The organism is Shewanella pneumatophori (genome assembly GCF_023283895.1).
Taxonomy (GTDB): domain Bacteria; phylum Pseudomonadota; class Gammaproteobacteria; order Enterobacterales; family Shewanellaceae; genus Shewanella; species Shewanella pneumatophori.
This window is the reverse complement of sequence record NZ_JAKILB010000006.1, coordinates 1-115,343: the sequence shown is the minus strand read 5'-3', so window position 1 is coordinate 115,343 and position 115,343 is coordinate 1. Positions and strand designations below refer to the sequence as shown.

Annotated in this window: 99 protein-coding genes and 1 pseudogene (1 of these 100 running past the window's edge); 50 read left to right on the top strand and 50 right to left on the bottom strand. The window is 42.9% G+C overall.

The features are described from left to right. The 13 genes from L2740_RS11090 to panP all read left to right on the top strand — a co-directional run. A protein-coding gene (locus L2740_RS11090; protein ID WP_420833526.1) for an OmcA/MtrC family decaheme c-type cytochrome crosses the window boundary here: on the top strand, window positions 1-1,678 show its 3' portion. It extends 482 nt beyond the left edge of the window; only the last 1,678 of its 2,160 coding nucleotides appear in the window; the start codon falls outside the window, past its left edge; it ends in the stop codon at window positions 1,676-1,678. Between the two features lie 478 nt (window positions 1,679-2,156). Continuing rightward, window positions 2,157-2,420 (top strand): hypothetical protein, encoded by a 264-nt coding sequence (locus L2740_RS11085; RefSeq protein WP_248950259.1) that lies wholly within the window; start codon window positions 2,157-2,159, stop codon window positions 2,418-2,420. 4 nt (window positions 2,421-2,424) lie between these two features. Further along, the gene (locus L2740_RS11080; protein ID WP_338056255.1) at window positions 2,425-4,515 is read left to right on the top strand and encodes an OmcA/MtrC family decaheme c-type cytochrome; all 2,091 of its coding nucleotides are present in this window, start codon (window positions 2,425-2,427) and stop codon (window positions 4,513-4,515) included. 448 nt (window positions 4,516-4,963) lie between these two features. Then, window positions 4,964-7,183, top strand: a complete 2,220-nt coding sequence (locus tag L2740_RS11075; RefSeq protein ID WP_248950258.1) for an OmcA/MtrC family decaheme c-type cytochrome — start codon at window positions 4,964-4,966, stop codon at window positions 7,181-7,183. Between the two features lie 347 nt (window positions 7,184-7,530). Next, entirely contained in the window at window positions 7,531-9,540 is a 2,010-nt protein-coding gene (locus L2740_RS11070) for an OmcA/MtrC family decaheme c-type cytochrome (protein ID WP_248950256.1), read from the top strand. Between the two features lie 115 nt (window positions 9,541-9,655). Then, on the top strand, window positions 9,656-10,642 hold the full coding sequence (locus L2740_RS11065) for a DmsE family decaheme c-type cytochrome (protein ID WP_248950255.1): 987 nt from the start codon (window positions 9,656-9,658) through the stop codon (window positions 10,640-10,642). A 13-nt stretch (window positions 10,643-10,655) separates the two neighbouring features. Further along, a complete protein-coding gene (locus L2740_RS11060) occupies window positions 10,656-12,755 on the top strand; it encodes an MtrB/PioB family decaheme-associated outer membrane protein (RefSeq protein ID WP_248950254.1) in 2,100 nt (699 codons plus the stop codon). A 311-nt stretch (window positions 12,756-13,066) separates the two neighbouring features. Then, a complete protein-coding gene (locus tag L2740_RS11055; protein ID WP_248950253.1) occupies window positions 13,067-13,645 on the top strand; it encodes a hypothetical protein in 579 nt (192 codons plus the stop codon). 64 nt (window positions 13,646-13,709) lie between these two features. Further along, window positions 13,710-14,312, top strand: a complete 603-nt coding sequence (locus L2740_RS11050; RefSeq protein ID WP_248950252.1) for a uracil-DNA glycosylase family protein — start codon at window positions 13,710-13,712, stop codon at window positions 14,310-14,312. 178 nt (window positions 14,313-14,490) lie between these two features. Beyond that, entirely contained in the window at window positions 14,491-15,657 is a 1,167-nt protein-coding gene (locus tag L2740_RS11045; protein WP_248950251.1) for a sugar diacid recognition domain-containing protein, read from the top strand. A 230-nt stretch (window positions 15,658-15,887) separates the two neighbouring features. Continuing rightward, complete coding sequence (locus tag L2740_RS11040; protein WP_248950250.1) at window positions 15,888-17,246, top strand: GntP family permease; 1,359 nt, start codon at window positions 15,888-15,890, stop codon at window positions 17,244-17,246. Window positions 17,247-17,381: 135 nt separating this feature from the next. Beyond that, window positions 17,382-18,536: a glycerate kinase gene (locus L2740_RS11035; protein ID WP_248950249.1), complete on the top strand. Its 1,155-nt coding sequence runs from the start codon at window positions 17,382-17,384 to the stop codon at window positions 18,534-18,536. Between the two features lie 324 nt (window positions 18,537-18,860). Further along, window positions 18,861-20,507, top strand: a complete 1,647-nt coding sequence (gene panP / locus L2740_RS11030; RefSeq protein WP_248950247.1) for a pyridoxal-dependent aspartate 1-decarboxylase PanP — start codon at window positions 18,861-18,863, stop codon at window positions 20,505-20,507. Window positions 20,508-20,571: 64 nt separating this feature from the next. Here the strand turns inward: panP and sigZ (L2740_RS11025) are convergent, their stop codons facing one another. The 5 genes from sigZ (L2740_RS11025) to L2740_RS11005 all read right to left on the bottom strand — a co-directional run bounded on the left by sigZ (L2740_RS11025) (window position 20,572) and on the right by L2740_RS11005 (window position 24,680). Continuing rightward, window positions 20,572-21,114 carry an RNA polymerase sigma factor SigZ gene (gene sigZ / locus L2740_RS11025; RefSeq protein ID WP_248950246.1) on the bottom strand — a complete coding sequence of 181 codons (543 nt, stop codon included), beginning with the start codon at window positions 21,112-21,114 and terminating at the stop codon, window positions 20,572-20,574. A 116-nt stretch (window positions 21,115-21,230) separates the two neighbouring features. Continuing rightward, window positions 21,231-21,632 carry a rhodanese-like domain-containing protein gene (locus tag L2740_RS11020; protein ID WP_248950245.1) on the bottom strand — a complete coding sequence of 134 codons (402 nt, stop codon included), beginning with the start codon at window positions 21,630-21,632 and terminating at the stop codon, window positions 21,231-21,233. Window positions 21,633-21,743: 111 nt separating this feature from the next. After that, the gene (locus L2740_RS11015) at window positions 21,744-22,922 is read right to left on the bottom strand and encodes a MalY/PatB family protein (protein ID WP_248950244.1); all 1,179 of its coding nucleotides are present in this window, start codon (window positions 22,920-22,922) and stop codon (window positions 21,744-21,746) included. Between the two features lie 396 nt (window positions 22,923-23,318). Continuing rightward, window positions 23,319-23,852 (bottom strand): RNA polymerase sigma factor SigZ, encoded by a 534-nt coding sequence (gene sigZ / locus L2740_RS11010; protein ID WP_248950243.1) that lies wholly within the window; start codon window positions 23,850-23,852, stop codon window positions 23,319-23,321. A gap of 180 nt (window positions 23,853-24,032) precedes the next feature. After that, complete coding sequence (locus L2740_RS11005) at window positions 24,033-24,680, bottom strand: class I SAM-dependent methyltransferase (protein WP_248950242.1); 648 nt, start codon at window positions 24,678-24,680, stop codon at window positions 24,033-24,035. A gap of 255 nt (window positions 24,681-24,935) precedes the next feature. Between L2740_RS11005 and L2740_RS11000 the strand changes: the two genes are divergently transcribed. After that, window positions 24,936-25,754 carry a DUF2797 domain-containing protein gene (locus tag L2740_RS11000; RefSeq protein ID WP_248950241.1) on the top strand — a complete coding sequence of 273 codons (819 nt, stop codon included), beginning with the start codon at window positions 24,936-24,938 and terminating at the stop codon, window positions 25,752-25,754. 75 nt (window positions 25,755-25,829) lie between these two features. On the opposite strand, the gene L2740_RS10995 is transcribed toward L2740_RS11000, so the two are convergent. From L2740_RS10995 to L2740_RS10985, 3 genes are all read right to left on the bottom strand, one after another. Then, the gene (locus tag L2740_RS10995) at window positions 25,830-26,237 is read right to left on the bottom strand and encodes a hypothetical protein (RefSeq protein WP_248950240.1); all 408 of its coding nucleotides are present in this window, start codon (window positions 26,235-26,237) and stop codon (window positions 25,830-25,832) included. 63 nt (window positions 26,238-26,300) lie between these two features. Then, on the bottom strand, window positions 26,301-26,873 hold the full coding sequence (locus tag L2740_RS10990; RefSeq protein WP_248950239.1) for a DUF4136 domain-containing protein: 573 nt from the start codon (window positions 26,871-26,873) through the stop codon (window positions 26,301-26,303). Between the two features lie 216 nt (window positions 26,874-27,089). Continuing rightward, window positions 27,090-30,002 (bottom strand): M9 family metallopeptidase, encoded by a 2,913-nt coding sequence (locus tag L2740_RS10985; protein WP_248950238.1) that lies wholly within the window; start codon window positions 30,000-30,002, stop codon window positions 27,090-27,092. An 843-nt stretch (window positions 30,003-30,845) separates the two neighbouring features. Here L2740_RS10985 and L2740_RS10980 point away from each other — a divergent pair. The 8 genes from L2740_RS10980 (at window position 30,846) to L2740_RS10945 (ending at window position 37,594) form a co-directional block, all read left to right on the top strand. Beyond that, window positions 30,846-31,439 carry a LysE family translocator gene (locus L2740_RS10980; RefSeq protein WP_248950236.1) on the top strand — a complete coding sequence of 198 codons (594 nt, stop codon included), beginning with the start codon at window positions 30,846-30,848 and terminating at the stop codon, window positions 31,437-31,439. Window positions 31,440-31,458: 19 nt separating this feature from the next. Continuing rightward, window positions 31,459-32,025: a DUF1415 domain-containing protein gene (locus L2740_RS10975; RefSeq protein WP_248950235.1), complete on the top strand. Its 567-nt coding sequence runs from the start codon at window positions 31,459-31,461 to the stop codon at window positions 32,023-32,025. Between the two features lie 71 nt (window positions 32,026-32,096). Then, on the top strand, window positions 32,097-32,867 hold the full coding sequence (locus L2740_RS10970; RefSeq protein WP_248950233.1) for a ribonuclease H family protein: 771 nt from the start codon (window positions 32,097-32,099) through the stop codon (window positions 32,865-32,867). 110 nt (window positions 32,868-32,977) lie between these two features. Continuing rightward, window positions 32,978-33,388: a hypothetical protein gene (locus L2740_RS10965; RefSeq protein WP_248950230.1), complete on the top strand. Its 411-nt coding sequence runs from the start codon at window positions 32,978-32,980 to the stop codon at window positions 33,386-33,388. A 158-nt stretch (window positions 33,389-33,546) separates the two neighbouring features. Next, entirely contained in the window at window positions 33,547-34,905 is a 1,359-nt protein-coding gene (locus L2740_RS10960) for a leucyl aminopeptidase family protein (RefSeq protein ID WP_248950229.1), read from the top strand. Window positions 34,906-35,437: 532 nt separating this feature from the next. Then, entirely contained in the window at window positions 35,438-36,571 is a 1,134-nt protein-coding gene (locus tag L2740_RS10955) for a hypothetical protein (RefSeq protein ID WP_248950227.1), read from the top strand. A 162-nt stretch (window positions 36,572-36,733) separates the two neighbouring features. Then, entirely contained in the window at window positions 36,734-37,006 is a 273-nt protein-coding gene (locus L2740_RS10950) for a Rho-binding antiterminator (protein ID WP_248950226.1), read from the top strand. 150 nt (window positions 37,007-37,156) lie between these two features. Beyond that, on the top strand, window positions 37,157-37,594 hold the full coding sequence (locus L2740_RS10945) for a DUF2059 domain-containing protein (protein ID WP_248950224.1): 438 nt from the start codon (window positions 37,157-37,159) through the stop codon (window positions 37,592-37,594). 198 nt (window positions 37,595-37,792) lie between these two features. Here the strand turns inward: L2740_RS10945 and L2740_RS10940 are convergent, their stop codons facing one another. From L2740_RS10940 to L2740_RS10910, 7 genes are all read right to left on the bottom strand, one after another. Beyond that, window positions 37,793-39,001, bottom strand: a complete 1,209-nt coding sequence (locus tag L2740_RS10940) for a NupC/NupG family nucleoside CNT transporter (RefSeq protein WP_248950223.1) — start codon at window positions 38,999-39,001, stop codon at window positions 37,793-37,795. Window positions 39,002-39,527: 526 nt separating this feature from the next. Then, window positions 39,528-39,959 carry a hypothetical protein gene (locus tag L2740_RS10935; protein ID WP_248950222.1) on the bottom strand — a complete coding sequence of 144 codons (432 nt, stop codon included), beginning with the start codon at window positions 39,957-39,959 and terminating at the stop codon, window positions 39,528-39,530. Between the two features lie 276 nt (window positions 39,960-40,235). Continuing rightward, window positions 40,236-40,721, bottom strand: a complete 486-nt coding sequence (locus L2740_RS10930) for a VOC family protein (RefSeq protein WP_248950220.1) — start codon at window positions 40,719-40,721, stop codon at window positions 40,236-40,238. Between the two features lie 988 nt (window positions 40,722-41,709). Next, window positions 41,710-43,230, bottom strand: coding sequence for a serine hydrolase domain-containing protein (locus L2740_RS10925; RefSeq protein ID WP_248950218.1), 1,521 nt, complete (start codon window positions 43,228-43,230; stop codon window positions 41,710-41,712). 165 nt (window positions 43,231-43,395) lie between these two features. Continuing rightward, on the bottom strand, window positions 43,396-43,560 hold the full coding sequence (locus L2740_RS10920; protein WP_248950217.1) for a hypothetical protein: 165 nt from the start codon (window positions 43,558-43,560) through the stop codon (window positions 43,396-43,398). Window positions 43,561-44,651: 1,091 nt separating this feature from the next. Next, window positions 44,652-46,244 (bottom strand): ABC-F family ATPase, encoded by a 1,593-nt coding sequence (locus tag L2740_RS10915; protein WP_248469463.1) that lies wholly within the window; start codon window positions 46,242-46,244, stop codon window positions 44,652-44,654. A gap of 292 nt (window positions 46,245-46,536) precedes the next feature. Further along, on the bottom strand, window positions 46,537-48,828 hold the full coding sequence (locus L2740_RS10910) for a heavy metal translocating P-type ATPase (RefSeq protein WP_248950215.1): 2,292 nt from the start codon (window positions 48,826-48,828) through the stop codon (window positions 46,537-46,539). Window positions 48,829-49,009: 181 nt separating this feature from the next. Between L2740_RS10910 and cueR the strand changes: the two genes are divergently transcribed. Next, window positions 49,010-49,411, top strand: a complete 402-nt coding sequence (gene cueR / locus L2740_RS10905) for a Cu(I)-responsive transcriptional regulator (RefSeq protein ID WP_248950214.1) — start codon at window positions 49,010-49,012, stop codon at window positions 49,409-49,411. Window positions 49,412-49,439: 28 nt separating this feature from the next. Here cueR and L2740_RS10900 read toward each other — a convergent pair whose 3' ends face one another. From L2740_RS10900 to L2740_RS10860, 9 genes are all read right to left on the bottom strand, one after another. Beyond that, window positions 49,440-51,473, bottom strand: coding sequence for a S9 family peptidase (locus L2740_RS10900; RefSeq protein ID WP_248950213.1), 2,034 nt, complete (start codon window positions 51,471-51,473; stop codon window positions 49,440-49,442). Window positions 51,474-51,541: 68 nt separating this feature from the next. Continuing rightward, window positions 51,542-51,772 carry a hypothetical protein gene (locus L2740_RS10895; RefSeq protein ID WP_248469468.1) on the bottom strand — a complete coding sequence of 77 codons (231 nt, stop codon included), beginning with the start codon at window positions 51,770-51,772 and terminating at the stop codon, window positions 51,542-51,544. A 127-nt stretch (window positions 51,773-51,899) separates the two neighbouring features. Beyond that, a complete protein-coding gene (locus tag L2740_RS10890; RefSeq protein WP_248469469.1) occupies window positions 51,900-52,658 on the bottom strand; it encodes an SDR family oxidoreductase in 759 nt (252 codons plus the stop codon). Between the two features lie 11 nt (window positions 52,659-52,669). Continuing rightward, entirely contained in the window at window positions 52,670-53,578 is a 909-nt protein-coding gene (mmsB, locus tag L2740_RS10885; protein WP_248950211.1) for a 3-hydroxyisobutyrate dehydrogenase, read from the bottom strand. A 121-nt stretch (window positions 53,579-53,699) separates the two neighbouring features. Beyond that, window positions 53,700-54,869 (bottom strand): enoyl-CoA hydratase/isomerase family protein, encoded by a 1,170-nt coding sequence (locus L2740_RS10880; RefSeq protein WP_248950210.1) that lies wholly within the window; start codon window positions 54,867-54,869, stop codon window positions 53,700-53,702. Beyond that, a complete protein-coding gene (locus tag L2740_RS10875) occupies window positions 54,869-55,657 on the bottom strand; it encodes an enoyl-CoA hydratase (protein ID WP_248950209.1) in 789 nt (262 codons plus the stop codon). Before L2740_RS10875 ends, L2740_RS10880 begins: the two co-directional genes overlap by 1 nt. Before the next feature lie 95 nt (window positions 55,658-55,752). After that, on the bottom strand, window positions 55,753-56,910 hold the full coding sequence (locus tag L2740_RS10870) for an acyl-CoA dehydrogenase family protein (RefSeq protein WP_248950208.1): 1,158 nt from the start codon (window positions 56,908-56,910) through the stop codon (window positions 55,753-55,755). Window positions 56,911-57,170: 260 nt separating this feature from the next. Then, complete coding sequence (locus L2740_RS10865) at window positions 57,171-58,670, bottom strand: CoA-acylating methylmalonate-semialdehyde dehydrogenase (RefSeq protein ID WP_248950206.1); 1,500 nt, start codon at window positions 58,668-58,670, stop codon at window positions 57,171-57,173. A gap of 180 nt (window positions 58,671-58,850) precedes the next feature. After that, a complete protein-coding gene (locus L2740_RS10860; RefSeq protein WP_248950205.1) occupies window positions 58,851-60,041 on the bottom strand; it encodes an acetyl-CoA C-acyltransferase in 1,191 nt (396 codons plus the stop codon). Between the two features lie 417 nt (window positions 60,042-60,458). Here L2740_RS10860 and L2740_RS10855 point away from each other — a divergent pair, with 417 nt between their 5' ends. From L2740_RS10855 to L2740_RS10835, 5 genes are all read left to right on the top strand, one after another. Continuing rightward, window positions 60,459-61,157, top strand: a complete 699-nt coding sequence (locus tag L2740_RS10855) for a helix-turn-helix transcriptional regulator (RefSeq protein ID WP_248950203.1) — start codon at window positions 60,459-60,461, stop codon at window positions 61,155-61,157. A gap of 156 nt (window positions 61,158-61,313) precedes the next feature. After that, on the top strand, window positions 61,314-61,841 hold the full coding sequence (locus L2740_RS10850) for a hypothetical protein (RefSeq protein WP_028768151.1): 528 nt from the start codon (window positions 61,314-61,316) through the stop codon (window positions 61,839-61,841). Window positions 61,842-61,893: 52 nt separating this feature from the next. Then, the gene (locus L2740_RS10845) at window positions 61,894-62,586 is read left to right on the top strand and encodes a fimbria/pilus periplasmic chaperone (RefSeq protein ID WP_248950202.1); all 693 of its coding nucleotides are present in this window, start codon (window positions 61,894-61,896) and stop codon (window positions 62,584-62,586) included. Further along, the gene (locus L2740_RS10840) at window positions 62,583-65,027 is read left to right on the top strand and encodes a fimbria/pilus outer membrane usher protein (RefSeq protein WP_248950201.1); all 2,445 of its coding nucleotides are present in this window, start codon (window positions 62,583-62,585) and stop codon (window positions 65,025-65,027) included. The genes L2740_RS10845 and L2740_RS10840 overlap by 4 nt, the downstream gene beginning before the upstream one ends. Beyond that, window positions 65,014-65,913, top strand: coding sequence for a hypothetical protein (locus tag L2740_RS10835; RefSeq protein ID WP_248950200.1), 900 nt, complete (start codon window positions 65,014-65,016; stop codon window positions 65,911-65,913). The genes L2740_RS10840 and L2740_RS10835 overlap by 14 nt, the downstream gene beginning before the upstream one ends. 76 nt (window positions 65,914-65,989) lie before the next feature. Here the strand turns inward: L2740_RS10835 and metA are convergent, their stop codons facing one another. Together metA and L2740_RS10825 are read right to left on the bottom strand one after the other, a co-directional pair. After that, on the bottom strand, window positions 65,990-66,928 hold the full coding sequence (gene metA, locus L2740_RS10830) for a homoserine O-acetyltransferase MetA (protein ID WP_248950199.1): 939 nt from the start codon (window positions 66,926-66,928) through the stop codon (window positions 65,990-65,992). 74 nt (window positions 66,929-67,002) lie between these two features. Further along, entirely contained in the window at window positions 67,003-67,404 is a 402-nt protein-coding gene (locus L2740_RS10825; protein WP_028768146.1) for a YbaY family lipoprotein, read from the bottom strand. 276 nt (window positions 67,405-67,680) lie between these two features. Between L2740_RS10825 and L2740_RS10820 the strand changes: the two genes are divergently transcribed. Beyond that, window positions 67,681-68,454, top strand: coding sequence for an SDR family NAD(P)-dependent oxidoreductase (locus tag L2740_RS10820; RefSeq protein WP_248950198.1), 774 nt, complete (start codon window positions 67,681-67,683; stop codon window positions 68,452-68,454). Between the two features lie 88 nt (window positions 68,455-68,542). Here L2740_RS10820 and ompW read toward each other — a convergent pair whose 3' ends face one another. From ompW to L2740_RS10785, 7 genes are all read right to left on the bottom strand, one after another. Continuing rightward, window positions 68,543-69,190: an outer membrane protein OmpW gene (ompW, locus tag L2740_RS10815; RefSeq protein WP_248950197.1), complete on the bottom strand. Its 648-nt coding sequence runs from the start codon at window positions 69,188-69,190 to the stop codon at window positions 68,543-68,545. Between the two features lie 456 nt (window positions 69,191-69,646). Continuing rightward, entirely contained in the window at window positions 69,647-69,970 is a 324-nt protein-coding gene (locus L2740_RS10810; protein ID WP_248950195.1) for a hypothetical protein, read from the bottom strand. A 455-nt stretch (window positions 69,971-70,425) separates the two neighbouring features. Beyond that, the gene (locus tag L2740_RS10805) at window positions 70,426-71,148 is read right to left on the bottom strand and encodes a hypothetical protein (protein ID WP_248950194.1); all 723 of its coding nucleotides are present in this window, start codon (window positions 71,146-71,148) and stop codon (window positions 70,426-70,428) included. 105 nt (window positions 71,149-71,253) lie between these two features. Beyond that, window positions 71,254-71,904 carry a nucleotidyltransferase family protein gene (locus L2740_RS10800; protein ID WP_248950193.1) on the bottom strand — a complete coding sequence of 217 codons (651 nt, stop codon included), beginning with the start codon at window positions 71,902-71,904 and terminating at the stop codon, window positions 71,254-71,256. A 146-nt stretch (window positions 71,905-72,050) separates the two neighbouring features. After that, on the bottom strand, window positions 72,051-72,449 hold the full coding sequence (locus L2740_RS10795) for a YbaY family lipoprotein (RefSeq protein WP_248950192.1): 399 nt from the start codon (window positions 72,447-72,449) through the stop codon (window positions 72,051-72,053). Between the two features lie 54 nt (window positions 72,450-72,503). Beyond that, entirely contained in the window at window positions 72,504-73,370 is an 867-nt protein-coding gene (gene tesB, locus L2740_RS10790) for an acyl-CoA thioesterase II (protein ID WP_248950191.1), read from the bottom strand. Between the two features lie 223 nt (window positions 73,371-73,593). After that, window positions 73,594-74,529, bottom strand: coding sequence for an SDR family NAD(P)-dependent oxidoreductase (locus L2740_RS10785; RefSeq protein WP_248950190.1), 936 nt, complete (start codon window positions 74,527-74,529; stop codon window positions 73,594-73,596). A 331-nt stretch (window positions 74,530-74,860) separates the two neighbouring features. Here L2740_RS10785 and L2740_RS10780 point away from each other — a divergent pair, with 331 nt between their 5' ends. Continuing rightward, window positions 74,861-75,745 carry a 1,4-dihydroxy-2-naphthoate polyprenyltransferase gene (locus L2740_RS10780; protein ID WP_248950188.1) on the top strand — a complete coding sequence of 295 codons (885 nt, stop codon included), beginning with the start codon at window positions 74,861-74,863 and terminating at the stop codon, window positions 75,743-75,745. Between the two features lie 68 nt (window positions 75,746-75,813). Here the strand turns inward: L2740_RS10780 and gndA are convergent, their stop codons facing one another. Both gndA and L2740_RS10770 read right to left on the bottom strand, forming a co-directional pair. Further along, entirely contained in the window at window positions 75,814-77,352 is a 1,539-nt protein-coding gene (gene gndA, locus L2740_RS10775) for an NADP-dependent phosphogluconate dehydrogenase (RefSeq protein ID WP_248950187.1), read from the bottom strand. A 270-nt stretch (window positions 77,353-77,622) separates the two neighbouring features. Beyond that, complete coding sequence (locus L2740_RS10770; protein ID WP_248950186.1) at window positions 77,623-79,527, bottom strand: propionyl-CoA synthetase; 1,905 nt, start codon at window positions 79,525-79,527, stop codon at window positions 77,623-77,625. A gap of 372 nt (window positions 79,528-79,899) precedes the next feature. Between L2740_RS10770 and L2740_RS10765 the strand changes: the two genes are divergently transcribed. The 9 genes from L2740_RS10765 to L2740_RS10725 all read left to right on the top strand — a co-directional run bounded on the left by L2740_RS10765 (window position 79,900) and on the right by L2740_RS10725 (window position 89,065). After that, on the top strand, window positions 79,900-80,298 hold the full coding sequence (locus L2740_RS10765; RefSeq protein ID WP_248950185.1) for a MerR family transcriptional regulator: 399 nt from the start codon (window positions 79,900-79,902) through the stop codon (window positions 80,296-80,298). Window positions 80,299-80,401: 103 nt separating this feature from the next. Then, on the top strand, window positions 80,402-81,571 hold the full coding sequence (locus L2740_RS10760; RefSeq protein ID WP_248950184.1) for an isovaleryl-CoA dehydrogenase: 1,170 nt from the start codon (window positions 80,402-80,404) through the stop codon (window positions 81,569-81,571). A gap of 84 nt (window positions 81,572-81,655) precedes the next feature. Further along, a complete protein-coding gene (locus L2740_RS10755; RefSeq protein ID WP_220782460.1) occupies window positions 81,656-83,263 on the top strand; it encodes a carboxyl transferase domain-containing protein in 1,608 nt (535 codons plus the stop codon). A gap of 105 nt (window positions 83,264-83,368) precedes the next feature. Then, window positions 83,369-84,250 carry an enoyl-CoA hydratase-related protein gene (locus tag L2740_RS10750; protein WP_248950183.1) on the top strand — a complete coding sequence of 294 codons (882 nt, stop codon included), beginning with the start codon at window positions 83,369-83,371 and terminating at the stop codon, window positions 84,248-84,250. A 1-nt stretch (window position 84,251) separates the two neighbouring features. After that, window positions 84,252-86,366 (top strand): acetyl/propionyl/methylcrotonyl-CoA carboxylase subunit alpha, encoded by a 2,115-nt coding sequence (locus L2740_RS10745; protein WP_248950181.1) that lies wholly within the window; start codon window positions 84,252-84,254, stop codon window positions 86,364-86,366. Further along, window positions 86,363-86,527 carry a 3-methylcrotonyl-CoA carboxylase gene (locus tag L2740_RS10740; RefSeq protein WP_248950180.1) on the top strand — a complete coding sequence of 55 codons (165 nt, stop codon included), beginning with the start codon at window positions 86,363-86,365 and terminating at the stop codon, window positions 86,525-86,527. Before L2740_RS10745 ends, L2740_RS10740 begins: the two co-directional genes overlap by 4 nt. Beyond that, complete coding sequence (locus tag L2740_RS10735; protein ID WP_248950179.1) at window positions 86,528-87,421, top strand: hydroxymethylglutaryl-CoA lyase; 894 nt, start codon at window positions 86,528-86,530, stop codon at window positions 87,419-87,421. A 249-nt stretch (window positions 87,422-87,670) separates the two neighbouring features. Then, a complete protein-coding gene (locus L2740_RS10730; protein ID WP_248950178.1) occupies window positions 87,671-88,396 on the top strand; it encodes a CoA transferase subunit A in 726 nt (241 codons plus the stop codon). Between the two features lie 12 nt (window positions 88,397-88,408). Continuing rightward, complete coding sequence (locus L2740_RS10725) at window positions 88,409-89,065, top strand: 3-oxoacid CoA-transferase subunit B (protein ID WP_248950177.1); 657 nt, start codon at window positions 88,409-88,411, stop codon at window positions 89,063-89,065. Window positions 89,066-89,121: 56 nt separating this feature from the next. On the opposite strand, the gene L2740_RS10720 is transcribed toward L2740_RS10725, so the two are convergent. Next, a complete protein-coding gene (locus L2740_RS10720; RefSeq protein ID WP_248950176.1) occupies window positions 89,122-89,529 on the bottom strand; it encodes a DUF4156 domain-containing protein in 408 nt (135 codons plus the stop codon). A gap of 557 nt (window positions 89,530-90,086) precedes the next feature. Here L2740_RS10720 and L2740_RS10715 point away from each other — a divergent pair. Genes L2740_RS10715 through L2740_RS10695 form a run of 5 tightly spaced genes read left to right on the top strand, consistent with a single transcriptional unit; the run spans window position 90,087 to window position 93,864 of the window. After that, entirely contained in the window at window positions 90,087-90,491 is a 405-nt protein-coding gene (locus tag L2740_RS10715) for a type IV pilin protein (protein WP_248950175.1), read from the top strand. Window positions 90,492-90,493: 2 nt separating this feature from the next. Further along, window positions 90,494-90,970 carry a GspH/FimT family pseudopilin gene (locus L2740_RS10710; protein ID WP_248950174.1) on the top strand — a complete coding sequence of 159 codons (477 nt, stop codon included), beginning with the start codon at window positions 90,494-90,496 and terminating at the stop codon, window positions 90,968-90,970. Next, the gene (locus L2740_RS10705) at window positions 90,967-91,404 is read left to right on the top strand and encodes a type IV pilus modification PilV family protein (protein WP_248950173.1); all 438 of its coding nucleotides are present in this window, start codon (window positions 90,967-90,969) and stop codon (window positions 91,402-91,404) included. The genes L2740_RS10710 and L2740_RS10705 overlap by 4 nt, the downstream gene beginning before the upstream one ends. Further along, window positions 91,394-91,924 carry a PilW family protein gene (locus L2740_RS10700; protein ID WP_248950172.1) on the top strand — a complete coding sequence of 177 codons (531 nt, stop codon included), beginning with the start codon at window positions 91,394-91,396 and terminating at the stop codon, window positions 91,922-91,924. Before L2740_RS10705 ends, L2740_RS10700 begins: the two co-directional genes overlap by 11 nt. A gap of 2 nt (window positions 91,925-91,926) precedes the next feature. Further along, on the top strand, window positions 91,927-93,864 hold the full coding sequence (locus L2740_RS10695) for a pilus assembly PilX N-terminal domain-containing protein (RefSeq protein ID WP_248950170.1): 1,938 nt from the start codon (window positions 91,927-91,929) through the stop codon (window positions 93,862-93,864). Window positions 93,865-94,147: 283 nt separating this feature from the next. Here the strand turns inward: L2740_RS10695 and L2740_RS10690 are convergent, their stop codons facing one another. Further along, window positions 94,148-94,486 carry a DUF805 domain-containing protein gene (locus L2740_RS10690; protein WP_248950169.1) on the bottom strand — a complete coding sequence of 113 codons (339 nt, stop codon included), beginning with the start codon at window positions 94,484-94,486 and terminating at the stop codon, window positions 94,148-94,150. Window positions 94,487-94,735: 249 nt separating this feature from the next. Between L2740_RS10690 and L2740_RS10685 the strand changes: the two genes are divergently transcribed. Further along, window positions 94,736-95,173 (top strand): hypothetical protein, encoded by a 438-nt coding sequence (locus tag L2740_RS10685; protein WP_248950168.1) that lies wholly within the window; start codon window positions 94,736-94,738, stop codon window positions 95,171-95,173. A gap of 59 nt (window positions 95,174-95,232) precedes the next feature. Here the strand turns inward: L2740_RS10685 and L2740_RS10680 are convergent, their stop codons facing one another. Next, window positions 95,233-95,580, bottom strand: a complete 348-nt coding sequence (locus L2740_RS10680) for a RidA family protein (protein ID WP_248950167.1) — start codon at window positions 95,578-95,580, stop codon at window positions 95,233-95,235. Window positions 95,581-95,809: 229 nt separating this feature from the next. Between L2740_RS10680 and L2740_RS10675 the strand changes: the two genes are divergently transcribed. Then, window positions 95,810-96,313 (top strand): hypothetical protein, encoded by a 504-nt coding sequence (locus L2740_RS10675; RefSeq protein ID WP_248950166.1) that lies wholly within the window; start codon window positions 95,810-95,812, stop codon window positions 96,311-96,313. Window positions 96,314-96,497: 184 nt separating this feature from the next. Here L2740_RS10675 and L2740_RS10670 read toward each other — a convergent pair whose 3' ends face one another. From L2740_RS10670 to L2740_RS10640, 7 genes are all read right to left on the bottom strand, one after another. Then, the gene (locus tag L2740_RS10670; protein ID WP_248950165.1) at window positions 96,498-97,223 is read right to left on the bottom strand and encodes a TorD/DmsD family molecular chaperone; all 726 of its coding nucleotides are present in this window, start codon (window positions 97,221-97,223) and stop codon (window positions 96,498-96,500) included. Between the two features lie 84 nt (window positions 97,224-97,307). After that, the gene (locus L2740_RS10665; protein WP_028768110.1) at window positions 97,308-97,973 is read right to left on the bottom strand and encodes a DMSO/selenate family reductase complex B subunit; all 666 of its coding nucleotides are present in this window, start codon (window positions 97,971-97,973) and stop codon (window positions 97,308-97,310) included. Window positions 97,974-97,987: 14 nt separating this feature from the next. Further along, window positions 97,988-100,516, bottom strand: coding sequence for a DMSO/selenate family reductase complex A subunit (locus L2740_RS10660; RefSeq protein WP_248950164.1), 2,529 nt, complete (start codon window positions 100,514-100,516; stop codon window positions 97,988-97,990). 39 nt (window positions 100,517-100,555) lie between these two features. Then, the gene (locus L2740_RS10655; RefSeq protein ID WP_248950163.1) at window positions 100,556-102,580 is read right to left on the bottom strand and encodes an MtrB/PioB family decaheme-associated outer membrane protein; all 2,025 of its coding nucleotides are present in this window, start codon (window positions 102,578-102,580) and stop codon (window positions 100,556-100,558) included. A gap of 18 nt (window positions 102,581-102,598) precedes the next feature. After that, window positions 102,599-103,537 (bottom strand): DmsE family decaheme c-type cytochrome, encoded by a 939-nt coding sequence (locus tag L2740_RS10650; RefSeq protein ID WP_248950161.1) that lies wholly within the window; start codon window positions 103,535-103,537, stop codon window positions 102,599-102,601. A gap of 546 nt (window positions 103,538-104,083) precedes the next feature. Beyond that, window positions 104,084-105,580 (bottom strand): DUF1176 domain-containing protein, encoded by a 1,497-nt coding sequence (locus L2740_RS10645; protein ID WP_248950160.1) that lies wholly within the window; start codon window positions 105,578-105,580, stop codon window positions 104,084-104,086. Then, window positions 105,573-107,657, bottom strand: a complete 2,085-nt coding sequence (locus L2740_RS10640) for a hypothetical protein (RefSeq protein ID WP_248950159.1) — start codon at window positions 107,655-107,657, stop codon at window positions 105,573-105,575. The genes L2740_RS10645 and L2740_RS10640 overlap by 8 nt, the downstream gene beginning before the upstream one ends. A 336-nt stretch (window positions 107,658-107,993) precedes the next feature. Here L2740_RS10640 and L2740_RS10635 point away from each other — a divergent pair, with 336 nt between their 5' ends. The 4 genes from L2740_RS10635 (at window position 107,994) to L2740_RS10620 (ending at window position 112,176) form a co-directional block, all read left to right on the top strand. Next, window positions 107,994-108,860, top strand: coding sequence for a hypothetical protein (locus L2740_RS10635; protein ID WP_248950158.1), 867 nt, complete (start codon window positions 107,994-107,996; stop codon window positions 108,858-108,860). 30 nt (window positions 108,861-108,890) lie between these two features. Further along, a complete protein-coding gene (locus L2740_RS10630) occupies window positions 108,891-109,871 on the top strand; it encodes a hypothetical protein (RefSeq protein ID WP_248950156.1) in 981 nt (326 codons plus the stop codon). Then, entirely contained in the window at window positions 109,861-110,802 is a 942-nt protein-coding gene (locus tag L2740_RS10625; RefSeq protein ID WP_248950154.1) for a PA3715 family protein, read from the top strand. The genes L2740_RS10630 and L2740_RS10625 overlap by 11 nt, the downstream gene beginning before the upstream one ends. A 99-nt stretch (window positions 110,803-110,901) precedes the next feature. Next, complete coding sequence (locus L2740_RS10620; protein ID WP_248950153.1) at window positions 110,902-112,176, top strand: hypothetical protein; 1,275 nt, start codon at window positions 110,902-110,904, stop codon at window positions 112,174-112,176. 56 nt (window positions 112,177-112,232) lie between these two features. Here the strand turns inward: L2740_RS10620 and L2740_RS10615 are convergent, their stop codons facing one another. From L2740_RS10615 to L2740_RS10595, 5 genes and pseudogenes are all read right to left on the bottom strand, one after another. Continuing rightward, entirely contained in the window at window positions 112,233-112,412 is a 180-nt protein-coding gene (locus tag L2740_RS10615; protein ID WP_248950152.1) for a hypothetical protein, read from the bottom strand. A gap of 55 nt (window positions 112,413-112,467) precedes the next feature. Beyond that, a complete protein-coding gene (locus L2740_RS10610) occupies window positions 112,468-112,965 on the bottom strand; it encodes a hypothetical protein (RefSeq protein WP_248950151.1) in 498 nt (165 codons plus the stop codon). A gap of 167 nt (window positions 112,966-113,132) precedes the next feature. Beyond that, window positions 113,133-113,576 (bottom strand): GNAT family N-acetyltransferase, encoded by a 444-nt coding sequence (locus L2740_RS10605; RefSeq protein ID WP_248950149.1) that lies wholly within the window; start codon window positions 113,574-113,576, stop codon window positions 113,133-113,135. A 288-nt stretch (window positions 113,577-113,864) separates the two neighbouring features. Continuing rightward, complete coding sequence (locus L2740_RS10600; RefSeq protein ID WP_248950148.1) at window positions 113,865-114,845, bottom strand: transposase; 981 nt, start codon at window positions 114,843-114,845, stop codon at window positions 113,865-113,867. An 82-nt stretch (window positions 114,846-114,927) separates the two neighbouring features. Further along, window positions 114,928-115,236 (bottom strand): annotated as a pseudogene (locus L2740_RS10595) (IS110 family transposase); the annotation flags it as partial. Between the last annotated feature and the right edge of the window lie 107 nt (window positions 115,237-115,343).

Here is a 115,343-nt window from a genome sequence, read left to right as displayed (position 1 = left end):
CAGTTACCGCTATACGTTCCAGCAAAACATTGCCGACGTCACCGAGCCATTAACAATCACCTATGGCGAAGATAATACCCATAGAGCAACACTAGAGCTCAAGCTTCCGCAGGCTACAGCCAACGCTCATTATGATTGGCAACCGTCAACGGGGGCAACTGAAGATATCCAAACTCGCAATGTGGTTAATATCAGCGCCTGTTATACCTGTCACCAACCTGAGAGTTTAGCGCTTCATGGTGGCCGCCGTATTGCATTAGAGAACTGTGCCAGTTGCCATACTTCAACCTCTGGCGATCCTGAAAGTGGCAATAGTGTTGATTACACTTACATGATCCATGCTATCCATAAAGGCCAAGACCGTGAAACTAGCACTCCTGATGGCATGGTGCCTGCGCCTTATAAAATTGTCGGTTATGGTGGCAGCGTGCATAACTACGGTAAAGTCATGTATCCGCAAAAACCAGCAGCCGATTGTTCATCTTGTCATGTTGAAGGTAAAGGCGCTCCAGCCAATGCAGATTTATTTAAAGCTGATTTAAGCAATACCGCCTGCGCTAGTTGCCACACAGAAAAACCATCGCAATCTCACACCGGTACCAACTGTGTTGCTTGTCATAACTCAACCGATACTTACCGAGGTACAGGAAGTGCTGAGAAACGTCACGGTGATGTATTAAAAGCTTACATTGATGCTGAAGCAATGGGAGTGATGTTCAGTAATATCGGTCTAGATGCAAATGGCAAGCTTATGTTCGATGTTCAAATTCAAGATGCTTCTGGCGCAGCCATTGGTTCAGAGTTTATCGAAACCGGAACGCGGGTTATTGTTGCTTGGGACAGTGATAAAGACTTCCCTGCTTATACTGATGCATCATACAGTAACCGTCGCTTTAAACTTGAAGACGGAACTTATGACGCCACAACTAAAACCTTTACTATTATCGCAACGACTTTTGATATGCCAAGCGACGCAACAGGTAAAACCTTCGAGCTTTGGTCTACCGTTGAAGTTTGCTTTAATAATGGTGGTTATGCAGTAGATGAAATCAAGATGACAGAGTGTTCAGATAGTACCCGCTCGGTAGCAGTCAAAGAAGACCCTTACCACTTTGTTTGGTCAGGCACAGGTATGGATGACACCATGCAAGCCGCTATGCGTCGCTCAATTATTAATGCAGCCAAATGTCAAAGCTGTCACAACCAAGAAAACTACCATTATAACAACGGCTATAACTGTCAGACTTGCCATACATCGGATAAAACAACCAAGACAGATGACAGCTTCCCTGGCGGTAAGAAACCAACCAGCTACGCATTTAAAGCACACGAAGCTGATGGTCATTACCTCAAGTATGCAGGTGTGCAATCAGGTACAGTGTTAAAAACTGACTGCTCTACTTGTCATACCCAAGATGGTATTCAATTAGGCCGAGCAGCTGATCGCGTTTGGCGTTACGGCGATACTGAAACCGGTAACGACATCTGGGTTTCATCTGATGCCGGTACTTGTTTAAGCTGTCACCAAAAGTACTTAAGTGATTCTGGCGCTAATCATATCGTTGCCAATGGCGGTATTTTAGATGGTATAGATGCAGATGATGTTAAAGGACGCGCAGCAGAAGCTTGTGCAACTTGTCATAGCCCTGAGCAGTTACTCGAGATCCATGGTAACTAATGTTTAGTTAGGTGTTTTTACTGAGTAAAAGGGAGCCTTGAGGCTCCCTTTTATTAACCACCACCCGCTTAACAACTAACCATTGCAAAACTATAATTAAACAACACCGAACAACAGCTGGACAACAATCAGCCAGTCACAATGTAAACAAAGTGTTAATTAAGGCCGGTTGAAGCCAAGAACTAACTTGATGCAGATCAAGAGTAAAACCGAATAAACTGCACAATTTAAGCTTAGCTTAATCTTGCTCCGCTCAAAATTAAAACAAGCTTAAAACGATTACCCACATTCATTCAAGCCACTGAATACATTACACTTTAACACTGGTTAACATTTAAACTCGTCATTACCGTTCTAGCTCACATTTTATCCGCCATAGCAAAAGCTAACTTCCTCTTTTGAGTAGGATCCCACTGAGGAAAACCTCATGCTAAAAGAGGTAGAAACCTCATAGCAGCTAACCTATGCAGGGAATAACATGATGATGAATCGATACAAACTCACAAATGCTGTTAAAGCAGCAATTGGCATTGGCGCACTCTCGCTCGCCCTTGTCGGTTGTGGTAGTGACGGTAAAGATGGTGAAGACGGCGATAACGGCAACATTGGTGTGGATATACAGCAAGCCTCTAGTCTGAAAGCCAATATTTTACATGCAACGATTACTGAAGGAATCGTTGCCGTAGACTTTGAATTACTAACCGCCAATGGTGTTGCGGTTTCAGGCTTAAGAAGTATTTGAAGAGATCAACGCCCTTGGGTTTGGGATCGCTAAGCTTGATGCTCTACAAAAACGCCCACGTCCATTACCAGATTTTGACTCACCAGAGCCTGAAGCAGAGCAGTATAAAGGTGTTAAGGCTGCGCAGTGGACGAGTTACATCAATACGTTAAAAGAACCTGGCAGTGTTGCCGATGGTCAAGAGTTGCCTGACGGCTGGGATAAACATCAAGGGCCACAAATACAGACTAATATCGAAACCAACTGCAAAACGGCATGTATTGAGGTATTGGGTCACGGTGAATATCGCTACACGTTTTCAAAGCCATTAGATGAATATGAGCAAATTGAAGGCTTAAATACCGAGTTCAATAGCGAGTTAACTCACCGTGTTACCCTTGAATTAAAACCGACAAACATTGTTGCCAATGCAACCCTAGTCAACACTCATTTCGACTTTATTCCTGGGTTAGACAGGGCCGCAGAAGCTGATGAAACCCGTAATTTAGTCGATTTACAAAAGTCTTGTATTCGTTGTCACAATGACGATTACGAGCATGCTTGGGCGCCAAAACTGTCTCTACATGGCGGTAAGCGCATAGAAATAGAAAACTGTGTCGTGTGTCATACCAGCTACTCAGGCGATCCTGAAACCGGTGCAACCATTGATTTTGGTTCTATGCTGCATAAAATCCATAAAGGTGATTACTTTATGATTGGCTATGGTGGTAATGCCCATGATTATAGCGAAATCACTTTCCCTGCTGATAGCAAGAGCTGTCAATCTTGTCATATCGAAGGTGAAACTGCACCAGCTCAATCTGACAATTTTTATTTCCACCGCCAAGAAGCCTGTTTGAGCTGCCATGAGAAATTTGCAGCCCCAGAATGGGACGGCACGGCTCGTGGACTATTTCACTCTGAGCAATTTCCGCAATATGTTGAAGGTGACTGCGCGGCATGTCATGCCGATGACAGCAATTCTATGGGTGCGGCTAAGTTTCATTTAAATAAGGAACTAACGCTTACATCTGCAAAAGAAGCATACAACTTCTCAGTGGCAAATGGTGTATATGATGCAGATCTACAAACACTGACTTTCAATATTAGCTATAGCGGTCGAGATGGTTTAGCTCCACATGAAGATGAGGCGTTAAACGCGCTGAATGTTCAAGTCGTCGAAAATCAACACAATGACTTTGCCGATGTGTGGAAAATGACTAGAGGTGACTTAACTGCCACTCACAAAATGATTAATCTTGCTGATGCTAATGGTATTGAGTCTGGAGAGTTCAGCGTTACCGCCATTGATGGAGGTTACCAATACACAGTGAACTTAAATGACATTGAGTACACAAACGGCGCACTAATGAGTCACCTGAATATTTGTGCTTCTCGTGATACTCAAGCAGCGATTGCATGCTCTGAGGAGCATATTTTAGCAACCTTAACGACTGATGCTGCAGCATTCTCAGCCATTGGTGATCTTGCTATGCCGCGCTTTAAAAGTGCATCAGAATCCGCTTGTCAAGCGTGTCACGATGACAGTATCGACCTATCATTCCATACTAGGACGTCATGTGGTTCATGCCACATGCCTGATAGTAAAGAACAACCATTGTCGTTAACTGATGGCAGCTGTGTATCTTGCCACAAGGGACAAGCTCTCCATGCTGTTGCTGATGGTGCATTTAAAGGCAGCCGCGTAGGTTTAGAAAACTCTCTTGACTATAAAGTTATGATCCACACTTTACATGCTAATAAGCGGACTAAAGTAAACAGCAATCGTAATGAAACTATCACCTTCACTAAGCACTATGGTGATTGCGGATCTTGTCATGAAAAGGGCCAACTCACACTTGAACACACAGCAGCATTACCAGCAGTATTAAACCAAGGTGAAAATGGCAGTGATGATATCCGAGAGTACTCTCCAATTGCAGCAGCATGTGGTTCTTGTCATACCAAAGACAGTTTTGGCGCTCACGTTGAAGCAAATGGCGGTGTATTTGGCGCACCACTTGGCAGTTACACTGGCAGTGAAAGCTGTGCAACATGTCACGCAGAGGGTAATTCTTTTGGGGTAGATACTGTTCACCCAGTTAACTACAAATAGTGTAAAACGAGTACTGAGTAAAACCATTTAAGCAAATTAAGCTTGAATAAGGCGAGGAGATAATCTCCTCGCCTTTTTGCGTTTTTAAGCATCAAACACTTAAAACAATGTCGCCATTATGTATCAATGAGATAGTTAAAAAACAATCAGTTTATAGGCTACCAACGCTAACCCAATTAGCACTACAAGCTGGTAACATTTAACAGTTTTAAGCTGGTTCATTATTAATCGATTCTTAAATTAGTCCTAAAACCTCACTTTTCCGAATACCTCTAAAGAAATAGTCTGACCTTAATCACATAAAGGGCTTAAAACACCTGCTAAAAACTTCACGCTTATATAGCCTTAGCAATGGAAATAAAATTCCGCACACTGATTGGTAGCTGATGAGAATTATTCTCAACTAAAAACAAGTCAGTGATGAATAAAACTATTGCAGGGAAATAAAATGATGAAATTTTTTAATCTAAGCGCTGCTTCAAAAGCATTGCTTACAGCCGGGGTGCTTTCATTAGCGGTCACAGGTTGTAGTGGTGATGATGGAAAAAATGGTGAAGATGGTAAGCCAGGTCCAGTTGGTAAGCCTATTGGTGAAGTATCACAAGTAAAGGCAGACATCACTTCAGCTAGCGTTAGTGACGACGGTTTCCTAACCGTAAACTTCAATCTAGCTGACGCCAATGGCGCTGCTGTTTTTGGTCTTCAGCAAGATGATATTGGCGCAGTTTCGTTCGGCCGCATGGGCAAAGTTAAAGATATCGACGAAACTAACGTTGAAGGTGCTAACCGTGAAATCTGGTTAAGTTACTTTAACAAAGACAAAGGTGAAGGCCATTACACTGGCTCTTCATATTTCCAAGGTAAAAACTGCGAAAACTGCCTAACTGATAACGGTGACGGTAGCTACACTTTAGTGCTAGACAAAGCAGTTGATACACTAGAAAAGTATTCTTACGATGCTGAAGCTACAAACGGCATCTACCTAGGTGTAAAATCTGCAAACGACGCAGGTTCAACTCTAGTCAATAACACATTCTTCTACTGGCAGCCAAGTTCTGACACAGCTCAAGACAAACCAAAAGCTGTAATTGCAGATGAAACATGTCAGTCATGTCACCGCCCAGGTCAAGATGGTGCATTATCAATGCACGGCGGCAAGCACGTGACTCTAGAATCCTGTACTTTCTGTCATGCTGATTACAACTCTTACATGAAGCAAGACAAAGATACTGATGGCAACGCTGTAGGCGAACCATATGAGTATGACGGGTCTATCAAGGGCATGGCTCATGAAATCCATAGCCACTCTTATTATAACGGTATCTACCCACAATCAGCTTCAAACTGCTTAACTTGTCACCAACCTGACGAGAACCTAGCAATGGCTGATGCTTGGAAAGGCGACGTCGATACTGCAACTTGTATGAACTGTCACAACAGCCCATATGCCGTTCCAAGCTGGCATTGGGATAGCGAAAATAACCAAATCGCTGAAAGCAAACAAAATTGTGTAAGCTGTCATAACGACCCTGATGGATACCGTGGTGCAGAACGTGGTCACTATTCAGAAAACAATAACGCCCAAGCTACTGAGCTAAAAGTTGTTTTCAATAGCATGACATATGCAAATGACACGATTACAGCTAACTTCAGCGTAAAAGATGGCGAAGAACTAGTGCCATTTGATCAAATCGACAAACGTCCATACAAATATGGTGGCTACAACAGTGCTATCGTTGTAAACGGCGTACTAACTGATGACTTCCTTGTGAACTATCAAAAAGTCGGTTGGAACAAGTTAACTGCTAATGCTGATGGCACTATCACTGCAACTATCACCGCAGCAGATTTCAACATTGAACCAATCATAGATGCTGGTGCGACTATTGCTCTAAGCAGCCAACTTCATGTTTGTTTTGGCGAGAAAGGTGTACGTGAAGCTTGTGCTTATGTACCAGGCGAAAATAGTGATGGTACGCCAACTAAAGGCGACGGTTCAGAAGCTGGTGATCAACTTGATGGTCAAGAAGCTCCTTACTTAGTGTCTGATACATTCTTCTTTAAGCAGGATGGAACAGCCGTAACTGAAACGCCACGTTCACAGCATGCAGAAATGAGTGACTGTCAACAGTGTCACACTACGTCTATCACTCACCGTTATACTAATGATATAGATGGTTGTGCATCTTGTCACAACGGTACTCGTGACAAAAAAGGCGCTGGTTCTTCAAACTTAGCTTATATTGTTCACAGCAAACACTACTTATACGACAGCTCTGGAGACATGTTCTTTAAGAAAGCTGAGTGTCAAGCTTGTCATGGTGAAGACGGCTTCTCTCTAAGTCACATCGAAGCAAATGCAGCACCAGTAGCATTTGGTACGACCGATGGCGAAAGATATGCCCCTGGCGTTAATGAGCAACTTGTTGTTTCTCCACAAACTGCAGCATGTGTAAGCTGTCACCAAGCGCCATACGCGTTAGACGAATCAGCTGCTTCACACATCAAGTCAATGGGCGGTATCTTAGTACAAGAAGGTACTTCACTAAGCACTCTAGGTATTCCTGCTTCTGAATATGAAAAACTTGATATTCAAGAGACTTGTGCAACTTGTCATAAAGATGCATCTCTACTAGAAGCACATTCTAATTGGGGCAGCAGCCACTAATTCAGATTTGTGAATAAGTAACGTAAAAGGAGGCTAGGCCTCCTTTTTTATTCTTAAAATAACAACAAACAACAATCGATTTAAACTGCAACATTTATCACACATGTAAATTCTACATTTGCAACTTTTCAGGTGTTCAAGCCCCTTACCTTATACCTCTTTATAAATAGAAAGATCCAGGTCACACATTAACACCTGCTATGCAGATTTTAGCCTTGCATTACGTTAGCCTTTCTTTGGGGAATCTTATTTCCAGCATTGACTTAAACGGAAATTAAAAAATTACAGTCGACCTATTTAAATCAGGTCACACGTTTAAGACAGTGCCAAACCTATGCAGGGAAAAAATGATGAATGTGAACAAATCTAAGATAGCGCTGCTTTTAGCAGCAGGTGCTGTATCAATAGCCTTAACCGGCTGTGGCGGTGACGACGGTAGCGATGGTAACCCGGGAAATCCTGGCGGCCCAGCAGCTGACTACATCAACACTCTAAACCTAAAAGTGACTGATGTAACATACACAGACGGCGTCCCTACAATCAACGTATTTGCTACAAATGAGGAAGACTTGCCAGTTGTAGGTTTGACCTCACTTGAAGTGAAAAAAGTTGTACAACTTATCCCTCAAGGTGCAACTGGAGCGGGTAACAGTGCAGAATGGCAGTACATTGGCTCACAAAAAGAATTTGTAGATCAAAAGAACGGTAATTACAGCTTCACCATTCCGGTTGAAGGCTATAATTCAGAGCTAACTCAACGCTACAACATTATTGCAAGCGCATCGACACTAGCTGATGGTGAAACAACGGTTCCACGCACCGAGCTATCTCAAGATTTCTCTGGCAATGGCTATGAAGCAACATACACTAAAAACGTTGTTGCCACAGAAACCTGTAACTCTTGCCATGCTGAAGGTAAGAAGATTTATCATGGCTATACTTCGTCAGAAACTTGCGCAGCCTGTCATACACAAGATCTGGCTGACGACAAAGGTAAGCCTCAGGTCGCTTATAATCACTTAATCCATAACGTACACAATAACGCAAAAATGTACGGTAAGAATATGGATAAGAGTGCAGAAACTGCACACGCTATTGTTCAAGATAACTGTACAACTTGTCACGCAGAGCCAGCTGAAGGTAACACAGAACTAGCTGAATGGGGCAACTGGTCAAGTGTTCCAACTATGGAAACCTGTACTAGCTGTCACACTGGTATCGACTTCCAAGCAGGTAAAGGTCACTCTCAACAAGCTGACAACTCAAACTGTATCGCTTGTCATAACGCTAGCTGGACAGAAGAAATTCACACTGACGGCTTCACTCAAACAAAAGCACTTATCGACACATACGGCATGAACACTACCCTAGCTGTCAATGAAGATAAGACTGCAACTGTAACTGTTTCGCTAATCGACGCTAATGGTGAAGCTGTTAATGCAACAGACCTATTACCACAGCTTCAGCGTGTAGAAGTGATTACTAACGTTGGCCCGAACAACGTCAAGTTAGGTTACAACGGTAAAGACAGCGCATATCTAGTATTAAACGGTAAGCTCGATGAAACCATTGCAAAAATAAATGCTAATGGCGATTTTGAGTACATTACTAAAGTACTAACATTTGGTGCTGATGATGCTGATACAGCCTTTACTTTTTCAGGCCTATCTATGTGTTCTGAAAACGGTGAGTTTGTTAACTGCGACAAAGTCGCAGTTGAAGGTAATCTTGATGAAAAAGGCTACTTAAAAGATGCTTACTATACAGGTATGAAAGCCGATCTTGCTTTCGCAACCTTATCTGGCGAAGCTCCAAGTATGCGTCATGTTGACTCAGTTAACTTCGAAACTTGTATTAATTGTCACGGCGACACCTTTGAAATTCACAAAGGCACTCACCATGCTGGTTTTGTAATGAGTGAACAATTAGCACAAATCGTTGATGGCGAGACAATTGTAGGCGTTGACGGCTGTGTTTCTTGTCACACACCAGATGGCACATATGCTGGCGGTGCTAAACAAGGCGCTCTTGAAATGAAACTGCACAAAGTACATAGCCAAGGTGATTACGCTGTGATCCCTGGTATGAACTGTGACCAGTGTCATAATGACTTCAATCGTGACGCATTCAAGAAGAAAGGTGCTATCGCAACTGATGGTGGCCAATACACAACGCCTATCGCGGCAACCTGTGTTTCTTGTCACAGCTACAACATGGACAGCTTCAAAGCCCACGTTGAAGGCCAAGGCGCACTAGTTGGTGTTTCTAAGGAAGAAGCGACGGATGCTGCACAACTAGAAACTTGTTTCTACTGTCACGCACCAACACCTGGCGACCACACATCAGTGAAGATGTAATTTGCGCAGCTCTTATTGGCTCAAATCAAATTGATTGAGCTAATAGAGTGTTGAAAAAAGGGGGAGGCCTCTCCCCCACTTTCTCTTCAAAATTGTGCAAGTTTAGGAACCTATTATGAAGATCATAAAAACAATCAAAAACCTACTACCGGCGTTGATGGCATCGGCTGTACTTTCACTTGGTTTTGCTCACACTGCTGTAGCATCTAAGTGGGATGCTAAAATGACGCCTGATGAAGTAGAAGCCACACTAGATCAAAAGTTTGCTGAAGGTAAGTACTCACCAAAAGGTGCTGACTCATGCCTAATGTGTCACCGTAAATCAGAAAAGGTCATGGACCTATTCAAAGGTGTTCACGGCTCTGTAGACTCAAGCAAGAGCCCAATGGCAGGCCTTCAATGTGAAGCATGTCATGGCCCTATGGGTAAACATAACCGTGGCGGTAACGAGCCAATGATCGCTTTTGGTCCAAACTCAACACTGGCACCTGAACTACAAAACAGCGTTTGTATGAGCTGTCATAAAGACGACAAGCGCATGGATTGGAATGGTGGTCACCACGACAATGCAGATGTAGCTTGTGCCTCTTGTCACTCGGTGCACACAGCTAAAGATCCTGTTCTGTCTAAAAATACAGAAATGGAAGTATGTACTAGCTGTCACACTCAACAAAAAGCTGACATGAACAAGCGTTCAAGCCACCCAATGAAATGGGCACAAATGGTTTGTAGCGACTGTCATAATCCACATGGCACCATGAGCGATGCAGATCTTGTTAAGCCAACGGTTAATGACACTTGTTACTCATGTCACGCAGAGAAACGCGGCCCAAAATTGTGGGAGCATGCACCCGTAACTGAAGATTGCGTAGCATGCCACAATCCACACGGCAGCGTTAACGAAGGTATGCTTAAAACTCGTGCTCCACAGCTTTGTCAACAATGTCACTCTTCTGCGCACAGCGGTCAGGCACTATTTGGCAACACTGAACAAGGCTCTACTGTTGGCGGTAACGCAATGACCGGTGGTCGTAGCTGTTTGAACTGTCACAACCAGATCCATGGTTCTAACCATCCATCTGGCAAGCTATTCCAGCGCTAAGGGAGACGAGAAGATGAAATTCAAATTAAATTTGGTCACGCTCGCTTTGATTACCCATGCTGGCATGCTTTCCGGCGCAGCCATAGCTGCTGATGGCTACGGTATTCAAAATGCGAACACTGAAAAAGTAAAATTCGAAAAGTGGGTTTGTAAAAACTGTAAAGTTGAACGAGGCGTCTCTGGCACAGTAGGTGTTGGCGCGGGCTATAGTAGTAGCGATGATATTCGCTCAGCTAATGCTTTTGCTACCGAAGATGGCTTTGCAGGTAAAGTTGACGCTGATGTGAAATACATTGGCGAAAACGGCTATCAAGCAACCATTGAAGCTGAAAACTTAGGTATGGATAACGGCAGTGCTGACGTTAATGTTGGTAAGCAAGGTCAGTACAATCTAAACCTAAACTACCGTCAAATCGCGACATACAAAACCGATAAGGCAATGAGCCCTTATCAAGGTATTGGTGGCGATAACCTAACCTTACCAGGTGATTGGGTGCATGGCGGCAGCACACAAGATATGAGCAACTTGTATTCAAGCCTTAACCCACTAGAACTATCGCTTAAACGCGAACGTGCTGGTATTGGATTCGAATACCAAGCTGAAACGCTGTGGAGCACTTACGTTAATTACCAACGTGAAGACAAAACAGGGTTAAAGCAAGCTTCTGGTAGCTTCTACAATCAATCTATGATGATTGCAGAGCCTGTTGATTATACAACTGATACCATCGAAGCAGGCGTTCGCTTGGCGGGTGATAACTGGTACACGGCAGTTAATTACAACGGCTCAATCTTTAAAAACGAGTACAGCGAACTGTCATTTGAAAATGCGTTTAATCCAACCTTTGGTGCACAGACCACAGGTTATATGTCACTTGACCCAGACAACGAAGCGCATACCGTTTCGGTTTTAGGCCAATATGTGGCAGGCCGCACTATCATGAACGGTCGAGTGTACTTTGGTCAGATGACCCAAGACCAAGACTTCAGCACGTCAGGTTATGGTTACCAATTGCCTACTGAGTCGCTAGATGGTCGAGTCGATACACAGGGCGCTACCCTAAAAGTTGTCTCACGCATTAATCGTCAGTTACGTCTAAACGCTAGCTACGATTATAGCGACCGTGATAACAAGACCAATGTTGAAGAATGGACGCAGATCTCAATCGACTCAACGACAGGTCAAGCTGCTTACAACACGCCATACGACATTACTACTCATAAAGCTAAGCTAGGTGCAGACTACCGTCTAGCACGCGGCCATAAGCTTGAAGGTGGTTATGACTATCGTAAAGATGAGCGCAGCTATCAAGACCGTGAAACCACTGAAGAAAGCACGCTTTGGGCTAAATACCAGCTTAGCGCTTTTGCCAATTGGAACATGTGGATTAAAGGTAGTTACGGCCAACGTGATGGTTCGACTTACCAAGCATCTGAGTGGACTTCAAGTGAGCAAAATGACCTGCTACGCAAGTACAATCTTGCTGACAGAAACCGTACTCAAATTGAAGCACGTATCACTCACAGCCCAATCGATAGCTTAACGCTAGATTTTGGTGCACGTTACGCACTTGATGATTATAACGAAACACAAATCGGTTTAACTGAATCGAAAGATTTAAGTTATGACGCAAGTGTAAGTTACCTAATCAATGATGATATGACTGTTACGGCATTTTATAACCGTCAGAACATCGATTCAGAACAAGCGGGTAGCAGCAACCTAGGCGCTCCAAACTGGTATGGCTTAGTTGAAGATCAAGTTGATGTACTTGGTGCTGGCTTTAGCTACAACAACCTAATGGAAAACAAACTGCGTTTAGGTGTTGATTACACTTACTCAGATTCAAACAGTAACACACAAGTTAGCCAAGGTATTACCGGCAACTACGGTGATTACTATGCCAAAGTGCACAATATTAATGTTTACGCCTTATACAAAGCGACAGAGAAAATGGATCTTCGCTTAGACTATAAGATGGAAAACTACAAAGATAACGATGCTGGCAATGATATTGCGCCAGATGGCATTTGGAACGTGTTGAGTTTTGGCAGTAACAGCCACGACTACAATGCACACCTAATTATGCTAAGCATGAGCTACCGTTTGTAGAAACTAGTTGTAACAATCAAAAAGCCCGCTCTATGCGGGTTTTTTATTGCTTCTAATATTGAATTCCACGCCAGATCTATGGTTATCCACACACAGCAAATCACGCTAAAAATTATCTAATACGACAAGAACGTGCTTAGGCTAGCGCTTTATTTCCTACAAAAGCTTACAACACGAGTTGCCAATACAGTGAAGTGGATCACCTCAAGAACAAAAAATTCCTAAATAACCGACTCAAACCTTCGATGTCCTTGAACTTACATCAACTTTAGGAGATCTTAATATCATTCATCTTAATCTAAAGTAATTCAATGACTCGTTCTATCACAGCTTACAAATCACTATTGATGTCAGCTTTAATTGCGCCGTTACCAGCTTTTGCAATGGCATCAGATACTACAAATGTGTTGTTACTGGCTATTACACTCGCAGGCTTCAGTCTTTTCAATTTAGCGCTCAACGCACTGTTTTACTTTACTGGCAAATATCACAGCCGGAACTTCGCGAAAATGCATGCCTTGATTGCCATCATCCCTGCAGTTATCGCGCTTTTTGTCGTACTCATTTATTTTGATACCGCCGGTGCAATATCAATGAATATCGGCGTAATTATTGTCAGTGTTGCGTTAAGTCTATTGCCATTGCAGCTTACTCTTTCAGCCCAAAAAGCGCCGACCAAACACACAGCCTTGATTATTGCACTAGCAGCTGTAGTGCTACTTTTAACAGCCTACTACATCACGCCAATCGCTATTTTTGCTATCGCCTGTGGCCATGTTGCATTAACGAGCCAAGCTGATATAAAAGTAAAGTTTATCTCACTATCCATCTTAGCTGCCGCTTATGGTTATTTAGGTTATTGGGCTTATCAAATTATCCAATTTAGCTAAGCTTACAACTGAGCCTAGCTTAAGACTGAACTTAGCTTAAAACTAAACTTAGCCGAGATCTGTTATGCCTAATGAACAATTGATAAAACTCCAAACAGATATTGCACACTGCCAAATATGCGCAGCTAGTCTGCCCTTAGGAGCTAAACCCATTGTTCAATTAGGCGCGTCAGCCAAAATACTCATTGCAGGTCAAGCGCCGGGACGCAAAACCCATGAAAAGGGCCGCCCTTTTGACGATGCCAGCGGTAAACGCTTACGTAGCTGGTTAGGGGTAAGTGAAGCGCAGTTTTATAATCCTGATTTGTTTGCCATAGTGCCGATGGGCTTTTGCTTTCCCGGCAGTTATTCAAAAATTGACAAACAAAGTGGTGACAAACCACCACGACCCGAATGCGCCGCTAAATGGCGCCAAGAAGTATTAAAGCAACTTGAACAAATAGAACTCACACTCCTTGTTGGTAAGTACGCCATCGAGTGGCACATGCAGCAAAAGCTTACCGTGACTCAATCTGTCGCTCAATGGCAATCACTGTGGCCAAAAACATTAGTGATGCCCCACCCTAGCCCGAGAAATAACATCTGGCTAAAGCAACATCCTCAGTTTGAGGCTGATATAGTTCCCAAGCTTCAACAACGTATTGCGACATTAATAACGACTCAATAAATATTTATCCGCCTCACAGAACCTAATTAAGGAGCTGTTATACTGTTGAGTTTAAATACCATTGCCACCAGCAATCGGTTGTTTGATTAAATCAAACAGCCTGATATATATAAAATATTTATAATCGATCCACTAGCTAAAGCTCAGCTGTTCATCTCATAAATGTAAAGGAAATTGCGTGTACTTTCTCGATGCCTCAATAGCCAGACAAATTGTGCAACGCACGATGAAAATCATCGGCCATAATATTAATGTGATGAATAACCACGGCGTGATTTTAGGCTCTGGCGATCGCCATCGAGTCGGCGAGATTCACGAAGGCGCACTCCTGGCAATTAGCCAAAAACGCACAGTCGAAATTAGCACTAAAAATACCGGCACACTGCAGGGCGTAAAACCCGGCATCAATCTGCCACTACATTACAAAGGCGATATCATTGGAGTTATTGGTATAACCGGTGAGCCTGAAACATTGAGGAATTACGGCGAGTTACTCAAAATGACCGCCGAACTGATTGTTGAACAAGCCAATACGCTTGAACAGGCACAGTGGCACTATCGCCAAAAAGAAGAACTCATTATTGAGCTGATAAAATCTGAAGGACCTTTTACTTCACACCAGCGTAACTGGGCGTCCCAGCTAAATATTGATCTCGATATTCCACGAGTGGTTGCACTTATCAAAATTCAAAACGATGAGGAAGAAACCACTGCCAACTCAATGTTAAAGCAGGTGCTTCATTTACTTGAGAACCCATCTAGGGGCAACTTAGTTGCAATGACCTCAATGACGGAGCTGGTCATTTTAAAACCTGCTTTTCTTGATGGTAAAACTTGGGATCCTGAGCTTGAAAGCGAACGTATCGATCAACTACTCGCGAGATTACCTGCAATCTTGGTAAGTAGAATGAAAATATCGCTAGGCCATTTTTTCCCAGCGGTAGAAGATCTTAACCGCTCCTATCAAACCGCAATTGAAACCTTAGTTATCGGCCAACAAATAAGACCTGAGCAAAACAAATATCTATATGAAGATTATTCGTTATCAGTGTTACTTTCAGCACTAAAAGACAGTTGGCGTGGTAAGGAGCTGCTATCACCTTATCAGGCATTATTGACAGCAGATAAAAATGGCCAATTAGTCAAAACATTAAGTGCCTATTTACAGCATTTTGGTGACTTACAGCTGTGCGCTAATAGCCTGTTTATCCATAGAAACACACTACGCTACCGCCTTGATAAAATCCAAAGAGTGACAGGTGTTAATATTGACCAGCTAGATGGCCTACTGCAGCTTTATATCGGCCAAGTGGTTGCCAGTACACAGTTCTCACCTAGTAAATAGCCCGACAACACTAGCTGTTGTTAATACAACCTACATCATTTTGTGCATACGCACAAAAATCATTTTAATCAACAATGTAAATCAGTGAGTCAGACCAAAGTAATATCTACTCAGCCACCGCATAATATTTCAGCCTGAAATACCTTGGTGCGCTGTATTAAGTCAGTGATTCCAATGTGGCTATATAAACATACCTTACATATAAATAGAAAACCCATATAGGGATCATTATGAGCTTAGTACTGATTTTACTGGCTGTGATTGCGTTCATTGTTATCGCCACCGCTAAATTTAAACTGCATCCGTTTTTAACCCTGATTCTAGCTTCGTTTTTAGCGGCATTTGCTTATGGTCTGCCGAGCGCTGATATTGCCAAAACAATCACTTCTGGTTTTGGTGGCATTCTAGGTTACATAGGTTTAGTGATTGTACTCGGTACGATTATCGGTACCATTTTAGAAAAGAGTGGCGCGGCTATTACCATGGCAGATGTGGTGATTAAAGTGCTAGGCAAACGCTTCCCAACCCTCACCATGTCAATCATTGGTTATATCGTGTCGATCCCTGTATTTTGTGACTCAGGTTTTGTGATTCTAAATTCACTCAAGCAATCAATGGCTAACCGCATGAAAGTATCAAGCGTGTCGATGAGCGTCGCGCTAGCAACCGGTCTATATGCAACTCATACCTTTGTGCCACCAACGCCAGGTCCTATTGCTGCTGCGGGTAACCTAGGCCTTGAATCAAATCTTGGTTTAGTAATTTTCGTCGGTATTTTTGTTGCCGCATTTGCCGCGCTAGCAGGCACATTATGGGCAAACCGCTTTGCCAACGTACAACCAGATGGTGAAGGCGCAGAAGAGCTACTTAACCAGCAAGACGAATTTGATAACCTGAAAAAAGCGTACGGCACATTACCTAGTCCAACTCGTGCATTCGCGCCAATTTTTGTGCCTATCTTACTTATCTGTTTAGGCTCGATTGCGAACTTCCCATCAGCGCCAGTAGGTGATGGTGTCATGTTTGATATCCTAGCGTTTCTTGGTCAGCCTGTTAATGCCTTGATGATTGGTTTGTTCATGTCGCTATCACTGCTTAAGAGCAACGATAAAGTAAAAGAGTTTAGTGATCGCATTAGTCAGGGTTTAGTTGTTGCTGCGCCAATCTTGCTAATCACAGGTGCTGGCGGTGCATTTGGTGCCATTCTTAAAGCCACAGATATTGGTACTTTCTTAGGTGAGTCATTATCAGCACTAGGGATTGGTATTTTTATGCCATTTGTTGTGGCTGCCGCACTAAAATCGGCACAAGGTTCATCAACAGTGGCGTTAGTAGCAACTTCGGCACTTGTTGCACCAATGCTTGGCGATATTGGCCTAGCAAGCGATATGGGCCGTGTATTAACCGTGATGGCGATTGGTGCTGGGGCAATGACAGTTTCTCATGCAAACGACAGCTTCTTCTGGGTCGTGACTCAATTTAGCCGCATGAGTGTTAAGCAAGCCTATAAAGCTCAAACCATGGCAACACTTATCCAAGGTATCACAGCGATGGCGTTAGTTTACTTACTAAGCTTAGTACTGCTTTAATCATTAATAGCACTTTGAACTAGACGAGCATAAATAGTAACTCAGCTCGTCTAATTCTCGTAGTTCACTCATCAAATCTTAACGCAAGTCTGCTTTATTCTTTGGAAACAGCCACACTTCGCTATAGGACCCCTCATGAAAATTGTGATAGCCCCTGACTCATTCAAAGAAAGCCTGACGGCGATGGAAGTGGCCAACGAAATTGAGCGTGGATTTCGCACTGCCCTGCCAAATGCTGAATATATTAAAGTACCGGTTGCCGATGGCGGAGAAGGCACTGTGCAGTCTATGGTCGATGCCACACAAGGCAGCATAGTCAAACTGCATGTCACAGGGCCTTTAGGCAATAAAGTTAACGCTTTTTATGGCATTTTAGGCCCGGCTTACCAAGGCGGTAAAAAAACCGCAGTCATTGAAATGGCAGCAGCCTCAGGCTTACATTTAGCTTTGGAGTCTGAGCGTAACCCTCTTATCACCACCAGCTATGGCACTGGCGAGCTTATTGTCGATGCACTTAATCGCGGTATAGAGCATATTATTATCGGGCTTGGTGGCAGCGCAACCAATGACGGCGGCGCAGGCATGGCACAAGCGATTGGTGCTCACTTACTTGACGCTTCAGGCAAAGCCATCACAACTGGTGGTGCAGCGCTGACTCAGTTAGCAACAATCGACTTAAAAGACTTACATCCGCTAATTGCAAAATGCAGCTTTGAGGTCGCCTGCGATGTTAACAACCCGCTGTGTGGTGATAAAGGTGCCTCCGCAATTTTTGGTCCACAAAAAGGCGCAACACCGCATATGGTTAAGCAACTCGACACCGCCCTTAGCCATTACGCCGATATCATTGCACAAACAGGCATTGTGGATAATCGAGATTATCCTGGTGCTGGCGCGGCAGGCGGTATGGGCTTAGGCGTTATGGCGTTTTTAGGCGCTCAGCTAAAACCAGGTATAGATATTGTCATGCAAACGGTCAATTTAGCTGAGTCAGTAAAAGACGCTGACTTAGTGATCACTGGTGAAGGCCGACTAGACAGCCAAACCTTGCACGGCAAAACACCTATGGGGGTTGCGGGCGTTGCTAAAGCTCAAGGTATTAAGATTATTGCTATCGCGGGATGTGTCAGTGATGATGCAAACGTACTGCTTGACCATGGTATAGATGCGCTATTTTCAATTACGCCAAGGGCTTTACCACTAGCCGAAGTATTGGCAAGTGCTAAACATAACCTCTACAGCACATCTAAGAATATCGCGGCACTTTATGCATTAGCCGCTAAAACCTAATGCTATCAAAACTGTAGAGACTAAGATCCCAAACTGAAATCCAAACTGAAATCCAAACAAAATAAAGGGCGCAGCTTTGCTGCCCTTTATTTTTTATTGACGGCGTGCTGACAACGTCCTCCCTTTCTTCTTAGACTTAGAACTGCGCTCCCTTAAATGACAAATTTTGACTCTGACGTTATCTGCGTTAGTCTGTGTCATATACTACCCAAAAGTATAAGGCTCGCCATTTTTATGCTTGAAGCGCTAAACAGCATAAAGTAAAGTGGCTTCCCATTTTGAAAGGCTGTATTAACAGCGTGATAAGTAGAGACTGTTAGACCAATGACACCAAGAAAAGCAACCGCTTCAGAAGAGGCACTACTGCGGATTTTTACGGTTCCAGAAGCCCCTGATTCAACCCTTAGTGTGATTGAGCAAAATATCTCGCAGAATTTAATGGGATTTTTACAAGAAAGCGTCGTAGCTGTAGAAAAACCGCTTTCAGAAGTCGAGTTAGATTTTCAGCAATACCATATTCCTTCTGCGCCGCAGTTTGTGTCTGATTATGCCGATAATATGATGCAAACATTAGTAGCACACTCTGTGCACACCTCTGCGCCAAGCTTTATTGGCCATATGACATCGGCCCTACCCTATTTTGTATTACCACTGTCAAAAATGATGGTTGGCCTTAATCAGAACTTAGTCAAAATAGAAACTTCAAAGGCCTTTACGCCACTTGAGCGCCAAGTGCTCGGCATGATGCATCACTTAGTCTATAACCAAGATCAAGCTTTTTATCAAAGTTGGATGCACAGCGCTAATGTCTCTCTAGGTGCATTTTGCTCTGGCGGCACAGTTGCTAATATCACAGCCCTTTGGACTGCGCGTAACCAACTACTAAAAGCAGATGGTGATTTTAAGGGTGTTGCTAAACAAGGGCTAGTTAAAGGCCTGCGTCATTATGGCTATGATGATTTAGCCATTTTAGTCTCTGAGCGTGGCCATTACTCTTTAGCCAAAACCGCCGATTTGCTTGGTGTGGGCCGTGAAAATATCATTCAAGTGCCGACATCAAATGACAATAAAGTTGATGTGGTAAAGATGCGCGAAATCGCCGCTAAGCTTGCTGCTGACAATATAAAAGTCATGGCGATTGTAGGCGTTGCTGGCACCACTGAAACCGGTAATATTGACCCGCTAAATGCACTGGCAGACTTAGCTGCAGAGCTCAATTGTCATTTCCATGTTGATGCAGCGTGGGGCGGAGCCAGTTTATTATCAAACAAATATCGTCATCTGCTTGCGGGAATTGAGCGAGCGGATTCAGTCACTATTGATGCCCATAAGCAGATGTACGTGCCTATGGGCGCGGGTATGGTGATTTTTAAAGATCCGACCTTTGCCAATGCTATTAAACATCACGCAGAGTATATTTTACGTCAGGGATCAAAAGATTTAGGTAGCCAAACCCTTGAGGGGTCTCGCCCAGGTATGGCGATGCTAGTACATGCTTGCTTGCAAGTAATTGGCCGCGAAGGTTATGAGATTTTAATTAATAATAGCCTTGAAAAAGCCCGTTATTTTGCAGATTTAATTACCGCAGAAGCTGATTTTGAATTGGTATCAGAACCTGAGCTTTGCTTATTAACCTACCGCTATGTGCCGCAATCGGTGCAGCTAGCAATGGCTAATGCTCGTGAAACAGGTGATATAGAAACCCTCAAGCAATTTAATACCTTGCTTGATGGCTTAACTAAGTTTGTGCAAAAAACACAACGTGAACAAGGGACTTCTTTTGTTTCTCGTACCCGTATCAATCCAGAAAACCACCAGCTAATGGACATCAAAGCGGTTGTGTTTAGAGTGGTATTAGCCAACCCGCTCACTACCCATGAGATCTTACAGCAAGTACTTACCGAACAAACTCAAATAGCTAATAGCGATACGCGTTTCTTACCTAAACTGCTAGAACTCGCACAAAACTAAATCGATTAACAGCGGGCTCGAGCAAATCGATTCATTCTCGAGTCTCGCTTTAATAGGTTAGCAATTAACAGCCCTTACAATTGCTGCTTTTAGGATCAAACTCTACAACATTCCCCTGTTTATCCAGCGACAAATAACAGCACTCTTCATACAGCCCCCGTAGGCGCTCACGAGACTTTTGCACTCGAGACTTGAGTGTTGAATAACTAATACCATGTTCAGCGGCATAATCTTTTTGTGATTGGCCATGGAGATCAATTGCAGTTAATAAAGCAGAGCTATCTTCAGGTAACGCGTTGATAAAAGGCTCAATACAGCGAGAAAGCGCCTGCTCAGTGCTTTCCTCACTTAGTTCATACCATAACTCTTCGCCTTCAAGCTGTGCTGCACGACCACGTTTACGATAAAAGTCTATGATGGCGTTATTAGCGACTTGATAAAGCCAAGACTTAACTTTTGCCTCAGACTGTACCGAGTGCAGATTATCAAAAGTCTTAATCAAAATTTCTTGCAAGAGATCATCAACGTCATCGGGATCTGACACTTTTGCATGTAGAAAAACCTTTATTTTATTTCGGTATTCTTGCCAAATGGATTCTGTCTTCATTAACGATTATCTGTTTATCAATCAATTGTAATGGCTTAATCATAGCTTTCGCTGATGTTTAGTCATTATTATAATTCAAATGAGTTTTGCTCCACATTAACGATACACTCGCGCTGTTATTCAGCACGCATTTCAGTATCGCCTTGCTCATTTTGCCAAGCAGCAAAACCACCCGCTAAATTTAGCACAGGCTTTAAGCCCATATCATGCGCTTGTTTAGCTGCATAAAGCGATCTTAAGCCATGGGCGCAATAAAACACGTAGGTTTTATCTTGATTAAATATAGGGTTATGCACAGGACAACTAGGGTCAATTAAAAACTCTAGCATGCCGCGCGGGCAAGTAAACGCGCCTGGAATAACGCCAAGCTTGTCCCGCTCAGATGCTTCTCTCACATCAACAAAAATGTAATCGTCATTTTGATAAAGCATCTTTGCTTGTTCAATGTTGATATCTTTTACCACTTCACGAGCTTCAGCTGCTATCGCTTGAATGCCCTTGATAATATTTTGAGCCATTTGTGTTCTCCTCTCTCGCTAACTTAAGTCAAACAAGTTAAGTCAGTTGGACAATTAGCGAGATAATAATTAAATTCTTTAATCTTCATTGGCCATGCTAAAACTTAAATATTAGTTTTGTAACTGATTGATTGCGCTATTTAGCAATTCAAATGAAGCTTGGATCTGCTCGAGTGGCGCAGCAAAATTGAGGCGATAAAAGTTCTCATCAATTTCACCAAACCAAGTGCCTGGTGTAAGCGCCAATTTCGCTTTTTGAGTCAATAAACTTTTTAGCTCAGTAGAATCGAGTTGTAAGCTGCTAAAATCGAGCCAAATTTGGTTAGTGCCTTCTGGTTGGTAAAATTTAACTTGTGGCAATTGCACAGTTAAATACTCGGTGATCCAATCTCGGTTAGCTTGGGTGTAATCTAAAAATGCCTCAAACCACGGCATCCCCTGCTGATAAGCTGCAATCGTTGCATATGTAGTAAACGCGTTACCGTGATCTAGCGACATAGAGCTCACTGTAGAGTTAATTTGTTGCTTTAACTCAGGGTTATCACTGTAGATATAGCCATTTGAAATACTGTTTAAACCAAAGTTTTTTGCTGGCGAACCAATAATTGAAATACTCTGCTCATAGCCAAATTCGATAATGCTAGTGAACTCATTGCCTGTAAAAATAATATCGGCATGCACTTCATCGCTGATGATCAAAGTGCGGTACTTTCTAGCGATAGCGACTAACTGCTCAAGCTCTGCTTTTTGCCATACACGGCCGACCGGATTATGTGGGTTACAGAGCAATACTATTTTTACATCGCCTTGCTTTAACTTGTTTTCAAAATCTTCAAAATCCACTACATAACGACCGTTTTCGGTTTTTAAGGTATTGGTTACTGCCGTTCTCCCTGCAGACTCTATTAAACGACGGAACTGATGGTACACAGGAGTTTGAATTAACACACCATCGCCCTTTTCTGAAAACTCACGTATAAGCAAAGCAATTGCACTTAGCACGCCAGGCACTTGCACGAAGTTATCTGGGTTAAGCGTTAGTTGATGACGCTGCTTGTTCCAGTCACTTATTGCATTAAATACGCTTTTTGAATCAAACTCATAAGAGTAAGTTTCTCTATCAACTAGGTTTTGCATAGCGGCAGTGATTGGAGATGCGATTGGAAACTCCATATCCGCAATCCAATACGGCACAACATCATCGGTACCATAAACTTGATTGAGCATTTGGCTATCACTCTTAATAAACTTGTGGCCAATAGATTTGTTATTTACTGCTGAACTGAACATGGTTTTCTCCAACCGAAATAGTCTGTTTGTAACTAAGACGTTTAGTTAGCAAAAAAGACGCAAAATATATCGATTAATTTCGAAATATTTTTAAATCCATGGAAAAAATGAGCAAGTTACCCATCGATGTAGTGAGGCCGCGACGCTAATGAAACGGTTAAAAATGCAGGAAATACTAGAAGTGGTAAAAGTTTAAACTATATAAAATATGACATAGCGGTAATACTCTAAATTAAGGTCTGCTATGCCACTATCTCAGCGAAGAGATATGCTCTAAGTGATAATGACCATGTAGTAGTGCGTGTGTTAACTAATACGTACTTGAGCTATAAACTACGGACTATAAACGAAATGTAAACGACAAACTGTAACAACTCAGTATTCAATGCTTCTTGCCTAACAAGCCAAATGTAGGCATTCAACCTTAGGCTTAAAATCCACCACTCCTTGCTGACCCATTTCGATATCACAATAGGTCATCAACAAAGCTTTAAACTTAATTCTGCCACGTTGAATGCGACTCTTGGCACCGGACAACGAGATCCCTAAACGATCTGCTACCTCTTGTTGTGACAAGCCATCAACTTCAGACCAAATCATCGCCATTTGATATTTCTCGGGCAAGCAATCAAACATTGGTCGCAAACATTGCGCCATTTTATCCAACGCTTGCTCCTCTTCAACATCATCAATTAGGTTGTCTGATAACTCATCATAGACTTCGCGGCCACGATAAAAGTCCATCATCACATTGTGAGTAATGCGGTATAACCAACTTTTTAAACTATCCTGAGACTTCAACTGATGCAGATGACTACTAGCTTTGATATAGACCTCTTGCAATATGTCATCAACGGCATCTACATCGTCGATATTTTTTAACACGTAATGTCTAAGTTGCTCTTTATGATTAAGCCAATCAGCTAGCATAGTAATCTCATCTTAAGTTAAACCGAGGTTAGCGGCATCGATGGAATTATAATTCGACAAAACTAGAAATACAACACTACCAAATTTGACACTACTCGCTTAAGCTTTGATTCGCCAAAATGATGCCTGTAACTGATGCGAATAAACCAATCTCATATTTTACATAACCGCTTACCATCATCAGCTTAGTTTACAAATCAAAATCTCGACCCGCTTATCAACCATATCGCCCGAATTACTCACGCCACGCTCAATGTATTGCTGCTGTTCTATAATCGTAAAGCCCACTTGTTCAAGCAAATGACTGACACTTTGTGCGTCATAAAGCTCAAAGCCATAGGCTGTAAAAGGCAAGTCTTGCATAAAGTCACGATGACCAAAGGCAATACCAAAAAGCCCTGTTGGTTGCATCACTCTTTTGATCTCGGCTAAATGCTGAATTGGGTTTTCCCAAAAATAGAGCGTATGTACGGTAAGCACTTTATCAAACTGGCTATTTTGATAAATTTGCTTAGCAGAGTTACCTTGCTGAAATTGCGCCTTACCAGACTCAATTAGATGCTGATTAATACGTAGCGCTTCATCAACCATTTCTCGTGACCAATCAAGACCGAAATAGCGAATATTTTCGGCGGTATTAACAACATCTTCAGCGAACGCAGCATTACCCGGGCCAATCTCGAGTACCTTATCGCCCGCTTGTAATTGCAAAAGCGCAATACACTGTTGATTAAGGCCTAAATTGGCTTTATTCATCTGCTTTGCAACATCAGCTGCTTGTTCGCCATTAGGACAACGTAGCTGCGCGGCAACTTGTTTAGCTTCCATTTTATCTTCCTTGATAGTTAAGTTATTGCTTTCAAAGCACAGTAACTGATCAAGCTGCAGCATTCTACCTTGTAAAAAATAAGGATAAGCCGTCCAGCCACTTCTAAACCGAACATACAAATATCAACTCCCTAGGCTGATACTTTAATCTTTTGGATTTAAATTTGTTCCAATATAGGCAATCGGAAAAACCATTCCAAATGTGGTTTGACAATCTGTTAGACTAAGGCAAATACTGATAAAAATAGAAATGTCATGCTTGGAACGTTAAAAAAAATGCGCAGCCACTTAGATGAGAATAATGTGGTGCAATATCAGCTGCCTGTAGGCGATGAGTTACTAGACTTAAATCCACTTATTGGTAGTCAGCTTACCCTTACTCATACAGGCAAAATCCTGTGCTGTAACTGTGGTAAAAAAACCAAGAAAAGTTACTCTCAAGGCCATTGTTATGTATGTATGCAAAAGCTAGCAAGCTGCGATATGTGCATAATGAAGCCGGAAACTTGCCACTTTGCTGCAGGTACGTGCCGTGAGCCATCATGGGGTGAGGCAAACTGCTTTGTACCACATTATGTCTACCTGTCTAATACCTCTGGCGTAAAGGTTGGCATTACTCGCCACACTCAACTACCTACCCGCTGGATAGATCAAGGCGCTACACAAGGGCTACCGATCTTTAAAGTAGAGACTCGTTTGCTTTCAGGTTTGGTCGAAACCGCACTTGCAGAATTGATTGCAGATAAAACGAATTGGCGCACTATGCTAAAAGGTAATGCTGATGATCTTGACCTAAAAGCACAAGCCACAACGCTAATTCCACAAATTGCAGCAAGGCTAAAAGAGATCACCGCAGAACACGGTGAGTTTGCTGTCACTGAGCTTGATGAAGAGATCCAACCGATTAATTATCCGGTAGATGCTTTTCCTAGTAAAATAAGCTCTCACAACTTTGATAAAAACCCTGAAGTCTCAGGCATTTTACAAGGCATAAAAGGCCAGTACCTTATTTTTGATACTGGCGTGATCAATATGCGAAAGTTTGGTTCTTACGAGATAAGCGTCAGCCTATAATTAGCTAACGTAGAAAGACCTTATCGGCTCGTTTAATTGAGATTGCCCCAAAGCTACCAATTTAACGAGTCGATTTTATTTTTGTGCTGCTTTAGCCATTATCTGTAATTTGGCTTTTTTGGTGGCACCAACCACTCCCAGAGTTTGGCTACCTACGCTATCGTAAGTCAGCTCGATAGATTTTAAGTCTCCACTTGGGACGCTCATACTACGGCTTGAAAGACCTTTAGTTAACACACCAAGATTATTGACCTTTTTATTGCTACCATCGGCCATATTAAAAACCACTTGATCTAAGTTTACCGTACCTTGAATACATTTAAGCTTAATATGGCTTATCTGCTGTTGTGCCTTTTTCAGATTAACTTTATCGGTTTCGGTTTTATAGTTAACGGTTTTCTCTGCAATTTGTAGCCAATCATCGGCGGCAACTTGATTAATACTGAGTGCTAATAGCAATACTGAAAGGTTAATCCATTTCATCAGTGTTTCCTTAGTGATTTGATATCGCGATCCCTAAAGAAAATATAGCACTGATGAACAGAGTTAACGCACCGGAACTGGTTTTAACATACTTGATAATAACTGCTCAAAGCGCTGTTCTCGCTGCTCTGGTGTCTTGTCTAACTCAGTAAAGCCTTGCGCTAAAACGCGCCATACTGGCATTGGGCTCGTTGGATTAAATAAGGCAACTAAAACAGAACCTTTTTCATACTTATCGTCAACGCCTTCTGTAGATAAGCCCGCCACCAGCCCCGCTTTTTTCAAGATCTCTTTATCGCTCATTTCAGATTCTAGCGCTAAACCATAGCCCACTAAAATACTCGGCTTTTCATTCAAACTTGCTAAGTGATAGCCTTTATTTTGCATCACCTGAGTTAGCGCCGATTGCATATGCTGGATCACCACAGCCTCATCAACTTCATCATTTGCATGAACGGCAAACATAGTTGGATGCCATGCAAAAGCGGTTGAGCCGCTATTAAGCGAACTTAAATCACCGCTAATTACCATCGTTGTGCGAGTAGCTGCCATTTCTTGCTGATCACTGCCAGTTGAGCTACAAGCTGTTAGCAGAATTAAACTCACCATGGCTACCCAGAATGTTTTGTTTATCATAAGTCTAAAAATCCCTCTTATTGCTTTTATCATCTGAATTAATACCAATCCATATAAGGTTATCACCTTACACATTAACCTAACCTGACTCGAGCTAACTGTCGACCACCTCAAGTGCGATTAGAATAAATGTGGCTATTGTCGACCTTAAAAAATCCATAAAAAAAACCGGCGCCTAAGCACCGGTTTTATCTAGTTTCTATATTTGCTACTAAGCTACTTGATATCAACCACTAGGCTTGCACCTGTGCTCGATGGTGCACCATCAGCGCTGATATAATACCAACCTTCGCTTGGGGCATTTATCGTTAAACTTTCAACGTTACCTTGGTTTTCTGATTTAACTTCAAACGAATCAGGTCCAGCCCAAGTTTGACTATTGCCGTATAGGTTAACATCGCCACTACCGTGACCACTTGCTACATTCACCTCTGCAGTACCCGCTGGTACATAGAAGTAATAGCTTGAGTGACCATCAGCAATACAAATTGCTTCACCAAACTCAACGCCACCATAGCTATATGGCGATTGGGTTTCACAGGCGTCAGCCACTGCAACAGGTTGCGTCCCACTATCACCGCCATCAGTTAGGCTTACGCTAAGGCTGACTCCGTCATACTCTGCACTCGCAACTAAGCTGACATATACCCAGCCACGGTTGGCGATAACACTAAGTTGTTCGTTATTGCCTGCTGTAGCAGATTTAGCAGTATAAGCAGATGGTTTAGCCCAAATACTTTGATTGAAATACACATCTACATCACCATTACCACCCGCGGTATTGATATAAAGTGGTGTATTGTCTTCGTCAATATAGGTGTAGAAATAGTTGATATTAGTGCCAGCAACACACTCTAGCTGATCTTTAGTCAGATTACCGTCTGTAATCGTTGCTGCACCGCAATGCTCAACAGGAATAACTGGGCCGTCAGTATCAGCATTATCACCTATGCCATCTCCATCAGAATCCGCCCACTCAGTCGGGTCGTTCGGGAAAACATCGGAGTTATCACCATAGCCATCGCCGTCTGTGTCTGTCGTCTCTGTAGCATCGTTAGGGAATGCATCAGCATTATCGCCGACTCCATCACCATCAGAGTCTTGTGTTTCGGTAGGATCATTGGGGAAGGCATCTTGGTTATCAGCAACACCATCACCATCTGAGTCCACTGGTACAACAATACCGGTATCTATCGTGTCATCATTACTGGTCACTGACGCCAACCAAGTATTCCACTCGCTGTTGTAGTTCTGGCCAATCGTATTGTCGATATAAGCTAACCAGCCAGCAGCATCACCGCCACGAGCAAGAACCAATAAAGCATCTACATCGGCTCGATGATTTTCAAACAAGAAACGTACTGCTAAATAGCCCCAGCTATAAACTCGCTCTGAACCACTGTTATAAGTATTAGACAGAATTTCACTTAAGCTATAAGCCTGCGAGCGGCCTAATTCAATTGCGCCGTCATTACGGTTTTGCTTAGAAATATATTCCGCTAGACCTTCTGACCACCAAACAGACTTACCGGTATCGATATCAAAATAGTTAAACGCACCATATAAATTGAAACGTCCATCAAGATAATGCACATATTCATGCTTGAGGTTCCAAACTAAAATATCCTCAGTCCATGTTGCTTCATGAGCAATAAACCTTGCTTGGTTGCCCTCTTGTGATGGTGTGCCCTCTAAATACATACCGCCGTTATCGGTGCTAATACCAAAAATTACCCCAGCATATTGAGCATAATCATCATAGCTATCAAAAATGTTAACTTCTAAACTCTCGTTTAAGTCATCAGCCACAGGTTGATAACCCGTTGCCAATACATTGTGGAACAGCGTTTCTTCCGCGCCCATAAGATCGCACGAATCTTGTAACTCATTATCCGTTAGCTGCTGCGCACGAATATAAATGGTGTCGCTACAGTTGTAATTAATAGGTAGCGCCGTTTGTTCAAGCTCGGCTTCCCAGCCACATATACCAAATTGCTCACAGTCGCCTGGATTATAATAATCTAGATAGCCTGCACCATCGGCCCACTCGGCTGACATGCGCTCGAATTTGCTCATATATAATTGCACGCCATCGTTTAGGCGAGTTTTAAAACTTTCAGGCAAGTTCCAGTACTGCTGATATTCATAAAAACGGCCAAACTCATGAAAAGCATCGGTCGATTCATATTGGTAAGCCGAGTTAATAATGTAATCGCTAGTCGCGATATTAAGCAGCGCGTCAATCAAGTCACCATGGTCTAGCGCTTTCTTATTGTAGTCTTCAGCCCAGCTACCGTAGTAAAGCGTAGTAAGTGCACTCGTTAATGCTGCGCGATGACGATTACTTGCTAAAAAATCGGCATTAAATCGCTGTAAGTAATCGGTAATAACTGGCACGCTCTCTAATATACGATCGGCACTGGACCACGAAGTAAAGAACTCTGATAGGGTGTCACCTGCATTTTGACTAAGGTCAAATAGATAAGGACTTTTGGCATATTCAAGTAAAACTGAATACACAGCATCTGCCGCTTGAGTATCGCTATAAGTCAAATCATCGTTATAGAACTCGATATAAAATGCGCCGCGAAGAAAGTAAAACAAATTGCGCATCTCTGTGCCATTTCGGCTGTCGTAACTAGCAGCAATGTTCTTGGCTTGATTAGCAACAGAAACGACATTTTCCACCTGATAAGCAGCTACTGACGCGGCGTCATTTCTTGAGTAAAGCTCAGAAATACATGAGATATCAGCTTGTCTAACAAAATCAAATAACGCCTGACCCGTTAAATCCGCAAGCTCACTGCTGCATACATTGGCTTCAGCCTCTGCAGCAGGTCCAACAGTCCCCATAGGGCCTTCAATCTTTTTTGCAGGCTTACTCTTGGGTGCTTGTTGACGTTTATTATCAACACCTTTTTGCTGACCGGGGATATTAGCGCCTTTTTCAAAACGCTTTTTCTTGTTAGCTACGCCGTGAGCAGGTTTAGCAGCCTCAGCCACTTTCGCAGTTTCAGTGCTATGAGCCAATGCTGAGTTAGGCAGCAAAATTGCCGAGCAAGCGAGTGCTATGGCATGCATTTTAAACTGACTTTTGTTAAGCCATACATTCGATGATTTGATTGACATGTGTAACTCCAATTATCCACGGCTACATGGCTAAATCACCTAATGCTTAAAAGTGATAAATGCTGTTTTCAGCATTGCTTACCGTGTTTTGACTGTAATATTTTTATAATTGTTAATCTTTTGTTAAAAAGACTATTAAGTTTATAATTTATACAATATCCACAATCAAGTATTAAAAACCGACTTTGCTGTCATCCTTATGTAAGCTTGTTGTAGTAAGTGAATGAAGATTCACCAGTCAAAAAAATGGCAAGTACTATCGCCTTATAGCGAAAAATCAAATTGGAGTCAGGTGATATTAGGATTTATAACTAGATAAATTTACTTATTAAGTAGTGCTATTAGATAGAGAAATTCTGCATTAATAAGCAACCATAATCTGCGTGCAGTTAATCAGGTGGAGTATAAAAACTAATTCAAGCGGATAAGGCGTTACTGCAAGGTCTATGCGTAAATTTGCTAGATGCTAACTGTATAGAAATTTAGCCAAATGAGCTTGTCAGGCCATCAACGGAATTTATGCTTTACTCTGCGACTTCAAATTCACGCCTTTCGCTTTGACAAAATAGCCTCAGCAAACAAGCAAAACCAATACGTCAAAAATTTTCTCCGTTAGTCATCATCAAGCAGATAACCAGCAAAACCACGTGAAAAAGTGACTAAATATGCAACTATAATTTATTCGATAGTGCATATAACAAAAAGGAATTTATTATTACTCCGAAAGCTGGAAACTAGGCAAAAAAACGCTATTAACCTCTAATAGCTAACAGGTTAGAATGCATATTCGCCAGAGGCGGCAAACGTTCGACATCTTTTTCCCCAGCTTTTGAGTTACACTTTATGGAACTGATTTTAACTATCGCACTGTTCGCCTTTTCTTCAGGCATTACTCCCGGGCCTAATAATATAATGCTCATGTCATCTGGAGTGAACTTTGGGGTAAAACGCAGCCTGCCGCACTTATTAGGAATTTGTATTGGATTTCCGACCATGGTGCTTGCCATTGGCCTAGGCTTAAGCGCTGTATTTCAAGCCTACCCGATTTTACATAGCATTATTAAATATGTTGGTATTACCTACTTATTGTATTTGGCTTGGCTCATTGCTAGCAGCAGTGCCAAAATGAACGGTAAAGACACTGCAAATCCACTTAGCTTTATTCAAGCTGCGGCATTCCAGTGGGTTAACCCCAAGGCTTGGATTATGGGAATTGGTGCAATTGCGACGTTTACCACCATGAACCAAGCTCTCACACCACAAGTATTAACCATTACTTTGGTGTTCTTTTTTGTCGCACTGCCGAGCGCATTTGTTTGGTTAGGCTTTGGCGTTGCATTAAAGCGATTACTAAAGAACCAAAGACAACAAAAGATATTTAATGTCACTATGGCGCTCTTGCTTGTACTGTCGATCGTGCCTATGATCCGGCCATAACTCTTCAAAGGCTATTCCCATGACTCAGGTAATCTCACCCGAATTACAACCATACGCAACAGAAACCGAAAACTGGGTTAAGCAAGTGATTATGAAGTATAACATTTGCCCATTTGCGAGACGCGAAGTTGAGCGTGCCAGTATTCGCTACGCAGTGATTGATGAGTCTCGCATGCAAAATGTACTGCAAGCCCTTATCGAAGAGTGTGCCTATTTAGATAAACACACTGATATTGAAACCACTCTGTTTATCATCCCACGCGGGTTTGAAGGCTTTTATCTGTATTTAGATTTGGTTGATATCGCTAATGACCTGCTTATTGAACAAGGTTATGAAGGCGAATATCAGTTAGCCAGTTTTCACCCTGACTATTGTTTTGAAGACGAGCCACAAGATTCAGCTGCTAACTATACCAATCGCGCTCCTTACCCAACTCTGCATATTATTCGTGAAGCGAGTATGGAGCTAGCGCTATCAACTTACGATGAGCCAGAAACCATCCCTGAACGCAACATCGCTTTTGCTGAACGTAAAGGCACTCAGTTTTTCGTGGACTTATTAGCTAACTGCAAAAAAGCTCAGTAATTTAAATTTACCGCCTTTTTATATCAATGGCGAAAACGCCATTATTTAACCAAATTTAGGATCTACGCCTTATGGCTAAAAAGTATTATGTTGTGTGGGCCGGGCGTGAAACCGGTATTTTTACCAGCTGGGATTACACCAAGAAACAAGTGGATAAATTTCCACAAGCAAAATACAAGTCATTCCCGACTGAAGCAGAAGCTAAAGCCGCTTTTGCTAACGCGCCAAGCTATAGCTCGAACTATGGCGCAGCTAAAAAGCCTGCCTCTGCAACCAAGACTAAAACAGCGCCTAAAGCCAGTTTAGATATCGATTTAACTCGCTGCGAAGTTTCAATTTTTACCGATGGCGGCTGCGAACCAAACCCAGGTAAAGCAGGCTCTGGTGTAGCAGTTTATCTAAACGCTAAATTAACCGAACTCTACTACGGCCTGTATAACGCTAACGGTACTAATAACTCTGCCGAGCTAAATGCACTGCATCAAGCACTGTTAATTGCAGATAAATCGCTAAAACAAGGGCTAAGCGTGCAGATCTTGAGTGACTCGCAGTACTCAATCAACTGCATCACAAACTGGGCTTATGGCTGGAAAACCAAAGGTTGGAAACGCAAAGTTGCTGGCGATATTAAAAACTTGGATATCATTCAGCAGTCGCATGAGTTATATGACTCAATTAAAAATAAGCTCAACATTCAGCACGTTGCCGCGCACGTAGGGATTGAAGGCAACGAATTAGCTGACCGCATGTCAATTTACGCCATAGATCAAAAAGATCCGGCGTTTTGCCGCTATCCTGAGCCAATAGTATTAAGCGAGATATTGAGTTTACGCGCGGGCTAATGTCCCCGTTCCTCGCAAAGTGCTGATATACAAAGCAGTTGACACTTTTTTACCTTTTTATACTCGCTTGAGGTTAGGTTTAATGTGTCGACTGTGGCACAATCGCCGCCATGAAAATCTACATCTACCTACATAAAGCCCCTATCCGCGTTATCCGTATTGGCAGACGTCGATTTTGGCTGCGCCTAAAGCGCGATATGTTGGTGTTAAAAGATGCGCTTGCTCAAGAAAAGCAAGAGACTAAAGACATGTTAGTCACTTACAAACGCTACACCCGTAAGCAAGCATCAAAAGATGAGTTATCTCAGGCTAACAAGCAGTTTGCTGACCTTTTAAAAGGCCTAGGTTTAGGCATGTTTGCGGTTCTTCCTTTTGCGCCTATCACGATCCCTTTAGTAGTTAAACTTGGGCAAATGGTTGGCGTAGATGTATTGCCTAGCTCGTTTAACAATATGTCAGAACGCAAAGCCAATATGATGCGCGTAGCAAGCAAAGCTAATCTTGAGTCTAACGCCGACTAAATTGTTTTTAGACCGCAATCTATTCATCCTAACTTGCCCCATTACATCCCCTAACCTCTTAACAAAATAAACGTCTGCTAGCTTTACTCCCAAATCCAAGGCCTGATACTCTATCAGCCAAGCAATTCTCATTATTGATAACAAATACGAGTCCCTACATGAGCAACCTTATTATTTCTGGTGCTTCAGGCATCCCATTATTCATTTTTAATAACGACGCATATGCAAAATGGCGCGAGCAACAAGCTCCACGAGTTAATAACTGGCTAAATAACACTAAGTTTAGTGGTAGCGGCGCAAGCTTAATCCCAAATGCTGACGGCGAATTAGAGCAAGTTATTTTTGTTAGCAACAGCGATGATTCATACTGGTTGTGTGGCGATCTAGTCAACCAACTGCCAGCAGGCCAATATGAGTTGCGCGCACCAGAGCAACAAATCAATACCGCCGCTTTTAGCTGGGGTTTGGGCGCATATAAGTTTGACCGTTACAAAGAAAATACTAAAGAATTGCCAGTACTGATTGTGCCAACTCAAGCACAGGCTGATGAAGCTAACAAATTTATCCGTTCAGTGTCGCTAGTGCGTGACTTAGTCAACACGCCTGCAGCTGACATGATGCCGCAGCACCTAGGTGACACCATGACAGAAATGGCTGCAGAGTTTGGCGCAAATATCACCCAAATTATTGGTGATGACCTACTCGAACAAAACTATCCAACTATTCATATGGTTGGCCGCGCCAGTGAAAACTTACCGCGATTGATTGATCTAACTTGGGGCGATGAATCTGCACCTAAACTGACTTTAGTGGGTAAAGGTGTTTGTTTTGATTCTGGTGGATTAGATTTAAAACCAGGTTCAGGTATGCGCTTAATGAAAAAAGATATGGGTGGCGCAGCACATGTTATCGGCCTTGCTCAACTGATCATGGCGCATAACTTACCTGTAAGGTTACGCGTACTGGTACCTGCTGTTGAAAATGCCGTATCAGCCAACGCCTTTAGACCGGGTGATGTTATTACCACACGTAAAGGTATTACGGTTGAGATTGACAATACCGATGCTGAAGGCCGCTTAGTCTTGTGTGATGCATTAGCAGAAGCCAATAACGATAAACCAGAACTTGTGATTGATTTTGCAACCCTAACTGGCGCCATGCGTATTGCACTCGGTACTGAACTGCCGGGCTTTTTCAGCAACGATGAAGAAGTTGCTGCTGGCTTTACTGCATCTGGTTTAAAAGTGGACGACCCAGTTTGGCGTATGCCACTACACAGACCCTACCTTGACTTAACAGGTAGTGACATTGCAGATCTAGCCAACTGCGCTAAAACGCCGTTTGGCGGCGCAATTACTGCAGCACTTTATTTAGAAGAGTTTGTCGATAAAGGTATTAGCTGGAGCCACTTTGATGTGATGGCATACAACGTGCGCAAACTTCCAGGTCGCCCTGTAGGCGGTGAAGCATTTGGTATTCGCGCGGTGTTTGATTACCTGCAAAATCGTTTTAAGTAGTTATTAGCTATAGCGCGCACTTTTACGGCCTACTTTATGTAGGTCGTTTTTATATTTGCAGTCTGTAAACTTGTTAACGATATTGATAAATATCATCTAAAAACATCAAAAAAACACTGTTAATTTAATAAAGACTTCGATAACTTTTTCCCACAGTAAACCTCGACAAGCACAGAATCTGTACTCAATACAATTCTTACTTTTTGCCAAGGAAGTGGTTAATCGCCAATGCTTAAGGTCAGTGCTTAAGGTCAGTGCTTAAGGTCAATGACTGGCTATCGACTTATTGAATAGTGGGACCTAAAAGCAACACTTATTAAAAATAATATCGCTTTTATTTTTAATAAAAGCTTAATAAAGATACCAATTGATAATAAAAGCTAACTTCAAAAATATCACCTAGTTCACAATATTAATCAAACGCTACTTTATCGCTGCTGTGATTGCGCATTCAGTCACAACATCCGAAAAAAATATAGATACTATTCCTGCCCTAAATCCAATGTCGGATTTCATTTAGCGAGAATAAAAAGTGAAAAAGTTAAAGTTATCGATTCTAATTGGTGCACTACTTGCCGCCCCAACTTTTGTAATGGCTGATGAGTTTGAGCCTTCTGTAGAACTTGGTGGTGCATTAAAAGTTAAATACTATGTTGATGATGCTAATGAAGCTTCTAAGTCAAATGGCGGCGAATTTGCATTTGATGCATTAGAATTAGATATCGATAGTCAAATTAGTGAAAACTGGACTGCTAGCGCGAAGTACATTTTCAAAAACTCTTCAAGCAACCATTTCGTTAAATACGCTTATGCTGCATACAATGGTGTTGAAGATTGGCAATTCCAAGGTGGTATCGTTGGTAAGCCTTTTGGTAACAAGAGCTTTATTTCTCACAACTGGTGGGAAAGTATCAACTACTACATGGGCTTTGAAGATGACTACGATCTAGGTGCTAAAGCCATTTATAACTCTGGCGCTTGGACATCTGAAATCGCATTCTTTAAAAACAGCGAATACTCTGCAGAAGATACTCGTAGCTATGCTGCAGATACATTCTCTGGTGAAGTAAATGGCACAAAATACAACAACGAAGAAACTAACACTTTCAACATTCGTCAATCTTACGTTTTAGACTTTGATAAGTTAACAGTACAGCTTGGTGCATCTCTAGAATACGGTCAAATTTATGACTCACTTCATGATGACAACGGCACATCTACCGCTTATGCAGTACATTTAGATGCACAGTACAGCGGCTACCAATTACAACTGCAAATGGTTGATTACGACTATGACCAGTTTGATAGCAAAGGCAAGGACGGCCTATATGCAATGAAGATGGGTGAAGGCGCTTATGAGGTTGCTGCAAAAGGTCAAATTTTTGCTGCAAACATCGCGAAATCTATCGGTTATGACTGGGGTACTGTGACAGTTTACAACGATTACAGCCACCTAACTCCAGATACTGATGTTAACGCAAACCTTAATGACTCTGTCATTAACACTACAGGTATGAGCATTGCAGTTTCTGACTTCTTCATCTTCGTTGACCACATTTATGGTAAAAACGCAGTATGGATTGGTGGTCAATCAGGCTTAGGTATCGAAAACCAAGATGATGACTTCCACTCGCTATTTAACATCAGCGTTAGTTACTACTTCTAATACTGATGGTATTCCAACTTAATTGCTAGTGAGTTTAAATATAAGTTAGCTAACTGATTAAGTAGAATATCTCAAATGAAGGCCTGTCTATGACAGGCCTTTTTGCTATCTATTGGACAACACTATAATCTAAAACCAATATCGAACGTTAAAGTTGTAAATATGATGACCTGCAATCAGTATGACTATATAGAGTTGGTATGCTTATACCGCTTTCCTATTAAACTCACTTTAAAAAGCGGTGAAATAATTAGCGGCATCGCGGTTGATACATGCCGAAATACATTGAAGCAGCACTGTATAAAACTGATTTCAGAAACTCCCCCTCAGCAAGGTTCTCTAGAACAAGCTCGCCACTTAGTTGAGCTAGATAATATTTCCCATATGCATGTTTGTATTGATAACCCACATATACGAGATATTGAATTTGCTTAAGCCTTGGCTATTCCTCACTGTAGTTTCATAGTAGAGTGACTTGAGTAAACCCAGTTATCAATGAAGTCAGCATTTACTAAAAACACAAAAATGATTGCAGCTGGCAAAACTGAGTTTAGCCTTCTAACTAATAACCAGCAGGACGCAGCAATGAAACTTGCATTACTACCTCTTTTCGCCGTATTAACTTTTTCTTCATCGACCTTTGCCGAACAAGCCTCTGCGGAAAGTGTAAAGTTACTTATGAATAAAACTGGTGCAGGCGAACTGGGTGTTCAAGCCATGAATCAAATGTTACCCGCCTTAAAAAACATGGTTCCTAATGCTCCTGAATCATTTTGGAGTGATTATATGGCAGAGTTTGACTCAGAAGCTCTAGTTGAACTGACAGTGCCTATCTATCAAAAGTATCTCACTGAGGAAGAAGTGCTTGCATTAAATGCATTCTATGACACTCCTGCAGGGAAAAAACTTATCAAAGTTCAACCTCAGATCATGCAAGAGTCGATGATGGCAGGCCAGCAATGGGGCCAAACCGTTGCTGAAGATGTGATTAAAAAGTATCAACAACAATCTCATCAGCATTAGCCTTCTTGGTTCCACAAGATTGTTTATTAAGTTGCAAAGAGCCCTCAGCTTACAAAGACTCTTCAACTTACAAAGTCTCTCCTTCTCGAAGAGTCCTGAACTGGCAAATAGCCCTCAACTTGCCATCAAATAGTATCCAACTTAACAAAAAGAGCAGCTAGGCTGCTCTTTTCGATTTTCCAACTACGCCTTAGCGAGTTATAAGCTAATAAAAATACCAGCTAATACCGCACTCATTAAATTGGCGAGCGTTGCGGCAAGTACAGCTTTAAGACCAAGATTTGCCACTTCAGGACGACGCTCAGGTGCCATCACTCCAATACTGCCTAGCTGAATAGCAATAGAACCAATATTAGCAAAACCACATAAAGCAAACGTAATAATGACTTGAGAATGGGTCGACAATTGCTCTTTAACATTAGCAAAATCCATAAAAGCAACAAATTCGTTTAGCACTATCTTTTGGCCAATAAAGCTACCAGCAAGCATCATCTCACTTACAGGTACACCAATCAAAAATGCCACTGGCGCAAACAGATAACCAAGCAGGCTTTGCATTGTCACGCCTTCATAGTTAAACCAGCTGCCAGCAAGTTCAAGGCCTGCATTAAACATGGCTATCACGCTGATAAACGCAAGTAACATAGTACCGATAGCCACCGCTACTCGCATACCATTCATTGCACCAGAAGCAAGCGCATCAATCACATTACCGTGTTCACTTTTACTCATATCAACTTCTTGCTGATGTGTAATGTTACAGGTCTCCGGCACTAGCAGCTTAGCCATCATCAAGCTACCAGGCGCTGCCATAAAGCTTGCAGCAATCAGGTACTTTAACTCTACCCCTAAGCCGGCATAGCCACCCAGTACGCTACCAGCAACCGATGCCATGCCACCTGTCATTACCGCAAATAGCTCTGAACGAGTCATTTTTGGTAAAAAAGGCTTTACGAGTAGCGGCGATTCACCTTGGCTTAAAAAGATATTACCCGTAGTCACTAAAGATTCTGCACGGCTGATCCCAAGTACCTTTTGTAAACCACCACCGATAATTTTAATCACCCACTGCATAATACCGAAGTAATAGAGCATCGAAATGAGCGCACTAATGAAGATAACAAGGGGAAGTACTCGAATAGCAAATACAAAACTATTGGTAGCTAGATCGCCAAATAGGAACTTAATTCCCTCATCAGCAAAGCTTAATACTGAGGCAACCCCTTGGCTCACAGCACCTAGAATATTTTGCCCCATAGGCACATATAAAACTAATGCTGCTAATGCGGCTTGTAGAGCAAATGCTCCCGCAACAGTGCGCCAGTTAATGGCATTTCGATTTTCCGAAAAAAACCATCCGCACAGAATTAAAAAACCAATTCCTAGAAAGCTAATAAACAACGACATCATTTATCCCTAATAGAGCTAAAAAGGTAAGTTGCTAGTACTTTATTTGGGTCTTGGCGCAGAGGTACTTCGAAAAGCGACATTTGACGTGAGGCTACTTCTCCTTACGATTAAAGATGATAGTAGTCGAACGATTTGAATTTCCGGCCATTGATACAAATAAAAGTATCTAAAACTTACATAAGTTTTGCCGGTCCAGCTCCGTGGGTTGGTCACTTGTCCATGTATCGGCTTGCATTAATGTGGCGATGAGCAAGATACTCTAGCCGGAACGGGATTATACAAATGCCAGATAACATTAAAAGAGATTAATCTAATTTAGTTACACTATGTGCTGCTAAAGCGTTCTACAAATCACGCTAGCGAGATCTTGATCACGTAAATTAATAACATAACAGATAATAGTTAAAGCGTTGTCTTGTTAGTCAATGTGGTTAGCTTGTCAACTAGGCCCAGCAGTAAACCGTAACTACTAAGCCTATTTCTGTTACGGATAGTAAGTTGTGGATAGCAATGTCATTAATGATTAACTATCGCCAAAGTATTGTACCGCTCGGTCAATTTCAGCTTGGCTTGGTTTGTAAACAGTCCATTCGTCAGACTCATTTTTCTTATAACGAATTTCCTTGTTTTCTAAATCTAATTCGTAGAAAGGGAATACTTCACGAAGATTAAAAAACATCGCCGGAGCAAAAAATAAAATGTCAGCCGCTAAATAACCACCATTAAATTTGAGCGGCATTAGGCCATACATAGGCTCATACCCCTCAGATTCAGCTTTAAAGCGATACTGGCCAAAACTGGTAGTAGAGTATGTGTGCTCCACACTCGGCTCAATGACAAACTCTTGATATTTGTTGATGGTAATTGAAACGTCCGGTTGTACAGTTTGTAAATGTGTTGATGCACTACAAGCAGTAACAAGGACAATAATTGGAACGAGCAATAATTTTTTCATGTACTTTCAGCATGTAATAAGAGTGACAAGCTCAAACTCTAAACAATTAAATGACTTTAAGTAAGCTGATTTATTTTAAAAATTTGATCTAAAACATGATGAGTAAAGATAGCTATCTGTTAGCAGAAGTAACACTTACTTATTTCGTGCTTAAACACTTAGCTAATGTTTACCTAAGATGGACGTAGATAACAAAAAAGGACTAGCAGTTGCTAGTCCTCTATTATTTAACTACTTTTCATTTAACTACCAGCCATTTAACGGCTTAGAAATTAACTATTCGTAATCTGAAGCATAAGTTTCTTCGTAAGTATGTGAATAGAGCTCAAATAAATTGCCAAATGGATCTTCTAGATACACCATTTTCGCTTGCTTACTATCATCTTCAGGGTGATAGCGCATGATATCCATTCTAACCTTACCGCCAAACTCTTCAGTACGCTTAATTGCCCCCGCAAAGTCATTAGTTTGCAGCGAAAAATGGAATATACCAATGCGAGAGAAGTCCACTTCGTGACGCTCTTGACGATCAACCATTTCAAACAATTCAACACCAATGCCGTCAGTTGTCACTAGGTGGGCAATATTAAAGCCTTTGAAGCCTTCACCGAATACCGCGATACACATTCTACCAATCGCAGTCTCACGCTCTTCAACAACTTTGGTATTCTCCATAACCAGCTTTAAGCCCAGAGCTTTAGTGTAAAACTCAACTGCTTTGTCCATATCGCCAACCATAATACCTACATGACTCATCTTCATAATCTTGCTCCACTGTTAACTTTGTAACGGGTTATTCATTTCGATGGAGAGATTATAGGTACTGCCAACAAGAACTAAAAATTATCAATTTTAATGATAATAATTAAAATAATTTATCAAAAATAGGTAAGTATAGTGACTTCAAGGGATCCGTTTAATCTCTTGTTCATCTCCAAACAAAATAGTAAGTACAGATTTATTAGTTTCAGTAATAACTAAAGCGCTAATTCGTTATTGGACATAAGTAAGTTGGGGCTTGCAACTCGACTAGCCCTCACATTGAAATCAAACTTCGTTTGCTAACAAAGCCCCCAAAGACTCGATATATTTTGGCTAAGAGTGGCATCTGGCAAAAGTGGTTCCAATAGCCTGCGGCCAGCACATGTGCAGACACTTCTAAGACTCGCTGCAAGCACATCGGACCTCAAGGATGAAGGAAATGCCAAATTCTGTATGGAACAGAATTGGCCATGTGAGATCAACGAAAACAAACAACATCCCTATTTAGAAGCCAATTCGACACCCTGTCTCTCGTTCGAGAGCTTAATAACTTCGTTATCTCTCACCATGTTTTCAACGGTCTCAACCGTATCTACACCAAGTTAGAACAGCACAACTTTTAACATTGGAAGTTATGGCTGTCCTATCTTTAATTAAGAAAACAACTTGAGTAGTTAGTCGCTCAAATGCAACTACTTCTGTGGGACGCTATAAAGCCATCCATGGCCGCTCTACGGTTTCATCCATGAAACCGAAGCCCACAGCCGCAGCGACATCTGAATCATCATCTCTCCCAATTAGTTCTCTCGGATGACTAAAACTCATTTTTGGACAAAAAATACTAATGTATCAGGTCTATTTCAAGTGGCTTAGAATAGAAAAAAGCATCTCAATTTACTAATTGCCTCCGACCACTTTATCTTTCGATCGGGATAAGGACGCGGCTGCGCGTGGCCTATCCATATTTGTTAGTTGGCTCTTTTCAACACTATAAGCGTGTAAATGTTTCTACAGCCAAAGGATTAATTCCATAGATATCGATTGAAACTACCTTATCCTCAACAATTTTATAAGCTGCTATTCTTCCACTACCAATTGGAAATTGGATTCTCAATTCGTCTTTTCGCTTTGCTGCCGTTGCAACTGCATTTAATTCACCTAAACTAAATTTGAGATCATTATTCTCTAGTAACTCTACTTCTAGATTCCCCCACAATGGATTATGAAACACCCCAGCGTATTCTGATTTTTCTCGTGTTAAAACCATTGTTCTTGATGCGTTTCTTTTTTCATGTGTTTCATTGGTTTCTTTAATATCTGCTTGTATTTCTAGCCAGCGCTCTTTCATCGCTTTAATTCGAGAGTCTGTAATTTTATTTACATCTCCCTTACCTAATAAAATGCTATAAACAATATCAGCAATACCTGCTGTCAAAGACCCTGCTACGGTTTCTTCATTGTTAAGTACTACCAGTCCAATATTATGCTCTAACATAAAAGAAGCATGCGTATGCGAACCAGCAATCCCTCCAAAGTGATGGTATGTTTTCTCACCTTTATATGGTCCAATGTACCACCCCCAAGCATATCCCTTACGAACAAAATCCCTATATTTTAAGTCATTAGTAGCTAACTTATGATGAGACTTTTCAATAACTTTAGCAGGAAATACTTGTTTTCCGTCAACCTGTCCTTCGTTCAATTGGGCAATCAAAAACTTTGCCATATCCCTTGCGGATGAGAAAGTGCCACCGGCAGCCTGCAAAGTAGAATCGCTCTTTTCAAAGTGCATAACTTCGTTTGGGTTAGCAGCATATAAATGATAAGGGCGTGCAACGTCAAAACCTTTAATCCCAGCATCGCTAACGTATGATGACGTATGATTCATTGATAAAGGTTGATAAACCAATTGTTCAAGCGTTTGCTGCCAATCTTGCTTGAATTTATCTTCAACCCATACACTTAATATGTTGTAACCTTCATTGCCATATTGGTAGTGTCCTAACTGATTAGCAGGATTATTTTTAGATGCAGAGGTTAACTTTTGGCGCTGTAATTTATTATGTTGCCCCGTAAATGCAAGCGTGTCTACTAAGGGGATATTGGCAAGAGCATGGGTATGAGAAACGAGATGTTTAACTTGAATCTTATCCTCATGAATATAAGGAAACTCTAAAGCAGGAAACATCTCAGCCATGGAAGTATTATCTTTAATATCGCCATTTTCCTCCATTAATAGCATTGATAAAGCAAAAATGGGTTTAGTAATTGATGCAAGATAAAAGGCTGTTTTATCATTTACTTTTTTCTTTGAATTTATATTGGAGTAACCGAAATACCCTTCGTAAACAATCTTCCCCTCTTTTACAATCGCTACTGCAGTTCCTGACGGTAAGCCTACTTCTTTTTTTACAGCATTTACGTACTTATCTATCGCTGAAAAGTCATTACCTGCAATTGAAGTCCCTGCAAATAGAAAACTAGCGATTATAGGTAAAACAATCTTCATTCACTAAATCCTTTTATTGATTCAAATTGATAAGCGAGCATCTAAATTTGAAAGCCAATTTAAACCGCAGACAACGCACAAAGCAACCCACTGCACTGCACCTTAAACACTGAATTCAATGCAAACCAAAAGTGCCACGCGTTGTTTGTCGGTTTGAAGCTTTTGTTAGGCTGATATTTCAACTCCCTGCTCACGTAAAATAAACTCAAACAAGCTCTCTAAAGTCTCGAACTCCTCAATAACATCACTGCAATCGAAGAAGTTTACAACTTGATACTTACAACTATCATTATTAAATACAAACGCATCCATATTTCCATTGCTACCCACAGCGCTTTTCCAAGTCTTGTTTAAAGTTATACAAAAGGGGTTCAGAATCATTGATGATGACATTTTCGATTTGGATACCATCAGATCTCCTAAGGAAACTTAGATACTCATTTAGTATAGGATTCAAAACACGTATTAGCGCTAAAGCTAAACCTTCAGGCATCGGGAATGAAGATAAACGCCATCATCAGTAGTGTATTTTTCTAAAAAAAGCTCATTTTATGTACTTAAACAGGCTAACCTTGAATAATTACAAATTCAATACCTTGCTTGTTTACTCTCAAGTGATGGCAAAATCTCCAACACCAATTATCAAGTGCTGATGCGGCCGTGACCGCCCATGTTTTGGTAAGAGATAACGAAATAATCAAACTATCGAACGAAAGGCTGCATGCCGAGCTGGCGCTTTAGCTGGGACGCTATTCGTCATGGCCTAACCTCCAAGGATGAACTTTCAGCGTGTCACGGAAGTGCCTGCACATGCGCCCAATGCTAATGTTCTATAGCTACTTAGTAACAAGTTCAAACGGGCTAGTCCAATAGTAAGGATACAAAGATAATGTAACCAGCCTTCATTTGAAGGTTTAAAATATGGCAATGCTAAAAAAATTGCGGGAAACACCACTCCCCATCGGAAGCGTTAGGCTATTTTGAATAAGTACGAGGGAAACAACTTCGTTTGGGGCGCCATGGTAGATGCAAGGGCGAAGTCCATAACGATGGACTCTCTGAGCGAGAGCCATGAACGGCAAGCAGGCTTTTGAACAAGGATGTTCTTGATTAGGACGAGCAGTCCTCCTTGCCCGGGTGTGGGATGGAATTCCACGACTTTGGTCAGGTGCAGCCTGATAGGTGGCATAGCCACAATTTTAGTTGATAGACGAAGTCTAATCTGAAACGTGTTTCAGTAGTGTCTGCACATACCCCGCTGGAGGCAATTGATAGCCATGAAGCTACAAGTTCATGCATTCTGCTTAGTAACCCCTCCACAAAATGTAACCAGCCATCATTCCAAGACTAACCAACTTCCAGACACAAAAAAGCCCGATTGCTCGGGCTTTTAATATATAAGTTTACTTACAAAAGGTTAATTAACCTTCGATACCTTTGCTCGCTAGGAACTCATCGTAAGTGCCTTTGAAATCATTCACGCCGTTTGGTGTGATTTCAAGGATACGGTTCGCTAATGATGATACGAATGCACGGTCATGACTGACGAACAATAATGTACCTTCGTACATTTCAAGTGCGTTGTTTAATGACTCGATTGATTCCATATCCATGTGGTTAGTTGGTTCATCAAGTAAGAGGATGTTTGGCTTTTGCATAATGAGCTTACCAAACAACATACGACCCTTTTCACCACCAGATAGTACTTTTACTGACTTCTTAATGTCGTCAGAACCAAACAGCATACGGCCTAAGTAACCGCGAACTGATTGATCGTCGTCTTCTGGTTTGCGCCACTGGCTCATCCACTCAAACAATGTCATGTCGTTAGCAAAGTCTGACTCGTGATCCTGCGCGTAGTAACCAATCGCAGAGTTTTCAGACCATTGAATAGTACCGCTGTCTTGTGGGATATCGTGTACTAGGGTACGTAGCAGTGTCGTTTTACCCACACCGTTATCACCCAAAATTGCAATACGCTCACCAACTTCAGCAATGATGTTCAGATCTTTAAATAGGTTGTGATCAAAACCTTTTGCTAAATCTTCTACCACTAACGCGTTACGGAACAATTTCTTTTCTTGTTCGAAACGGATGAATGGGTTAACACGGCTAGATGCTTTAACTTCATCAAGCTTGATCTTGTCGATTAGCTTAGCACGTGACGTTGCTTGCTTAGCTTTAGAAGCGTTAGCAGAGAAACGTGCAACGAAGCCTTGAAGCTCAGCAATTTGTGCTTTCTTCTTAGCGTTGTCAGACATTAAACGCTCACGCGCTTGCTGTGCTGCCATCATGTACTCATCGTAGTTACCTGGGAATACTCGTAGTTCACCGTAATCCAAGTCAGCCATGTGAGTACAAACAGAGTTCAAGAAATATCTATCGTGCGAGATGATAATCATGGTGCTGTTACGTTGGTTCAGCATCTCTTGTAACCAACGAATGGTGTCGATGTCCAAGTTGTTGGTTGGTTCGTCAAGCAACAGTACGTCTGGATCTGAGAACAATGCCTGAGCCAAAAGAACACGCAGCTTAAAGCCAGGTGCGATTTCACTCATTAGGCCAAAGTGCTGCTCAACACCGATACCTACGCCCATTAGTAATTCGCCAGCGCGAGATTCAGCGGTATAACCGTCCATCTCAGCGAATTCCATTTCAAGATCAGCAACCTTAATACCGTCTTCTTCAGACATTTCTGGTAATGAGTAGATACGGTCACGTTCTTGCTTTACTTTCCAAAGCTCAGCGTGGCCCATAATTACAGTATCTACAACACTGTATTCTTCGTAACCAAATTGGTTCTGGCTCAACTTACCTAAACGCTCGTTTACGTCTAATGAAACGTTACCGGCAGTAGGCTCTAAATCACCAGCAAGGATTTTCATGAAGGTTGATTTACCACAACCGTTGGCACCGATCAGACCGTATCTGTTTCCGCCGCCAAACTTAATTGAGATGTTTTCAAACAGTGGCTTAGCGCCAAACTGCATGGTGATATTAGCTGTAGTAATCAAAGTGACAATTCCGCTTTTGGTTATATGATTAACGTCATCATAGATAAAACAAAAACCAGTAACTCGGTAGCAAGATTGACTCGACACCGACCTACTGGTCGAAGGTTGACGCTGCTTAGCATCAAGCCCGTAAAATTAAGCGCGATACTATAGCATTTTAGCCTAATTTATCAACTGCCAATGGGGGACTTAAATGACATTTTAGTGAATTATCCTGAGCATGCTAACGGCTTAAATCACTATTAGCATACTCAGCTAGCAGTTATCGCTTGCTTAGGCCTAGATCTACTAGCTAATTCAGTTTAATTCTGCGAAGTCTATTCGCGTTACTCACCACGGTAAGTGACGATAACGCCATCGCTGCGCCCGCAACAACTGGGCTTAAAAGCATCCCTGTAAATGGGAACAATAAGCCTGCCGCTACCGGGATCCCTAAACTATTGTAGATAAACGCACCAAATAGGTTTTGCTTGATGTTACTCATGCTGGCTTTTGCTAGTGCTAGGCTGTCATTTATCACCATCAGCCGACTTGATAACAAGGTAAAGTCGGCGCTTTCAATGGCTATATCTGTTCCTGAGCCCATAGCAAAGCCGACATCAGCACTCACTAGCGCTGGCGCATCATTAATACCATCGCCCACCATAGCCACCACTTCACCAGCTTGTTGTAACTCAAGCACTTTAGCTTGCTTTTGTTCTGGTAATACATTGGCAATAACTGTCTCGATGCCCACTTTTTGCGCCACAGCATTAGCGGTAATTTGGTTATCACCAGTGAGCATCACCACTTTTAAACCCTTGGCCTTCATGGCGCTAATCGCCTCTAGCGCATCGGTTTTAATAGGATCTGCAATCGCCATTATTGCTACCAACTGCTTATCGACTGCGACAAATATTGGCGTTTTGGCTTGGCCTGCAAACTCCTTACTTAGCAGCTCACAATTTTCCGCTGCTGTGATTTGCAATTGCTGCATTAAGCTGACATTACCTACGCTGTATTGCTGATCATTAACTTGGCCGCTAATGCCCTTGCCTTGGTAATTAGTAAAGTGCTCCGGCTCAACCAATACTAGGCCATCTGCTTTGGCTTTACTGATAATTGCGCTTGCTAGCGGATGCTCTGAGTGTTGCTCCAACGAGGCGACATTTCTCAACAACGCATGCTGATCCGATTGGTTCTTATTCACTGATACAGACTCGTTTAAAAGCGAATCATCTAACATCTGATCGCCTAACATCCAGTCACCTAACATCATAATATCGGTCAGCTCTGGTGCACCTTGGGTCACTGTGCCGGTTTTATCAAGCACTACAGTAGTGACTTTGCTGGCAGTTTGCAGCGCCTCGCCATTACGCACTAACACGCCTAACTGCGCTGCGCGGCCAACCGACACCATAATCGACATCGGCGTTGCTAAACCCAGTGCACAAGGGCAAGCAATAATAAGCACACTGGTTAGCACGACTAATGCGTGTGATAGTGCAGGTTGTGGACCAAAGCTATACCAGACTAACGAGCTAATAATCGCAATCATCACCACAACCGGTACAAAGTAAGCAGAGATTTTATCGGTTAAGCGCCCTATCGGCATTTTTGAAATCTGTGCCTGCTGCACCAACTCAATGATTTTGGCTAACTTAGTGTCGGTTGCTTTGGCTGTTACCTTATAAATCAAGCTACCATTTGCATTAACTGTACCCGCATTGACTTTATCACCTTGCGTTTTAGCAACAGGGATAGGCTCTCCAGTTAACATCGATTCATTAATCAAGCTCTGACCGCTTTCAACTTCACCATCGAGCGCAACTTTATCCCCCGGACGTAAGCGTAATCTGTCGCCAAGCTGCAGCTGCTCAATTGAGACTTGCTCATCACCATTATCGGTAATACGAATCGCAGTGCTTGCTTGCAGGCCGAGTAACGCTTGTACCGCTTCGCTGGTTTTACCGCGGGCGCGCAGCTCTAATCCATGGCCTAAGTTAATTAACCCCAAAATCATTACGCTGGCTTCAAAATACACATGGCGGGTATCCGCTGGGAACCAGTTTGGCGCCACAACCACCATCATAGAGTATATCCATGCGGCACTTGTGCCGAGGGCAATTAAGGTATCCATGTTGGCGCTTTTCGCTTTAATTGCGCGCCACATACCTTGGTAAAAATGGCGGCCCGTTAGCAGCATAACTAGCAGAGTCAGCACACCAACAGCGCCCCACGCCCATTGCTGCGCTTGGTTATTGACCATCATCTCACCGCCAAGCAAGCCCCAAAGCATTAAAGGCACGCCAAGGCCCAAACCAACCGCCGCTTGTATCATTCGCAGCCGATATTCTTTAGCTTCATCCGCTGCTTTTTGCTCAGCAGCGACTTTAGCGTCAATCACTAATTCAGCATCAAAGCCGACGCTTTTAATGATCTCAAGTGCGGTGTCGCTAGCAATATTACCCGACACCAACACTAACTTGTCGGCAAGATTGACTGTGGCCGATACCGATTTAGCAGATTGACCAAATGCTTTCTCAATCTTTGCCACGCAACTGGCGCAGCCCATTTTAGGTACATACAGATTGCAATTAGCCATTAGATTTTCCTTAAATGATGGGTTTTATATCCAGCTAGAAGCTTACAACTGATGTTGTTTGAGGTAGCAAGCATCCGAGTTGAGATATAAAAGGCTTTAACCTGGTATAAGATAGATTTATGCTAATGTCTCCCATAAGGGGAGAGTCAAACTGTAATTAGAATTGTTTGAGGAAAGTGTGATGAAGATTGGCGAAGTGGCTAAACTAACAGGGCTGTCAGTTAAGAGTATTCGTTACTACCATGATATTGGTTTAGTGGTCGGCCAACGTGGTGATAATGGTTATCGTGAATACAATCAAAAGTCGGTTGAATCATTAGAGTTTATTCAACATTGCCGCGCCTTAGGATTTACTTTAGATGATAGTAAGGCGCTACTTGAGCTGCAAAATAATACCGCTCGTAATGCCGCGGATGTAAAAGCCTTGGCAGAGCATCATTTACAGGATATTGAAACTCGCATTAGCCAGTTAACAGAGCTAAAAGCACAATTAGCGACGTTAATCCACGGCTGCCAAGGCGGCAATCAACCTGATTGCGCGATTTTAACTGGCCTTAGCAAACACGCATGTAAAAAGTGCTGATCCCAAGCATTATACAGCTGGTGCAAGCTTAACGCCTGCGTAAGTGCTCTATATTTTCAATCGCTAAAGCTGGCAGACTACCAGCAGGCGTAAAGCCAAATATTTGCCCATAAAACGACAGCTCAGCTTCAAGCGCCTGTTTTTTGCTTTCAGGTGACACACGATTAGCCGCGTCATCGCTAAAGGCTAGGTAGGTTACTGGCACTCCTTTTCGTTTGACCGCTTCATAAATGATCAATGACTGCTCTGCTGGGATCAGTGAATCATTGACCCCTTGAATTAATAACAATGGCTCATTAACCCCTTTTAAGTTGGCCATTGCTGAACGTTCGCGGTAGTTTTCAACACTACCGAGCAAACGTAATAAATAGTGCGATTCAAATTTATGGGAGTGACGTTTAAACTCTTCCATATCGCTGATCCCTGAGTAACTCACGCCAGCGCCAAACGTACTGTAATTCGCAACGGCTGATAATGCAGTAAAGCCACCAGCACGATTACCTCTAATCGCCAATTGTCGGCCATCAACATCGCCGCGGTTTACAAGAAAACCTGCAGCACGTACGGCATCTTCAACATCAGACTTGCCCCAATTACCATATAAGCTATTACGGTAGTCTCGGCCAAAACCGGTACTGCCACGATAATTGACATCAAAGACGGCAAAACCACGGCTAGTCCAATACTGAATATCCCGCCTAAAGGCCCGACTCGCTTTTGCGGTAGGCCCTGGATGCATCATCAGCACTAATGGCGGCTCTTTATTAGTTGGGCCAGTATAATTAGGGTTCTTAGGTGGATAAAGATAACCATGAGCAGTCTCATCATTACCGGTTCGGTAGCTTAAGCTTTGAGGGCGAGAAATAAAATTAGGATCCATTACCGACAGGTTTGGCGCATAAATTAACTGGGCTGCGCGGCCTTGGATTTTATAAATGCCCTTTTCTGGCGTTTCTTTGGCTCCCACAAACAGCACATCGTTACCATTTTGAGTGACATAATTTATTTCAGCAAAATCAACCGCAATAGGTTCGGTCACGCCACTATGAGTATCAATGCGTATTAGCTGTGCTAAGCCATCGTGATTATAACTGGCGACCATTCTATGCTCATTTTCAAAAGCATAATTATATTTGCCGACTTGCCAGTCAGCGTCTGCAAAGTCAGCTTGCTTTTCCAGCACAATTTCAGGGATTAATTGCGGATCGAGGCGGTAGATATTCCACCAATTATTAAAGTCCGCAATAAAGTAAAGCTGTCCTGTAGGGCTAAATAATGGTTGAGTGATTGAGCCTTTTTGTTGAGTTTCTATCTTACGTGGATTTTGGATAACGCCTTTAGCATCAAGATCTGCCAGCCAAAGTTCTGTTTGATCCCACGGCATATTTGGATGGTTCCATGCAATCCAAGCAAGCTGACTCTGATCGGGTGACAACACCGGCATACTATAAAAGTCGGCGCCGCTAGCTAAGGTTTCCCCTTCATCGGCATAACTTAAGTTTATGCCTACTAGGCTATGAACGGGTTCACCTTTACCGCGATGATCTTCGCGTACACAAATAAGTCGCGACGCTTTAGGGTTAGAGATACAACCAGCATGGCGAGTTCCATTGGGCGTTAGCGCAAATGGCGCTTGGTTAGGCGCAATACGATAAAGAATTTGATCTGAGAATTTGGTGGCAAACAAACTATTGCCGATTGCAGCGTAAGGGGCGCCGCCATATTCGTGCACGCGACTACGAATATTAAAGTTTGATGACACAACTTTGGTTACACCACCGTCAATATCAAACCGATATACGCCTTTCTTGCCCTCGTTATTGGCATTACTTTGGACAAAATAAATACCTTGAGTTGTAGCACGAACATCGCTGATATCATCCGCTAGATCATAAACATCTTCAGGCGTCACAGGTGAAGCCCAACTGCCATACTCTGCCACATAAGCACCAGCAACCTGTGGTGTTGCAGGTTCAAGATCTGTCACTTTAGCAGCATTGTCACAGCCTGTTAGCAGAAACTGGCTAATCAAAGCCAGCAATGTCGTTATTATCAGTCTCATTCTTTACCTAAGGTTCAACCCTAAAAAGCGGTGTTATTTTGTTGGCAGTATTATCACGATTATCACGACTAAGGCTTACGGCGCCACTTATTAACAAACCAATGGATCACACCAATCTGCTTATGTCGACTTAGGCCAAAGTAGATGCAAACCCAAGGCGAAAGTAAAATATACCAAGGAATTGCCGCAGTACTTCTGCCTGTAAACATTAGATAGAAAAAACCGAAATAGATCACTACCAGACCGACACAGCCCACAACCAACATCATTATTTTTGTCGCTCTTTCAAGCTTATCCATTTCGCTTCCATACTCCTTTAACAATCATACTATTATGACCCATAGCTTGGTCGATATTCAAACTCTGGCTATCAGCCATAAAAAAACGGGCGATTGCCCGTTTTTAACAATACAACTGTGTTAAAGCTTACAAGCGAATACCGCCGTCAATTTCAAATACGCGGCCGTTAACATAGTCATTTTCAATGATAAAACGTACAGTCGAAGCAATCTCTTCAGCTTGGCCTAAACGTCCTACTGGTACCATTTTTTCTAAACGCTCAAGCGCTTCTGGCTTCATTGCGGCAGTCATTTCTGTTTCAATTACGCCCGGTGCAACTGCTGCGCTACGAATGTTATAGCGAGCAAGCTCTTTGGCCCAACCGACACTCATTGCTGCCACGCCCGCTTTAGACGCTGCGTAGTTTGACTGACCCATGTTACCGGCTTTAGCAAGACTCGAAATATTGATAATTACGCCTTGCTGGCCAGTTTCAATCATAGCGGCAGCCGCTTCACGACCACACAGGAACGAACCGGTTAAGTTAACATTGATTACTGACTGGAATTGATCGAATGACATACGGTCATACACTTGGCCTTCTTTGGCTTTAAGCAATAAACCATCGCGTAAAATACCTGCGTTGTTTACCAACACATTCACCTGACCAAAATCTTCTTTAATATATTGGAAGGTAGCAAATACATCTTCTTCATCAGTAATATCAACCGCGTAACCTTGTACTTCGGTAGTTGCACCAATGTTTGCACAGGCTTTTTCCAACTTCTCTTGGTCAACGTCGATAAGTGCTAACTTAGCCCCTGCAGCTGCTAAATTTTCCGCCATCGCGTAACCTAGCCCACCAGCACCGCCAGTAATAACAACAACCTTATCTTTTAAATCCATTGGATCACCCTTTATTTATTCTGTTCTGAATTAGCAAATTGCTCAAAAATACTTGAAAAATCACGCTTACCATTACCTTGCTTAGCATGATTAACATAAAGACTACGCGCCAACGCGCCCATCGGTGTACTCGAGTTAGATAATAATGCCGCTTCTTGCGACAAACCTAAATCCTTCACCATCAAGTCGACCATAAAGCCACCTTGGTAATCGTTTGATGAAGGCACTGACTCCATCACATCTGGACAGGGATTATATTTATCTAACGTCCAATTGCCACCGCTGCTGACTTTCATAATATCAGACAGCACTTTCGGGTCGAGCCCGTGATCGATACCCATCTGTAATGACTCAGATGTGGCAACCATTAATACCGACAGCAGCATATTATTACATATTTTAGCGACTTGCCCAGCACCCGGACCACCAGCATGGAAGATATTGCCTCCCATGGCATTAAGTGCGCCTTGAGCTTGTTCAAATGCGTTATCACTACCACCACAAATAAAAGTTAACGTTCCAGCAGCAGCGCCAGCAGTACCGCCCGATACTGGCGCATCAATAAACTCTAGGCCTTTATCGGCGGCATGCTTTGCTACAAAACGGGCACTATCGGCATCAATCGTTGAGCAATCAATTAACAAGGTGCCCGGTGCAACTACATCGATTAAGCCTTTACTACTGTCATCTGTGACATACAGGCCGCGCACATGCTTACCCGCTGGCAACATAGTCACCACTATGTCAGCCCCTGCCGCAGCGCCGCAGGCACTTGTTGCCGTCAGTGCGCCTTGCTCCGCCAATGACTGCATTGCTGCAGGTACTAAATCAAATACCTTTACGGTAAAACCCGCTTTAATCAGGTTTACCGCCATCGGCCCGCCCATATTTCCTAAACCAATAAATGCAACTGTACTCATGTTTCACTCCGGTTGTCGTTTGTGAGTGTTTGAACCCTACTTAGTTCTCTAATCGCGGCCAATACCACTCACCGCAGCGCTTTACTGTTATTGGTGAGTTTAAAGCCCACCAGTAAATCACTTAGTGCAAATCCTTTAGTGGATGTGCATCATCAGCCCAAGGCGATTGCATTAACGATTGCGCAAAGCCTTCAGGAATTGATGCGACATCGCTAAATTGCCACTTAGGGTTGCGGTCTTTGTCGATAAGTAAGGCGCGCACGCCCTCAGTAAAATCAGCTTTAGCGCAGCAGTTAACGCTTAAACCAAGTTCTAATTTAAAGCACTCTGCAAGACTAAGTTCACGGCTTAGGTGTGATTGTAAATACACTAAGTTCAAGCTAACCGGACTGCCAGCTTGCATGGTCTTTAACGCTTTAGCTAACCAAGGCTTGGCTTCTAACGTGCTTGGCTCAATTTGACTGACATTGACTAACACCTCATTGAGTGAACCAGTCATCAACTCATCTATTAATGGTTGATTTTGCTCAAGTACGCTGTCAGAAGCTAGAGTCGCACATGCCGCACTCATGGTACTTAACATGTCACTAAGCAGTTGATGGTTTGCATTTTGGCTAGCGCCCCAAGGCAATAATGTCAGTTGCTTGAACAAAGCTGACTTATCATCAGCATTAAGATAGTGATTACCTATGCCCACATATAAGGCATCACTGCCCGACATGTTGTAAGCCGTCATGCCTAAGAACAGACCGCTTTTACCAGGCATACGATTTAAGAAATAACTACCACCAACATCAGGATACAAACCGATAGTCACTTCAGGCATAGCAATGCGTGAGCGCTCGGTAACAATGCGATGACTTGCACCAATCATTAAGCCTAAACCGCCGCCCATCACAATACCGTCGCCCCAAACAATGACAGGCTTGCCAAATGTATGTAGCAAATAATCTAGCTGATACTCTTGGCTAAAAAACTCAGTTGCTGACTGAGTAACTTCACCCGGAGTGGCTACAGATGCTTGATGAATTGCCCGCACATCGCCGCCTGCACAAAAGGCTTTTTCTCCAGCGCCATCAAGTATAATCGCTGCGATATTGCTATCACTTTGCCAAACCGTTAACTGCTCTGTTAATGCCTGCACCATGTTAAGATTTAGCGCATTCAGTGCCTTTTCGATGTTTAATGTGGCAACACCGACTTGCATACCTGAATCTGTAATTAGCGTACTAAACAGCACTTGCTCATTACTTGTTTGCGTATTGCTTGTTTGCGTATTTAGCTCACTCATTAGCCATTCTTCCAGTTAGCTTTGCGCTTGTTCAAAAAAGCATTAACCCCTTCGGCTTGATCTTCAGTATCAAACAGCTCAACAAACAGTTCGCGCTCTAATGGCAAGGCTTGTGAACGCGGCATACTGCGTCCTGCTTGCACTAAGGTTTTACAAGCCTTAACGCTACTTGGGCTTTGATTTGCCACTTTCTCAGCAAGATCCATCGCGGTATTAAAAGCGTTACCTTGCTCAACCACTTCTTCGACTAGACCAATTTGCTCTGCTTTTGCTGCAGTGATGCGCTCGCCGCATAAAATCATACGTTTTGCCCAACCTTCGCCGACTAATGCAGTTAGGTTTTGAGTGCCGCCCGCACAAGGCAGTAAGCCAACGGTTGCCTCAGGTAGTGCCAGCTGTGCTTGCTCCTCACAAATACGTAAATCACAAGCTAATGCCACTTCAAGACCGCCGCCCATGGCATAACCATTGATTGCCGCAATTGAAACACCACGGAATGCACTTAAGGTTTCAAACGCTTCGCCAAAATAGCGTGCCATTTCGGCTGCGTTTTGCTTATCGCCATCGGCAAACAGCTTTAAATCTGCGCCAGCTGAAAAAAACTTATTCCCTTCACCAGTGATCACTAAAGCGTAAACATCTTTATTTTCATTCAGCGCTAAAACTTTATGTTTTAGCTCCTGTAAGCTTTCGGCCGTCCAAGTATTGGCTGGCGGGTTATTCATGCTGATCACCGCGGTATTGCCGACGATGCGCTCGATTAATAAAGACTGTTGTTGGTTTGACATGCTAACTCCCTATACAAAACTGAAATCTACTTAGTCGGCTAGCGATATAACCTAGCCGCATACTTTGCATTTACGCTAATCGCTTAAATTAAGCCTTATAAAATCGCGCCTGCGTTTTCATCTAACAAACGACGCGAAATAATTAAGCGCATGATTTCGTTAGTTCCCTCTAAAATTTGGTGCACTCGTACATCACGCATATGGCGCTCTAATGGGTATTCACGAATGTAGCCGTAACCGCCGTGGATCTGCAGGGCTTGATCACAGACCTTAAAACCAATATCGGTAGCAAAGCGTTTAGCCATAGCGCAATAGGCGGTCGCTTCAGGGTCTTGAACATCTAACTTAAATGCTGCTAAACGTACCAATTGACGCGCAGCGACCAGCTCAGTTGCCATGTCAGCAAGTTTAAATTGCAGCGCCTGAAAGGCTGCTAACGGTTTCCCGAATTGCTTGCGCTCATTCATATATTCTGTCGCGCGCTCAAGTGCAGCTTGCGCAGTACCAATTGAGCAGGTCGCGATATTAATGCGGCCACCATCAAGGCCTTTCATGGCAAAAGTAAAACCTTGACCTTCTTCACCCAGTAGATATGCCACCGGCACACGAACATTTTCAAAGGTGATTTGACGAGTAGGTTGAGCGTTCCAGCCCATCTTATCTTCCGCTTTACCGTAAATGACCCCTTCTGCATCAGCAGGTACTGCAATGGCTGAAATACCCTTTGGCCCTGCTTCACCAGTGCGGCACATAACCACTAACATTTCGGTTGCGCCCGCACCTGAAATAAACACTTTAGAGCCAGAAATCACGTACTCATCACCGTCACGTACCGCTTTAGTTTGCAGTGATGCAGCGTCACTACCCGCGCCAGGTTCAGTTAAGCAATATGAGGCAAGCTTTTCACCTGTGGTTAATGACTCTGACCACTCTTGGCGTAATACTTCTGAACCAAAGCTAGTGATCATCCACGTTGCCATATTATGGATAGTTAACATCGCGGTTGTAGCGGTACAGCCCATGGATAGCTGCTCAAAAATAATCGATGAATCTAAACGAGACAGCCCCATTCCGCCCTCAGACTCTGGCGAATATAACGAGCAAAAACCAAGCTCACCGGCTTTTTGAATGACATCCTTTGGAAAGTAATGTTCTTCATCCCATTTAGCTGCAAATGGTGCCAGCTCTTCAGCGGCAAATTGCTGGGCTAAGTCGGCGAATTGACGTTGGTCTTCATTGAGGTTGAAATCCATCTGGGTACTCCTATTTGTTCTGTCTAATGCCTTAACAGTGTATTTGCTGCTAGGCGTAGGGCCTTTTTATTACGCGCCTTTATCTGGCTGCACAGACCTCTATTCGTTATTAACTGTTTTTATTTAAGCTCTTTTTATAAAGCCTTTTTACATGCGAGCTTTTAACAAAGCTTTGTATTCGCTCGCTGTAGCTGCTTGTTATAGCTTTAATTTAAAATTATAAGCAGAGTTGCCACACGTAAAGAGTGGCAACTTTGCAATTACTTAAGATCAATCGTCATATTTGGCGCAGACGCTACAGCAATATCAGACTCGAACCAGCGAGCGGTAATCGTTTTGGTTTCAGTGTAAAAACGCACCGCTTGCTTACCATAAGCATGCTGGTCACCATAGAAACTGCCTTTCCAACCAGTGAACGAGAAGAAAGGTAATGGCACAGGAATAGGCACATTAATACCCACCTGACCCACTTCAATCTCATGCTGGTATTTACGCGCTGCGGCGCCGCTAGCGGTAAAGATTGAGGTACCGTTGCCGTATGGGCTATCGTTCACAATCGCAATTGCATCTTCTAAGGTTTCAGCATTCATGCAGCAAAGTACTGGACCAAAAATCTCTTCTTTATAGATGCTCATATCAGTGGTGACTTTGTCGAACATGGTTGGGCCAACCCAGTTACCTGACTCATAACCTTCAACAGTAAAATCAGTACCATCGAGTAAGCAATCAGCGCCCTCTTGCTTACCTTGGGCAATTAGGCTCACTACACGCTGTTTAGCTGCAGGGCTAATCACTGGGCCATAAGCAGCGTTTTTATCGTCCCACAGACCTGGCTTAACTTTGGCAATCGCTTCTTTAAGCTCTGGGATCCACTCTTTAGCCGCGCCAACAAATACCGCAACTGACAGCGCCATACAGCGCTGACCTGCCGCGCCTACCGATGCCCCGACTAAGTTATTAATCACTTGCTGTTTGTTTGCATCTGGCATAATCACGCAGTGGTTTTTAGCACCAGCAAAAGCTTGCACACGCTTAAGGTTATCTGTACCCGTTTTGTAGATGTATTGGCCAACATTCACCGAACCGACAAATGAGATGGCTTTAATATCAGGATGAGTCAGTAAGATATCCACTGCCGTTTTATCACCATGAACCAGCTGCACCACACCTTTTGGCGCACCAGCCTCTTCAAACAGCTCAATCAAGCGCTGGGGGGTCATAGGATCTTGCTCTGATGGCTTAAGGACGAATGTATTACCGCAGGCAATTGCCAGTGGGAACATCCAAAGTGGGATCATCGCAGGGAAGTTAAATGGAGTGATACCAGCACATACACCAAGTGGTTGGGTGTAACTATAGGTATCGATTGAGCGCGCTACGTTTTCAACGGTTTCGCCCATCATCATCGAAGCGATATTGCATGCGTGCTCAGCAACTTCAATACCACGCCAAACATCACCTTTTGCATCATCAAATGTTTTACCAGTTTCTTGCGCAAGAATAGTAGCAATTTCGTCATGATGCTCTTTCAGCAGGTGTTGATACTTAAGCATAACCCTTGCACGCTCTGAAACAGGCACTTCTTTCCAACTTTGAAAAGCAGTTTTAGCGCTAGCAATGGCGCTGAGTACTTCGGCATCGTTTGCTGCATTAACAACGGCAATGGTTTCGTTGTTTGCTGGGTTGGTTACGGCTATTTGCTTGTCGCCTTGGCCCAGTACCCATTCTCCGTTGATGTAATGCTTCACTTGAGTTGTCATATCGCTTCCTACTTTGGCAATGTCGTTACTGACGTTTGCAAAATGATGAACCCGTTTGGCCTTTTATTATGTGGCTATAATTGCCTTAGCTCTGAACGGGTCCGGTCTTGTTGATTGTGATTGTTGTTTGTTACTGCTAATTGTTGATATCAGCCTTACTAACACTCGCTTTAGCGCGATTTACAGTTCAATCGCCATCGCTGTCGCTTCACCGCCACCAATACAAAGTGATGCTACACCGCGCTTAAGCCCACGTGCTTTGAGAGCATAAATAAGGGTCACTAATAAACGTGCTCCCGAGCAACCAATTGGGTGACCTAAGGCGCAAGCGCCGCCGTTAACATTGACTTTTTCGGCATCGAGTCCAAGCTCAGAAATTGCCAACATAGTGACCATGGCAAAGGCTTCGTTGATCTCATACAGATCCACTTCTTCTTTAGTCCAGTTCACTTTATCGAGTAACTTGCTCATGGCGCCAACTGGCGCGGTGGTAAACATTGAAGGTTCTTGAGCATGAGTGCTATGGCCTTTAATCGTGGCTAATACATCAAGCCCTAACTCATTTGCCTGACTGCGAGTCATTAGCATTAATGCTGCAGCACCATCTGAAATTGAGCTTGAGTTTGCCGCTGTTATTGTGCCGTCTTTAGCAAATGCAGGGCGCAGTGTTGGGATTTTATCCGGGCGAGCATTACCTGGTTGCTCGTCGGTATCAACCACAACATCGCCGCGACGATTAGCAACAGTAACGGGAGTAATTTCATCGCTAAAAGCACCTGAATTAATTGCTGAATTTGCTTTTTCAAGTGAGTTTAATGCAAAGCTGTCCATCTGCTCACGTGTAAGCTTAAAGTCATCTGCGGTGTTTTGCGCAAAAGTCCCCATAGCGCCACCAGTATAGGCATCTTCAAGGCCATCAAGGAACATATGATCGAGCACTTTACCGTGACCCATACGCATGCCACCGCGAGCTTTATCCAGTAAATAAGGCGCTTGGCTCATGCTCTCCATACCACCAGCAACGACAACATTTGCGCTGCCTGCTTTGATTAAATCATGAGCGAGCATGACGGTTTTCATACCTGAACCACAAACTTTATTCACTGTGGTTGCGCCAACTGATAATGGTAGTTCTGCGCCTAGCGTTGCTTGACGCGCTGGCGCTTGACCAAGACCTGCGGGAAGCACACAACCCATCAAAACTTCATCAACCTGCTCACCAGCTAAACCACTCTGCTGCATCAGACCTTTGATTGCTGTAGCGGCAAGTTTTGGTGATGCCACACTTGATAGTGCACCTTGGAACCCACCCATAGGCGTACGCTTGGCTGCAACAATAACAATATCTTGATCTAACTGAACTGAACTCATAATTACTCCGTGTATACGCTAGTTAACCTTTACTTAAACTGCTCTAAAACCACGTAAACATTGGGGTACAAGGCTTTAGTTGTTGAGCTGTTCTGAGAATATTCTCTAGCTAATATAAATGTGATCTTGCTCAATATTTACCACTCTGACGTTTACGCGAACGTAAAGCAAGTGCTGATTGGTCAATTTTATACCTAAGCATGAGTAAGGGTTGTCACTTAATATTTACAAACAAGTTGCGCCAAGAATATTTGAATAATTCAGACCCGCTCAAGCAAGCCAATTACAATCTTTGTTAGCAAAATAGCCTAAGGAAGGTAGCTAAAAAGCATAATGGTGAGCAGCGTCAAGGATTTATTTATCACAACATGACTTAATGCACGCTAGCCTAAATAGGGTTAATTCAAGGAATGAAAGATGAGCGTTCAAAACGAACAATGTATATATATCGTATCAACCAATGACACATGGAAAGCTGTTGTAGCGGCTATTTTAGCCAGCAGATTTGACACTCAAAAAATTATTCAACAACAGAATACCGAAAACCTTTTCCAATTAACGTCAGACACAATTGTGATCCTTGATAACGCGACTTTTGCCACTAATGCTGTAAATGGCATACCTCCAATTCAACGCGGTGGGCAATGGCTATTAGTTAATGCGACTCACATTGACGAAGCGAATGTCGCAGAGATTATTTCAAAAGGTTTTTCAGGTTTAATTACCACTGAACTCACACTAGAAATGCTTATTAGAGCATTACGCACAATCGAAAATAAGCAGTTATGGTTTAGTCGAGATGCGATGTCACTAGCACTAAAAGTCTTGGTTAATTCATCAGAAACCAGTCAGCATTCTTTAAATCAATTAGGTGATAAGTACTTACTTTCTTGTAGAGAGAAGCAAGTTTTTTTCCATCTTTTAAATGGCAGTAGCAACAAGGAAATTGCCAACCAACTTCATTTAAGCCTCTGCACCGTCAAATGCCATGTTTCCAGTATATTGCTGAAAACCGGCAAGCGCAGTCGCTCACAGATAAATAGCTTATTAATGGAGTCAGAAAACAGCAGTGCACAAAGTGCAGCGGCAGCAAACATCTGCTTTCAACGCGCTTAGCCACTAAACATTCTTTCAATCAACTTTTCCTCTCCCTTAAACTAGTTCCAAATTAGTTCTTTTTATAGCGCCTAACCATCCCTATGGACGATAACAAACCATACCTCTTTATAGATACACTCAAATTGTCCAAACCAAACCTCTAAGGTGAATAAAATGAAAACGTTAATCAGTAGTGTTGTGGTTGCTTTGCTTTTTTCAGCTGGTGCAGCAGCAAATAACTGGTCTAGCAACCCTGATGAACATCCAGATGGCGCAAGTCAATTTAATGTCAACTTAACTGGAGAGATCCCGCAGCGTTGCTACATGTATTCAACGCAAGATCAATCCATTGAGTTAGATGTAAAAACTCCCTATGAAGCCGCGAGTGAGTTTAAGTTCCAAGCATGGTGCAATAACGATAATGCCAAAGGTACATTAGTTGTTGGCGCACAAGCGTTTAAAAATAGCAACGGTGTCGATGTTATTCCCCTTGAAGTCTCATTTAATGGAACTTCAGGAACAATTGATTCAGAAAACAATGCAAGTAATAGCCATGCAATTGAGGTGGGGATGGACGTCAGCAACAGCACTGAAGGTTATTTAAGTGCGAACAATACACTGACGATTAAACCTGTTATTAACGGTTGGGAAAAGGCCGGCGAATACAAAACATCAATGTATGTTGCACTTTATCCAAGATAAATAACCAAGGTGTTCAATCATTCCGGGGCCTTATGGCCCCGTTTGAGGACTTATGCGAGCATTCATATTTCTATTTATTTCGTTGTTATCCCCATTGGTTCAAGCTTTTGAACTATTTCCTATGGTGAGCTTTTTCTCCGCTCAAGGCAGCAAAACTGAGCAATCGTTTCAAATAAACAATACAACAAATCAACCATTGCCATTAGAGGTCTTTGTTAAGCAAAGACAGGTATCAGATAGCAATACAGAGAAATTGATTGATACCGAGGATTTTTTTATTTTTCCACCTCAAGTACTTGTTCCACCGAGTAGTACGCAAATGATTAAGGTTAAGTACATTGGCGACGATGTTTCTCGTTCTCAATCATATAGAGTGATATTTAGCCAACTCCCAATCAAAGACGATGTCGCTCAAAGCAGTATCAAGATGTTGTTCCAAATCGGTGCATTAGCCTTTGTATCTCCGGACAATGTCACCAATTTAATGTCAGCGAATATCACTTACAAAAATAATGTACCAGTTGCTATGGAACTTGCTAACGATGGTAATGGAGTGGTGATTATACCGCAGCTATCTTTTACGGTTACAAGTGAACATCAGACTTACCACTGGAAATGGCAGGATATTCAACATCTACTAAGTCAACAATATCTAGTCCCAGGTGAGTCGATAAGTATAGCGATGAACACTTTGCTATCGCCACAAGATAGACAAGTAAAGGTGGAAATAAAGGAAATCTGGTGACGAGTATTCCAGCTTTACCCTTATGGATCAGTTTACTGCTGACATTGCTACTGCCCTTACCTACCCAAGCAATGAGCTTGTCATTGCCGCTAGAAATTGATGGAAGAGTTCTTGGTGATATAGCAGTCAACTTAGATGGAACTGTAGTTGATTCAGTTTCATACCACTCACTAAAATCTTTACTTGGCCCAAAGATCACCGATGAAGTTTGGCAGAGTATTTTAGCGGCAAGCCAAGATAGCAACGATATGATCTCCCTTAAAGCATTAGCCCAAAAAGGGTTAGATATCACTTTTAATCCATCTACTTTATCTTTAGACCTTAGCGTTAAGCCCGAAGCTTTTGGTTTATATGACGTAGACTTCAGTGATCCATTTAGCTCATTTATTCCCTCAAAAAGTGGTTCTTTCAGCTGGCTCAACAGTATCAATTTTAACCACTCTCAAAATTGGGAAGCAAGGGACAATAGCCATTTTTCGAGCATTGATTGGTTAGCTCAAATGAACTTTGGCGGTGCAACGGGAGTGAACCTCTCGTTAGCAAACCATATAGAAGTCACAGATGAAACGAACAACTTCTTACGTGGAGAATGGGTCGCTTTTTACGATAAACCTAATATGCCCTTCAGACTCTCGATAGGGGATGTTGGCTCTGGTACTAATGTCGCTGGTCATTTGTCAGGGATCAGTATGGGGGGACTTTCAGTATCAAGTAATTATGCAGAACTACAACCCGATCGTGTTATTGGGCCTAATAACAATCAAGAATTAATTCTTAAAGAAAGCGCTGAAGTTGAAATAACTGTCAATGGTCAGCTAATTTTTAGTGGTAGACAAGAAGCTGGCCGTTTTAATCTTAACAACCTTCCAATGACCAACGGAGCCAATGACATCATCGTCGATGTTACCTATCTTTCTGGAAAATCTGAACGTTTTGTATTCAGTCAATTTTATAATAGCAAACTGCTAAATGAAGATATGCTCAATTTTGGGTTAAGCGCTGGAGCCCCATCTATCTATGCCGAAAATGGCGTAGATTATTTAGATACGTGGACCGTAATGGGTTTTGCCGAATATGGTGTATCGTCATGGCTAACTCTTGGCGTTAATGGCGCGATAGCGCAATATGGACAAATACTTGGAGCAACAGCCACTCTCGGAACTTCTTGGGGCAACCTATCTAGCCGTGTTTCATTAAGTAATTTAGATGACACTGGTATTGGTAGTGTCGTGTCATTTACATTTGAAAGCACTGTTGCCGGCAACTCTAATAACACTCCCAATCTCAGAGTAAGTGCCGATTTTGCAGACTCATTTACTTCATCACCTTGGGATATTGAAGTTTTACCCACCTCTTATGAGCGCTATTTAGCCAACTATGTCTGGGTAATAAATAATGCATGGGACACAACAATATCGGGCTCCTATTACAAAGACACTCACGATACAGCCCAAAGTAACCTCTCAATGACCATTAATTGGCGTTCAGGTGATTGGACTCTAGGCTCAGGGGTCACCTATAACGATGCCGCGGCTTACAACGATGACAATGACGAAGTAGAGTACTTTTTCACTATTGACTGGCGGCGCTCAAATACTCAAAACAGGCTAAACCTTGCCGCTAACTACAATAGCGCTAACCAATACGCTCGCCTTGAGGCAAGTAAAACCAATAATGACCGAGTCGGCAGTCTTGGCTATCGAGCACAACTAGAATATGAAGATGGACGAGATAGCCAGAACGCTCAATTTGATTACACTGCAAATCGCCTTAGAGTTGAGCTCGAAGTTGAACGAAATAACAATAGCAAAACCAATAACGAAGCAAGTTACACAGCATCAATAAGAGGCAACACCGCAATAGGCATAGTTGATGGACATATAGGCTGGGGACGATCGAAAGAAGGGCCTTTTGTTATTTCTAAACTCCATCCATCACTGTCAGAGCAGGAGATTCTTTTAGGTGTCGATCAAAACCAGCAATATGAAGCCTCTGGCACATCGAATATAGGCGCATTATTGCCACTCGATGTAGCTTATATTACGAACACAATTGATTTAAATGTACCTAATGCCCCTATCGGATATGACTGGGGAGAAAGTCGACTGACAATATCTCCCGGCGCAGCTACTGGCCACGTTTTTATGATTGGCTCCAATCGCTCATACACTGCAAAAGGCGTGTTACAAACAAGTAATGGTGAACCTATTAGCTATTTGCAAGGCACTATTACTAGTAAGGATTTCACGTTAGCGTTTTTTACCAATAAGTCTGGCCGTTTTTATATTCAAGGCATCGAACCAGGTAAGTATGAGATTAAAATTTCGAGTCAAAAATATAAATCCAAGACACTTACGATTACCCAGAACAATAGCCACTTAATCGATCTGGGTACGCTCTATATCTCATGTATTAAGGAGAACTGTAATGAAAATATGTAGCTTCAATAATACGATCTTAATGCTGGCGATATCTTACCTTAGCTTTACTAGCCTTGCTTATTCACAGTCTCAAAAAGAGCGAGACTCATGTAACGGTGTTTGGCAGGTTGAGTTAAAAACTCAGTCAGCAATAGCAGAAAGCAAGGGCCAAAAAGGCATATGGATCCCAGGTAATATTTATCTCGACAGGCAATTATCTGCTTGCGCAAAAGAGATTGTGATTAGACAACCAACGGGAGGAGAGCCATTGCTCAAAGGGAGCACGTCACAACATCGATATGAACTCAAAAATAAGTTACGCCAGCCACTAACACAAACCGGTAGAAGCGATTATATCCTACCGGTTTTAGGGCAGCGGAAAATAAACTTATGGGCATACATTCCTCATGGAGGCACCTTTTATCCAGGTGCATATCGAGGCATATTGGATATCGAACTCAAAAGTGATGCTAATAGTGTCATAGCGACAAACAACTATTCTTTTAATTATCAAGTCGCTCCGTATGTTCGCGCCAAAATAAGCAATACAAACGACAGTTGGCTTCCTCCAACTGGTACCTCGATTAGAATTGACTTGGGTAATTTAACTCAAAAAAACCGTAAAGAGCTCCCGCTTTTTATCGAAAGTAATAGTTATGTTGATATATCAATGTCGTCATCAAATAAAGGCAGCTTAGTTAACCTAAAAAATAAACAAAACAAAGTTCCATATCAGGTATTGTTTCTTGGTCAACAGGTAAGCTTAATCAATGAGGCAGAGTTCAGTATCAGTAACCGTCTTTTAGATGGGCAGAAAATGGCAATATACTTCGAAAACTCACCTATGCCTTTTGCTCGAGCGGGCTTATATGAAGACATTATTACCATTAACCTATTTGCTAAATAAAGCCTATTTATTACTCAATGCCAATAATTAAAAGTTCATTATTGGCATTTATTTAACATGGTAGCGTCTCACAATCTTACGACTCCCATGGCGTAATAGCGCTCATGTCATCAAGGTTGTAAGGTGTTAACTGATAGACATAATAATTTAACCAGTTACTGACTAATAGGCTGCCATGACTGTGCCATCGAGCAATTGGTGACTTTTCAGGGTCATTATCACTAAAATAATTTTCAGGGATCTCAGGCTTAAGCCCTTGGGCTAAATCACGTAAATATTCATCTTTTAACGTCGACTTTTGATATTCAGGATGCCCCATCACAAACAAATTTCGATTACTTTTGCTCAGCACCATATAAGCGCCAGCAGTATCAGACTCAGTTAACACTTGCAGCTCAGGGTGAGCTCGCAGTAATTCCACATCCATCTCAGCGAAACGTGAATGTGGTGCAAAAAATTCATCATCAAAGCCACGAAGTAACGGATAATGTTTAGTGGTTCGTTTGTGGTTAAATACCCCTGAACGTTTACTTGATAGTAATTTGCGATTTAACCCATATAGATGAAACAGCGCCGCGTGCGCTGCCCAACACAAGAACAGCACCGAAGTAACGTGTTGCTGTGACCAATCAATAATCTCGCGAATATGATCCCAATAAGACACATCTTCAAATTCAACTTGGCCTAGTGGCGCACCAGTAATAATTAAACCATCGTAGTTTTTGTGGCGCACTTGCTCAAAATCACGATAAAAGTTGTTCATATGATCAATCGAGACATGTTTAGATGCTTTATCGTGGATGCGCAGTAAGTCGACATCAACTTGCAAAGGAGTGTTACCTAAAAGGCGCAGAAGCTGGGTTTCGGTTTCAATCTTATTTGGCATTAAATTCAGTATTAATACCTTCATTGGACGAATATCTTGATTTGCAGCTCGAGTTTCTGACATCACAAAGATGTTCTCAGACTCTAAGATCCCAGCCGCTGGAAGATTGTCAGGAATTTTAACCGGCATATCGCGCCTCTTTACTAATTTGAGTGACCAACCAGAAAGAGACGCACCGAGAGTTGCTAAAGTTTAGCTCTTAGTTAGCGCGCCACCTTCTGCACTAGAACTGACATAGGCTCAATGGAGTCCAAATCAATTCGGTAAGCTTGGGTATTAATAAACATCAATTCGCCGTTATAAGTAATGCGCGCACCTATGTTGTAGGTATGCCCAGGTTCAAATTGATCTCTATTAATTAAAAATTGAAACGGAACAGGTGTACTGACATCGTTACGTTCAAACTCTGCAATAACTTCGGCAGGTGCATCAGCTAAAGAAACATCCTGAACTTGCACAGTAATAACTGCATCTTCAGGTAGCATCATGCGCTCCTTGTACCAAACCTCACCATGGATCTCCACCACTGCATTAGGTGTTGCACAACCCGTTAAAATGCCTGCTACAACCGCTAAAGATAAGAAAGGTTTAAACCACTGTTTCATTTTTATGCTCCTAATAATACATCAAGACTTCTAGAAGTCTATATGTCCGAACTTGAATTTTATATTAGTTAACGATCAAATAGTAAGTAACAAGTTATTTGACCACTATATTGAGTTACAACAATCAGATAAATATACGTAAACCGGTTTAACTTACGTGGTTATGGACGCGCATCATCCATTCTCACAATCCGTGTCACAGCAAACGACAATTAATCTTGTTCTAATACACATATCTTTCTATGATAAGTTACCTATTCGAAGTCGAATACCCATATGACACAAGCAACTGCAATAATTGTGGGCGCTAGCTCATTACTTAGCCGTGAAATTGCAAAACAACTTGCAGAAGACGGCGTTGAACTGGCGCTATTAGCACAAGATCCACAATCGCTTACCGAGTTTAGTCAATCATTGCCAACTAAGGCACAGGTTTTTCCACTGCAAATTGACGACCCGCAAGCTGTAATAGCCAGCCTAAATGCCGTTTGGCAATCTTTAGGTGGTGCCCATCTCGTTTTGGTCAATACCGGTCTTACCCATTATGATCCTGAACTGCCTTGGCAACCTGAACAAGATATCATCACAGTTAATGTGCAAGGCTTCTCGGTAATTTGCAATACGGCCTTTAGGCTATTTCGTGAGCAAGGTTATGGCCAACTCGCAGCAATAAACTCTATTGCTGGTCTGCGTGGTGGCCCAAGTGTTGCCTACCATGCCTCAAAAGCCTATGCTCAAAACTACCTAGAAGGTTTGAGCATGCATGCCCAGCGCTTGAAATTGCCAATCACCATCACTGATATCCAGTTAGGTATGCTAGATAAAGCGGCTATGCAGCAAAATCGTTTATGGCTCTCGCCACCTAATGTTGTCGCAAGCCAAGTCATCAAGGCAATGAAGGCTGGAAAGCGCAAAGCCTATGTAACTAAGCGTTGGCGTTTAGTAGCATGGCTAACTAAAGGGCTTCCTGAGTTTGTTTACAATACTCGGCATTGGAAAACCAAAGAGCAGAAAAAAGCAGAACGCGCAGCTAAGAAAGAATCTAAGTAAAGCTAAATCAAAAAATGTATAGCTTGAATGTAAAAAGGAGCCAAACGGCTCCTTTTTCATGGGTGGGATATGTCCAACTTAACGCAAATTAGAACGTGTAACCAACACTCACCATGTAAACCCATGGGTCGATATCAGTTTCAACATTTTGCGGAGCATCACCTAAGTTAAACTTAACGTCAGTGCTGATCTTTGCATACCAAACAGAAGCATTAACTAACCAACTGTCGTTAATTTTATAATCTAAACCAACTTGAGCAGCAACGCCCCATGAATTAGACATGCTTAGCTCTGATAAACCTAATTCTTTAGCTTCTTGAGTAAACTCATTATCAAAGAAGTTAGTAAAGTTAACACCAGCGCCAATGTAAGGACGTAGTTTTGAATTCGCATCGCCAAAGTAATACTGAGCAACTAACGTTGGTGGTAGGTGCTTAGTTTCAGCTATCTTGCCTAGTGAGCCTAACGATACATCGTGAGTAAACGGTGTTGCTGCTAATAACTCAATACCAATGTTATCAGTGATCATATAACCAAAGTTTAGACCTAACTGGGTATTATCGTTTACACCAAACTCAGCTATTTCAGCAACAACTGGACTAGACTCATTTGGAGCAACAACAACTGCACCAGCACGAACGATAATGTCACCAGCTTGGTGGGCTAACACAGAAGATGTGAAGCCTGCAGTTAAAAGCGCTGTAGCAACTAGACCTGAAACGATACTTTTTCTCATTATAATACTCCATAATTTACAACACGATATAGCGCGTTATTTATCAATATCCTTACATTTGCGTGCATCCTGACAGATTAAGCAGCACTAAAAATTGATCCAAATCAACTTCACCCACAGATACCCACTTTGATATATATTTAACCGATCTCGATCACAAAAACATCGACCACAATACTGTTAGCAATATGCGTTTTGTGACTTTTGCACGCATTGCTCAACAAACACCCAAACCCTGACTGCTCACATTGCAACAAAAAAACAACAAAACTAAGTAGGAGCCATAAAGTAACTAAAGGAGTCAGTGGGGGGCGTAAGTGGCATGAGTAGCGCGAGTATGATGAGTTGAATCACTCTGATGGAATAAAGATAAATCTAAAGTGGCGGTATTGAAATCAACTAGATAACAGTAAAAAGGAAAATTGAAAGCGGGAAATGCAACTTTAATGTGGCTAATCACCACACAAATAACTTAAAACTCATTAAGATAATAAATACTAGAACGAGCCCAGCCCAACCGAGGCAGCGAGTGACTATTTCTGGAGATTGCTGATTAAAGTGAGGGAACAATACTGCGCAGACTGATACCGCAGGAACTAAGCCATAGAGCAGGCCCATTTTACTTGAGGTTGCTGTAGCAAAAGGTGGCATAAACAGATAAACCAGAATATAAATGCCGTAAAATCCTAAAGCAACAAAGGCTTCTATCGGTGATATTTCACTTTCTTTTGACCAAAAGTAGAAAACCGCTAATGCGCTAAACACCAGTAAATTAATCAAGTTAGACCTACTACATTAAATAATACGAATCAGTACGAGACTGACGTTATAAAAACTGCCTTTGCTAAAATTAGCTGCGATGATAAATCAATCGCCCACAGCTCTTGTCGCCGGACTTTAATTAGCCTTGCTTGGAGAAATCCCCAGATATTGTGGCGCTTACCCGCGTTAACTGCTTTTGCGCTTAGCTATTTCTAGGCTTAACTGCTTCTACGCTTAGCAATCGCTACGCTTAAAAAGACTATGAAAAACAGAGAAAATGCGACTGCTCCAAATAGATCCTTTTCAATCAGGTTATAGACTATACCTAGAAGCATGATTGCCGAACCAATAAAGTATTCTTTCGATGACGACAATAAATTTGTTTTCATAAATATCCTTTTCAATGTAACTCCATGTCACTAAATACTAAAACATTTCCAGGCCTAACCAATCTAAACAGAAACGACTCCAGCTCAACTTGGGTATTTGTGAGAGATAGGGTCTGTAATCACTATGGTATCGCCTCGAAGCATATAATTGCCACCGTGCAAATCCATCACACCGTGTTCATCTACAAAGCTAAGCACATCAAATAGCGTTTTAAGTAGCTCTTCATGATCATCAATAATTTGATCGTCTATCACTACAGGTTTGCGCTCATCAGTACTCATATAGAAATGCGACCTTGGCTCTTGGATCTGTTCAACAAACTCATCGGCTGTTTGTACTTGGTCGTTAAAAGGCTTTTTAGGATCGGCAAACGGCAAGGTCATAGTTCGTAATGTTCCCCACAACTTACCAAAATCATAATCATGAAAATGGCTCGGACGGGTCGGCTCGGTGCCGTCATCACTAATATCTTCTAGTCGCTCCATCACATAAAAGCGTACCACTCTGCCGCTACTGAGCTCGACTGTATCTTCTCTATGTATGGTGGGAACGTGGGGGTTATCTTGATTTTCAGGGCGCATGCACCAGCGTGCAAATAGGTAGTAGCCATCAATTTTGCTGTTACACAACTTAACGACTTTATCTGGCTCACCGGGCATTTCATATACTTCGGCATAGATCCCAGTAGCAATTAAATCAAGCTCGGTAAAACGCTCTAAGTATATTGATACATCGTCAACCCGATGGATCTCTTCTGCGTTTGCTAACTCTTTAATCTCTTTAATCGCATCAAGATAAGGTTCCATTAATTGGGCCACCATTTACAACAAGTACAAATTTAGAACCATTGGTAGTCGCAAGCTAAAACAGCCTGTAAGCAAACCAACAACGAGCATCAAGCGCTCATAAGTTCACCAGTTGTCATTATCTCGCAGCTTTGGGTAGGTTTGCAACCAGCGCTTATTTTTTACACGCTGCTTAAACAAAGAGCGGCAAGCTTTGGGGTTTTGCTGAAGCGAAAAATCGAATAAACAGCTCAACCCAAAATTGCTGTGCAAAATCAACTCAGGTGAAGAGACTGATTCCGATTCAGAACCGGAGCCAAAACCGCTTGCCGAAAGACGACTAAATTGGCTACTGACAGCAACCGCGGTTTGCTTTTCAGGCCAATAACTCATGGCATCAAGGCTTGAGCGATATGGCTGATGCTCATTACGTAGATGCATTCTGGCTTGGTTCTTTACTGACCATGGAAACATAGGCGCGATACGTTTTAATTGCGCTTCGATCGCTTTGTCACGTTCAATTGATAAATCACTTAAATCAAAATAGATAAGATCAATATCATTCAACGGTGTTTGCAGGCCATGTAATTTATCCCACACTAAGTTACGGACAAACCCCGCCGCTAACATCCAATCATTTAGCTGCATTTGTTGAGCCGCAAGCAGAGCATGACATCGCTGCTCATCTTCAAGTAACCATTTGATGATGAGCTTTTGAAAATCATATTCATCTAGCTGCATTTGGTTAAGTGCTACGGCGCCAGTAATATCGCCCATTGTATCGCCTCGTTAATTCAACTCGTTCAGCAACCGATAAAAGTAATCAAAGCCTAGCTTGATAATAAAAAAGGAGCCTAAGCTCCTAAGTTATTTACCTTGATGCTTGTATCTAATCAAGGATAGCTGTAATAACAAAAATCAAGTTAAGGCGCAGGTACAGCCTTCATCAATACTTCAGTCGTGTACTTGTCGTTGTTAATCACAGGGAAACGATCATAAGTCTGGAAGATCACTTGTCCTTGATATTGGATCATCGCCACCACACCGTAATTTACGCTGCTATCAATACTATCGGCCGGTAATAAAAACTTAAACGGCACCGGCGCTCTTACAATATCAAAGCTTTTTTGCGCAATAATCATACCTGGTGTATCCAAATCGATAATCGCGATGGTAATAGCGCTTCCTTGAGGTAAGGCTAATCTTTCTAGGTAACCAGCCGCGCCATTAACCACAACAGGTGGTTTTTCTTCCACGGTGACACAAGCTGTTAGTACTATTAAACATAACAGCACTACGCTTTTTTTCATCATTGAAATCATTACTTTGATCCTTTGTTGCCACATTAATTTTATATTGTTCACACCAAACAAGTGCTAGTCTTTCTTAGTCATTCTGATAAGACCTTCTTGTGTTGCAGAAGCAACTAGCTCGCCTTGTTGATTGAAAAACTGGCCTTTAACAAACCCACGGCCACCGCTAGCATTTGGGCTTTCTATGCTATAGAGCAGCCACTGGCTGAAGTCGAACGGTCGATGAAACCACATTGCATGATCAATGGTTGCCATGCGCATACCCGGAGTTAAAAACGATACACCATGTGGCTGAGCAGCGGTCACTAGAAAGTTAAAATCTGACGCGTAAGCAAGTAGATAGTCATGAACACACAAGTTATCTGGCACTTGACCGTTCGCGCGGATCCAAACATGTCTAACTGGTTCACTTGGCTTAGGCGCGATAGGATCGCTTGGATTTACCAACCGCATTTCAATTGGCGTATCTGCCATAAACTTTTCAAGTACTTTTGATGGCACTTTATCTCTTAGTGTCATCGCAAGTTCCTGTTGGTTTAACAGGCCTTCAGGTCCCGGCACATCTGGCATGACCGCTTGATGTTCATAACCTTCTTCAGCTGTTTGAAACGAACAGGTCATATAAAAAATAGGCCGGCCTTTTTGAATAGCTTTAACCCTACGTGCACTAAAACTGCCGCCATCGCGCATTATCTCTACGTCATAGACAATAGGTAATTTTTCATCGCCAGCACGTAAAAAATAAGAGTGTAATGAATGCACTTTACGATCAGGGCTAACCGTTTGCTTGGCAGCACTTAACGCCTGCCCCATAACTTGGCCACCAAAAACATGGCCAAAACCCAAATCTTGGCTTTGACCACGAAACAAACCTTCTTCTATTTGTTCTAAAGAAAGTAACGCGAGTAAATCATCTAATACCTGGCTCATTGCAACCTAACACTCAACTAAATATGCAATAAGCTTAACTCAAGAGCAGCTGCTGCCGCTAGCTTTAAACCCTGAAGCTTGAGTGCTGTCGTAATGTAGAGCTTATGAATTCATTTTAAGCAGGCTAAATATTGGCGATGGTTCAACAAGCTATGTTCAACATACTTAACTCTGCTTGCACTTCATTAAAATAAAGAGCTGAAGTTAATTACCAGTGCTTATGTTATTCAAGCGTAATATGACGTTTTTCAGCCGAGGCTTTGGCCCAAGCTAAAACCTGCGCTTCACCGCTACGATGTACCGTAATAGGCTTAGCTTTATAAATTTCGCCCCACCGCTCTGTAATCACTTCAGGTGTACACTCTTCAGCTTTAAATCGGCTTGGTGAAAACTCGACCATTGCAGCGTGACTTATGCCACCTGCTGCCGCCAGTAAATGCTGCCCAGAAGGGCTTTTAGAACTGCATAAATACAGCATAGTTGCTGTAACTGTGGTTTTAGAAAACAGCGGTCTTACCGATGGTGCGAGATGAGCCGCAGTCATACCGGTTACCGCATGAGGAATAATACTATTCACCGCTATACCATGCTCTTCGCCTTCTAGGTGTAAGCTATTAACAAGACCTATCACCGCCATTTTGCTGGCGCTAAAGCTGGTTTCATGCATATCACCATACACAGAGCTTGCACCGCTCATCACTATGCGACCATAACCTTGGCGCGTCATATATGGCCAAACTGCTTTGGTCATATAAAAAGTCCCATTAAGATCGACATCCAATTGATGCTTCCAACTGACTTCACTCATCTGCTCAAACGCACATGGGCGATGAACGCCTGCATTGTTTATTAGAATATCTACCCTGCCCCAGCGCTCAATCACGCAATCGACCATACTGCCAATATCTTGTGAGCAAGTGACATCTAAGCTAAATGGCTGACATTCACCACCGATCGATTTAATGGCATCACAACAAGATTTCAGCCCAGATCCCGGCGAAAGATCAATTATAGGCTTGCAACTAACATCCTCTGTTTTAGCGACCTCGTTATCAACGAGTACCACTCTTGCTCCGCGCTCAGCTAAGGCAATGGCATAAGCTCTTCCTAAGCCTGATGCAGCACCGGTAACTATGGCGACCTGTCCCTCAAAACGCATAGTGCTTGACCTCTAAACAAACCTTGTTTGATGAATGGTGACGGTGCAAAAAACGCACAGCCCTATGACTAAGTAAATGGTGAAATTATATTGACTAAAAACTTACAGGTGCAATATTGCATACACTACTGCCTATCAATGTGCGCTAGGTCAAATTTATTAAACCATAATAATGAAAAATAATTCACGCTAAGCAAATTGTTAAGCTGGACACTTTTTCAGCAGCAAAATCCACTTTTTAGAAGTTGTTAAATTTGCTATGCTATAGGCAATTCTTTTTATCTTTATGTCATCCTTCTTTGACGTAAACCTCTGTAAGTAAATATAAACCATGAATCCTTGGATACTTGCCATACGCCCACGCACCTTGCCTGCGGCGATTGGACCACTGCTGGTTGGTAATGTGCTCGCACTACAACAGGAGCAGTTCAGCATGTTCATTGCAGTGATCTCGATGTTATGTGCACTGCTATTACAAATCGCAGTAAATTTAGCCAATGACTACTTCGACTTTAAAAGCGGCGTAGATACCGAAGAACGCCTCGGTCCTGTGCGCGTAACCCAAAGTGGCATGTTAAGCCCAACGGCGGTGCGTAATGCGATGGTTCTATGTTTGGTATTAGCATTAATCGTTGGCTCATTTTTGATTTACCACGGCGGTATTGTGATAGCCTTTTTAGCGGCAGCAGCGATACTCGGTGCCCTAGGATATAGCGGCGGCCCTTACCCACTTGCCTCTCATGGATTAGGTGAAGTAGCCGCGTTTGTATTTTTTGGTCTGGTTGCGGTTGTAGGAAGTTATTTTCTACAAGCAGGAGAAACCGCCACAAGTGCCTGGCTACTAGGCTCTGCTATTGGCTTTTTAAATGCGGCCATTATGCTGGTTAACAACACCCGTGATATGGAAACAGACATCAAAGCTGGTAAAAAGACCTTAGCGGTAAGAATGGGACTTGAGCAATCACGTATTTTCTACCAGAGCTTCGTATTTTTGCCGTTCGCTATCATTATTGCTGGTTTCTTTATGGGCGCATTGCCGGGCTTACCAGTACTGTTAGCTGGCCTTGCATTTATTATGGCGAGAAATCTAAGTCGTGATTTTAATGAAGTGACAGGCGCAGCATTAAATCCATTACTGGGCCGCACTGCAAAATTAACCATGATATTTAGCGCGCTATTTAGTGCCGGTTTACTGATTGATATTTTGATTGGCTAGCCAATGTTACAGAGCTAAAAACAAAAAAGCCTATCAAATGATAGGCTTTTTTATATCTGCACTTTTAGTTAGACCTTATGTAGCTTACGGTCAGAACTCCAGTTTAGGTGGTATTTTTCACCTGCTGGCTTATCTGTTCGCTCAAAAGTATGAGCGCCAAAATAATCACGCTGACCTTGCAATAAACTCGCAGGAAGCACTTCGCTACGATAACTATCGTAATACGCTAGAGCCGAGCTAATACATGGTGCAGGTACGCCGCTCATCACTGCATGCGATACAGCGATACGCCAGTTACCTTGTTTGTCAGATAACGCTTTGGCAAAAACATCCGCCATGAGTAGATTTTCTAATCCACTGTCTTGCTGATATGCCTGAGTGATTGATTGTAAGAAGGTGGCGCGAATAATACAGCCTGCACGCCAAATCTTAGCAATTTCAGCAAAGTCTAGCTGCCAGCCTTGCTCTTTTGCTTGCATCGCCATTAATTGAAAGCCTTGGGCGTAACAAGAAACTTTGGCGCAATACAAAGCATTTTCAAGTTGGTCGATAAAAGCCTGTTTATCAAGCTCAGCATCGCTATTATCAGCAGGGCCCGCTAGCAACTGGCTAAGTTGTTGCCTTTGAGATTTCTGCGTACTCACAGCCCTTGCATAAACAGCCTCTGCAATTGTCGGTGCTGGGCAGCCAATCTGCAAGCTGCTAACAGCAGTCCACAAGCCAGTGCCTTTTTGGCCCGCTTTATCTAAAATCATCTCAACTAGCGGCGCGCCAGTTAACGGATCAGCTTGCTTAAGCACATCAGCGCTGATCTCCATCAAGTAACTATTTAGACTGCCTTGATTCCACTTTGCAAACACATCAGCCACTTCGCTAGCACTTAGACCTAAACCTTGACTAAGCAGATGATAAGCTTCACAAATAAGCTGCATATCAGCATATTCAATACCGTTATGCACCATTTTCACGTAATGGCCTGAACCGGCAGGGCCAATATATGTGGTACAAGGTTCACCCTCTTTTACCGGATTACCCGGCTCAAAACGCTCAATTGGTAAACCTGTACTCGCATCTACTTTAGCCGCAATTGCTTGCCAAATCGGTTCAATTCGATTCCAAGCCGTCAGGCTACCACTTGGCATTAAAGACGGGCCAAAGCGCGCGCCCACTTCACCACCAGAAACGGCGCAACTAAAAAATAGGAAATCTTTGCTATAACGCTGCTCACGCTCAACAGTATCTGTCCAAAGACTGTTGCCGGTATCAATCACGATGTCATCGCGTTCAATACCCGCTTCAATTAATGCCTGACACACACCATCAACAGGCCCACCTGCAGGCACAGAAAGCAGTAAAATACGTGGTTTTTCTAAACTAGATAACACTTCAGAAAGATTGTTACAGCCAACAAGACGCGGCTGCCTATGCTGTTTTAGATATTGTTTCCGCTCGAGTTCTTCTTGTCGAACAGTGTCTTTTACCTTGTGTTCATCAAGATCAAACGCAGCAACCCTATACTGGTTATCCACTATGTTTAGCGCAAGGTTTTTACCCATTACACCTAAGCCGATAACACCGATATCATAAAGCTGATTTTGGTTATTCATGTAGATTAATTCCGTAGGTCACAGAGAGTTACCTATCTATTATTTTTTATATACAACAATGACGCCTGTTGAATATTGAGATGATAGGTTTAATTTTGTTAGTGATTATACAGACTTTGGTAACTTAATTACCAGATAAAGGCTAACGAGTTAATAAATCGTTGTAATCGATTTTGCCTAATTGGCAATAAAAAAGCTGAAACATCAGTTTCAGCTTTCGGCGTAACGGCATAACGGCATAGATAACATCATATTAGTACAAAATACCCTTTAAACATGGGCGTCAGCATACCCCATACGAGTTAAGGTATTACGCACTATGTCTAAAGTGGCAGGATCTTCAATGGTTGCCGGGATCTTATAATCTTGATTATCAGCAATATTACGCATTGTGCCGCGCAAAATCTTACCGCTTCGAGTCTTTGGCAATTTTTGCACCGCGCTAACTAATCTAAATGAAGCTACCGGCCCTATTTCTTGACGAACTAAATGAATCAGCTGCTGATTGATCTCTTCATCATGTAAAGTTACGCCTTTTTTAAGCACCACCAGACCCAATGGCACTTGGCCTTTTAAGATATCTTTAACCCCTATCACAGCAGCTTCAGCAACCGCTTCATGCTGGCACAATACTTCTTCAAAACGACCAGTCGATAATCTATGACCCGCGACATTAATGATGTCGTCAATACGGCTCATAATATAAAGATATCCCTCATCGTCTTTATATCCTGCATCGCCAGTTAGGTAGTATCCCGGATGCATAGCAAGATAACTGTCTTGGTAACGCTGTTCATTTTGCCAAAGCGTGGTTAAGGTGCCAGGCGGCAAAGGCAGTTTTATCACCACATTGCCTGATTCATTGGCAGCAACTTCTTCGCCCATCACATCAACCACATCAATTTGATAACCGGGCACAGCCAATGCCGGAGAACCCGGCTTTACCGCAACAGGTGCATAGCCCATTAAGTTAGCCGCAACTGGCCAGCCAGTTTCAGTTTGCCACCAATGATCAATGACTGGCTTTTTCAGTGTATCTTCTGACCAATGTAAAGTATCGGGATCGCAGCGCTCTCCCGCGAGAAACAGATTCTGCAAGCACCTTAAATCGACGCCTTGTATAAAATCACCATTTGGATCGTCACGTTTAATGGCTCGAATGGCTGTTGGCGCAGTAAAGAAGCTCTTTACTTTATATTTGGCAATAGTGCGCCAAAATGCCCCCGGATCTGGCGTACCTATGGGCTTACCTTCATACAAAATACTCGTCGCACCAACGAGTAACGGTCCATAGACAATATAGGAGTGACCAACCACCCAACCTACATCGGATGCAGCCCAAAACGTATCACCACAGTCAATGTCATAAATGTGCTTCATCGACCAAGCGAGTGCAACAGCGTGGCCACCATTATCACGCACTACGCCTTTGGGGCGTCCAGTCGTACCAGAAGTATATAAGACATAAAGCGGATCAGTGGACTCAAGAGGAACGCAATCTATATTAGGTGCACTTGCGACAGCCGCCTGCCAATCAATATCTCTACCCGCTAGTAATTCTGCCTCACACTGACTTCGATTAAGTATAATGCAATGCTCGACCTGGTGACTTGCTTGCGCTAATGCATCATCTAGCAAAGGTTTATAAGCTACTACGCCTGACGGTTCTATGCCACATGACGCTGAAAGAACCAGTTTAGGCTTAGCATCATCAATACGAGTGGCTAACTCGTTAGCAGCAAAACCACCAAAGACTACAGAATGAATAGCGCCAATTCGCGCACAAGCCAACATGGCAAACGCCGTTTCAGGCACCATGGGCATATAGATCACCACCCTGTCGCCTTTTTTCACCCCAAGTGAGTCCATATACCCAGCAAGCCGGCTAACCTGTGCTTGCAGTTCGCGGTAAGAGATCCCATATTCACAATCGGTAACCGGACTAACATACTGCAGTGCGATTTGCTCTCCTCTACCTTGAGCCACATGTCTATCAACTGCGTTATAGCAGGTATTCATCTTGCCACCAGCAAACCAACGATAAAAAGGTGCATTGCTATCATCTAAGACACAATCCCAAGTTGACGACCAATCAATCGAATCGGCAGCTTGTGCCCAAAATGTCTCTGGATGGTTAATAGATTTGGCGTGTAATTGCAGGTGTTTATTATTCACGATAGGGGCTCTCCCTTGCTAAAGCGCGACCATGAAACGCCTATTGCTTAGCCGGTCTGCGTCTATTTTATATTCACTGGCATTATGCTGCTGTGATTAATAAATCCCCATTAGACCTTAGAATAAGTAAGTGATTATCAAGCTCGCGATCCAGAAACTAGCTCACCTAAAAACATAAACCACTGATTAAATACAACTTACCCCGTTAACCATACATGATTATCGGCTTGCTAAGCGCTGTTATCTCCTGTTATGGAAAGCGCAATTGACATTACTTAAGTTGAAAATACTGATAAGGCTAGCGCACAAACTTTACCTTTACGTAAACTTCATATATCGTGCACTAAATGTAAACAATTATGGTGTTATTTGATGTCTGATAGTCAGCTGCAACAAACGACATACTCAATCAGTGATTTATCAAAAGAGTTTGATATCACCACTCGAAGTATTCGTTTTTATGAAGACCAAGGTCTTTTAAAACCAAAGCGCCGTGGTCAAACGCGGATCTATAGCCTGAAAGACAGGGTAAGACTAAAGCTGATTTTAAGGGGTAAACGTTTAGGTTTTTCATTAGCTGAAACAAGACGTTTATTCGAGCTTTACGATGCCGATAAAAATAGCAGTAGTCAACTACACACCATGCTTGAGCTAGTTGAAGAAAAGAAAGTTTCGTTACAGCAGCAAATGGACGATATTAAAGTAGTCCTGATGGAACTCAACTCTGCTGAGCAGCAGTGCCGCGATGCACTAGAAAATAATGCCTCTTAATCAAAAGCGAATCATGGTTAGCCAAGGCGAATAATAAATTAAATAAGTATCACGGCAAAGATCAGTGAGCTTAAAACCAAACAAATTGACAGGACACAAGCAAATGACCCAACTCTACACATCTCTAAACTTTGGCCTAGGTGAAGACGTCGATATGCTGCGTGATGCGGTGCAAAACTTTGCCGCTAACGAAATCGCACCGATTGCAGAAAAAACCGACCTTGATAATGCTTTTCCTAATGAGCTTTGGCCTGTGTTAGGTGATATGGGTCTATTGGGCGTTACCGTATCTGAAGAGTATGGCGGCGCGGATATGGGGTACCTTGCCCACGTTGTTGCCATGGAGGAGATCTCGCGCGCTTCGGCATCTATTGGTCTAAGTTACGGCGCACACTCAAACCTTTGTGTTAACCAAATCAACCGTAACGGTAATAGTGAACAAAAAGCTAAATACCTACCAAAGCTGATCACTGGTGAGCATATTGGCGCGCTGGCAATGAGTGAGCCAAATGCCGGTTCTGATGTGGTATCAATGAAGCTACATGCCCGCAAAGAGGGTGACAGGTACATACTCAACGGCAATAAAATGTGGATCACTAACGGCCCTGATGCCCACACTTATGTGATTTACGCTAAAACCGATTTAGATAAAGGCGCTCACGGCATCACCGCTTTTATCGTTGAGCGTGGCTTTAAAGGTTTCACTCAAGCACAAAAGCTCGACAAATTAGGTATGCGTGGCTCAAACACCTGTGAACTGGTATTTGAGAACTGTGAAGTACCAGAAGAGAACATTCTTGGTGGCCTGAATAACGGCGTAAAAGTGTTAATGAGCGGCCTAGATTACGAGCGTGTAGTGTTATCTGGTGGCCCGCTTGGCATTATGACGGCTTGCATGGATATCGTGGTGCCATACATTCATGAACGCGAGCAATTCGGTAAATCTATCGGTCAATTCCAGCTAGTTCAAGGCAAGCTTGCCGACATGTATACAGGTATGAACGCAGCAAAATCTTATATCTATAACGTCGCTAAGTCCTGCGATCGCGGTGAAACCACCCGCAAAGATGCCGCAGGCGCCATTCTTTATTCCGCTGAGCTTGCTACCAAAATGGCATTAGATGCAATTCAGCTTCTAGGCGGTAATGGTTACGTCAATGAATACGCAACTGGCCGTTTACTGCGTGATGCCAAGCTATATGAAATTGGCGCCGGCACTTCTGAAATTCGCCGTATGCTAATTGGCCGTGAACTATTTAACGAATCTAAATAGCCTAACCTGCTCTGTAAACAAACAAGCATCAAGGCGGCTTGCTCTACGCCGCCTCACTCAAACAGCTTCAAAAGGATTGAAATTGTGACGCAACTAAGCAGCCGTATTAATGCCCGTAGCGATGAATTCAAAGCCAAGTTTGATGACATGGCAACCGTGGTTCAAGACTTAAAACTAAAACTCCATCAAATTGAACAAGGTGGCGGTGAAGTCGCACGTAACCGTCACCTATCACGTGGCAAGCTTCTGCCAAGACAGCGAGTTGAAAAGCTATTAGATCCCGGTTCTCCTTTTTTAGAGATCTCGCAGTTTGCTGCCTATGAGCTTTATGAAGATGTGGTACCGGCAGCAGGTGTGATTGCAGGTATTGGCCGAGTGAGCGGCGTTGAATGCATGATTATTGCCAACGATGCCACCGTAAAAGGCGGCACTTACTACCCTGTAACCGTGAAAAAACACTTACGTGCACAAGATATTGCTAGCCGTTGCCACCTACCTTGTATTTACCTTGTAGATTCTGGCGGCGCTAACCTGCCCCGTCAAGATGAAGTGTTCCCCGATAGAGACCATTTCGGCCGCATCTTCTATAACCAAGCGCAAATGTCAGCCAAAGGCATTCCCCAAATTGCAGTGGTAATGGGGCTTTGTACCGCGGGTGGTGCTTATGTACCTGCAATGGCAGATGAGTCGATAATCGTTAAAGAACAAGGCACCATCTTTTTAGCTGGCCCGCCGTTGGTAAAAGCCGCAACCGGTGAAGAAGTGACTGCTGAAGAACTTGGCGGCGCTGAAGTACATACCAAAATCTCTGGTGTTGCCGACCATATGGCACAAAACGATGAGCACGCTTTAGAGCTTGCCCGCAAAGCCGTGACTCGCCTTAACCATCAAAAAGAGATTGCAGCTCAGCTAAGTCCTGTTAAACCGCCAAAATTTGATATCAACGAGCTTTACGGCATCGTAGGGACAGATCTTAAAAAGCCATTTGATGTAAAAGAAGTGATTGCTCGCTTAGTGGATGATTCAGATTTCGATGAATTTAAAGCTAACTACGGCAATACCTTAGTTTGTGGTTTCGCCCGTATCCATGGCTACCCTGTGGGAATTGTGGCTAACAACGGCATCTTGTTCTCTGAGTCTGCACAAAAAGGCGCGCACTTTATTGAACTGTGTTGCCAGCGCAAAATTCCATTATTGTTCCTGCAAAATATCACCGGCTTTATGGTGGGTAAAAAGTATGAACATGAAGGCATAGCCAAACACGGCGCCAAAATGGTAACCGCAGTATCTTGTGCTAATGTGCCTAAATTTACCGTGATTATTGGCGGTAGTTATGGCGCCGGAAACTACGGTATGTGTGGCCGCGCATTCGAGCCAACCATGATGTGGATGTGGCCAAATGCCCGCATATCAGTGATGGGGGGCGAACAAGCCGCTGGCGTATTGGCAACGGTTAAACGTGACGGTTTGGCTCGCAAGGGCGTTGAGTGGTCTGAATCTGATGAACAAGATTTCCGTAAACCCATTGTTGAGCAGTATGACAAAGAAGGTCATCCGTACCATGCCAGCGCACGCTTGTGGGATGACGGCATTATTGATCCTGCGCAAACCCGAGATGTAGTCGGTTTAGCATTGTCTGCGGCGTTAAATGCGCCGATTGAAGACACTAAGTTTGGTGTGTTCCGTATGTAATAGCTCAGCGCTATTTCAAATAGAGCATCTACTTAGCTAACACCATGATTCGATAATACTATTACTCGATAACACCATGGTTGATAATAAAATGGGTCGATAACAATGAATAACTTAGCCACTAACCAAACAGAACAACTCGCTGCGCAATTACAATTTGTACATTGCTCAGTGGACAACGGCGTTGCACAAATGGTGCTTGATCGCAGCGAAAAACATAACGCTTTTGATGAAGTAATGATAAGCGAGATGATCCGAGTGCTGGAGCATTTTGCGATTACCCCTGAGTGCCAAGTATTAGTGCTTAAAGCCAATGGCAAAAACTTTAGCGCCGGCGCAGATCTTAACTGGATGCGCAAGCAAGCCAAGATGAATTTTGAGCAGAACTTAACCGACGCCAATGAGCTAGCAAAACTGATGTCAGTGCTGGATAAGTTCCCAAAACCGACCATTGCCTTAATTCAAGGCGCAGCCTTTGGTGGTGCACTCGGACTTATTTGCTGCAGCGATATCGCCATTGCCAATGAGCGTGCCAGCTTTTGTTTAAGCGAAGTCAAACTGGGGCTTATTCCCGCGGTAATTAGCCCTTATGTGACCCGTGCTATGGGTCAACGCGCTGCGCGCCGATACATGATGACGGCCGAACGTTTTGACGCACAAAAAGCACTGGAACTACAGGTTATCCATGAAATCAATGATGATTTAGACGCTGCAGCCGAACCAATAATTAGCGCCTTGCTCAGCAATAGCCCACAAGGAATGGCGTGGGTGAAATCGCTACTTTCCACTTTAGAGGATGGCGTCATAAATCAAAACACTTTAGATCACACCAGTGAGCGTATCGCCCGCATCCGTGTTTCTGATGAAGGCCAAGAGGGCCTGAATGCTTTTTTTGAAAAACGCGCGCCACAATGGCCAACTTCAACAGACTTTCACGCGGCAACAAACAACAATAACCAGAACGCCAGCGGGCAAGGAGCCAAATAATATGTTCACCAAATTGCTAATTGCTAACCGCGGCGAAATCGCTTGCCGAATAATCAATACCGCCAAAGCGATGGGCGTGCGCACCGTGGCGCTATATTCAGATGCCGATATCAATGCTCGCCATGTCGCCATGGCTGATGAAGCCTTTTATCTAGGAGGCAGCGCGCCTGCAGACTCGTACCTAAAAGGCGATCTTATTATCGACATCGCCAAACAATCTGGCGCGCAGGCGATTCATCCCGGCTACGGCTTTTTATCAGAAAATGCAGAGTTTGCACTTAAGTGTGAACAAGCCAATATTGCCTTTGTTGGCCCAAGTAGCGCTGCAATTGACTCAATGGGCAGTAAAAGTGCCGCTAAAGAGATTATGGGCGCAGCTAATGTACCGTTAGTTCCCGGCTATCACGGCGATGCGCAAGATAATGAATTACTGGTAAGTGAAGCCAACAAAATGGGCTTTCCTTTACTGATTAAAGCGGCCTTTGGCGGCGGTGGTAAAGGTATGCGAATTGTTGAAAATAGTGCTGAAGTGCTTGATGCGATTAATTCAGCCAGACGTGAAGCCATTAGCTCTTTTGGTAACGACAAACTTTTAATGGAGCGTTACCTGCGCCAACCCCGCCACGTTGAAGTACAAGTATTTGCCGACAGCCATGGCAATTGTATTTACTTATCTGATCGTGACTGCTCAATTCAGCGTCGTCACCAAAAAGTGGTTGAAGAAGCGCCAGCGCCAGGATTAAGTGATGCCCTTCGAGTAAAAATGGGCGAAGCCGCAGTTGCCGCCGCTAAAGCGATTAACTATGAAGGTGCCGGTACGGTTGAGTTCTTATTAGATACCGATGACAGCTTCTATTTCATGGAGATGAATACCCGTTTACAGGTAGAGCACCCAGTGACAGAGCTAGTTACAGGTCAAGATCTGGTCAAATGGCAATTAATGGTCGCCAGCGGTAGCGAGCTGCCACTAAAACAAAGTGAAGTGAAAATTACTGGTCATGCTTTTGAAGCCCGTATTTACGCCGAAGATCCGCAAAATGACTTCTTACCCGCCAGCGGCAAACTCGACTTTTTACGTGAGCCTGCACAGAGCCAATTTGTACGTATCGACTCAGGCGTGCGTGAAAACGATGTGATTAGTAACTTTTACGACCCGATGATCTCTAAGCTTATCACTTGGGATGAATCACGCCCGCGCGCATTGCAGCGCTTAGTGCATGCATTAGATGACTATCAAATCAGTGGCCTTAAACACAATATTGCATTCTTAGCCAATATTGCCAAGCACACGGCTTTTAAGGATGCAAATTTTAGCACTGACTTTATTGAGCGCTATGGCGAGGGGTTATTAACGCAGTCGGCAGTCAGCCCTGAGCAACAAAAAATTGCCCTTGGCTTAGCAGCGCTTTATCAACTCTGTGTTCGCAAACAACAAGCAAAAGCTACCGCACAAACAAGCCATGATCCTTATTCTCCATGGAGCAATAACAGCGGCTTTAGACTCAATAGTGCCAACAGACATCAAGTGGCATTGTTAGATGACGACCATGAAATTAACCACCTTGATTTAATCGAGACACAAGTTGCTGGACAGTCGCAATATCAGCTAAAACTTGATGATTGCCTAATTACCCTTACAGGCGAATTAGTGGCTGAGATCCTGCACGCGGAGATCAGCCTGCAAAAATTCGATAGTGACAATACTGAGCAAATGTTGAGTAATAGTCATAGCGATAAAACTAACGGTCATAAAATCAGCCTGCCAGTAAGCCAAGTAGGTGATGACTTTACCCTGTTTATTGATTCCAATAGCTATCACTACCGCGCACTGCAATCTGAAGTGATTGAAGAGCAAGATAATCTTGAAGATAAACTCAAGGCGCCGATGAACGGCACGATTGTAACGCAACTTGTCGCCGTCGGTGATAGCGTCAAAGCTGGCCAAGGCATTATGGTGATGGAAGCCATGAAAATGGAGTACACAATTGAGGCCCCGTTTGACGGTATCGTCAGTGCATTTTTCTTCGAGCCTGGTGAACTTGTTAGTGACGGCGAGCTACTAGCCGAAGTAGAGGCGAAAGCTGAAATCCAGACAGAAAAGGAACAAGCTGGATGAAAATGACTAATGTAATAAACGCAATTGAAGATCCATTTGACGGTATCGTCAGTGCATTTTTCTTTGAAGCGGGTGAACTGGTGAGTGACGGTATGTTGCTTGCCGAGGTCGTAGCTGAAGTTGAGGCTCTTGAATCAACAGAAACTGAGGAAAGTGCATAAATGGCAGCTTATCCCAACAAGGTCAGCATCTTTGAAGTTGGTGCTCGCGATGGCCTGCAAAATGAAAAGCCGGTGACGACTCAAGATAAAGTCGTACTCATTGAAGGCTTAGCTGCTGCAGGGATAAAGCGCATTGAAGCCGCTAGTTTTGTGTCACCTAAATGGGTGCCACAAATGGCAGATTCAGCTGATGTGCTTGCAAATATTAGCCGACATAGCGACGTAACATACAGTGCATTGACACCGAATTTAAAAGGCTTGGAACTTGCGCTTGACGCCGGTAGCGATGAAGTTGCCATTTTTGGCGCAGCATCAGAGAGCTTTAGCCAAAAGAATATTAACTGCTCGATTGAGGAATCCATCGAGCGCTTTATCCCCGTGATGGAGCTGGCTAAGGCGAGAAATGTGCCTGTGCGAGGCTATGTTTCATGCGTATTAGGTTGCCCTTATGAAGGTGAAATAAAGCTAAGTGAAGTGGCTCGGGTGTCTGAATTACTTTACAAAATGGGTTGCTATGAGATTTCACTTGGCGACACCATAGGCGTTGGCACACCACTTAATGCCCGTAGAATGGTTGAGGCTGTGGCAGAGGTCGTGCCCACTGACAAACTGGCTCTGCATTTTCATGACACCTACGGCCAAGCACTAGCTAATATTTTGGCGTGCTTAGAAACGGGGGTGAACGTCATAGATTCGTCTGTTGCAGGCCTAGGAGGTTGCCCTTACGCCAAAGGCGCATCGGGCAACTTAGCGACTGAAGACTTAGTTTATATGCTGCACGGCCTTGGTATCGAAACTGGCATAGATCTAAATCAACTAGTCAATGCTGGTAACAAGATTAGCCAAGCACTTGGGCGTCAATCAGGCTCAAAAGTTGCCAGAGCACTAACTTAAGACAATTTAGTTAAGAGCGCTAAGTAAAGAGCCTTCAGTGAATAGAGAGCCATCAGCGAATAAAAGGCTCTCAACGAACAAAGTGCCCTAGTCGAATAAAACCAGGTCCTAGGACCAAGCATGATTTAACAATGGACAATACATAAGCCTGTAAACACAGATGCGATCCCCCTAGGTCTGTGTTTGGTTTCTAACTGATTAGAGCAGGCTTAACTCACTCCTAAATATAGGAATATGGAGATAACAATAATGGCAGGACTAAATAAAGGGCTGAATAAGGTAGTAACAAGTTACGAAGAAGCACTCGCAGGCCTAAGTAACGATATGACTGTAATGGTTGGTGGTTTTGGCTTATGCGGTATACCGGAAGGTTTAATAGCGCAAATGGTTAAAACCGGCGTCACAGGTCTTACCGCAATCTCAAACAATGCCGGTGTCGATGACTTTGGATTAGGCTTGCTATTAAAAAGCCGTCAAATTGATACCATGATTGCCTCATACGTGGGCGAGAACGCTACCTTTGAGCAACAGATGTTATCAGGTGAGCTAAACGTTATCTTGACCCCACAAGGCACTTTGGCTGAAAAAATTCGGGCTGGTGGTGCAGGCATTCCGGCATTCTTTACTGCAACGGGTTACGGCACGCCCGTAGCTGAAGGTAAAGAAACCCGTGAAATAGATGGCCGCCACTATGTATTAGAGCCCGCACTAAAAGCCGATTTCGCGCTAGTGCGTGCATGGAAAGCTGACACTATGGGTAACTTAGTGTTTCGTAAAACCGCTGCCAACTTTAATCCTATGATGGCAACTGCCGGCAAAATTACAGTGGTCGAAGCTGAGCATATTGTACAGCCCGGTGAGCTGGACCCTGACCATATCCATACTCCGGGCATTTATGTTGATCGCGTTATTCAAGGCACATTTGAAAAGCGTATCGAGCAACGCACCGTAAAACCAACATCAGACAAAGCTTAAGGAGGCTGCACCATGGCATTATCAAGAGAGCAACTCGCTCAACGTGTAGCCCAAGAGCTACAAGATGGTTTTTACGTTAACCTCGGCATTGGTATTCCAACACTCGTTGCCAACTATATCCCTGACGGCATTGATGTGATGCTGCAGTCTGAAAATGGTTTATTAGGTATGGGTGAATTCCCGACTGAAGAAACCATTGATGCGGACTTAATCAACGCCGGTAAGCAAACAGTTACCGCTGTTGATGGCGCATCGTTTTTCTCATCAAGCGAAAGCTTTGCCATGATCCGTGGCGGCCATGTAGATTTAACAGTACTGGGTGCATTTGAAGTCGATGAGCAAGGCTCAATCGCTTCTTGGATGATCCCCGGTAAACTGATTAAAGGCATGGGCGGCGCTATGGATTTAGTGGCAGGCGCTGACAATATCATCGTTACCATGATGCACGCCGATAAGAAAGGTAATTCAAAACTGCTGCCTAAGTGCGAACTGCCACTAACAGGATTTGGTTGCATCAAACGGGTATTGACTGATTTAGCCTTTATGGAAATTAAAGATGGCGCGTTTCATCTTCTAGAACGTGCTCCGGGTGTACCAGTTGAAGAAATTGTATCAAAAACAGCAGGTAAGTTAATTGTTCCTGAACATGTGCCAGAGATGACGTTCTAGTTAATATAGAGATATCGGAATAAAAACGCAGCCAATTGGCTGCGTTTTTATATAGCCTATTTTGCGGCAGTCGGTTGTGCAGTGCTAACAGAGTCCGCCGTTGCACCTGTAGTAGACTCTATTTCAGTTACTGCTGCGTCACAATCATAAGCATTGGCAATCATAGTTACTGAGCCTGTAAAACCAAGTGGCTTATACAAGTAAATGGTATCAGCACCTAATTTGGCAGCTTTAATACGCATCTCATTTAATGTGCCCCAAACCATATCTTTATCAGCATGTAGCCAGTAATCGTAAAAATGGCCTTGTGAACCAATAACAGTGCCTTTATGAGCACAACCAAGTAAAGCATCGGTGTCATCCCATAGCACTTTTACCGTATTAGATTCAGCAGTTGGAAAGGTAATGCAGGCAGTAAGGCTCGAACATAAAAGTGCAATCGTAGCCAGTTTTACAAGTTTCATTGTTAACAGTCAAAAATTAAAGGGAGGCGATAATATAGGCTTTTAGCACTAAAAGGAATCACCCTACTCTAGTTTTAAGACATCTCGCTGAACTCTTTTAATTTGGCAGACAGCTTTTAATTCCCACTTAGATAATCGTTATCGAGTTACAAGATTAGCGTGATAAAAATTCTCATTGGCTTTAGTTTATGTTGCAGTGTAAAAGGTTCAATACACTAACAATACAAGAGTAAAATAAACATTAGCTGATTTAAGCTTGAGCTAATCTAAGTCTGGTAGGATGCAACATCATAGTGCTAAACCGCTATTTTATTTAGATGTTTCATCCCCTCCCTAGTTATTAGCGCTTTACTCCAGATCTATAGAATCAAACGCCATTCCGCGATTTTTAATGATATTAAAAGCTGTCATCGCACCATTTAAAACCATAAAACTCGCTTCCAAACCAAATGATATATCGTATATAAATTACCACACCGGCAATTGTTTACATCTTGTTATGACAGCGTTATCATTTTCAACCACTACACAATGGAATTGTGATGTCGAGGCGAACAATGAAAGCGATTTCAAAAGGATTTACCTTAATTGAATTAATGGTGGTTATCGCCATTATCGGGATCTTATACGCTGTAGCCCTACCTGCTTACACTCAATATGTACAAGATGCGCGTCGCGCTGACGTACAGCAATTTCTATTACAACAAGTCTCCGTTTTAGAAAGGCAATTTACTCGCCTTGGCGGATATCCTGACACTTTTACCCCCGATGCGAACGAGTATTACAGCTTTGCTTACGCGCCCTCAAATGCGGCAATAGCAACCCCAGGTAATCTTAATGACTCCACTGTATTTACGCTGACGGCAAAACCGATAAACGCACAATCGACTGATGAATGCGGCAATATGAGCATAGATCACAGCGGCCAAACAAACGCTTTAATCGCTGGGTGCTGGAGGTAACTATGACTCAACAGCTACAGCTCAAAACAGTCAGCTTAAATAGGGGGATAACCTTAGTTGAAATGATTGTCGTATTAGCCATTATTGGGATTTTGGCCTTGGTCGCTCTACCGTCTTTTTCTGCACAAATTAAAAACGACCGTATAACCAGCAACGCAAATCAACTGCAGAGTGTGGTTAAATTTGCCCGAAGTGAAGCAGCAAAACGCGATCAACAAATCGACCTTGTGGTTGCTGGTAGTAAATGGTTAGTCAAAATTGATAAAGACACCGCGCAGGAGCGGACATTAGCCGAATTTTCACCCACTCACCCGTCTATTACCGTCAATAACCTACAAAACATGACGATTACCAATACCGGTGCGATGACTGCGGCGACCTTAATGATCACAGATAATGACAACCAAACTGATGATAGGCTGCTTTGTATCTTTATTAGTGGTCAAACTTTGCTAACTAAAGCGGCAAACTGCCTATGAGACAGTTAACTAAACAAACTGGCTTTTCGTTAGTCGAAGTGATGATTGCTATGTTTGTCTCTTGTGTTGCATTACTCGCGCTTGCTGCCGGTCAGTTAAAGTCACTGCAATACGCAAACAATAGCTTCCAATATACCGTTGCTCTCATTCAAGCCAATAATGCGGTAGAAAGAGTATGGGCTGATGCCTGCGATCTACAACAAGGTGTTATCGCATTCGACCAAGCTTACATAGACAATACCTTAGCACCCGATATAACGGGTTACAGCATGGCGTTGATAGGCACTGCTGCCAATGCATTTAATAATAACTTCACCATTAACGTTAGTTGGACTGATGAGAGAATTAACAACGAAAACCAAGCGATAAATGACAATCAGATCAATATTAACGCTGCATTTCCACAGTTGCCGAGTACCTGTAATGCGCCCTAAGACATCAACGCAACAAGGTTTCACACTGGTAGAACTATTAATCGCCTTACTGATTAGTACCACACTAATTATGGGCGTTTCATTGGCATACACCTCGATAAATAGCGTCATTTTAAGTAGTAAAAATATTGAAAATGCTCAAGAAGTACTGCGCTTTAGTGCCCAGACTTTTACTCGTAGTCTAAAACAAGCCAGCATTGTCACCATCAACACACCAACAGAATTAGATGTTAGCCAAGCAGCCAATACTATTGCTTGTGACGGCTCACGCCCAATAGCCCCTTACACCGAAAAATATAGCCTTAATGGTGTTAATTTACTTTGTGATATCGGCGCTAATCCGCAAACAATTTTAACTGGCGTGCAAAATATTCAATTTACCAGAGTCAATGATCTGGTTTCTATTACTATCACTCCCCAAGCACAACAAGGGGAACCTGCTGGAGTCGGCGCAGCTGCGCCAATGCAAATAGATATAGCATTAACAGGAATAATTCTAACTAAGGCAACAAGAGGTTAATTTTGCAAGAATTTCACTCTATAAACCTTAAAGGTTCACAGCAAGGCTTTACCTTAGTGACAGTGCTAATTATGAGTATGATGGCTAGCGTATTAGTGCTTAACTCTTTAAAGGATAATGTTGCCCAAGAACGACTCAGCGGTAATTTTCAAAAGAAAATGAATGCGCGTTTAGTGGCTGAAAAAGGTGTATTTGATACTTATAACTATCTGAATGCCCAACTGGCAGCAAATCCAAATCAAACCTTAGATCAGCTTATAGCAGCCATGCAAACTAGCGGCTCTGCAAGTGGCATTTCCAATATGTCCTATAACCTGACAGCTAATATTCCCACTGGAAGTAACCAGCTATCTTTGCAAAGTGACGGACTGCGCTTTGATGGTGAAACGAAGTTAAAAGCTAACTTTGAACTAGTCAGTGGCTCTTCGCAATCTTCATCGGCTTTTGGCGGCGGCATAATTGGCTGTGATGGCGTGACAATTAGCGGTAGCGGAAAAATTGATAGTTATGATTCAAGCAAAGGCGATTATGCAGAGATCCTTGATAATAACCAAGCGAACATTAATAACAATGCAACGGTGAGAACCCTAAATGATAATGACAAAATCATTTTGTCAGGAACAGGTAATATCGAAGGCGATTTAATTGCAATTGGCAGCGTAGAGTTTAAGAGTTCAGCTCACATTGCTGGCAACCTGCACAGCAATGGTTCGATTAACATGTTCAACAATAGCACCATAGGTGGTAACGCTTCCGCATTTAGTTACTTTAAACAGCAAAATGGCGCTATCGCCGGTAATATCCACGCAAATGATTATGTCAGTGTCAATCAAACTCAAGTTGGTGGTGATGTGACTACCGCTGGATATCTAGATGCTACAGGCTACTCTATTGGCGGCGATATTTTAGCAGGTGGCAACATAGACCTAAGCCAAGTGAATGTTGATGGATTAGCGCAAACTTATGCTAATTATTCTCAATATGAAGGCAGTGTTTTTGGCATTCGTGCAAAACAAAATGTAACTTTTTCAAGCACTTTATCCACCGTTGAGAATGACAATATCCATTATGCAGGAAATGGAGACTTTGCCAAAGATTGGTCTGGTGCTGCTGATTCTAAATACCTAAGCGCACCTTACAAAGTACTTCCACCAGAGCCAGCACTGCTGCAAATTCCACGAGTTGAAAAACTCCCCGTTGATGACGGCGTGTTAGATCCTGACGACCCTAACGATATCACCTGCGATCCACTCGGTATTGAAAATGCAGTATTAACAGTTGACTCTTATGCTGACAGTGCTAAAGATCTAGAGATTAAGGATACGGGATCCGCTTATACCCTTTATACCCTAAGTAATAACGAGGGCGAATATAGCCAGTGGGCTAGTTCATCATCTAAACCTGCTGCCATACCAGCCACAAGTGCCAGATTTCTAGGCCAGTCAAAAAATATTCTCATGTACGACAACGTTAATATTAAAGGCAATATAGAAGTAAAAGCAGGCCATAACGTCGTCATGTACGCTAAAGGTAACTTTTACCTTTCAGGCGCCAGCACCCTAACCATTCCTGATGATTCAAGCTTAACCTTAATCGTAAAAGGCGCGTTAATTATTGGCTCTGGCTCGACTATCAACACACCAACAAAAGGTCTCACTAAAGACGGTATTCCAGTGTTTTCAATATATAGCTCTTATAGTGGTACGGGGGTTGATATTCTGGGTGGCGTAGAGCAAATATACGCTGCAATTTACGCTCCGTTATCTGATGTGAACATCGCATCCGCGGTGGACTTTAAAGGCTCTGTTCTGGGTAAAAAAGTCGAGGTATCTGGTGCCGGTGGGATCCACTACGATGAAGCGCTTGGATTAGCAAAAGTGGGCAACGTAACAACCAATACACCTTCACACTTAGTCTTTAAAGGTTGGCAATCTCTTTAAGTGTTTTGCACCATATAGCAAAGCTATCGCTGTTAGGCAGCTTTGCTATATGAGAACTTTCTATAAGTTCTTTAGCTACCTGACTTTTTCTATTAAGCCTTAACTAGCACATACTCCCATTCTTCTTGAGCAAATTTTAAAATTGCTAGGCAGGAAATACTGGGTAGAAAAGTAGAAATAATAAGCCAAATGCTGCAGAAAAATGATTAGATAGAAAGCGATGACCAAAAATTAGCGTCACTGAGCATCACTTCCTACCTAGTATCAAAAACATTGCCATTCGTTAGGCAGGAACACCCTCTTTTGGGTTAGCACCATAACTATTCGCATCATGGCTATCTTGTGCCCAGAATACGACTAATACAATAAAGCCGATTAGTGGAATTAAAAGTAATAACTGCCACCAGCCAGAACGGCCTGTATCATGCAGTCTTCTTGCGCCAATACTCAAGTTTGGGACTATAAGCGCTAGACTGAAAAGTAAAGAAATGGTTTCTAGACCAACGATTGTTAGTGCAAACTGAATGCTAAAACAAATTAGCAAAAACATCCAAAATTCTTGTCTACGTGCACGGCCACTAAATTCGGCATACTTCTTAAGCGGTCCAATAAAATGTTCCATATCAGGATCTCCTTATAATGTATAAAACGGCCTTAAAATATCACCCTAGCTCCACCTGAGCAATAGCCATAACTAATATAAAAGTTGTATACAATAAAATTAACAGATACATGCAGTTAGACCGTTTCCCACCTAAACAGATCAGACCAGTAATGACGAGGTATGGCAGATTTTTATCAGTAATAAAATCGGAGAAACGTGCAACTGTTAGCTAAACTAACAATATACAAATCTAGGCGGGCATAATTATTGAAAATAGCAATTTCTAGCGAGCGGACTGTTTCGGTATTTCAGATAACGGCTGTATTTAGCATGTTGTTTGCTTTAATTGGCTTTAGCTACAACGTCTGGCGTATGGAAATAACCGAGTATAACAATAATGTCCGCGCAGCAAGTTTTGAGCTGTTACTGCAACTGTCTGAACTAGAATCGATTGTATACGCCGCTCACTATGACCAAGACCCTATATTAGGCAGTCCACGTAACGGTTGGGTTAAAGTCAATTTGATTGCCGATCTGAGCATGATAACCGAACCAGAGTTGAGTATGGCAGCCAATAATCTCAAACAAAGTTGGCAATCAAATTGGGAACAAGTGGCAAACGATGAAGCAAGTGCGCAAGCGGTTGTAACAAAAATCGACGCCACCCGAGCAAAAGTCCGCCACCTACTTACGCAGTTGGATTAACAAACTAAGTAATACCAATAATTAAGCAGGTTAATAAAACCTATGTATGCTCTATCGACTTACTTGACCGCAGCTACAAAAGCGATTTCAACAAGGTAGCTAGGGTCTGCAAGCTCAACCTTTAAACAAGCACGGCTTGGCGCACAACCTTCAGGTAACCATGCTTGCCACGCCTTATTAAATACCGCAACATTAGCAAAGTCAGTCACATAAATAGTCACTGATAATAAGCGCGATTTATCGCTACCCACACTGGCAAGTGTAGCTTCAGCTTGCGCAAAAAGTTGCTCGGTTTGACTTAGCATATCGCCTTCTACATCTGCAGCAATTTCCACAAAGTGAACCATGTTATTAAACACAGTTGCGTCAGACCAATTAGCGCACGGATTAATGCGTTGAATATCCATTTTTAAAGCCTTGTAAACAATCTTAATTAGGCGCTAGATTCTAGCAGAAAGTCTTTAAAACCGATTTGTTTTTTTATCATCGATTCAAGTCAACATTTACAGTTATCCGTTGGTAATGATCAAGCATGTTTTGCTGAAAATAATGCAGGGCAGCGCACACTGTTTATTAGGATTTACTGTTAGAATTATTAGCTATTGTGTTCTTCGTTTATTGAGAAAACTAAACGTTATGACGTTAAGACGCTCTTTAGGTCAACAATGGAGTAAATCCATTCTTGCCCACCGCCTCGCATTAACTTTAAGAAGCTCTGAAAAGGTCCAGCAGCTCTTTGGCGGTGCAACCTCATTGCCCACAGTCACCAATACTATTTCGGCACTCGTCTTTGTTGAGGGGGAACCAGTTTGGCTGCCTCCGATGGCAGCCGATGAGCAATCACCACTAACAAACGAGCTTGCCCTACACTGCTTATTTGCCGCTAGCCGCTTGCTGTTTGTAAAAGAGATTGAGCAAGGTGAATTAAATCAGTCGGAACATTTAGTTTTAACCATTGGTTATCAATGGAGTCAATCGCTAGTCAAAGACGCAGCGGACCAACCAAATAGCGATGTAACAGAGCAACTAAATGATGATGCCAAGCAGCTATGTAACCTACTGCAAACCATTAATACTCAGCTAGAAAAGGTCCGCACTGAAAAGCGCCAGTCTAGCCGCAATATGGGCAGTTATCGCTAGTTGTCCAAGCATATTATTAATGTGAGTTATTTAGCACCTAAGTTTCAGTGAACCTAAGTTGCCACTATTAAGGTTCAGCGTTGGCTATCACGCTTTAGCGCTAACATATAGGTATGAAAAAGCCCGCTGGTTAGCGGGCTTTTTTGAATTTGCAGTAACAGGGTTAAAGCATTAAATAGCAACGTTAGCGATATAGACGCTTATCGAGTGCAACAATTTGAAAATCTTGCTGTAGCTGAGCTAAAAAATCACTAGTTAGCAAAGCAATACCACGATAAAAGTCAGTTCTAGCGTGTTCAACGGCTAATTCACAGCAACGAAACGCCCAAGGTAATAGGTGCTGCTGCAATAACACTTGAGTAAAACGCAGTAACGCCTGATTATCGGTTTCAGTTTGCAAACGACCAAAGGTTTGGTCAAGTACCGCAAAAAACAAACCTATATGATCCATTGGCTGCTTGTAATCAAGTTGCAACTCAACGCCATGAGCTCGATAAAAATCCATCAACTCGACAGTTGTTCTATCGTTAATGAGCTGCTCTTCACACAGATAAACTGATCCGTGTGGCACAGCTGTTGGTTCGCCAGGGCCAAAAAATAGCTGACCATAATCGAGCTTTAGGGTAATGACTGCCTTTTCAAACTCTGCCGCTTCAACATCAGTTGACCACTGCTCAAGAAAGTCACCAAGTAACTGACGACCAGTGCGATTTTGCTCGCGGCCGCCAAACTCTGGCCAACTGCCCGCAACATCGCACTCTTTTAACCCTTGAATAAAATCAGCTTCAGGGTAACGAATAAGACAGTGATGTAAAATCCGTGCAAGTCCCTGATACTCGACAAAATCAATAGATGATAAAGATGCTTGAGCAAGAGTTGATTGCGTTAACGACTGGGTATTTGAAGACATAATTTACCTTACAAGCTAAGCGGGCCATAAAGCCCGCTGCTGTTGTACTATTTAAAGACCTTGATACTTAACCTTTAACTGAAATTAAACTTCAGTTGGGTTTAGGATATCGCCGCCTTGCCCACCATTCACGTTTGCCTTAATGATAAGGTTTGGAGAAGTGATTGACTCTGGTGGTAATGGTGCAATGTGACCATCGCCGTTACCATATTTAGCGCGTAGGTTATCCATAGTATCAAAGTCTAGTGCACGTAGTGGGCAAGACTCAACACATACAGGCTTACGGCCTTCTGCGATGCGCTCAAAACAACCATCACACTTGGTCATGACTTTACGTTCACGGTCAATTTGTGGTGCGTCGTATGGACATGCACGAGCACAGCTCTCACAACCGATACATAGATCTTGTGCAACGTGTACTAAACCATCTTCGCGGCGTTTATGCATTGCACCAGTTGGACAAGCTTTAACACACACAGGCTCAGAACAGTGGTTACAACCAATAGACATGTAGTAAGCAAATACACTTTGCTCAAAACAGCCATTTTGGCCTTCAGTCCATTGTCCGCCACCGTACTCGTAAACACGACGCCAAGTCACACCATTTAGCGCAGGAACGCCATTTTGTTCAGGGTTGGTATTGTTACGGATCTCGTTACCTTGACGGTCTTTACAAGATACATGACACGCTTTACAGCCAGTACACTTAGTGCTGTCTACGTAAAAACCGTATTGAGTTGCTTCAGTCATAATTAACTACTCTCTTAAATCTTTTTAATGGCAACACGAATAGTGTGCTGTGGGTTACCTTTAGCGACAGGGCTAGGCTGGTAGCGAGTTAACGAGTTAATTGCGCCGCCTTCGTCAATCATATGACCTTTGCCATTGCTTGCAGTCTTATTACCTGGGTTGTACCAAGCACCTTGTCCTAGGGCAAATACACCTGGAGCAACACGTGGTGTAATACGTACAGTCACTTCAATTGAGCCACGTTCGTTGTACATCTCAATCTTGTCGCCAGAGCTTAAGCCGTGCTTAGCACCGTCCATTGGGTTAACCCAAACAGCATCTTCTACCGCTTCACGAAGCCATGGCACGTTGTGGTAGCTTGAGTGAGTACGGCCCTTAGTGTGGTAACCCGCTAGCTGAATTGGGTAATCTTCTTTAGTGCCTTCATCTTCATAACCGTCCCACGTTACTGTGTATTGTGGAATAGCTGTGATGGTGTCGCCCTTAACGCCAGTTGGCTTTTGACCAACTGTTTCTTGATCCCAGTTAGCCGCACGCCATGCTAGTTCAGCAGAGTAGATCTCAATCTTGCCACTTGGCGTAGACAATGCTTTACCATCTTTAACAAAGCTTTGCAGTGCAACGTGGTTGTCGTTCATGTTCTTACGGAAGAAACCAATTTTTTGTGCTTCTTTGTAAGTCGCAGGGAACGCAGGAGAAACACCGATGTTGTTGCTGTTAGCTTTAGTGCTTTGGTAAAGCTCTTCTAGCCACTCATCTTCGTTCTTGCCATCTCTAAAGCCAGCACCAACGCCCATTTTGTCTGCGATCATCGCAGCTGCTTCATACATAGACTTACAATCCCACATAGACTCCACAGATGAAGACATTGCAGTTAAGTAACCTAGCGAACCTGAAGCGTATGAATCGTTAACTAAATCGTTTGATTCTAACCAGCTAGTATCCGGCAAGATGATGTCAGCAAATTTAGCACCAGGTGTCATCCAGCAATCACAAGATACGATGAATAGATCTTCTGCATTGCGGAAGATATCAGCGGTGTTGTTAATTTCAGCGTGCTGGTTAAGTAGCGAACTGTCAGATGCAGACAGAATGAACTTAATGTTAGCGCCAAGTGGCGTGTCCAGACCATCAGTACCACGAACGCCATGACTACGTGCAGTCATAGTTTCACCGTGGTTAATCGCTTCAGACCAAGTGAAGAAAGAGATGCTTTCTTTAACTGGGTTGCTGCCTGTTGGAATACCTGCACGAGACATGCTGCTCATGTATGGCAATTCACCGTTTGATGCACCGCGAGTACCTAGCTTACCAGTTAGCACTGATAGCATGTATAGCGAACGCATGCTTTGCTCACCGTTCGCTTGACGGTTAACACCAGCACCAACAACGATGTAAGGTGCTTTAGCTGTCATTAGCTTGCCAGCGATATAACGGATTTTCTCTGCAGAAATACCACAGATTTTTTCAGCCCATTCAGGTGTTTTAGCGTCAGTGTAAATACCTTGACCTAGAATATAGTCTTGGTAGTTTTCATCTGAATTCATCACCTTAGCGTATTCTTGGTCAGTGGCATCGCTGCTCGCTGCAAAAATCGCTTTTTGATCTTCAATTGACTGCTTGTTGAAACCAACTGAATGCTCAAGTACAAACGGTAGAGATTGACCAGCAAAGTTCGCGTGGTTGATCATCACATAAGCAACCGCTTCAGCAAACGCAGCATCTGTACCTGGACGAATTGGTAACCAGCTTGATTCTTTACCTAACATAGAGTCAGTGTAACGAGGATCAATCATCACCACTTCAAGGCCGTTGTTTCTTTGTAGCGCTTGTAGGTAATCGTAACCTTCACCAGAACCCGACTGACGGATTTCGCTTGGGTTGTAAGCAACACCTAGGAAGAAGTCACTGTCTTCGATAGTAATCGTTGACGAACCTGCAGTACTGCCTGTACCGAAGGTGTGCTTAGCCGCTTCCATCTGCTGCGCCCAAGAGTAGTTACCGTAAGCATTTAGGTAACCGCCGTTTAGGTTAAATAGACGGTTAAAACATGCATTTGATGCAAAACCGTAGTAAGCACCAGAACCGTAGCTACGGAATACTGACTTAGCACCATTTTCTTGTGCGTAAACAGCAGCAAGTTTTTCAGCAATAATGCTGGTTGCTTCGTCCCAGCTAATAGGTACGAATTCAGCTTTACCACGCTCGCCAACACGCTTCATCGGTGTTTTTAAACGGTCTACAGCGTAGTTTCTTTGACGTAGAGAGCGACCACGAGCACAAGCACGTACTTGGTGTAATCCGTATTTATCTTCTACTTCATGGTCAGTTTCAACGCGTGTCACGATACCGTCTTTAGTGAAGACTTTAATTGGACAGTTTGAACCACAGTTAACTAGACAAGATGACCAGTTCACCACTTCGTCTGTAACAGGCGGTTGTGGCGGGATCACGTTGGCATCATCAGAGCTAGAATTACAGCCAGTAACTGTTGCTGCGCAGCCCAGCGCAGCACTCATTTTTAAGAAACTTCTACGTTCCATAATCTTGTTTTCCTCAAACTTAATAGTGACTGATTCGACTTAGTTCAGCTTGTAGCTGAAGGTCAACATCAGTTGATGGGCGTTGTAATTGTGGTTCAGGTCACCCAAGGTGATTAAACCTGGAATGCTACCGTCGGCAACATTGGCGCTGTCAGTATCAAAATAACGTTCAAACTGGTAAGCCAGCTTGACTGCCATCTGCTCTGAAATCAGGTATTGGCCGTATAGACTCACGCTATGGTTATATGAGTAGTACGAGCCATAATCATTGATGTTTGCGCTGTTGCTGTTGTATCCGTTTACACCGGTATTACTTGCAGAATTTGCAAATAGGTAATCCATACCAAGTGTTAGCTTGTCTTGCATTAATCCAGAATAAGTTGCACCTAAACCTAGGTTGATGAACTCATCTTTGATTTCGGTGTGCCAAACAGAAAGTTGGTCGCCGTTTTGATCAGAATTAATCCACTGTTGACCCGCAAAAGCGTATACAGACATTGGCTTAGAGATCTGTGCATGCACATTCACGTCATAGCCATAATCTTCGGCTTGAGTTAAGCCAATCGATGTGTCGTCATAGTCGTCATTGGCGTAGTAAGTGCTAACATCAAAGCTCAACCACTCAAGTGGTGTGTAGCTTGCTCTAGCGTTAACTTCAGTACGCTTGCGATCGGCAAGGTTGTACTTACGCATTAGTGACTCAGTTTCGTCGCTAGTTAGCTCATTTGCTTGGTAGTCACTACCACCGCGCTCACCATAGCTGACACCAAAATCAAGAGTTAGCTTGTCAATAGCGCGAATATTTAGCTTGCTCCAAAACTCGTTATCACGGGTTTCTTCACGCTCGCCATAGCTACGCTCAACTTGCTTGTAGTCGTAACCCGCTTGTAAACGGTAACCACTAGCAATGCGGTAACTTGCGTTTGTCTTGAATGTTTGACGCTCAATATCCATTGGCGTGTTTTGCTTAAATGCACCAGACATTGAATCAAACTCATATTGAGCAAAATCAAACACAGACGAACGGTTGTCACGCTTGCTGTAGTCATAGCTTGCGCCTAGGCGTAAGCGACTGCTTACTCGCGTGCTTGCTGCTAGATTTGAGCTTAAGGTATCAACCTGACCGTCCCAGTTTTGGATTGGGTTGCCACTCATTTGGATAAGGTCTTGGTCTTGGATCATACGACCTGTTACCACACGACCGCTAAATACACTTGACGCTAAACGGTACTGGCCAGATAGCGACACTTGGTGCGCTTGGTTGTCTGGGGTTGCGCTATAAACGTCATAGGCATATGGCAGACTTAAATCGCTCATGTTGTTGTCGTAGCGTGAGCCGTTATAGCTAAGCTCTGACAACCAATTAGCGCCGTCAACTACAATACCCGCACTGAACTTGTCAGTGGTTTCATCAACTGCTTCAGCAAAGTTTGTTGGGCGTGGGCTAGTTAGACTTGCACTGCGGTGACCGGTTTTTTCTTCACGGTCATAACGAGCAAAGCTACTTAAGCCTAATCCCATTACTTCTGAGAAGTCATATTCAAAACCAATGCCGCTACGCTGTCTTTGTAACTCAAGATCAAGCACGCGAGTTTGATCACTCGGCGTCAGCATGCCATTGTTTTGCCAAAGATTAGTCGCTGCATTGCTGTATTGGTTAGTGGTAATTGTTTGATAATCAACATCTAACTTGTAGTGGCCGCTTTTACCCGCTTCCATGCTTACAAAACCGTTGTCCATGCCCAGCTGATGAGCTTGAACTTTGGCTTTATAACCACTTTGCTGGTAAGCAAGATCGGCATTAACACCAGCTATAGCGCCGTCATCACCGGTACCAAACTGATTGATAGCATGGTTGTCATCTGTATCTACATAGCCAACGCTTGCACCTACTGTGCCGCGGTAACCTTGAGGCTCAACACAACGCTTACACTCATAACGCTCAGTTTTGATATTGGCGGTATTAGCGTTTTGGATACCAAAGTTGGCAGCCATCGCACTACTACACGTGCCAAGCAAGGCTAGAGTGATCAGGTTTAAAGAAAAAGGTTTAATTGAACGCATATATAGTCACTCCAAGACTTAACGGGCGAAGTTGCTGCCAGCAGGATGGTTAGAACCATGGATCTTGCTGTGACAATTTAGGCAACTCTTACCAGCACTAAATGCATCTAGACCCGCTTGATTAGTCATACGACTTGCATGGCCATCATCAGCGTGACATTGCTGACACAACTGCGGAGCACGAGACTTAAGTAAGCTGTCATTTACGCTACCGTGTGGTGTGTGGCAGCTAGAACAATCTTCCATTACTGGTGCATGTTCCCACAGGAATGGACCACGCTTGTCAGCATGACACTCGGCACAAGTTTCATTTAGGCTTGGCTTGATAAGTGCGCTTTCGGTCATAGAACCGTGAGGATTATGACAATCGATACACGTCATCTGATCCCATTTCATTGGGTGTGATGAGCGCTTATTCATGTCTGCTTTCGCGCGAGTGTGGCAAGAAGTACAAGTGTCGTTAACCATTAGGCGGTCAAGCGCTGGATCTTTTGCTGCATGAATGTCGTGACAGTCACTACAAGCTACTTCTTCAAGATTATGAGTGCTGTTATGCCATGCCATCTGCTTAGGGTCATTATGACAACCTTGGCAAACACTGTTTTGGCTAGCAGCAGAAAGCTTGCTGTCTGGGCTAAAGCTAATCATTGGCTCTTTACCGCCACGATTATGCTTACCTAATGGGCCATGACATGCTTCACATTGAATGCCTGCCATTGGTGATTTGCTGTTGCTCATATCACCATGGACACCATCAAAGATCGCCATGACTTTGTCACTCTTTTTGTGACACATCAGGCAAGAGTCAGCTCCTTTTGGAGAGTACTTACCTTCGCTAAATTTCTCTGTTAATTTTTGTTCGAGTTGCGTTGAGTCAAGCTTATCCCATGGAGTTGCTTGCGCAGGCAAAACACTGATGAGCATAGTGAGTAAACTGCTAGCCATTAATTTGGCCATAAAATTCACTGACTTTACGGTTTTTATTGTGGACATTAACTACAGGCCGGTTGTATATCGAAGGTAGTATTTTATTCTTCGGATATATCTGAATTCAATAATCCGCATATCTGCCAATAACTTGAGGCATACCGCTAACTTTATTGAAATACGTTGACTGGCTCACAATATAAAAAGGTATTTAAGAAACAGCTTTTGACAACAAAAACCAATCGAAATGATTAAAATCATGTACATACACACTAGATGAGAATGATTAGCATATTCATGAGTTGCTAATATAATAATTAATTGTTAACGAATTGATTTAAGTTGATAGAATTTTTGAAGCTGGATCACGAAGAATTTTTGCAAGGTTCAGCTAGTTAGAAGGAATACCTCTAAATAAGTAAAAAAATTGTATAATTAATCGACTTATTCAGTTATATCGCTATCGCGAGTTATAACTTTTTCTTCTGAAGTGAATAAAAAAACAACGAGCAGACAAACTATTCACCTGTCTACTCGCTGTTTCTATTTATTTAATATGGAAGGCTATGGTCGCTTTTAATACATTAGCGATTGCTTGGTTAACTGTAGTTGCTGTAAACGCTTTTGGGTTAAATCCACTTGGCAACCAACAAAGAGTGGCAAACTCATCGAGCCTTCAGCTGCACTTAGTTGCTGAGCTTTGCACTCACTTTTACTAAAAGTACGCCACGCCTGCTGTGCTTGGGCAATAGCCGCTGCAGCCTCGCGGCTTTTATCAGCCTTTGTGTTATATTCTGCATGCGAAAATCGTTCAATTTCTGCTAATTGCTCGCTCATTTGCCACTCAAGACTTGCTAACTCACGTTGAGCACATTTCACCATACCTTGGGTGCTATAAGCTTGCTTAGACTCACAGTCGATCCCTGCTGCGGGATCAACACCATTTATTACTGTGCTAACCGTCGTCGGAATATACCAAGCACCACCCGGCGCAATTTCACGGCACGCTCCAGTGGTATAGGAGTCGGCTAAAACAAACTCACTGCCATTCCAAATATAGCGCCTTGCAGAAAGGCAATCGCCAACTCCCCGGCCCCGCATAAACTCATCAATCACGCCATTCGCATAACTCACCGCACTATCGGTCACTAACACAGGCTCAATCTCAGCGTCATCATCAACCAGCCATACAGCTTGACCATAGTTATATGCTGCAGACCAACACATGGTTGATACAACAAGCTTATTTGATGTCAGTCTGGCGATCTCAAGCTCTAATGGTTGGTCTTCTGTTGGGACGTTATCACAAGCATTATTAAGCGCTGTTCTTATTCTCTGGTTAAAGTCAGCATTGGTTACCAATGCAAGATCTGCTGCCGTTGTGTCAGGTATTGGTTGCGCTGGTATCGAAATAACTGGGGCTTGCTTAGGCTTAACAATGCCTTTGCTAGCTTGACCTTTTTTAACTATCGCAAAAGGTGTTTCCACCAGCCCTTGAAAGTCGTCCATTTTTAATAAAACCGCGGTAGAGCCTTTAGTTGATAAATACCACTCATCACCTGCGCTGCTACCAAATTTTATCGACACGCGACCTTTCATAGTAAGCGCCTTAAGTAATTCACTTACCTGATTATCAGTCAACTCACGTTCGCCACTAAAGCTCATGCCCTTTTCTTGGTAAGCTGGCAGCTCAGGCGCTAACACACTTTGGTAAGTATCATTAATACTTAGGGTAATTGTGTCATTGTGCTGAGTTTGCTTAGCCTCCATACCAAATGACAGTGCGCCAAATTTAACCTTACCTTTGACTTTGGCATTCTCACCTGCTGCGCGGGTGAAGATCACTGAAACTGGCCTATATTCCCCTGCAGCATTTTTCTGCTCAGGGTTGTGATAGCCAACGGCGCGGCAAGTATGAGTGTTATCACACGCTGCCTCCCAATCGCCATGAAAAAAGCTTTGCACTTCACCTTCAAATGCTTGAACTGGTAACACCAAGGCGGACATAGATAGCAAGGCCACACTAACAGCGACTGTATAGCTATTAGCGATCCGCTTTAAATGGTTATTCATCATAATCTCCCACATTTGGCACAGTGAACTCGGCATCATTCCATGGGTATGGTAATAGCTGTAAAAATCGAGCTAACTCAGGTGTATCCGCGTGGGTTTCGCGGATCACCGCCATAGTGCGATGCACATGAAACGGGTGAATAGGAAGCTGGTTATCGAGCGCATTAAAATACTCGGCTAACACATCTAAATACTCAAGCTTAAAGGCCAATGACAGCACAGCTTCGGCAAACACGGGAATGCCCTTTAGACCTTTAAGATGGCCGCCTACACCCCAGCCAGCAAATTGCTTCACAATGTTCGCTAGCACAGAAGCGCATTTGTCATCATAAGCAGCCGATGCAAAGAAGTTATACTCGCTTTGCGAAATGCAACCTGCTACCTGCTGCTCAATAAACGCAAAATAAAGTACGTTGTTCTGGGGCTGCGCTTGATAATGCTGCCGCAGTTGCGGCATAAGTGCCTCAAGTTGTTGCAGCGCCGCTAACCGCGCAGTGTTGCAACTTAGATCTCGGCACACTATGTCAACTTGGCCAGTAGCGCTTGGCAGAAAATAATCATCACAGTCAACAATGAGCTTAATATCAGCGCGCTCACAGACCAAAGGCGTGTTAGTTACGCCATCAAAAGTGAACTCGTTGCGGTTAACACTAGGCACTGTGCATTGCCATAGGCTGGCATCTTCTTCCTCACCAACACCTACAAATAGGCGCTCATTGATTTGACCTTGGATCGTCTGTAAGTCATGGTCAAAACTCAAACCTCGCTGCTCACCCGCTTGGTTTAATTGAACCAATTGATATAAAGGCGAGATATTATCGCCTTGCAGTGATAATTGCTGTACTACACCATCTTGCCAAGCTAACCAAATACTATTGCCATCTTTGGCGATCACCGCACTGGTGAGACACTCAATAAAGGTTTGTAAACCCTCATGATATTCTGAGTCTAGATCTCCTTGTGCTATTGCAGTTAATGCCTCAATCAAGTCTTCAGCCTCATAATCACTGCAAATTTGCGACACATGAAGTGAGCGAACCGTGCGGCTCCAACTGACTTGCTTTTGATTTAAGTCGATAAGCTGCAGTGAGTAATCAAATCGCTGCTGATGATGGCTGTCATCAGCTAAACCTGTATCTACTCTTGCTTCTGAATTAGATTCTGAACTTGATAAGCCCACGGTTTCGGCATTAGCTAATAGCACAAAACCACGCGCTTTATCTTGAAAAAAGGTGTTACGTACAGAGATGTCATCAGGCGCAGGCTTGCCCGTAAGTGAGATTTGTTGCACATTAGCTGTGACCGGATTGAAACACACCAACTGATGCGAGCCGCGCTCGGAACGTTGATAAAAAACCAACTCATTGTGAGCAGTGCAGACCATGCTATTACGTTCAAAATCAAACGGTACATCATATTCGCTAACCCACTTGTTAAAATGGTCGCCTAACCGTATTTGCATAAGGTTCGATACTGCGCCTACAGCTTGAGTTAAATCCACCACAAAAAGTTGTTTATGACTAAAGCGCCCTGATTGCTTGGCTGCCACCAGCCAAATCTGGCCTTGATAAAAGCAGATATCCTCAGTGGGATAAACAGCCAATGAAAAACAAGCCGACAAGTTATATTTGCCCCGCTTACTCAATTGACCAATAAAAAATTGACCGACATTATCAACCGCCACAAAGTATGCAGAGCCCTCAGCGTGTATAGAGTCTTCAGCCAGCCACTCAGTCATCACCACATCACCTGTGCTACCGATTAACTCAAACTGACTGTGTAATACAACCCCTTGCTCAGTATCCTCAACCACCTGCAGTTGATTAGTGCCACCGTGATATAATTGGTGCTGCTGAAAACGATACTTTGCAGCAACCTCTTGCAGCGCCTTGCCAACAGTTAATCCTTGATTCGTCATGGCTATACTTTCAATGTCAGTAGTTTCATTGTCACTAGCTTCAATGTCAGTCATTTCAAGGTCTGTCGTTTGCTGCGCTGCGGTCTGCTCGGCTTTTTCGGCCTCATCAGCACTAGTAAAATGCTTGAAAAGAGACTTAAGATTACTGCTTAATGTCATAGGGACTCACTTAAGATTTAGCAAATAAGGGCAAGGTTAACGTGTTCAGATTAGTTAACAGCGTTAATCTATAGCAACTTCAAGCTTTTAACGTCTAGCTGTTTTATTTGCAACGAATTATCCATACAATCCCCCGAATATCAATCAACAAAGTTCAATATTATTCTGAGGTTATATCAATAGTCGGCGTTATCTATTGTCGTCACACCTCTTGTAATATTAACAAGCATGCACCTTGGCTTAATGCCGTAGTAAGGACACACTTATGAGCACAACGCTAATAACTGCAGCTCGCTTAGAGCATATGCAGCAAGCCTCCCCCCAAGTGAGTTTTCAATGTTAATGCCGCTGCGCACATTGGCGCTTACAATAGCCGTAAGCTTACTACCGGGCTGTTCGCTGCTATCAAACAACAATCCGCAAATACAAACCTTAATGACCGACTTAGGTAGTTGTCAGTTTGATGAGAGTGAACGCAAAGCCATGTATCAAGCGGCACAGGCAGGCAACCGTATCCCCTTCCCTTTACTGCTCTGTGAGGGTAAACGTAGTGACTCGTTTAACAAGCGTTGGTTAGCAAGCCGCAGAAGTGTTGATTACAACATACTCGGTAGCTATTTTGAGGCGGCAGACACAAAATCGAGTGCAAGTCATGCGGTCTACGGTGCTGCACTGATTGAAATCACTATGCCTGACTGGGGCGCTGTATGCAGCAACCAAGGCTATGACGAAACAACCTGTGACCACATGGTTTATGGCATCAATGCACCGCACATAGATAAAGTTTCAAAAAACAAAGCCCTGCAGCTTGAGCTTTATCAAATGAAATTAGCGCAAGTCAAAACCATCCCAGTGATTAAAGACACTATTTTAATGCCGCTCAAGCACAATGCAGCCGGCAAGTTAGTCGCTAATTGGGTAGAAGATGCAGGCGCACATCGATCCACGAAAGCCCTTGCCGACAAAATGGGTGAAGTGGTTAGCAATAGCGGTAAGCCATTACCTATCAGCAGCTATAACCTTAAATATGATCTACTGCAACAAACGGATTTACCGGCGCAATATCGCGGCGTGTTCTATTACGCTACGCCGCAATATATTGACTACAGCAATCGACCGCTGCCGCAATACGCTATCCCGCTACGTAAAGGCGTGCAAGTTAGAGGTTATAAAACCTCGATTTATCGCGCCCTTGCTAATTAATAAAATCACCAGAACAAACTAATCGACCTTATGAATAAACCATTAATTATTTTTACCGCATTACTATTGGCTACTCTCTGTAGCACCAATAGCTACGCACTCGGCAGCTTAAAAAAAGACACGCTTGAACAAGCGTTATATGAGCAACAAAAAGGTCAACAACAAGATTGTGGATTGAATCAATTAAACAGCGTGATCGATTTTGATTCCGCACTCCTCAGCAGAAAGCACGGTAATAGCTCGGCAACATACTATCCAGTGTGCTGGGTGTTGCCACATAATAAAGAGCAAGCGTTACTCTCTTATTTCCAACCCTACAAAGAAATCGAGCATAACTACACAAGCTATCTATGGCGAGTAATCCTCGTTAACCGCTATAGTAATAAAGTTGAAGCACGCTATACCGGGATCATTCATGAAAGTAGCAACATTAAGGTGCATTCTGACACGAATAGTATCGTCCACCGCGAATACGCTTTAAACGACAATACCCCTGCATTGGGTTTAATACTCGACCTCGTCAACTACGACAACTCACCACAAAGCCAGCAACATGGCGACTATCAAGTCTTTAAAACCAACCGCTTTATGACCTTGTTTGTACAACAAGGTGATAAGTTACGCCCAGTGCTGAAACACCTACCACTGGATTACGAAATTGAAGGCACAGATCTCGCCGGAAGTAACGGTGGCGTATACCTGCACTATGGTGTTGAAGGTGAAGTTGAGGTATTACCAACAACTAGCCATGGCTACCATGATTTAAAGTTAATAACCCAAGGTCAGCAATACCGTACCGATGGCGAATACGATCAAGTAGAGCCAATCAATTTTAGCAGCGAGCTTAAATATGATGGCAAGCGTTACCCGGTTATCACCGAGCAATTACCCTCCCCAGAGTTTTGGCAAATAAACCAAACTGGCGTCAATTTTTTAAGTGAAAGCGACGATGAGAGCGCGTCGAAAATAGTGCCAAACAGCAATCAACCGGAGAGCCAAGATGCTAACTAACAAGCCTAAAACCAGCCCATTTTGCTGCAGATTAACCGCGCTATTTAACAGCAGCCTTTTGACTTGCGCGCTTTTGACTTGCACGTTAGCCTTCTCGCCAACAAGCCATGCCAAGCAGGAGTGCAGCATAGATGCCCTTGAAGCAATGGAAAATGACAGTGGTGATGTTCGAGGGTTCAGCGCAGCTGTATGTAAGCAACTGCCACACCAAGAACAGTTCACCATGGGTGCATACTTGCAATGGACAGGCGGAAGCTATGCAGGTGAAAGGCGTTACACCCTGCGTACCGTCATTATGGACACTCAGACTCATGAGGTTATCGCTCGTCATACTGGTAGTTTATATGAGCGACCTGGATTAACCATTGTTGCTGACACGCCAGATAACAAAGATCCAAATTCGCCAGCGCCCCTTTGGATTGATACAGCTAACTACAAGCTCAACAGTGATACCCGCGCACTCGGGGTACGAGTACAAGCGCAACAACACCCTGAGGGCGCAAATGAGTATAAATCTGATTATTTGAATTTATTTGTTCATCAAGGGCGCTTTTTAATCCCCGTGTTAGAAAGACTGCCCCTGTACTATTGGAAAATCTGGAAAAACGAGCCAAGTGGCTACCATGTTGCCAGAACACCTGAGGTCATTAAAAGTGAAACTAACGATAAAGCGGGTTTGACAAAGCGCTATATCGTGGAGAGCGGCAAAGGTGCACTGCATATTGAGCCCAAACAATACAAAGGCTTTGCCGACCTAAAATTGCTCACTAAAACTAAGCTGTCAGGTGCTTTGCCCAAACGCACAGATAGTAGCCAAAGCCGTACAACCGTTACTCGTTTGCGGTTTAATGGTGAACGTTATTACATTCTAGAGTCTGGACTTAGTGATAAAAGAGATTGGCAACACAGCGAGCGATGGTGGAAACCTTAAATCAGCATATTTTAATCACTCAGCATAATTATTAAGTAAAAACGCCTACAGATAGGCGTTTTACTCTGTTCGCACAACAGCGCGACTAGAAGGAATAAAATGAACCACAATAAACGGGTGAAAGCCAATATTGAGCAAATAAAAGCAAATGTTGAGGCCGCCACCACCGAGGCACAACTGATTGAAATTGTTGAATCCGTTAAGCATCATCCCGGCCCACTTGATTACAATGACAAGCTACCTAGTATACTAATGTGGTTACTGCTTGCATTTAGCAGCTATGGTATTTTGGTTAATTATGTCTACCCGCAATTTACCAGCAGTCTTGTTCATTTAGTGTTTGATGTTATTGAGAGCTCTGTCTATTGGCTACCGACAATCTCCGCTCCCTTATTAGTCACTTATCTCGAACGCCAAGGTAAACGCATACCACTGTTTCGCTCCATAAGCCGCCCTTGGCTTAGAATGTCAGCCATTGCCGCCTGTCCCTTGCTTGTAGCAAATATTTTTCCTCAATGGCATTTGGCTTATTGGTTCGTATTTGAAAAGCTCATTCAACTCATTAGCCTAAATGGGCAAATTAAAATCCCGATTAACCTAGCGCTATTAGCTGGTGTTATTGTTCCTATTCTGTGGGTCTGGTTACGTATGCGCAAACATTGGCGCGAGCCTTTGTCTGATCGTATCTACCATTTAGACATACTACACGACAACAATTTAACTCAGGTCAATATAATCCCAGAAGCTAAATCAAAAGCACTAGAAGCTCAGTTCAAAGAGTTTCACCGAGGCAATCACCGCCGAACTATCGATGCCTTTTACGAAGGACAATATCAAGGTAAAGCACACAGTTTTCAGTTTAATCTGTACCACTTTCATTACGTGATAAAACGCAGACAAACTGATACCGACGCCAATGGTAAAACCACAAGGACTACAGTGTACGACCATTATCATCGCTACGGACTATTATTTGATTTCCCTTATGTGAAAAGCGTTGCGCTTGATGCTGACGGTATACCCGCCATAAAAGGCAACAAATATACCGATGCATCCAACGCCTTTAACCAAAGTTATAAAGTGGTTTGCCAACATAAAATGCAAGCCGCTAAATTGCTAAAACCTGCAACGGTAGAGAAGTTTCTTGAGTTAGAAGGGGCATATCGCCGTTTAGTATTTGAGGTGAACGCCAACGGCCAGTGCTGCCTAGCCATTGACGATGATGATTTACTCACTCTTAGGCGCCAATACGGATTAGCGAGCCCTACAGAGTTTGCCGAAGAGCTAGCTGGTCGCAGTGAATTGAAAAAGTTAAATCATTTACTCGAAGCTTTAGAGCAACTCATGCGGCTCAGCGACAACAATTTTCGATGATGTATCGCTAAAGTTCATCTCTCAGTCCTGTGCGGCACTGAGAGATGGAACTTTTATTAACGCATGCTAGCCGCTAAATGAAATGTTGTTCCAAAGGTACAGCACAAATTCCAAAGTGCACGCTGCTCGGCTTGATCTTCAATATCGAGCTTGTCACTATCACTAAATCGACGAACAAACTCAAAAAGCACCCAAGCTTCATCTTCGGTTAGCTTAAGCTCAACTTGCTTGCTCATTTACTTTCCTTAGTAATAGGCTGTTTATAAAAGATTGGCCGAGAATATGCAGCTTTTAAAACTTGTAGCCCAGTGAAATCATGCCGGTAGGCTCGGTAGCCGTTTTTCCCACATTCCCGAAAGAACCGCCGTCATCCTCCCTTCTAACACCGCCACTGACACCAAATTGCCAACCACCATCAGTAAAACCTTCTGGATAATACTCATATGTCAGCACTGCAAAGCCATCTTCACTGGTAAGGACTTCACTTCCTACACTAAGTCCAACCAAATGTTTTTGCTCACTAAATGCATATTGATATCCTAAAGCCCCACCAACTAGACCTAAAGAAGCTAAGAAAACATGGTTCTGGTTTTGATAATTGTATCGAACACCTAACACTCCACCATATTGATATCCTACACCTAGTGAAAAGCTGGTATCCGCTGTGGTTTCAATTGAATTTGAATTACTTGAAGTGATTGCGACAACATTACTATTCGCTTGCGATTCAGAGTAAGCACATGTAGAAAAAACTAGCCCTACAAATAGTAAATTTATATTAAACTTCATTATTATTCCCTGTTTATATTATGAGTGCTTCATGCACATCGCGCAGAATTATTACAACTGCACCTAAAAACGTAAACAAGAAATACAATTTAAGTATTCACAATTCGTATAACTCAGAACAATTTACTCACTATATTCTATAGGCGTTTATCAGCGATTAATTACAGCTATAGATTTAGGAAGTAATGGTAACTGCCGGACTCTTTAACATAACCTAAAGACTCATAAAGTCTTTGCGCATTTACATTGTTTACCCCAGTTTCTAACGCTAAGCCCTTAACTCCAGTTTTAATGCCAAGCTCCTTGGCAGCATGCATCAGCTGTGTCGCCACACCTTGGCGACGGGCATTAGCGCTAACAAACAGATCATTGAGTACCCAAATTCTCGCAGCCGACACAGATGAAAAGCTAGGATAAAGCTGAGTAAAGCCTAAAGCGTTGCCGCTGTTATCAACTGCAAGCAAAATCACCGACTCGTTATTTGCTAGGCGCTCTGCAATAAACTCCTCAGCCAATGCTAAGTTACTCGCTTGACCATAAAAAACTCGGTATGCGTCAAACAAGGGGGCTACCAAGGCTACATCGGCTAGGGCGGCTTTAATAATATCCATATTTATATATCCGTTTTATCAAGGGTAAGCTATAAACTGCTAACTCAAAGCATCAAAGAAAATTAACTTAGACATCCAGAATTATTTGCTTCACCGCTAAGTTGAACTAAACAATGCACTTGCTCCTTTCCACCTCATCTAAACCACCTAATGCTTGCATCACAAGCTACGCTATCACGAGCAGAACATGCTTGACGAGGAAACTATCGGTAACTAAAGGGAATTTCATACAGCAGAAAAGCCAAACATCTGTTTGGTAATGGAAAAGTGAGGGAGAGTGTAAGTAGATTAGCTACAATCTAGCCAGCGGTGACAATTGGCAGCACCTTGTCGTCGTTTACGTTCAAGATGTTCACAATAAGCTGTTAACTCTTGCGTGTTGCCCACAGGGCCTTTGAAGATTGTTGTGAATTCTGCAGTCATTTTTAGCCAGTTTTCTGTAGGAATATTCAAGCGATGCAGCAATTGTTCTGAATAGAGGCTGATAGCCCCTCTTTTATCATGCCGTTGAATACGGCCTGTATCATCTATCAGTTGAAGGTAATCTTTCGCATTAAACATCAATCCTTTGGGCATGTTTTGCTGCTCATTTCCCACAAAAGGCAGTAACGAGTCGGGTTGCTTCCCCTTCATTGCTGCTTTGATACGTAATTGAATACTCGTAAAATCTGAGGTTTCTGGTGAATCCGCCATCTTTGCTCGAATAGGGTTCAAATCAACATAGGCCATACAGGCCAAAACTGCAGCCTCATCTAGCAATGCTTGAGACTTAAACCTGCCCTCCCAAAAACGACCTTTGCACTTATCCTCCGCATTAGCCTTTCGGGCTATGGGTTCGTTCAGTGCACGCATGAACCAGGAGATGTCCATCAACCTTATACGATACTCTTTTACCCGTTGATTGACGATGGCTTGCTGATAGGATTCAAGTGGCTGACCTTTAACAAAACTATGATTCAAGCTGTCGCCTTTAAACAACTTTTGCCACTGGGCAACAACCTCGATATCTGACCAAGACTTCGCTAATTCTTCATCTATCCGCAACACAAGATGCAAATGATTGCTCATTACCGCAAAAGCACAGATATCAATGGCGAAGACCTTTGCAAGCTGCAACAGCCGTTGTTCAACCCAGTCACGCCTATGCTCATAGGATTGCCCTGTTTGCTTATCAACACCACATAAAAAAGCCTTTCGAACACAGCGAGAGATGCAATGATAAAACGGCGTATCCTCTAAGCTCACTAATGCCTTTCTTGGAGTTGGCATAACACACTCCTCTATTCAGCCTTAACTAAAGCCTAGTAGAGGAGTCGAGCAGGCACAATTTTGGGTGTCGTGGTTATTACACAATATCATTAAACTCTTCGTACAGTTGGTAGAAAATATTTCGGCCTTTGGCTGTTAATTCGTTATCAGCATTTTCTAGAATGTCAGGTAGCTTTGACCTAAAAGACGCTTTTCCTTTAGTGATGACAATGCCGTACTCTGCAAGCATCCCTCTAACTTGATTAATCAGTGCTGTAGATTGTTTGTTTAGTCTTTCTCTCATTCGGTGCAGTATCTGAATATCTTGTTGTTCTATAGGTTTTGGTTCTACAAAGCGCATATTGGGGCGTTGTGCAGCCTCAGCTATCGCAAGTGCATCGTTATAGTTATTGTGGCTTAATAAACCTGTACACCGATATGAGGTAAACTCTCCTTAATATGGAACGGTGTAAAAGTAATGAAGACTCAACCAACTTACTCAACAGAATTTAAGATTGA

What these genes read in the sequence shown, in the direction of transcription:
- L2740_RS10835 (WP_248950200.1), top strand. Translation starts at nt 65,014, where the DNA reads ATGAAAATATGTAGCTTCAATAATACGATCTTAATGCTGGCGATATCT.
- L2740_RS10785 (WP_248950190.1), bottom strand. Translation starts at nt 74,529, where the DNA reads ATGCGTTTTGAGGGACAGGTCGCCATAGTTACCGGTGCTGCATCAGGC.
- L2740_RS10665 (WP_028768110.1), bottom strand. Translation starts at nt 97,973, where the DNA reads ATGACTGAAGCAACTCAATACGGTTTTTACGTAGACAGCACTAAGTGT.
- L2740_RS10615 (WP_248950152.1), bottom strand. Translation starts at nt 112,412, where the DNA reads ATGAGCAAGCAAGTTGAGCTTAAGCTAACCGAAGATGAAGCTTGGGTG.
- L2740_RS10700 (WP_248950172.1), top strand. Translation starts at nt 91,394, where the DNA reads ATGCGCCCTAAGACATCAACGCAACAAGGTTTCACACTGGTAGAACTA.
- L2740_RS11060 (WP_248950254.1), top strand. Translation starts at nt 10,656, where the DNA reads ATGAAATTCAAATTAAATTTGGTCACGCTCGCTTTGATTACCCATGCT.
- L2740_RS10610 (WP_248950151.1), bottom strand. Translation starts at nt 112,965, where the DNA reads ATGAAGTTTAATATAAATTTACTATTTGTAGGGCTAGTTTTTTCTACA.
- L2740_RS10705 (WP_248950173.1), top strand. Translation starts at nt 90,967, where the DNA reads ATGAGACAGTTAACTAAACAAACTGGCTTTTCGTTAGTCGAAGTGATG.
- cueR (WP_248950214.1), top strand. Translation starts at nt 49,010, where the DNA reads ATGAAGATTGGCGAAGTGGCTAAACTAACAGGGCTGTCAGTTAAGAGT.
- L2740_RS11015 (WP_248950244.1), bottom strand. Translation starts at nt 22,922, where the DNA reads ATGTTCAGTTCAGCAGTAAATAACAAATCTATTGGCCACAAGTTTATT.
- L2740_RS10740 (WP_248950180.1), top strand. Translation starts at nt 86,363, where the DNA reads ATGAAAATGACTAATGTAATAAACGCAATTGAAGATCCATTTGACGGT.
- L2740_RS10715 (WP_248950175.1), top strand. Translation starts at nt 90,087, where the DNA reads ATGAAAGCGATTTCAAAAGGATTTACCTTAATTGAATTAATGGTGGTT.
- L2740_RS10765 (WP_248950185.1), top strand. Translation starts at nt 79,900, where the DNA reads ATGTCTGATAGTCAGCTGCAACAAACGACATACTCAATCAGTGATTTA.
- tesB (WP_248950191.1), bottom strand. Translation starts at nt 73,370, where the DNA reads ATGAGCCAGGTATTAGATGATTTACTCGCGTTACTTTCTTTAGAACAA.
- L2740_RS10605 (WP_248950149.1), bottom strand. Translation starts at nt 113,576, where the DNA reads ATGGATATTATTAAAGCCGCCCTAGCCGATGTAGCCTTGGTAGCCCCC.
- L2740_RS11050 (WP_248950252.1), top strand. Translation starts at nt 13,710, where the DNA reads ATGCCTAATGAACAATTGATAAAACTCCAAACAGATATTGCACACTGC.
- L2740_RS10945 (WP_248950224.1), top strand. Translation starts at nt 37,157, where the DNA reads ATGAAACTTGCATTACTACCTCTTTTCGCCGTATTAACTTTTTCTTCA.
- L2740_RS10930 (WP_248950220.1), bottom strand. Translation starts at nt 40,721, where the DNA reads ATGAAGATGAGTCATGTAGGTATTATGGTTGGCGATATGGACAAAGCA.
- L2740_RS10650 (WP_248950161.1), bottom strand. Translation starts at nt 103,537, where the DNA reads ATGGCCAAATTAATGGCTAGCAGTTTACTCACTATGCTCATCAGTGTT.
- L2740_RS10645 (WP_248950160.1), bottom strand. Translation starts at nt 105,580, where the DNA reads ATGAATAACCATTTAAAGCGGATCGCTAATAGCTATACAGTCGCTGTT.
- L2740_RS10895 (WP_248469468.1), bottom strand. Translation starts at nt 51,772, where the DNA reads ATGGATAAGCTTGAAAGAGCGACAAAAATAATGATGTTGGTTGTGGGC.
- L2740_RS10635 (WP_248950158.1), top strand. Translation starts at nt 107,994, where the DNA reads ATGTTAATGCCGCTGCGCACATTGGCGCTTACAATAGCCGTAAGCTTA.
- L2740_RS11070 (WP_248950256.1), top strand. Translation starts at nt 7,531, where the DNA reads ATGATGAATGTGAACAAATCTAAGATAGCGCTGCTTTTAGCAGCAGGT.
- L2740_RS10780 (WP_248950188.1), top strand. Translation starts at nt 74,861, where the DNA reads ATGAATCCTTGGATACTTGCCATACGCCCACGCACCTTGCCTGCGGCG.
- L2740_RS11075 (WP_248950258.1), top strand. Translation starts at nt 4,964, where the DNA reads ATGATGAAATTTTTTAATCTAAGCGCTGCTTCAAAAGCATTGCTTACA.
- L2740_RS10730 (WP_248950178.1), top strand. Translation starts at nt 87,671, where the DNA reads ATGGCAGGACTAAATAAAGGGCTGAATAAGGTAGTAACAAGTTACGAA.
- metA (WP_248950199.1), bottom strand. Translation starts at nt 66,928, where the DNA reads ATGCCGGTTAAAATTCCTGACAATCTTCCAGCGGCTGGGATCTTAGAG.
- L2740_RS10880 (WP_248950210.1), bottom strand. Translation starts at nt 54,869, where the DNA reads ATGAGTGAGCTAAATACGCAAACAAGCAATACGCAAACAAGTAATGAG.
- sigZ (WP_248950243.1), bottom strand. Translation starts at nt 23,852, where the DNA reads ATGCTAGCTGATTGGCTTAATCATAAAGAGCAACTTAGACATTACGTG.
- sigZ (WP_248950246.1), bottom strand. Translation starts at nt 21,114, where the DNA reads ATGAAGACAGAATCCATTTGGCAAGAATACCGAAATAAAATAAAGGTT.
- L2740_RS10990 (WP_248950239.1), bottom strand. Translation starts at nt 26,873, where the DNA reads ATGATAAACAAAACATTCTGGGTAGCCATGGTGAGTTTAATTCTGCTA.
- ompW (WP_248950197.1), bottom strand. Translation starts at nt 69,190, where the DNA reads ATGAGAAAAAGTATCGTTTCAGGTCTAGTTGCTACAGCGCTTTTAACT.
- L2740_RS10800 (WP_248950193.1), bottom strand. Translation starts at nt 71,904, where the DNA reads ATGGGCGATATTACTGGCGCCGTAGCACTTAACCAAATGCAGCTAGAT.
- L2740_RS10825 (WP_028768146.1), bottom strand. Translation starts at nt 67,404, where the DNA reads ATGAAACAGTGGTTTAAACCTTTCTTATCTTTAGCGGTTGTAGCAGGC.
- L2740_RS10925 (WP_248950218.1), bottom strand. Translation starts at nt 43,230, where the DNA reads ATGAAGATTGTTTTACCTATAATCGCTAGTTTTCTATTTGCAGGGACT.
- L2740_RS10690 (WP_248950169.1), bottom strand. Translation starts at nt 94,486, where the DNA reads ATGGAACATTTTATTGGACCGCTTAAGAAGTATGCCGAATTTAGTGGC.
- L2740_RS11040 (WP_248950250.1), top strand. Translation starts at nt 15,888, where the DNA reads ATGAGCTTAGTACTGATTTTACTGGCTGTGATTGCGTTCATTGTTATC.
- mmsB (WP_248950211.1), bottom strand. Translation starts at nt 53,578, where the DNA reads ATGAGTACAGTTGCATTTATTGGTTTAGGAAATATGGGCGGGCCGATG.
- L2740_RS10600 (WP_248950148.1), bottom strand. Translation starts at nt 114,845, where the DNA reads ATGCCAACTCCAAGAAAGGCATTAGTGAGCTTAGAGGATACGCCGTTT.
- L2740_RS10860 (WP_248950205.1), bottom strand. Translation starts at nt 60,041, where the DNA reads ATGAGTTCAGTTCAGTTAGATCAAGATATTGTTATTGTTGCAGCCAAG.
- L2740_RS10970 (WP_248950233.1), top strand. Translation starts at nt 32,097, where the DNA reads ATGGCTAAAAAGTATTATGTTGTGTGGGCCGGGCGTGAAACCGGTATT.
- L2740_RS10735 (WP_248950179.1), top strand. Translation starts at nt 86,528, where the DNA reads ATGGCAGCTTATCCCAACAAGGTCAGCATCTTTGAAGTTGGTGCTCGC.
- L2740_RS10870 (WP_248950208.1), bottom strand. Translation starts at nt 56,910, where the DNA reads ATGGATTTCAACCTCAATGAAGACCAACGTCAATTCGCCGACTTAGCC.
- L2740_RS10985 (WP_248950238.1), bottom strand. Translation starts at nt 30,002, where the DNA reads ATGTCAATCAAATCATCGAATGTATGGCTTAACAAAAGTCAGTTTAAA.
- L2740_RS10620 (WP_248950153.1), top strand. Translation starts at nt 110,902, where the DNA reads ATGAACCACAATAAACGGGTGAAAGCCAATATTGAGCAAATAAAAGCA.
- L2740_RS10660 (WP_248950164.1), bottom strand. Translation starts at nt 100,516, where the DNA reads ATGGAACGTAGAAGTTTCTTAAAAATGAGTGCTGCGCTGGGCTGCGCA.
- L2740_RS11085 (WP_248950259.1), top strand. Translation starts at nt 2,157, where the DNA reads ATGATGATGAATCGATACAAACTCACAAATGCTGTTAAAGCAGCAATT.
- L2740_RS10940 (WP_248950223.1), bottom strand. Translation starts at nt 39,001, where the DNA reads ATGTCGTTGTTTATTAGCTTTCTAGGAATTGGTTTTTTAATTCTGTGC.
- L2740_RS10710 (WP_248950174.1), top strand. Translation starts at nt 90,494, where the DNA reads ATGACTCAACAGCTACAGCTCAAAACAGTCAGCTTAAATAGGGGGATA.
- L2740_RS10630 (WP_248950156.1), top strand. Translation starts at nt 108,891, where the DNA reads ATGAATAAACCATTAATTATTTTTACCGCATTACTATTGGCTACTCTC.
- L2740_RS10675 (WP_248950166.1), top strand. Translation starts at nt 95,810, where the DNA reads ATGACGTTAAGACGCTCTTTAGGTCAACAATGGAGTAAATCCATTCTT.
- L2740_RS11035 (WP_248950249.1), top strand. Translation starts at nt 17,382, where the DNA reads ATGAAAATTGTGATAGCCCCTGACTCATTCAAAGAAAGCCTGACGGCG.
- L2740_RS10935 (WP_248950222.1), bottom strand. Translation starts at nt 39,959, where the DNA reads ATGAAAAAATTATTGCTCGTTCCAATTATTGTCCTTGTTACTGCTTGT.
- L2740_RS10655 (WP_248950163.1), bottom strand. Translation starts at nt 102,580, where the DNA reads ATGCGTTCAATTAAACCTTTTTCTTTAAACCTGATCACTCTAGCCTTG.
- L2740_RS10995 (WP_248950240.1), bottom strand. Translation starts at nt 26,237, where the DNA reads ATGAAATGGATTAACCTTTCAGTATTGCTATTAGCACTCAGTATTAAT.
- L2740_RS10900 (WP_248950213.1), bottom strand. Translation starts at nt 51,473, where the DNA reads ATGAGACTGATAATAACGACATTGCTGGCTTTGATTAGCCAGTTTCTG.
- panP (WP_248950247.1), top strand. Translation starts at nt 18,861, where the DNA reads ATGACACCAAGAAAAGCAACCGCTTCAGAAGAGGCACTACTGCGGATT.
- L2740_RS10795 (WP_248950192.1), bottom strand. Translation starts at nt 72,449, where the DNA reads ATGATTTCAATGATGAAAAAAAGCGTAGTGCTGTTATGTTTAATAGTA.
- L2740_RS10875 (WP_248950209.1), bottom strand. Translation starts at nt 55,657, where the DNA reads ATGTCAAACCAACAACAGTCTTTATTAATCGAGCGCATCGTCGGCAAT.
- L2740_RS10950 (WP_248950226.1), top strand. Translation starts at nt 36,734, where the DNA reads ATGATGACCTGCAATCAGTATGACTATATAGAGTTGGTATGCTTATAC.
- L2740_RS10890 (WP_248469469.1), bottom strand. Translation starts at nt 52,658, where the DNA reads ATGGATTTAAAAGATAAGGTTGTTGTTATTACTGGCGGTGCTGGTGGG.
- L2740_RS10855 (WP_248950203.1), top strand. Translation starts at nt 60,459, where the DNA reads ATGAGCGTTCAAAACGAACAATGTATATATATCGTATCAACCAATGAC.
- L2740_RS10625 (WP_248950154.1), top strand. Translation starts at nt 109,861, where the DNA reads ATGCTAACTAACAAGCCTAAAACCAGCCCATTTTGCTGCAGATTAACC.
- L2740_RS10850 (WP_028768151.1), top strand. Translation starts at nt 61,314, where the DNA reads ATGAAAACGTTAATCAGTAGTGTTGTGGTTGCTTTGCTTTTTTCAGCT.
- L2740_RS10960 (WP_248950229.1), top strand. Translation starts at nt 33,547, where the DNA reads ATGAGCAACCTTATTATTTCTGGTGCTTCAGGCATCCCATTATTCATT.
- L2740_RS10720 (WP_248950176.1), bottom strand. Translation starts at nt 89,529, where the DNA reads ATGAAACTTGTAAAACTGGCTACGATTGCACTTTTATGTTCGAGCCTT.
- L2740_RS10975 (WP_248950235.1), top strand. Translation starts at nt 31,459, where the DNA reads ATGACTCAGGTAATCTCACCCGAATTACAACCATACGCAACAGAAACC.
- L2740_RS10750 (WP_248950183.1), top strand. Translation starts at nt 83,369, where the DNA reads ATGAATAACTTAGCCACTAACCAAACAGAACAACTCGCTGCGCAATTA.
- L2740_RS10865 (WP_248950206.1), bottom strand. Translation starts at nt 58,670, where the DNA reads ATGACAACTCAAGTGAAGCATTACATCAACGGAGAATGGGTACTGGGC.
- L2740_RS10980 (WP_248950236.1), top strand. Translation starts at nt 30,846, where the DNA reads ATGGAACTGATTTTAACTATCGCACTGTTCGCCTTTTCTTCAGGCATT.
- gndA (WP_248950187.1), bottom strand. Translation starts at nt 77,352, where the DNA reads ATGAATAACCAAAATCAGCTTTATGATATCGGTGTTATCGGCTTAGGT.
- L2740_RS10820 (WP_248950198.1), top strand. Translation starts at nt 67,681, where the DNA reads ATGACACAAGCAACTGCAATAATTGTGGGCGCTAGCTCATTACTTAGC.
- L2740_RS10670 (WP_248950165.1), bottom strand. Translation starts at nt 97,223, where the DNA reads ATGTCTTCAAATACCCAGTCGTTAACGCAATCAACTCTTGCTCAAGCA.
- L2740_RS10910 (WP_248950215.1), bottom strand. Translation starts at nt 48,828, where the DNA reads ATGGCTAATTGCAATCTGTATGTACCTAAAATGGGCTGCGCCAGTTGC.
- L2740_RS11065 (WP_248950255.1), top strand. Translation starts at nt 9,656, where the DNA reads ATGAAGATCATAAAAACAATCAAAAACCTACTACCGGCGTTGATGGCA.
- L2740_RS10680 (WP_248950167.1), bottom strand. Translation starts at nt 95,580, where the DNA reads ATGGATATTCAACGCATTAATCCGTGCGCTAATTGGTCTGACGCAACT.
- L2740_RS11020 (WP_248950245.1), bottom strand. Translation starts at nt 21,632, where the DNA reads ATGGCTCAAAATATTATCAAGGGCATTCAAGCGATAGCAGCTGAAGCT.
- L2740_RS10965 (WP_248950230.1), top strand. Translation starts at nt 32,978, where the DNA reads ATGAAAATCTACATCTACCTACATAAAGCCCCTATCCGCGTTATCCGT.
- L2740_RS11005 (WP_248950242.1), bottom strand. Translation starts at nt 24,680, where the DNA reads ATGGAAGCTAAACAAGTTGCCGCGCAGCTACGTTGTCCTAATGGCGAA.
- L2740_RS10845 (WP_248950202.1), top strand. Translation starts at nt 61,894, where the DNA reads ATGCGAGCATTCATATTTCTATTTATTTCGTTGTTATCCCCATTGGTT.
- L2740_RS10805 (WP_248950194.1), bottom strand. Translation starts at nt 71,148, where the DNA reads ATGGAACCTTATCTTGATGCGATTAAAGAGATTAAAGAGTTAGCAAAC.
- L2740_RS10745 (WP_248950181.1), top strand. Translation starts at nt 84,252, where the DNA reads ATGTTCACCAAATTGCTAATTGCTAACCGCGGCGAAATCGCTTGCCGA.
- L2740_RS11055 (WP_248950253.1), top strand. Translation starts at nt 13,067, where the DNA reads ATGACTCGTTCTATCACAGCTTACAAATCACTATTGATGTCAGCTTTA.
- L2740_RS10640 (WP_248950159.1), bottom strand. Translation starts at nt 107,657, where the DNA reads ATGACATTAAGCAGTAATCTTAAGTCTCTTTTCAAGCATTTTACTAGT.
- L2740_RS10760 (WP_248950184.1), top strand. Translation starts at nt 80,402, where the DNA reads ATGACCCAACTCTACACATCTCTAAACTTTGGCCTAGGTGAAGACGTC.
- L2740_RS11000 (WP_248950241.1), top strand. Translation starts at nt 24,936, where the DNA reads ATGCTTGGAACGTTAAAAAAAATGCGCAGCCACTTAGATGAGAATAAT.
- L2740_RS10725 (WP_248950177.1), top strand. Translation starts at nt 88,409, where the DNA reads ATGGCATTATCAAGAGAGCAACTCGCTCAACGTGTAGCCCAAGAGCTA.